Raw genomic sequence first — 115343 nt, forward strand, 5'->3', positions numbered from 1 at the left:
ACTACTTTGTCAGCATTGTAGCGCTGCTGATGATATTGGTGCCGGCACACCGCCATTTCTCCCTAGATGTGCTGCGCAAGCCACAGCTGTGGGTGAGCCAGGTGCCGGGCTGGACCGTGCTGATCTTTCAGCTGCAGTTGGGGCTCGTTTACTTTTATGCCGGCGTGGCAAAGCTGAATGCCGACTGGTTGTTCGAGGCGATGCCGCTGCGCTACTGGCTGCCAGCCCACACGCACCTGCCCCTGATCGGCCCCTTGCTCGACGAGGCATGGGTGGCGTTCCTGTTCTGCTGGTTCGGCGCCTTCTACGACCTGACCATCCCCTTCTTCCTGAGCTGGCGCAAAAGCCGGCCGCTTGCTTATTTCACGGTAGTGGTGTTTCACGTACTCACGGCGGTACTGTTCCAGATCGGCATGTTCCCTTACATCATGATGCTGAGCACGCTGATCTTCTTCTCCGCTGGCTTCCACGAAAAGATACTCTATACTTTCCGAGGTATAGCTAAGGTAAAGCCGTCCGAAACTACGATATTTGCACCCGTTTTCAGACCAGCCCAAGGTATACTGCTCAGCCTGCTGGCACTGCACTTCCTAGTACAGGTGCTGCTGCCGTGGCGCTTTATGCTCTACCCCGACAAGCTGTTCTGGACCGAGCAGGGCTACCGCTTTTCGTGGCGCGTAATGTTGATGGAGAAAGCCGGAACTGCCTTTTTCTATGTGCGGGACCCGCAGACCGGACAGGAGACAGAGATTCATAACCTTGATTACCTGACCGTGAACCAAGAGAAAATGATGGCCACACAGCCTGACATGCTCCTGCAGTTTGCCCATATATTGCGCGATGATTTCAAGGCCAAAGGTATAGCGGCACCTGAGGTGCGTGCCGAGGCCTATGTCACCATGAACGGCCGGGGCAGTCGGCTGCTGATTGATCCGAAATTTAATCTGGCAGCCGCTACGGATGACTTCCGTCACAAGCACTGGATATTACCTTTTGAATATAACGCTCAGCAGTCAGAAGCTGTGGGGCAGATAAAATAAATATGCGCTTTTCGCTCACTATCTTATTTCTACTAGGCAGCCTGCAACTAACGCTGGCGCAGTCCTATACTATTTCCGGTTCTATTCTGAATGCCAATACTAAAGATGCCGCTCCGGAGGCCGAAGTGCTGCTGGTGAACAATGGCAGCATTACAAAATCCGACGCTAAGGGAAACTTCCTCATCAAAAATCTTCCGGCCGGCACCTATACCCTGACCGCCTACAGCATCGGGCTGGGCAGCCAGACACAGCAGGTTAACATCAGCGACGCCAATGCCAACGTTCGATTTGAGCTAAAGCCGCTAGAAGGACAACTGCGGGAGGTAAACGTGAAGGGAGAGCGCGAAAAGACTTTCGGTATCACCCGCCTAAATTCTGTGGAGGGGACCGCCATCTATGAAGGAAAGAAGAGCGAGGTTGTGGTGCTGAATGACATCACAGCCAACAAGGCTACCAATAACAGCCGTCAGGTATTTGCCAAAGTGGCGGGCCTCAACATCTGGGAGAGCGACGGCGCTGGCCTTCAGTTGGGCATCGGCGGACGCGGCCTGAGCCCGAATCGCACCTCCAACTTCAACACCCGCCAGAACGGCTACGATATCTCGGCCGATGCCCTTGGCTACCCCGAGAGCTACTACACCCCGCCAACCGAGGCGCTGGATCGCATTGAAGTAGTGCGCGGTGCGGCATCGCTGCAGTATGGCACTCAGTTCGGTGGTATGATCAACTTCGTGATGAAAGAAGGACCGGAAGACAAGCCCTTCGAGCTGACTAGCCGGCAGACAGTAGGCTCTTGGGGTTTCCTGAATACTTTCAACAGCGTTGGTGGCACCAAAGGCAAGTTCCACTACTACGGTTTCTACCAGTACAAGCGCGGCGACGGCTGGCGTAAGAACTCGGGCTTTGATGCCCATACCGCCCTCGGCTCTGTGCACTACAAGCCGAACAGCAGGCTGGAGTTGGGCTTCAACTATACCTATATGGACTACTTGGCTCAGCAGCCGGGCGGATTGACAGACGCAGCCTTCAACCAAGATGCGCGCCAGTCGGTGCGTGACCGCAACTGGTTTAAAGTAAACTGGAACCTACTGGCCCTGACCTTGGACTACCGCGTGAGTGACCGCACAAAGATCAATGTCCGTAATTTCGGGCTGCTGGCGCAGCGCGATGCATTGGGTTTTATGGGCAAGATCAACCGCCCTGATGATATCACGCAGCCGCGCTTGTTGCTGCAGGATCAGTTCAACAACTTCGGAAACGAAACACGCCTGATCCACCGCTACGACCTTGGAAAATCTTTCTCTACTTTATTGGTGGGCGCTCGCTATTACCGTGGTTTTACGGACCAGCAGCAGGGCGATGGCTCCATAGGTTCAGATGCAGATTTCCGGTTTTACTCCGAAACAGGTGCTCCAAACGCTTCGAGCTACGATTACCTGAGCCGAAACGCCGCCCTGTTCGCTGAGAATATCTTCAACATCACCTCTAAATTCAGCATCACCCCGGGTGTGCGTTACGAGTGGATCAATACCAATGCCGAGGGCAGCTACCGTGATGTAAAGCCTGACTTGGCGGGCAACATCATCTATGATGAGGAAGTGCCGGAAGAGCGCAGCAATACGCGTAACATTTTGTTGTTAGGGATAGGTGTGAGTTACAAGCCAAGCGAGCAGATGGAAGTATACGGCAACTTCTCTCAGAACTACAGAGCGATCAACTTCAATGATATGCGCGTGATCAACCCGAACCAAATAGTAGACCAGAACTTGAAGGACGAAAGCGGTTACAGCTCCGATCTGGGTGCTAGAGGTAACATCAGTGGTCTTCTGAATTACGATGCCAGCCTTTTTTTCCTAGCTTACAAAGATCGCATCAACCTGTTTACCCCACTAGGAACACTACAGCGTATCCGCACCCAAGTAGGCGACTCCTATCACTATGGGCTGGAGACTTTTGTTGAGGCCGACCTGCTTAAATTATACTTTGGCGCAGATCACCCGACCAGTCTCTCTGCCTTCTCTAATGTTACGTTCGTGCACACCAAGTATAACAGCATCCTGAGTGATGTAGATGGTAAAAAGGTGGAGCTAGCCCCGGCAGTTATCGCCAAAACAGGGCTTTCCTTCAAGCGCAACAACTTTAAGCTGGCTTATCAGTATGCCTATACCGCAGAGCAGTATACCGATGCGCCGAACTCTGTGCTGGAACCAACCGCGGTGGTGGGCATTATACCTGCCTACTGGGTGATGGACCTCTCGGGCAGCTATACCTATAAGCGCTTCACGCTGGAGTCTGGCATTAACAACCTCACCGACAACCGCTACTTCACGCGCCGCGCCACAGGTTACCCGGGCCCTGGCATTATACCTTCGGATGCCCGCAACTATTATGTAACGCTTCAGTTTAAGCTATAAATCAAGCGTAAACTTCTCACTCTTATTAATTTTAGCCTATATTTGATCAACCTTAAAACAAAAAAATTATGAAAATCAAAAACCTGATCCTGCCTGCCCTTGTAGCGGCAGCGCCTCTCTTCTACTCCTGCGGGGAGCAGACTACTGATGTAGTTGAGTCTGGTACCTACCAAGGGGTGATACAGGAAGTAGAGCCTGAAAAAACAGAAATTTATGTGAAGACAGATGATGACAAAACGCTGGAACTTTACTTCACAGAAAACACAACCCTAACACACCAAGGTCAGACAGTGCCTTTTGAGCATTTGAAAGAAGGTGGCCGGGTAGAGGTACAGGTAGAGAAAGTAGGGAATAGATTGGACCCTATTGCCGTTACAATACTGGAATAACCATCATAATGGAACCAACCTCTTGGCGAACGGAGCTCTGGCACCCGCTTACACTGCACTTCCCGATAGCACTGTTGCTTTTTGCCACAGTAGCCAAGGTGGTAGCGGCTGTAATAAGTGGTGAGCAGCAGCAATTCTGGCAAAAGGTTGGTTCTTTACTACTATTTGTGGGTGGGGCCACCGTCTGGCTCGCCGTGTATACCGGCGACATGGCAGAGGGCATCGTGGCACGCAAAATCTGCGATCCAATCCTGCTTAAGCGTCATGAAACAGCGTCATTGAACATGGCTTGGCTCTTTACTGCAGCTGTCGCCCTACAATTGCTCTTATCTGTCAACCTGATCAAGGTATACCTGAAGGCACTGCGCCTGCTCACGCTTCTTCTTATGCTGATAGGTTCTGGTTACCTTATCTACTCCAGCCATTTGGGCGCGCAGGTTGTCTACGAACAGGCTGGCGGTGTTAACATTCCAACATCTGATTGCGCGGGATACTGATCTTTTCTGAATTAACATTTCTTACGGCACCGGATCATACCCACTCCCACCCCATGGGTGGCAGCGGCCTATGCGCTTTAGCGCCATCCAACCGCCTTTAAACGGTCCATGCTTGTTTACGGCACCGAGCGCATAGGCTGAGCAGGTTGGGGTGTAGCGGCAGGTAGCAGGCTTGAGGGGGGATATCATATTACGGTATACCCAGATGAGCGCGAGCAGGAGTTTTTTGAAAAGCCAAGTCATGGTGCCACTAAGTTGCGTTTTATTTGCCGAACAACTGTTAGGTAACGCAATTTTTAGATAAATTTGTCACAGTTTAACTAATCTAAACAAAATTTCATGTTAAAAAGAATCCTTTCACTCCTTCTTTTAGTTTCGCTTTGCGTTCCCTTCGCAAAGGCGGACGAAGGTATGTGGCTGCCGATGCTGATCAAGCGCCTAAACCACGCTGACATGCAGAAAAAAGGCCTGCAGCTGACTGCCGAAGAAATCTACAACGTGAACAACTCCAGCCTAAAGGACGCCATTGTGCAGTTCGGCGGCTTCTGTACGGGTGAGTTCATCTCCGCTGAAGGTCTGTTGCTGACAAACCACCACTGTGGTTACGGCCAGATTCAGTCGCACTCCACTCCTGAGAAAGATTACCTGACCAACGGCTTCTGGGCCATGGATCGCAAGCAGGAGTTGCCAAACGAAGGCCTGTTCGTGGACATTCTGGTGCGTATGGACGACGTGACTGGCAAAGTGCTGGAAGGCATTGATAACAACATGCCAGAAAAAGAGCGTCTGCAGCTTGCTTCGCAGCGTGCGCAGGCTATCGCCAAAGAAGCCAGCGACAACGGTCAGTATGTGACCTACGTGCGTGACTTCTTCAACGGCAACGAATACTACCTGTTCGTGTACGAGCGCTTTAATGACGTGCGTCTGGTAGGTACGCCTCCGTCTGCCGTGGGTAAGTTTGGTGGTGACACCGACAACTGGATGTGGCCACGCCACACCGGTGACTTCGCGATGTTCCGCGTGTACATGGCACCAGACGGCAAGCCAGCCGCTTACGCTGAGAACAACGTTCCTTACAAGCCAAAGCACCACCTACCAATCAACATCGGCGGTGTGGAGCAAGATGACTTCGCAATGGTATTCGGTTTCCCGGGCCGCACGAAGCGTTTCATGACTTCCGAAGGTCTGGTACTGGACGTAGAGCAACTGAACAAGTCTCGCATTAAACTGCGTGACAAAAAATTAGCTCTTTGGAAAGAAGACATGGACAAGAGCGATGCTACCCGCATCCAGTATGCCTCTAAGTATGCTTCCACTGCCAACTACTACAAGTACTCTATCGGTCAGAACGACGGCATTAAGCGCATGAAGACGGTGGAAGGCAAGCAAGCGGACGAGAAGAAATTCCAAGCTTGGGCCGATGCCAATGCAGAGCGCAAAGCCATGTATGGCAGCGCCCTGAACGACATGAACGAAGCCTACAAAGAAATTGAGAAGTATAACCTAGGCAGCGTATACCTGAACGAAGCGGTGTTGGGCACAGAAGCTCTTCTGTTCGCTTACCGTATGTCTGCTTTGAATAACGCATTGAAATCTGGTAACGCCGATGCCGCTAAGAAAGCAGCTGAAGACCTGAAGCCAAGAGCTGATGCTTTCTTCAAAGACTACAACATGGCAACTGACAAGAAAGTGTTTGCCGCCATGATGAAGTTCTACCACGAAGACATCGCCAAAGACCAGCAGCCAGAAGCTTTCAAGCAAATGGTAGCCAAATACAAAGGCGACTTCAACAAACTGGCTGACCACGTGTACAGCAACTCGTTTGTGGTGAACAAGCAGAAAGTGGATCAGTTCCTGAACAACCCTACGCAGAAGCAACTGGCCAACGACCCTGCTTTCGCCTTGGTGAACTCAATTCTGGAAAACTATCAGCAGAATATTGCGCCTAAACTGGGTGAAAGCAATGCCAAATTGGCCCGTGCGAATCGCCTATATGTAGCCGGTCTGCGTCAGATGAACCCGGACAAGGTATACTACCCGGATGCTAACTCAACTATCCGTCTAAGCTACGGTTCTGTGAAGAACTACAAGCCTTACGACGGTGTGACGTATGAGACTTTCACCACTATGGAAGGTGTGATGCAGAAAGAAGACCCGAACAACGAGGAATTCATCGTTCCGGCGAAACTGAAGCAGCTGTACGAAGCAAAAGATTACGGTCGCTATGCTAACAAGGACGGTGACCTGATCGTTAACTTCATCACCGACAACGACATCACAGGCGGTAACTCAGGTTCTCCGGTGATTAACGGTAACGGTGAGCTAATCGGTCTGGCCTTCGACGGTAACTGGGAAGCTATGACTGGTGACTTGGTATACGACCCGGATTACAAGCGTTGCATCAACGTGAGTGCCAACTACGTGCTGTTCATGGTGGACAAGTACGCGGGCGCCTCTAACCTGATCAACGAGATGACGATCGTAGACACCAACAGCCCGGGCCCAGCCGACGCTGGCGTAGCCGCCGGTGCTTCTGACAACGGCTCAACTGAGTTGCTGAACGCAGCCATCGAAGAAGCGAAAGCTGATCTGGCTGCTGGTAAGAAATCAGTGAAGATCAAGAAGAAAGACGGTAAGAGAAGAGCAACAGTTGAAGTAAAAAACTAAGCTGATTCTTAACTGAATAAAGCAAAGGCGCTGGGGATATTCCTCAGCGCCTTTTTTATTGGGTTAGGATTTTTAACGATGAGCTGGATTTCTGGAATACTTACGTGGATATGTTTGTAGGGACAGGTCGCAATCTAATGACGTCAACTTAAGGATCTTCCTGTCATTTCGAACGCAGTGAGAAATCTGAAATATTGCTTTTGCTCTCAAAGTATCCAGATCTCTCCATTCTGTCGAGATGACAACAAGGGTTTATGCTTCTTAAGTTGACGGCATTGGGCCGGGACCTATCCGTACAGTTGTAAACATTCTAATCATGTTGATCTGAAAATTTCTGGGGCATGGGTACTTTATGGGTCTATCAATCCTGTTCATCGTTAAAAATCCTAATTCTAACAAACCCTCCTCCTACACCCTCGTACATAGCACTTTAGCTATAAATCGACATTACATGGGATAGCGAAACCTCTACAAAACAAACTTAATTTCTTATTGCTCCTCTTACTGCCTTGCCTCGCACAGGCTCAGGCCGATGTGCCTGCGGGTGCACGTGCCGCTGCGTTGGGAAATGCCTCTGTCACGCTGCCTGACCTCTGGGCGCTCAACAACAATGTGGCAGGTATAGCTAGCCTCGAGAAAGCACAAGTTGGTGCTTATGCGGAGAACCGTTTTGGTATACGAGCCTTCTCAACAATGACGTTGCAAGCGGTATACCCTACTGCCAAGTATGGCAACTACGGTGTGAGCATGAGCCGTTTTGGCGATGAGCTTTTCAGTCAGCAGCACGTGGGAGTGGGTGTAGGTCACAAGTTGGGGCAGTTTAGCTTGGGTGTGAAGGCTGATTTGTGGCAGGTCGCGGCTGAAGGGTTTGGCAGTCGCAAAGCCGTGGCGTTTTCGGTGGGCGGACAGGCGGAGATTGTGCCGGGATTCTTTTTTGGAGCCTATGCCTACAATGTCAACCAAGCCAAGCTGGCCGCTTTCGACGACGAGCGACTACCCACCATCATGAAAGCCGGTCTCGGCTATCGACCTTACCAGAAACTCCTTTTACTCGCCGAAACCGAAAAGCACATCGACTTTCCCGCCAACTTCAAAGCAGGTATAGAGTACCAGCTTTTGCAGGAGAAAGTGGCCCTGCGCTCGGGCTTTAGCACCCTTACCAACCGTGCTACTTTTGGCATAGGTTTTAAGGCTCGCCAACTTATCGCCGATTACGCTTTCGGCTCCACCACATTGCTGGGTGTGAGCCATCATCTGTCGCTATCCTATACCTTTCAAAAGTAAAACCGGATGAGACAAGGTATAGCGACGCTCCTTCTGATACTTTGCATTTGGTTGCCGACGCAGGCACAGGACTACCCACGCCAGACCTTCGATTTCGACCTGTTCGTACAAGAGCTCTTTGCGCAGCAGGAAGACGATAACGTGCCCTACGAAGACTTCTACGAAACACTTTTTCAATACTTCCAGCGCCCCATCGACCTCAACCGAACCACACCCGAAGAACTAGCCTCACTCTACATCCTGTCCCGTCCGCAGATTGCCTCCTTCTTCCGCCACATCCAGGAAAACGGCCCTCTGCTCAGCATTTACGAACTGCAGGCTATACCAGATTTTGACTTGATCACGATCTACAAACTGGTCTACTTTGTCCGGGTAGATAATGCTGGCCTCAACGCCGACCAGCGCCCGCTGCTGCAACGCATCGTGGGCGAAGACAACAATGCGCTGATCATCCGCTACGAACGCACCCTGCAGGAGCGCCGCGGCTATACCTCCGTCGACACGAGCAGCCGCTCCACAACGCGCTACCTCGGCTCACCGGATAAAGTGCTGATGCGCTACCGCGTGAGTCATACGCGCGACTACAGTCTGGGATTTACCGCTGAGAAAGACGCAGGCGAACAGTTCATCTGGGATTCCAGCACCCGTCGCTACGGCTTCGACTTTTACTCAGCCCATTTGCAACTCTACAACAAGGGTAAATTTAAGACCATTGCCTTAGGCGATTATCAATTGCAGTTCGGACAGGGATTGTTGCTTTCTTCGGGTTATAGTGTCGGCAAAGGCAGCGAGACCATCACGACTGTCAGTCGACCAAACGTGGGAATAAGGCCTTACAGTTCAGTGCTGGAGCACGCCTTTTACCGGGGCGCAGCCGCAACTTATACTTTAGGTCGGGTGGATGTGACGGGCTTTGTGTCAAGCAAACGAGTAGATGCGAACTTGCAGGCGCAGCTAGATACGCTGGATAACTTTGGGGACTTCTTTACAGGTATACAGACCACGGGGTTCCACCGTACACCAACCGAACTGGCAAATAAAGGGCAGGCCCGGGAAAAGATCATTGGCGGAAATGCGACTTACCAAAGTCGCAACCGCACCTTGCTGACTGGTATAACGGCGATGGCTACCACTTACAGTTCCCCCATTCAGAAGTCGGGTCTGCCTTACCAACGTTTTGAGTTTGGCGGCACGAGCAATTACAATATCGGCACCAACTACGCCTACACTTGGCAGAATGTATACCTATTCGGCGAAACGGCTATCTCCAAAAGCGGTGGCCTAGGCACCGTGAACGGTCTCACTGCCAACCTCTCCAACAAAGTGGAGCTGGCCATGCTCTATCGCTACTACGCCCGCGATTTCCATACCTTCTATGGTGGTTCGTTTGGGGAAAGCACACGCAACATCAATGAGCAGGGTTTTTACACGGGTATCAAAATCAAGCCATTTCCGAAGTGGGAGCTCACGGCTTTTTACGACCGCTTCCGCTTCCCGTGGCTGCGCTACCGCGTAGATGCTCCTTCGCAAGGCAATGAGTACATGCTGCGGCTCTACTTCCGGCCAAACCGCCAGAGTTCGCTTTACGCTCAGTTCCGAGCCGAAAGCAAAGGCCGCAACATAGCCGAAAACATTACAAGCTCGGATTATGTCGGGCAGGCCAATCGCAAAAACTACTTGTTATATTATGAATTCACACCGACGCCAGTGGTCAACCTCCGCTCTAGAGTGCAGTTCAGCAGTTTCGACTTGGAGTCGCCCCAAACTACGGGATACTTCATTTCCCAAGATGTTAACTTCAACTTCAATAAGTTTCGCCTCAGCACACGCTACGCCATCTTCGACACCGACGATTACGAAACCCGCCAGTATGCCTTCGAGCGGGACGTGCTGTATGCTTTCTCTATACCTGCCTTTAGTGGCCGCGGCACCCGGCTATATGCCTTGTTGCAGTTCAGGCCGATGCGCAAAATGGATGTTTGGGTAAAATACGGCCTGACGCACTACCGCAACCAAAGAACAGTCGGTTCGGGTTTGGAGACGATTGAAGGACCGAGAAGATCTGACATTCGAGTGCAGGCAAGGTATAGGTTTTAATCCCTACTCCCTTTTAATTGCACCTGCAACGGCCTGCAACTTTCCTTTGCTGTGGCACTCACCAAAGCACCTTTCCTATCAAGCTCCAGATGGCAGCATTCCAGAAACAGTTCTTTCAATTTCTCACGGCCGCGCTGCACACGCGACTTGGCGCCCGAATAGGACATCCCTAACCGCTCAGCGATCTCTTTCTGACTGATCCCTTCTATTTCACTCAGACGAAGGGGCTCGGCGTATTCGGTGGGAAGCATATTAATGAGTGGCAGCACAAGATTCTCACTATCTGGATGTCCTGCTTCTTGACTAAACTGTTCTTCCAGTTTGCTTTCGTCCTCAATCGGCATGGTGCGCCCCTGCTCGCGGTAATAGTCGTACACGGCGTTGCGGGCTATTTGGTAGAGCCAAGCATTCATGTTGCGCACATCCTGCAGCTGCTCGCAGTGTTTGTAGAGCTTCACGTAGAGCTGTTGCAGAATGTCGTTGGCCTCGTCTTTGTCTTTCACGCGCTTCAATACAAAGCCTCTAAGTTTGTCCTCGTACGCTAGGTAGACAGGCGCTACGGCGGAACAGGTGTCTACTGGCGTTACAACCTGATCACCTGAGCAAGTATGGCAGCTTTTATTTTCCATGGCGCAACGATTTTATGATTAGTCGAGAATGAATCCACACATCAATTTACGAAGAAAAATATGGAAAAGACAAACTCAAGAATACCTCCATTGACACCTATAAAAATAGCCGGACCACGGCAGGTATGGCGTATACCTGCCGTGGTCCGGCCTAGTAGTTTTATTTTGTACTAAATGGCAGCTTCTTGGTTTGTGGCAGTGGGGCGGGCGTTTGTACCTTCACCGTATACAGTGGCTTCTCCGAAGGTATAGAAGGCTTCCCAGTCTACGCCTTGCGGGTCGGTTATCCACGACTTCTCTGACTTGGCATAACAGCAAGTGCACTTTCCTTCCTCCCGGATGGCGCCTTTGGCTTGCTTCAGCCTGCCGTATACTTCTGCCAGTTCCTCTTCGCTTTCGGCCTGTATACCCAAGTGCTCTATACCTGCGTTTTCGGGATGCAGCGAAATAGCAAAATTAATGCGTGGGTCTTCCAGCATCCATTTGGCATAGTCTTCTTTCAGCACAGTTGGCTTTGCCCCAAACAGCGCTGTGTAAAAAGCGAGTGACTCGTGTATTTTTTTAACGCGCACATTCACATGGAATCTTTTCATGGCTTTGTCTTTTTAAGGTGATGCTTTTGATTTACACCTTGAGGACGGCGTCCCTCCTGAAAAGACGCAGCCCCTCGGAAAATATTTTCCATGGGGCTGCATTAACTTCTTGTAAAGAACTGATTTACTGCACGTTTTTCACAAATACCAGTTGTTGCATATCAGCTTTGTACACATTGTTCATAAACTCAACCATAGCGGCATACACCTCTGGCTTAAAGCGGCCTTTGTGCATTTCCAACACACGCGTATAGATAATACGCTGTTCCTCTACCTGCACTGAAGCGCTGTAGTTGCCAAATTCAGTAGCATAGTGGGTATCATTGGGTTTGAATTCCAAGGTATAGCCAGCCGGCATTTCATAAACGACCGTATCGATGTTAGTATAAGCCGTGGAGCGAACCACATCCCACTGGCGCTTACCGGTATTCTGCGGTACCGAAGCCCAGCGGTTCATCAGGTTTGGAGTCAGGAACATTCGTTTTCCACTCACCGTCACACACTGGCGCAGGTTTAGCTCCAGTGTTTCGTTTACCTCTGGCATACGGCCTTTTTTAAGATCAAACGAATAGCTTTTCACATCAAAAGCAGGTATGTCGATGTTGCGGTACAGCCATTTGCGCTGCTCCTCGGGGGACAGGCTATGGATGATGTCGCGGTGGTCTTCGTGCTCCACTCCGGTATAGCGTGTCTGTATCTGCGCCATCCCGTTTCCGGTTTCATCCAGCTTTACGGCGGCAGTGCGACTTTGCAGGTTGTCCTTGGCGGTATAGGCCTGCGTTTTTACCAACTTTCCTCCTTCTGGGGTGATAAGCAGGGCATGTCGGTCTCCGGTGAAGCTTCCGGAGAAGCCAGCTGATTCGATTTGGCTGGTACACTCCAACCACAGGGTATCCTGCTTCATGGGCACACACAAAATGACGTGATTGAACTGCTGACTTGGAAAATCAGTTAGAACGCCTCGGTCATTTGAACCGCCATTCACCAAGGCGTAAATCGAAGGTATACCTACCGCCTTGAGCATAGACTGCGTATAGTTGGTGAGCGCCTTGCAGTCACCGTAACCTTTGGCATCCACAAAACTGGCCTCGAAAGGCTGCCAGCCGCCCAAGCCTAGTTGAATGGACACATAGCGGGTGTTAGACTGCAGGTACTCATAAATCTTAACGATCTTCTCACGCGGATCGTCTATACCTGCCACAAGGGTTTGCAGCTTTACTTTGGTGGCTTCCGGCAGCTCGTCACGCCCCTCACTCAGTTTACTCACCCACTTGCCATAGGATTCCCATGTCTCCATATTGCCCTTGTAGCCCTGCACCTCAAAATCTGTGGGAGCAGTGCGAACCATCGGCAGAATTTCCCACATGCTCGGTCCGTAGGGCTCGCTCTCTATCGGGGTCAGGTTGCTAACCTCCCAGCTGTATACATCGTGCGCGGCTGTCGACTCTTGTCTGGCTTTTTGAGTTAAGTTACTTTCGCGGTAGCGCAACTTCATGCCTTTGGGCATGTTCACTTTAAAGGTGGCTTTCTCTACAGAGGTCTTGCTATTGACCAGCGGTATCCAAGTCGGGTAGAAAAGCATATTGCTCGACGTGACTTGGTATTCAAACTCTACCCTGTAAGGATACATGGTATGTGACAAGTCAGCATGCTTCATTCGGTTTTCAAGCACCTCATAATCGGCACTGCCGTTGCCTACATCTTTGATATCGCCATTCTTCAGTGTCTTGATTTTCTTCCCGTTCTTGTCGTAACTGGTGCCTTTAATAAAATTAATCTTGTGAAGTCTGTCATAAGGCACGTATAGGTTGGCGTGGTCTTTTCCGCCCGAATTAAGAATCGTGATCACTGAACGCACATAGGTAGTGCCATTACTTATCGAGTTAACCGTAAAGACTGTCTCCTCCTGCTCTATAATGGCATTGGCACCTTTAGAAAGGTCTTTGCTAAATGGCAAGGCCTGCACCTGCATTATAAACACAAGGCAGGCGGCCATCCATAATTTGTAAAAGTTTGGTCTCATATCACGATTGGGTAAAGTTGTACCTATTGCGAGCGCGATTCTATTTTCTCTTGAGCACGATCTTTTCTGCGTGCTTGGCAACTATCTGGTTATATAGCTCCTTCAGATATGGGTATTCTTCTGCGTAGTAAATGGGTTTTACAATATCGATCCTGCTCATTACTTCTACTACATTTCCATTTTTTTCAACAATGTATGTAAAGCTTCCCCCATTGTTAGGCAGTTTCATTAACACATTTTGTGGAGAATCCTCCAGTTCGTAGTTCTCAGGTATAGTGAAACGACATATAAGTGTCTCGCTGATCGGAACAGCAAAATCAACTGGATATGCCCGCTGCTCCATCTTGAACGGATTCTCCTTCTCCCCTTGGCCCAGCATCGGGTTTAGGTAAATCACATCAACAGGATGTGGACTACCAGTACTTTCAACTTTATATTGCAGCTCCAGTGGGCTGCTCAGGTCGCTGATGTTCTTAAAAGATGGGGTGCTGACTTTGTAGGTTCCTATTTCCTTGTTGAGTTTCTCTGTATACTTCTGTTCTCCTTCTTCAGTAATCTCTTTGCGTATGTACAGCGCTCTGTAGCCACCGCTGACCTCTTTTGCTTCGCCTTTTATTTGGCCTTGCGCATTCACTACTAAGTTGCCATTGTAGTACTTCTGATACAGGCCTGATGGCTTCAGTTCCACCCAACGGGCAGCTTTTGATTTTACAAGGTACCCTTCTCCGTTGAGACTGCGGACAGGCAGCATGCCGGCAGGCAGCATCGGATCGGTGGCATCTAGTAGAAATTCTTTGCCATCAACCGTTACGTGAGCAATCACATAGTTAAACTTGTTGAGCAAGGGGGTTCCTTTGTATACCCGCCCGTGTTCGCGCGTGCTCACCAGTACAGGTGCCGCATCAAGGCCGGCTTCTTGCAGCATAGCCGTGAGGAGCAGATTTACCTCGGCCGCGCTTCCGGATTTACTCTCAAAAGCCTTGCGAAGCGCCCCGGTGGTATAAATCCCGTACTTACCATTCCAGTTCATGCTTTTTTGCACGTGACTGTAAATAGTCGCCATTTGCTTCTCCGGCTCACTATGCGTACTCACCAAGGCCGCAATACCATCCTTAAAGAACCCCTTGCGATTGAGCTGGCTTCCGAATCGTTCGTCTTGTAGTAACTCATCAACCACCTGCTTCCAGTCCCCTGTCATCACTTCGTCGTTCTTGCCTGGCACACGCAGCATCTGTAGTTCGAACTCAATTTTGGCCTGATAGTCGCCCAGTGTCGTAATGTATTTCTCTGCACGCAAAGCTGGCAGGTCCACCATAACCCAGCGGTAACCATTTATGTTGGTATCATACTTGTCGTTGGGTTCGTGCAGTTTGTGATAACCGTGTTGCAGTGTTTTATAGTCAAAATACTGCGGAATTCTGGCTCGATACTCGCTCCAGACAGTAGGTATGGTATTCTGGAAGCCCCATTCACGCAAATTGTAAATAAAGTCTGAAGTGACGGTATAACTATACTCGATCACGGACCCTTCTTTTACATTAGGCATGGTAAATTTCTTAGAACGCCTGTTTTCGGAATACTGCTCTTCGAATACGGCGCTTTGTTCTAGTTTGGACTTTGTTATTTTGCCGTTCTCGATATTGTAGGTATAACCCTTCACAGCACTCATCGTTTCCTTTCTGGAACCTTGTTGGTACAATGGGACAGACACGTTAGCCCAATCATAACCCGACTTTTTAAGGATCTTAATCCTAGTCCGCCGCTCAAAGATTAAACTAAGAGACCCACCTGCGCTGAAGTAAGAGACGCCATAATCTGATAGAATAACGGCAGCTGCGGAAGTGTCTTTATCGTAGCTGCGCATCATGAGTTCTGCCTCACCCACTTTCCCGTATTTATAGGGGCCTGACTGTGCGTGACTATCAGATAAGCGGAGACACAAGCCAGCAATCAAAAGAATAACAATTGTTGTTCTCATCGGCACATTCATAAAGCAGACAGATAAATCAGTTGTTGGCAACTTTTTTAAGCACAATCTGCTCTGCATGTTTGGCCACTATCTGGGTATAGAACTCTTTCAGGTATGGATACTCTTGGGCATAGTATACTGGCTTTGCCATTATAATCTTGCTCATGACCTGCACTGTGCTTCCCTCTTGCTGCACCACATACATAAACCGCCCTCCGTTTTCAGGTAAAGAGATCATAGCATTCTGAGGGGCCTCTTCTAGCACATAACCTTCTGGCAACTCAAAACGACAGATATAGGTTTGATCTATAGGAGCGGCAATATCTACAGGGTATAGCCTAGTCTCTAGCTTAAAGGGATTTTCCTTCTCTCCCTGTCCCAGCATAGGATTTACATAAATCACATTGGCAGGCTGACTATTGCCACTGGCGGTCAGGCTATAATTGATATCAAGTGACTTATCCAGTATGTTTACGTTATTGAAAACAGGCTTACCTACACTATAATTACCGACTTCCTTACTGAACTTCTCAGCATAACTCTCTTCTCCTTCGTCAAGTAGAGTTTTGCGAAGGGTAAATGCGTTATAACCTGCTCTTGATTCTGTAATGTTGCCGTTTATCCCGCCACTCTGATCGATGGTCATTATGCCGTTATAAAGCTTCATATTACTCATTATAGGCTGCAGGGCTACCCAGCGCTGGTCTGTCTGCTTGATCAGGCGGCCTTGGCCATTGAGGCTGCGTACGGGCAGCATGCCTGTCTGTAACAAAGGATCAGTAGCATCAAGCAGCAAGTCTTTTCCATCAATTGCCACATGAGCAATTACATAGTTAAACTTATTGAGCATCGGGGCTTCCTGAGGCGGACGGCCATGCTCTCTCGTGCTTACTAGCACAGGGGCCGCGTCGATGCCCGCCTCTTGCAGCATGGCTACAAGCATGAGATTGATTTCAGCGGCACTACCCGTTCTATTTTCGTAAGCTTTGCGTAGAGGACCTGAGATGTAAATACCGTATTTACCGTTCCATTTCATGGTGCTTTTCACCATGTCATAGATCGTTGCCATCTGTTCTTCCGGTTTGGTGTACTTGGCTGTTATAGCAGCGATGTCATTCTTAAAGAAACCCTTTCGGTTTAGTTGGGCACCAAACCGGTCTGAATCAAGCATCTCTTTAGTCACTTGGTCCCAGTTGCCAGTCATCATCTGCACTGTCTGTCCCGGGTACTTCACCGACTGCAGTTCAAACTCTATTTTGGACTGGTAATCCCGCAGAGTGGTGATATAGCTTTCGGGGCGCAGTGCCGGAGCGTTTTTAACCACCCAGTGGTAAGTCGTGTTTTCCGCTTCTACGACGGAAGAGCCACCCGATGTTCTTCCCCCTCCTATACCTGGCACAATCTCAGAAGACCATGTAACTGTGAAATTCTCCTTGCCACGCTCCCTGTTAGCCTCGTTGAAGTTTAAATAACCCTGTTGCAGAAGTTTATAATCATAGTATTCCGGAATGCGCACCTTATACTCGCTGTGAGCCACTGGAATAGTGCTTTGAAACTCCCACTCGCGCAGGTTATACAGGAAGTCAGACGAAATTGTATACGAATACTCTATAATAGAGCCTTCCTTTACATTTGGCATCATAAACTTCTTCATATGCCAGTTTTCGCTTGTCTGCTCGCTGAATACTGCCTTCGAATCTAGTTTATCTTTTGTTACTTTTCCTCCCTCTAGGTTATAGGTAAAGCCCTTAATGCTGTAAACCTGCTCTTTGTTAGTGCCTTTCTGGTAAAATGGGATTTCAACGTTTGCTGCATTATAGCCTGACTTTTTCAGTACCTTAATACGAGTGTGCCGCTCAAATATGACTCTAAAACCCTTGTTGTAAGTGAAATAAGAGTAACCTACATCGGACAACACAACTGCAGCGGCACTGGTGTCCTGTTCGTAGTTACGCATAGTCAACTCCGAATCATCAATCTTTCCGAATTTTACTGGATAAGTTTGGCCAGAGACGCTAACAGTTCCGATTAAAAAGAACATAGCGAGACCTGCAAGAATGGTAGAGGTTTGCAATTTCATAGGCAAATAAAGATTAAATTTATAGATATGCTTCAGCGTGCCGGAAGTGCTCAGTTTTAATACTTTACCTGCTGGATACTTCAACAAACCGATCCATAAATTAAATATTATTATCCTATATAGTCAATATGAATTATTTATAATTTATATAATATGATTGCAGTCCAGTTTTCTTAAACTTTATAATCCAAGAGATAAACTAGCACCAGTAATCAAAAACAGATAAACTTAACTTATTTTTGGGACACTGCAGAAAAGCAAATACTTATAAAAATCCAATCGAATAAAATGGTTTACTATTATTGTAAATTATATAATTTTAATAAATAATATAACCTATAACACAGGCTAACCGATTGGATTTATAATGCTTCAGATGAGAGGGGTAAAATTAGCGAAGAGACGGGCTCTGGGAGTGAAGGTGAGCCCGCCTCTTTGCTCAGTATTACAGGTAGGATGAAAAATTCTTGCTGTCCTGCCAGAACTCGCGGCAGGTTTCGCGTTGTCTTTCTAGAAATTCGTGGTCACGCTTCAGGGTTTTCCAATCGCCGTAGCCTAAGCGCTCGCAAAGCTTAAAGAAGCTGTCGCCTTGGTTTTGACGCCCTTTGACACGCACCAAGGCGCTCAGCAGCGGACGTCCCGCAGCATGCTCAGATTCAGAAATTTCGTCGATTACTTCGTTGAGTTGCGACTTCTCGTAAGTGTTTTCGAGGTTGAGGCCCAGTTCGGCTTCTAATATCAGATTTTGGAATGACATCAGGTGAGCGCGACCGCGGGCTACTTGAATGAGTTTTTTTCGTACGCGTGTATTCATGGTTCTTTTTAAGATAATGAAGGACAGCGGACTACACCTACTATTTTACTTAGTAAGTCCCGACTGAATAGGTTTCATAAAATATCTATATACACTTATACTCCAAAATGGCCTTCCGGGTTGTCCTGTGTTGTGAAAAATTTCAGCGGAAAGCGCGGATGTGTATCTATTGTTATAAAAGAACACTGAAACACAGTTAATTACACACTTGGCTTTTTTACTGAAGTCGTGGCTGTTTTTCAGAAAGGTATTTCCAGTAGCGCTTGGGTATATGGCGCAGATGCAATTTGGGGTTCTTGCGCTCAGGAATATTTACGTGGTCAAAGTATACCTGCCACAGCATCTGATAGCGCGTCTCACTATCATCGTACTGGTCTGAGCTGAGTTTACCCTGCTGCTTTGGCGTAAGGGCCGGATTTTCCAGCTGCACAAAGCTGGTATGCTGCAGATCGTAATAGGCACCGTAGCGTCGTGACGAATCGTAAATTGCCCAGCGCTGATCAGCGTAGCGCTTCTCAAAGTGTCGCACGATTAGGGGCAGCACATTAAAGTCGGGTGATATGCTGGCGTAGTACAGACCATCGGCTGTTTTCTGGAAGCGCACAAAAGCCTCCATACGGTGCTTTTCGCGGTGCACCTGCTTGTGGATCTGCTGCACCTGTAAGATAAAGGGGGCGGTATAATTCCCCTCTACACTCTCAGGCGAGTCGAACACGAGTCGTGCATAGTCGAAGATGAGGCGCTCAAAACCGCTCTGCTCCCACAGGTAGGTATAGTACAATGACTCCAGCGCAGCAGCCGATAGACGCTTCTTCAAGCCGTGCCAGACCCGATTGGCCTTCGTTTCGTCGGTGACCACCTGCACGGTTTCGCCGAACATGGAAGGCTGAGCCAGTTGCTCGGGCTCGATGGCGGTGGGCCAGCCTTGACGCTCGTATGCCTCAAACACAACCGTGAGCAGCCCTTCGAAAGAGCCGTCGTAGGTATAGAAGTACATCTGCAAGCGCTGTTCTACTACTGTTTTGTACTGAAGTTTGCGCGGCTTTTGTCACGCTTGCCATCGTGCTGCATTCTGGAGGAAAGGCTTTGGAGGTGCGGCACCAGCATGTTGAGTTTACAGCAGCAGGAAACACGGGCAACTTTAGTAGAATTTCTCATTGTCTTATGAATGGTTTGAAATGATGTATGATCTGTTTGGTTACACAAGTCTGTTTTGTCTTCCTCTCTCCCCTCTTCCATCTCACGCTTTTTAAAGTTTAGCTTACCTGCCGGAACAGGTCCAGCTGCTGCGTAAGCAGCGCACTTCGCACGGAGCCCTCGCCAAACAAGATGCGGCGGCGCAATTGCTCTGAGTCAAAGTCCTGCCGCTGCAGACTTCTGGTCTGGCAGGTAATAAAGTACTTGGCACGCTTCAGCACCACGCCCATTTGGCGCAGGTGGTCAAAGTGCAGCGGCGCAAACCGCCGGGCCGATACGATCTTTTTGGCAGACTTCACTCCGATTCCCGGCACACGCAGGATCATTTCGTAGTCGGCAGTATTGATCTCCAGCGGAAAGAAATGCCGATTGCGCAGCGCCCATCCCAGTTTCGGGTCTATGTCCAGATCCAGATTCGGCTGCGCCTCGTCCAGTATCTCCTTCACATCAAAACCGTAGAAGCGCATCAGCCAGTCGGCTTGGTAAATGCGGTTCTCACGAATGATTGGCGGAGCCGTTATAATCGACAGCCTGCTATCGGTGCTCACCGGCACGTAACCAGAGTAGTATACCCGCTTCAGGTTATACCCTTTGTATAGCTGATCCGACAACTGCAATATCTGGCGGTCGCTCTCGGCGGTAGCCCCTACGATCAACTGCGTGCTCTGCCCGGCCGGCGCAAACTTCGGCGTTGCCTTAAACAGCTTGCTCTCTTCTTTGGCCTGCACCAGCTGGTTCTTGATCGAGCCCATCGGCAACAAGATCTCGGCATAGTTCTTCTCCGGTGCCAGACTCTGCAGACTTTGCTCAGAAGGCAACTCAATGTTCACGCTCAGGCGGTCGGCGTACAAGCCAGCTTCTTTTATCAACTCATCACTCGCACCCGGTATGGTTTTGAGGTGGATGTAGCCATTGAACTTCTCTTCCTGTCGCAGCTTCTTAGCCACCCGCACCAGTCGCTCCATGGTATAGTCGGCATCTTTGAAAATGCCCGAACTCAGGAACAACCCCTCAATGTAATTGCGACGGTAAAAGTTGATAGTTAAGTCCACCACTTCCTGCACCGTAAAAGCAGCCCGTTGCACATCATTGCTTTTGCGCGTTACACAGTAGGCGCAGTCGTAGATGCAAAAATTGGTCAGCAGGATTTTCAATAGCGAAACGCAACGGCCGTCTTCGGTATAGCTGTGACAAATACCCATACCTTCCGCATTGCCCAAGCCCTTGTTCTCATTCTTGCGCTTTCCTCCACTTGACGAACAGGAAACATCGTATTTGGCAGCATCTGCTAATATTTTTAGTTTACCTATTATCTTGTCGTTCATTCTCGCTTCTTCTATCTGCTTGATGGTTATAAAATTACAAAAGCTTTAGCACAAACCCCAATATTATTAGCAATAATATTTATCAACATGCTATCCACATCTCGGTGTTACTAACTTTTTTAGCAAAACGTAAAATCGGGGTAAAGGGCCTAAATGCTACATATCAGAACAAAAAGAGTATATTAGGAGGTTGAAGCGTACAAACACGTAGTTTATCGGCTTAAGCATCCTCTTACTTCCATGGTCTTGTCTCCTGTGTTCTTTCTCCGTTTTGCAATGGCTTGCCTTGTAGGCATATTGCTGTTTGTCGGTAAAGCGCAGGCGCAGGAAGTTCCGACCCGCAAGGATAGTGTTGCAGCACCAACCGATACCATCAAGCAAAAGTTTGACGAGCGTGTGATGAGCAACCTGCGCGAAATTTCTGAGCGCAAGACCATCATGGGTAAAATGCTGAAGGCGATACTGGTTTTCGACCGCAGGGATGAGGAAGTACTGGGGCTGGATGCGGAATTGATACAGCGTGAATATGAGCGGCATAATTATAAAGTGGTGCGGCGGGTCAACATCATGACGCTGGATGCACTGGGCTATTCCATACACGACACAACCCGTGTACCGCGCAACTTTATGGAAAAGGCCGGCAACTCGCTGCACGTAAAAACCCGCCGGCATCTGGTGCGCAACAAGTTACTCTTCCGGAGGATGGAACCCTTGGAGCCGTTGGCGCTGGTCGAGTCGGAGCGTCTCTTGCGCCAGACCGATTACTTGCTCGATGCCCGCATCATTGTGGATGAGCGCACCACCACCGAAGACAGCGTGGATGTGCTGGTCATCACCAAAGACATCTTCAGTTTGGGCGGGTCAGGTTCTTACAGCCCCCCTTCGGGCATGGGCAGAGTAGCCTTGCGTGAGCTAAATTTTCTCGGTCTTGGCCATCAGGTGCGGGGCTCCTACCGCTTTAACATGAACGCGCCCCGGCCATGGGAAACCACAGCTGGCTACACCGTGGAGAACATCGGTAACACGTACATCACAGCCGACATCAATTACTACGATCAGAATTTTTACAAAGAGCGTAGCGCCTTTCTGCGTCGCGACTTCTTTGCCACCAACACCCGCTATGCCGGTGCTGTCGGGGCCAGCAAGATAGACGAACAGCTCCTGCTGCCGCCTGTGCCTGAGGACACGATCCAGCGCTTTGCAGAGATCGGCTATCACCGGCAGGATTTATGGCTCGGCCGCTCTTTTAAGTTTAAGAGTTACAACCTGGGCTTTGAGCCGCGCGGCCGCCTGATCACGGCGCTGCGTGTCATCAACACTAACTTCTACACCAAGCCCACCGAGAATTTTCAGGATAATACGCTGGGTATTGCCAGTGTGGGTTACAGCGTGCGCCGCTACTACAAAGACCGCTACCTGTATGGTTTTGGTCGAACGGAGGACGTTCCGGCTGGTACGCTTGTATCGGCTTCCTATGGCTACGAGCGGGGCGACGTGTTCAACCGCCGCTACGCAGGGCTCGATCTCTCGTTTGCCCGCTACAACAAGGACTTTGGCTACCTCTACGGCCGCGCCGGCTATGGCTCCTTCATCAGGAACGGCAACTGGGAACAAGGCATGCTAGAGCTGGAGTCGCTGTACTTTACGCGGCTGTATGAAAACGGAAACTGGAAGCTGCGTCATTTTATTCTGGGCCGCAGCACCATCGGCATCAACCGCAATCCCGAAGAGCTCCTTTCCATCAACAACGAAGAGGGTTTGCGCGGCTTCCGCTCCGGTTTACTGCGTGGCAATCGCCGTGTGGTGATCAACTACGAAGCCAACCTCTATACCCCTTTCAAACTGTTCGGCTTCCGGCTGGCGACGTTGGTTTTTGCGGATGTGGCTTGGCTCTCGTACGGCAACAGTAGCTCCCCTTTCAGAAGCACGCCCTACCGCGGCTTTGGGGCAGGTATACGCTTCCGCAATGAATATCTGTCGTTCAGCACGATCCAGATTCTGGTGGGTTATTACCCGAAGATTCCGAACAACGAGAACTTCAACAACCTGCGCATTTACGAGTCGTCACGCCCCTACTACGACTTCGAAGACTTCCGCTTCACACAGCCCGGCATAGCCGAGTTCAGGTAAAATTTCTGTATCCTTTTGAGCTGATTGGGGTACAAAGACAGAGTAATTTAACGAACCCTGAACATGGAAAAGCTAAGAGAAAAATCAGAATATGAAGGCAACCCGGTTGGGCTGTCAAAAACCACGGCTACGGCTATGGCCAGCGAACTGGACCGTCATTTGTCGTCGTTCATCACCCTGTATAACCAGTACCACAAGCATCACTGGATGGTGGAAGGCCCGCAGTTCCGCGATCTGCATCTGTTCTTTGAGGAACACTATACCCAGATTCACGAACAGTACGACGCCATTGCCGAACGCCTGACTGTGATGGGCTACTGCCCTACCTGCCATCCGGCAAAACAGATCGAGCTCTCTTACATCGCACACGAGGAAGAAGGCGTGTTCCGCATCCGCGAGATGCTTAAGAAAGACATGCAGGACGAAAAGACGATCGCCGTGGAGTTGCGCAAGTCCATCAAGAAAGCTTTTGAGCAAGAAGATTTCGCCACTAAGGCATTACTGGAAGGCATCTTGATCAAAACTGAGGACCGTTGCCACCACATCGAGCACTTCTTGGGTGAAGACGGCCTGTCCATCGGTCTGATCGCCAAGCCAAGTGATATCATGGAGGAAGACGGTGACCCAGCCAAAGGACAGAACGGTAAATCCAAAACCACGAAAAAGGCAAAGGCTTAATAATCGGCCTAGCTATACTTTACAAAACAGGCAGTCCAGCTGGGCAGCCTGTTTTTTTTTCTTTAAAATGCCAATTACTTCACCTATCTCCCAGTCAACATCCCTTTTTGTATCCTTTTGCCCCGCCACACAGGTATAAGGGGAACAGCCGAAACCTGAAGGCTATACCTGAAATGGTTTCGCTATATTTGCAGCATTCTATACTTATCACAACAATACCATGGTAGATCTTGGCAATTACAACGAACTGGAGATAGCACGAGAAGTAGACTTCGGCATGTACCTGACCTCTGAAGACGGCGACATTCTGTTGCCCCGCAAGTACATTCCGGAGGGGGCCAAAGTAGGCGATAAAGTGCGCGTGTTCGTGTACCGCGACTCCGAGGACCGTGTGATTGCCACCAACCTGACGCCCAACGCCACCGTGCGGGAGTTTGCCTGCATGACCTGCAAAGACAGCACCGACTTCGGTGCTTTTCTGGACTGGGGTTTGGAGAAAGACCTGCTGGTACCGCTGCACAATCAAAAGGAGAAAATGCGCCCCGGCCGCAAGTACTGTGTGTATGTATACCTCGATGAGACTTCCGATCGCATCGTAGGCACCACTAAACTGGGCAAGTACCTGCACAACGACGAAGCGCCTAACGAGCTGACCGAGAACGAGGAAGTGGATTTGCTGGTAGCCGGCTTTACCGAGATCGGCATCAAGGTGATCATCAACAACCGTCACATGGGCATGCTCTACAAGAACGAAGTGTTCAAAGAACTACACATGGGTGACAAGCTGCGTGGCTATATCAAGACTATCCGCCCGGATAACAAGATAGATGTGACGCTCCGCAAACCGGGTACCACAGGTTTGAGCGAATCTAATGAAGCAACCGATAAAATAATGGAGGTGTTGGAGGCGGCTAAAGGCTATTTGCCACTGTCTGATAAGAGCAGCCCGGACGAGGTCTATCGCATGCTGGGCATGAGCAAGAAGGTCTTCAAAAAAGCCATCGGCGGACTATACAAAGAGGGAAAGATCGAGATCGACACGGACCACATCCGACTGAAAAGCGACGAGTAAGCTGCGCAAGCACCTATACCTTAGGGTCACGATGGAGGCTGATTTCTAAACAAGAATAGCCTATACTGGATTATTTACAGGAAAGCTCCGCATTTATTAACCTATGTGGCGGACAATAACGTAATTCAGCGAAACGCAAACCTCCATGCACCGAACCCGAACCGCACTGATTGCCGGCGCCAGCGGCCTAGTGGGCAGCCACTTGCTGCGCATGTTGCTGCAAAGCGACCGCTACAGTCAAGTGATTTCCGTAGGCCGCCGCGAACTCGCCATCATTCACCCCAAGCTCGACCAGCAAATAGTCGACTTCGACAACCTCAAAAAAAGCGCTTCGGAACTGGCCGCCGATGATGTGTTCTGCTGTTTGGGTACCACCATCAAAAAAGCCGGCACCAAAGAAGCCTTCTACAAAGTAGACCACACCTATGTCACGCAATTGGCGGAGATCACGCTGCGCCGTAATGCCAGTCAGTTTTTGGTGGTCTCGTCTATGGGCGCCGATGCCAAGTCCCGTATGTTCTACAACCGCGTGAAAGGTGAGATGGAGCGGGACGTTCGGGCGCTGGGCTTTCAGGCGCTGCACATCTTCAGACCTTCGCTCCTGTTGGGAGAGCGTGAAGAGCACCGCACCGGCGAAGAGATCAGTGCCAGAATCATGAAGCCTCTCTCTAAACTGATGTTCGGCCCGATGCGCAAATATCGCCCCATTCAAGCTGAAACCGTGGCCAGCGCCATGTTGCGGGTCGCTGCCCAAGACCAAAAAGTTGACAAGGTATACCTGTCTGACGAAATAGAGCGACTAGGCCACTAACCCTCCCTATACCTAACGCGTAAGCTGCAAGGCATTCTATACCTATTCTACCTATGCCAAACAGAAGCCTACGCCGCGCCTTCCCGAAGGCCTCTCAATATGACCCGAAATGGGTGCGCAAGCATTCTATGGGCGAGAACGTGCTCTTCAACCTCGAGAGCCTCACCAAGTCCCTTGACCTGAAACCCGGTATGCGCGTGCTCGACCTCGGCTGCGGCAAGGCCATCAGCTCTATTTTTCTGGCAAAGGAATTTGAAGTTTCCGTTTGGGCCGTGGACGAGGCAGTGTCAGCCAGCGACAACTACGAGCGCATTCGCAGCGAGGGCTGCGAGGACAAGGTGTTTCCGCTCGAGATGGAGGCCCGCTCCCTCCCCTTTCCTGAAGAGTATTTTGATGCCGTGATCGTAGTCGATTCCTATACCTATTTTGGCACCGACGAGAAGTACCTGCCTTACATTGCCCGTTTCATCAAGCCAGAAGGGCACATCGCGATTGTGGATGTTTGCTTTACCGAAGAGATAGAAAGTCACAACCAAGTGCCCGAGTTCTTACAAGAAGATTATCAGAACTACTGGTACTTTATTCATACCATAGATTGGTGGCGCAGGCTTTGGGAAAAAACGGGGCTTGTAGAAATAGAGGCTGCCGCTGAACTGACTGAAGCCGGACTGGTACGTGAGCAATACATGAAAGATTACCAAAACTCTGAGGAAGAAGATGCCTTCGCAAGAGCGCTAGAACTTGATAAAGAGAAGTTTATCACATTCTTTAAACTTATCGGACGGCGTACATCCAAGACAGCCTACCTTCAATCGTACAAACAATCGAGCTAAAGTTTGCGAAAAGTGTAAATATTAGTTTTTTCGAACGCAAGAAGTTATATTTTTGCAGCCTGCCAGCTGGACGTACCTGTCTGGCAAGCTGGATATAACTTTTTTAATAGAACAATGAAAACATTTCTTCGCGTCGGGTTTACCTTGGCTTTGGTAATGACGCTTGCTTTTGGTGCCAATGCACAAGAGTACAGTACAGGTATAGGATTTAGAGGTGGTATCGCTTCCGGTCTTACAGTAAAGCACTTTATTAAGAGCGATGCCGCTATTGAGGGCATATTAAGCACCGGCTTCCGTCACAGAGGTGGTGTAATTACTGTGCTGTACGAGAAGCACGCTCCGGCTTTTAACGCGAAAGGCCTGCAGTGGTACTATGGTATCGGTGGTCACGTAGGTTTTTACGAAGGTCGCTACTACTACTATTATGATAAAGACAAGCGCGACAGGTACTATGACGACAATGTTATAGGCTTCGGTATTGACGGGGTGCTGGGTTTGGAGTACTATATCCGTGATATTCCATTCACGATCGGTGCTGACATCAAACCATACATCAACATACCGCGCGGTGGAGGCTTCTGGGATTCTGCCCTGCACGTACGCTACGTATTTTAATAGCTGAAAAGCCTTAATAAAAAGAGCCCGCTACCACTATGTAGCGGGCTCTTTTGTTTTTGAAAGTTCCCCAACAGGCTAGTTCCTCTGCACAAGCCTCCTCTTGTAAGCTATACCTTAAAAAGCAATGTGCAGCAAGGCGTCGCCTTGATTTACCACGGGCATGTTGTTCAGCCCCACCACGTAGCCAGCAGCCGGTGCGTTGAGGCGCACTTCCATTTCGCCGTAAGGGTCGGTGATCGTCCCCACCACTTGGCTTTTCTTCACGTACTCCCCTTCTTTTACCTGACTGCGAAACAGTCCGGCATTCTTGGCGCGCAGCCAGATGTCCTTCATACAGGTGGTGCTTGGTTCAGAAGCAGCTGGTGCGCTGGTGGCCATACCTAGATGGTGCATCAGACGGCATGTGCCTTCTATCCCCATCGCGATGCCTCTTTCGTCGAAACGTAGCGATTCGCCGGTTTCGTATACCAGAATGTGCTTGCCCATTTTGGCAGCCTCCTTCCGAAGCGAGCCCTGTCGGTACGAAGCGTTTAGTGTGAAAGGCGCAGCAAAGGCCTCGGCCAGCTCCTGATTTTTCGGGTCGGCCAGCACACAGCGAATCTGCGGGTAGTTACCGCGACTAGAACCTCCTGTGTGGAAATCCACGCCGTAGTCGATGTAGGGCATCACCTCTTTCATGAAGCGGTGCGCCACACGGCTGGCAAGCGAACCCTCTTTGTTTCCCGGGAAACTCCGGTTCACGTCTTTGCCGTCGGGCACGTCGCGCGAAAAGTTCAGAAAGCCGTAGATATTCAGCACCGGCACCGCGATGATAGTACCCTTGAGCGGATACAGCATCTTTTTGGTGATCATGCGGCGGATAATCTCCGTTCCGTTCACCTCATCACCGTGCATGCCGGCCATCAGCAAAAGCACGGGGCCATCGTGTACCGAGCGGAATACATAAACAGGAATATCGATGACAGTGCCGCTGGGCAGTTTGGAGATAACAAGTCGGGTAAGCACTTTTTCTCCACGGTCTATACTTACACCGTTGATCTTAATCGTTTCGGGCATGCTATTCTTTTACTCTTTTGGCTGATACCTTCTTCGGTGTTTTCTTCTGTACCAGTCCTTCTACATACTCAATTATTTTGGCGGCGATGTCTTTGTTGGTGGCCTTCTCTATACCTTGCAAACCCGGTGACGAGTTCACTTCCAGAATCAGTGGTCCGCGCTTAGACTGCAGCATATCCACACCAGCCACGCCCAAGCCCAACGACTTGGCAGCCAGCAAGGCAGCGGCCTTCTCCTGACGGCTCAATTTAATCAGGCTGGCATTGCCGCCACGGTGCAGGTTAGAGCGGAACTCGCCCTCCTTGCCCTGTCGCTTCATGGCACCCACTACTTCGCCGTTCACCACGAAAGCACGGATGTCTGCGCCCCCGGCCTCCGAAATGAACTCCTGCACAATGATGCGGGCCTTTAGGTTGTGAAAAGCCTCGATCACCGACTCAGCGGCCTTCTTTGTTTCGGCAAGCACGACGCCAAGGCCCTGCGTTCCTTCCAGAAGTTTAATTACCAGCGGGGCCCCGCCTACTTCTTTTACCAGTCCGGATGTCTCTTTAGAATAGTTGGTAAAGGCAGTTTTCGGCATGCCCAGTCCTGCGCGGGACAGGATCTGGAGGCTGCGCAGTTTGTCGCGGGAGCGCACAATGCTCTGGGAATCTACGGCGCTCTTTACTTTCATCATCTCAAACTGGCGCACCACGGCCGTACCGTAAAAAGTAACCGAAGCGCCGATGCGCGGAATGATCGCGTCGATGTCGGTCAAGCGTTCTCCCTTGTAGAGGATATGCGGATCGCCCTGTTCGATCACAAGGTCACAGCGCAAGTGATCCAGCACCACAACTTCGTGTCCGCGCTGTTGAGCCGCTTCCACTAAGCGCCGGGTAGAGTACAACTTAGAGTTGCGAGAGAGAATCGCTATTTTCATAAAGACTATTTATTCTTCTTTTGTTTGTTGTTGAATTTAAGTGAGACGTTTTTACGTGAAACGTCTACAATAAACCGGCCCTTGAGCAATTTTCGGCCTATCAGCACCGGGTACTTCATGTCGCTGCGGTCCGAAAGCGAGAACTCCGCCTCGATCAGCTCGTCGAAAAACTTGATCTTGGTTTTGATAACGTAGCGCTCTTGCACATCACCAAAAGAGTTACGGATGTCGCGTAGACTATAGTCCGAAAACCGCAATTTTTTATGGTTGTATTGCGGGTGCGATGGGTCTAATAAGTCGAGACAGATGACTTTAGTTCCGTCGGCGCGGGTTTCCTCATGGATATCCGAGCAATGGATGGCCGAGGTATAGGCGCCGGTGTCAATCTTGGCCTCTATCTCGTCAATATCCAATTCGGGAAAGGCCACCATCTCGCGCCTGCCGATGATTTTTTTCTCTGTTTTGAGCTTTTTCAAATTTTCCTCTTTCATCAAAGGCCAATTTAAGCATAATGCTTTACGTACGACAATTTGGGAAAGGAATGGGTATTAAATTTTTGAGGGTGGAATAACATCAGTCTTCTTCGCATGCAGCAACTCCGCTACTTCCTGCAACAGATGCGAGTGCCCGGCTTTGAGCACCACTAACTCTCCTTTGCGCAGTGCCTTAATAAACACACTAACACGTTTAGGCGAGATAATCTGATCAAACTCGCCAAGGAACATCGTAACCGGGACTTGCTTGTGATTGAGAAGCCGCACGATCTCGCGGATGTCGAAGTTGAGCTCCCGGAAGCCGATCCAGCTGCGGTATACCCGCAGGCGCTTCTCGGTGCTGTCCATTTGGAAACGGGCAAAGCGCACGAGGCTCTTGTGGATCATGTTATATCGATTGAGCACGTTGAGCAGCCTGAAGAAAGGCTCCGGTTTGAGCACCGTGCGTTTGAAGAGTTGCTGCAACCAGCCCGGGTAGGTGGCAATGTTGTACCAGAAACTAGTCTTGATGCCATCCGGAGCAATCAGAAAGAGCTCGTCTATCTGCTCCGGGAAGCGCTCTACCAAGGTGAGGGCAAACTTACCTCCCATACTAAAACCCATCAGCGAGAAATGATCTATATTTTCCTTCTCGAGAAACAAGCCGATCAATTCTTGTAGAAAATCCTTGTCGAGCGGCATGTTGTCCTTGTGCAGGTTACTCTGGCCGTGATAGAAAAGATCGAAGGCGTAGATGGTGTAGTCGCTGCCCAGTGCATGCCCCATGGGCTGATAGTAGCTGCTGCTCTGCCCATAGCCATGGAAGGCCAGCAAAGGCTGCGTACCTTGGCCCAGCACTCTGTAGTGCAGTTTCGTACCGTTGTGTATGATGTAAGGCATTCTGAATAAATGGATCTCTTTTAACTTATTCGGCATGCATACAAATAAGATGCATAAAAGGGCCTTTTAATTTTGAGATACTTGGTGAGTGTTCTTTTGCCTGATGTGGAAGGTATAGCTTATAGCTTACTACAACTTCGATACGCCACCTGACACAATGAACTTCATTACGTCGCTGCTTGGCAGGTCGAGGTATACGACGTTTTGCTTGGGAACCACGAAGAGCTCTCCTGAAAAGTTGTAGGAGTGCGGAAAATACACGGCCACCCGCTCTTCTACGTTTACAGAACTAAGCGTTTCCTGCGTCACAAAACCGAACTTCAGGTTATCCGAGTCTTCCGACATCTTCACCATCACGGGCTTGTTGAATTTCTGGTTGTCGCCCACAAAGGCATCGAACAGGTCCTTGATACTGGAGTAGACGATACCCACCAGCGGCACTTTGTTGAACCAGCGCCCCGTGATCACGATGAAGGGCTTCACGAAGAAGGACGAGCTGATAAAGCCGATCATGGTGAGTAAGATGAACATCAATACGATGCCTAGTCCCGGTATACCCAAGTCGAACATACTGTTCAGCCAATCGATGATAGCCACCACAATCCACACCGTGATGGTAAAAGGAGCCACAATCAGGAGTCCGTTCAGGAAATAGCGTAAGATGCGTGTCATGCTGGTTGATACATAAAAAAAAAATAGGCCTTGCCGAAGCAAAGCCTAAATGTAGCTAAAAAGCCACTATTTTGCAGTATATAGCTAAATCTATACTGTTTCGAGGTCAAATCTTTTGATGTTGTCGGCCACCTGCTGCATCAGCCACATGGGCGTGGAAGTGGCACCGCATATACCTACACTCTCGGCATTGGCAAACCACTCTTTCTCCAGTTCCTCCTCGTTTTCCACGAAGTAGCTGTTGGGGTTATGCTGCTTGCACACACTGTAGAGTGCCTTTCCGTTTGAGCTCTTTTTGCCGCTTACGAATATGATCACATCGTGTTCCACCGAAAACTTGGTCAGTTGCGGCTCACGGTTCGATACCTGACGGCAAATGCTGTCGTTGGCATTGAAGGCGGTGCTGTCCTGATTGGCCTGCTGCAAGCGCTCTTCAATCAGCGACTTGATGTGATAGAAGCCTTTCGTGCTTTTGGTGGTCTGGCTGAAGAGCGTAACAGGACGAGAGAAGTCAATCTTATCAAGGTCCTCCTCTGTTGTAACTATAATGGCCTCGTCGCCTGTCTGGCCAGCCAGTCCAATCACCTCGGCATGGCCCACCTGACCGTAGATTACGATCTGCCCGCCTTTGATTTTGTCAACATCAAATGCATGCTTCACACGGTTTTGCAGCTTGAGCACCACCGGGCAGGAGGCGTCTATCAGTTCAATGTTATTTTCTAAGGCTGTTTTGTAAGTTTCAGGTGGTTCGCCGTGGGCTCTGATTAGCACTTTGGTGTCGCGCAGTTCTTTGAGTTGCTCCCGGTCAATGATGCGGAGTCCCTTTGCATAAAGGCGCTTCACCTCCATGCTGTTGTGCACGATATCGCCGAGACAATAGAGCTCTTCGCAGTTCTCCATCTCATCCTCCGCCATCTGAATGGCGAATTCCACACCAAAGCAATAACCGGAATTCTTGTCTATCGTTACGTTCATTTCTTCTTTCCTCTATTCCTGTAAGGCATAATCACCATTGAAGATACGGGAAGTCACCTTGTTAAGTACAAAATCTACCTGCTCATCAATGGTCATGTGCGACGTATCCAGCAAAAAAGCATCGTCGGCACGGCGCAGCGGACTCTCGGCTCTGGTCGAATCGATCAGGTCTCTCTTCTGCAGGTTTTCCCTGATCTCACCTAGGTTGATCAGCTGCTTTTTCTCCAGCAACTCATCCTGACGTCGGCGTGCGCGGGTATCTACGTCGGCTGTCATAAAAATCTTCACTTCCGCATCCGGGAATACAGCTGTCCCGATGTCGCGACCATCCATCACCACACCGCGTTTCTTCCCCATCTTCTGCTGCTGTGAAACCATGGCGCGGCGTACCTCTTTTACTACGCTCACCTCACTTACCTGATTGGAGATGTACATCTTGCGAATCTCATCTTCCACATTCAGGCCGTTGAGGAATACTTCGTTTCTTTTGGCCTTTGGGTTATAATGAAACGTGATATCTATTTTATCCAGCGCGTCCTTCACCTCCTTAGGATTGGTGAGGCTCACGTGGTGCTCCAGAAAATAAAGCGTAACCGCACGGTACATGGCCCCGGTATCGATGTAAGCGTAGCCTAGTTCGGCAGCCACCAATTTGGCCGTTGTACTTTTCCCGCACGAGGAGTAGCCATCTATGGCGATTACAATTTTTTTCATGGTAAGCTGTTAGGAATTAGTTTGAGTCGCAAGGACAAGGCACGTTACCGCGCTTGCTCTTTTTCATGTAGGAGGCCGTCTTTTTCTGCTGCGGTGTTTTAGCTGTGCAACCCGCCAGAGTGCCGGAGGTCAGTACACACGCAACTATCAGGTATGAAATTATCTTTCTCAAAACGCCGTAATTTAACGCAAATATAAACTAATTTTAAGGTTCAAACCTTATATAAGGGCAATTTATATCATTAAGTCACCCCTGCCATGAGCACCTCCTATACCGTAAGCGGACGCATTATCGACCTACACCAGCAAGAGATTTTTGAAGGAACGGTCCATGTGTCAAACGGCCATATTTCTAAAATAGTTCGTGAGGCCACTGCCTCTTCCAGTTATATTTTGCCGGGCTTCGTGGACGCCCACGTGCACGTGGAGAGTTCGATGCTCGTACCCTCTGAGTTTGCCCGACTGGCCGTGCCGCACGGCACTGTGGCTACCGTATCGGACCCACACGAGATCGGCAATGTGCTCGGTATAAAAGGCGTGGAATACATGATCGAGAACGGGAAGAAAGTACCGTTTAAGTTCTATTTCGGAGCTCCCTCCTGCGTGCCTGCCACCCCCTTCGAAACAGCCGGCGCCGAGATAACGGCCGCCGACATCGAAACCTTGTTCCAGCGCGAGGAAATAAAATATCTGGCCGAGATGATGAACTGGCCCGGTGTGCTGCACCGCGACCCGGTTGTGATGGAGAAGATCGAACTGGCCAAAAAATATGGCAAGGCCGTGGACGGACACGCTCCAGGTTTGCGAGGTGAACAGGCGGCTCTTTATGCTTCGGCTGCCATCACCACCGACCACGAATGCTTTACGGCAGAGGAAGCGCTCGACAAACTGGCTGTAGGTATAAAGATCTTGATCCGTGAAGGCAGCGCCGCCAAGAATTTCGAGGCGCTTATTAACTTGCTCTCCGACTACCCGGACCACATCATGTTCTGCTCCGACGACAAGCACCCCGATAACCTAGTGGAAGGTCACCTGAACCTGCTCGTGAAGCGAGCGCTGGCCAAAGGCCATGACCTGTTTCAGGTGCTGCGGGCAGCCTGCATCAACCCAGTGGAGCATTATAAGTTAGAAGTCGGTTTGCTCCGCGATAACGACCCAGCCGACTTTATCGTGGTGAATAACCTCGAGGATTTCGGCATAGAGGCGACCTACATCAACGGTGAGTTGGTAGCGGAGAACGGCAAATCGAAAATAGCCTTCACGCCGAGCGATGAGATTAACAACTTCAATACCGAACCGAAAACTCCAGCACAGTTCCGACTGCCAGCCGACAGCGCCAGCAAAATCCGGGTAATCGAGGCTTTTGACGGACAGTTGATCACGCATCAGGTATGGGCCGAACCGAAAATCGAGAACGGTTTCATCCAATCTGATGTGGCGCAGGATGTGCTCAAGATCACGGTAGTGAACAGATATAAAAATGCCGAACCGGCAGTGGCTTTTATCAAGAACGTAGGTATACAGCGCGGTGCCATCGCCTCCTCTGTAGGGCATGACTCGCACAACATCATTGCGGTGGGTGTAGATGACGAAAGTATCGCCCGGGCCGTGAACCTGATCATCAGCGCCAAAGGAGGTGTTGCCGCTGTGGACGGTGACAATGAACAACTATTACCGCTTCCGGTGGCGGGCATTATGTCGGCGGCAGACGGCTACGAAGTGGCCAATGCCTACTCAGCGATCGACCGCATGAGCAAGGAGATGGGCAGCAAACTGGCCTCCCCTTTCATGACGCTCTCGTTCATGGCGCTGCTGGTTATACCTTCACTTAAATTGAGCGACAAAGGATTGTTTAACGGTGATGACTTTAAATTCGTACCTGTATCTGAATAGGATACCTTGCCACAAAAAGGTATGATACCACAGCCCTGCGGGGCTTAGCAAATGGAGGAATTTATCATCTTTCTGGTCGGTGCGCTCGTGAGTGGGTTTGGCACCATCATCGGTTTCGGGGGAGGCGTGTTCATGGTGCCAATCCTGATCATCTTCTTCGGATACAACATCGAGATCGCCATCGGAGCAACTATGTCAGCGCTGGTGCCGGCTTCTATCATTGCCTCGGTTTTCAACCTCCGCGACCGCAGCATCGATTATCTGGTAGGCTCACTTATTCAGTTTCCGGCGGTGGCTGGCACGGTGCTGGGGGCCTTTATGGTAGCCTTTCTTCCGGTCACGGAACTTCAAGTGATCTTTGCGCTCTTTGTGCTCACGGTGGGCTTCTTTATGGTAAAGCCTACCCAAAAAGAAAAACAGATTCGCCACTCTGGCATGATGTACCGCATACGCCGGGTGCCGACTTCGTTTATCCGTAAAAACAGGGCAAAGCATATTGCCTATCGCTTGAACGGCGGTGTGGTTTCGGTCTTCGGCTTTGCTTCAGGTATAATAGCCGGCCTGTTTGGTATAGGAGGCGGATTTCTGCAAACGCCCATGATGATTAAGCTGTTCCGGATACCGCCTCAGATCGCCACCTCCACTTCACTCTTCATTTTGGTGATTACCAGCTTTACAGGGTTTATCAGTCACTACCTGCTCGGCAACGTGATCTGGAGTCGCAGTCTGCCCTTGATGGCGGCCTTTGCCATCGGGGCTGTTGGTGGCAACATACTCAAGAAACGCCAAGGCAAAATGCAGGACATCGAAAAGCTGATTGGTATCGGTTTGCTGCTGGCTGGTGCAGGTGTAATCTTGAACTTGCTGATCAAATCGAACTTTGGTTTTTCGTTCTAGGTCCCGACCAGTTTTACCTTAAAAAAAAGCCGGGGTGCAGCATCTAAACATGCTGCACCCCGGCTTTTTTTTAATAGATAAGTTTAGGCTTTCTTTTCCTGTGTATCGAAGTGTTTCTTAATCAGAGCGCTTACTTTGTCTGCCGTCAGGGGCTTGGTCAGGTACTCGGCCGAATACTTTTTGGCTGCGTCCGTATCCTGCGGGTGGGTAGAGGTGGTCAGCACGGCTAGCACGATCTTCTCCCTGAATTCCGGATTCAGCCTTTCATACAAGTCTAGCATCTCAAACCCATCCATCACCGGCATGCTGATGTCCAAAAATATAAGCTCCGGCTGAAAGTAGTTTTCGTCCGCGTGCTCATAATTGGTGTTGCTCACATTATATAGATAATCAAACGCCTGCTTGCCGTTTACAAACGTGCGAATATTATCAGTTACTTGCATACGTTCGAGCAGTCGCTGATTCAAAAAATTGGTGGTGTCGTCGTCGTCAATCAGAAGGACCCCTGATAGTTTTTTCTTAATCATGCTTAAATATCGGCTCTCGTTTCAGAATACGGAAAGCGAATTGTAAAGGTCGTGCCCACACCGACTTCTGAGGCTACTTCTATGGTACCGTTATAGTTCTCTATAATTCGCCTAACAATATAAAGCCCCACACCGCTTCCCTCCACATGGTCATGCAGGCGTTTGAAAAGATTAAACATCTTCTTTTCATTGCCACGCAGTTCAACCCCCATGCCATTGTCGGTTACACACAAAACTATATAATCTTCAGCAACTTTAGTACTAAAATTTACAATTGGTTTTCTCTCTGGCGATTTATACTTCAGCGCATTGGTCAGCAGATTGTACATAATGCTTTTCAGGTCTTTACGCTGTATGTTTGCTTCCGGGCAGTCAGCGAAGTCAGCCTCAATCCGCGCGTCCGTTTGCTCTATCAGACCTGAGACAGATTCTTCCACTTCCTCCAGTACCACTGCAAAGTTAGACACACCGTTACCAGCCACACCGATCTGTTTCTGGGTGATAAAGCTTACCTCTGTCAGATCATGTATAGTACGATTTATTCGCTCCAAGGAGCCATCCAGACGTTTTAAAATATGATTTACTTTTTCATCAGGGGCCGGCATTTCTTCTTTCAGAACATCCAACAGCCCCTCGATGTTTATAATTGGCGCTTTCAAGTCGTGCGAGGCACAATACACAAAGTTATCCAGATCATTATTGGCGATCTTAAGCTCCCTGTTAATGTGCTGCAGTTCCTGTTGTGCCGTAGCGCGCTCATGCACTTCAAGTTGAAGCTCATGCGTGCGCTCTTCCACCCGTTTTTCCAGTTCTTCGTTCACCCTGCGCAATTCATCTTGCGTTTTGCGACGCTCCTCTATTTCCTTTTGCAATTGCTCATTCAACGCTTTCAGCTGGTCGTGACTGGGCAGCGCCAGCAGGGCCGGCACTGATTTGTATACCACTACAGCTGTACTGACAGACAGTAGGCCTGTAATCAGTTTCAGCACACCCTCTAGCCGGTAAGTGGGCACCCAGATTGTCCAGATGTCTACAATGTGCGTAGTGCCGCAGGCAAAAATAAAGGCAGCGAAGAGCCAGAACACATACTTGTGCGTCAGGTCGGTACGCTTTTTCGCGAAGTAAAAAAGCAACAGTGGAAGGGAGTAATAGGCCATCGCGATTAGCACGTCGCCACTAACATTGAGCCACACGATTTCTGGTTTCCAGAAATAGCAGTGCCCATGAGGCATAAAATCAGCTTCGATAATGTTGGATAGAAAATCTTTCATGAAAACAACTGCATTGAGCAAGCCCAGTGAAACAAGTACTGACAGCACTTTTGCTGCCGAACGCTGATTTTTTGAAAATCTTTGTAAGATACACAATAAAAAAAGCCTGAAACTCACGTTTCAGGCTTTCCTGAGAATTATATAACAATCTTTAATCTATGTAACCTTGGGCGCGCATCCATTCGTCGTTGTATATTTTGCCTAGGTAACGAGTGCCATGATCAGGCAATAGCACCACGATCACGTCGTCCTCTGTCAGGTTGTTTTCGCGGGCGTACTCCAGCGCACCGTATACCGCCGTGCCGCAAGACCAGCCTACAAACAGGCCTTCCTCTTTGGCCAATCTGCGCGTCATCACAGCGCCGTCTTTGTCAGTTACTTTCACAAACGAATCAATCACGTCGAAATCCACGTTCTTTGGCAGGATGTCCTCGCCTATACCTTCCGTGGCGTAAGAATAGATCTCGTTCTCATCGAAAATACCAGTTTCTTTATACTTCTTGAACACGGAGCCATAGGTATCTATACCTACTGTCACGATCTTTGGATTCTGCTCTTTCAGATAGCGGGAAATACCAGTCACCGTACCGCCTGTACCAACACCTGTGATGAAGTGGGTAACTTTTCCTTCGGTCTGCTCCCAGATTTCAGGACCAGTGGTTTCATAATGCGCCGCCCAGTTGGACATGTTGTCGTACTGATTTGGGTAGAAGGAATTCGGAATCTCCTCGTTCAGGCGCTTGGCCACGGAGTAGTAAGAATCCGGATGATCAGGTGCTACGTTGGTAGGGCAAACACGCACCTCGGCACCCACGGCACGGAGAATATCCATTTTCTCCTTGCTTTGCTTATCAGCTAAAGTAAAGATGCATTTGTAGCCCTTGGCGATGGCGGCCAGTGCTAAACCCATGCCCGTGTTGCCAGATGTACCTTCGATAATCGTTCCACCTGGCTTCAGGAGACCTGCTTTCTCAGCGTCTTCGATCATCTTGATCGCCATGCGGTCTTTCACGGAGTTGCCCGGGTTCATATACTCCACCTTGGCCAAAATGGTCGGCTTTATGCCTTTTGTCACATTGTTGAGCTTTACCAGTGGTGTGTTACCGATTGCTTCGGTAATATGATTCAGATACTTCATTTGAATGCTTTTAGGATTTGGGTGCAAAGGTAAGTAATTAAAATTATAGTTAGGAGGCCGGCCTTTAATTGGCTTTTAACATCCCATTTCATAACAGCAGGTATAGCTTCTCCCGTTCCGTTTACCCACTTGGGCAACCTATATTAGGTATAACTATTTTTTGGAACGGCCGCAAAAAAGCCTATTTTTGCACTACCTTATTTTAGACCATCATTCATCAACTTAATAAGATACACATGAGTGTTTTAGTAAATAAAGATTCGAAAGTGATCGTACAGGGCTTCACAGGCTCAGAGGGTTCTTTCCACGCCTCTCAGATGATCGAGTACGGCACCAACGTAGTGGGTGGTGTTACACCGGGCAAAGGTGGCAACAATCACCTAGACCTGCCGGTTTTCAATACAGTGGAAGAAGCTGTAAAGAGAACGGGTGCTGATGTTTCTATCATTTTCGTGCCACCGGCTTTTGCTGCCGACGCGATCATGGAAGCTGCTGACGCGGGCATCAAAGTTATCGTTGCGATCACGGAAGGTATTCCTGTGAAGGACATGGTGATGGCTAAAAACTACCTGAAAGGTAAAGACGTGACCCTGATCGGTCCTAACTGCCCGGGTGTGATCACGCCAGGCGAGGCGAAGGTTGGTATCATGCCAGGTTTCGTGTTCAAGCCGGGTCGCATCGGCATCGTGTCTAAGTCAGGTACGTTGACGTACGAGGCTGCTGACCAGATCGTGAAGGCTGGCCTTGGTGTTTCTACGGCTATCGGTATCGGTGGTGACCCAATCATCGGAACGCCAACAAAAGATGCGGTTCAGTTGCTGATGGAAGACCCTGAGACAGACGCAATCGTGATGATCGGTGAGATCGGTGGTAACTACGAAGCAATGGCTGCCAAGTACATCAGCGAGACTGGCAACAAGAAGCCAGTAGTTGGTTTCATCGCTGGCCAGACAGCTCCTGCCGGACGCCGTATGGGTCACGCCGGTGCGATTGTAGGTGGTGCTGACGATACAGCTGCCGCTAAAATGAAGATCATGCGTGAAAACGGTATCCATGTGGTTGACTCTCCGGCTGAGATCGGCGCTACCATGGTAGAGGTGCTGAAAAGCGCCGGCATGATCAACGCTTAATTTGCTTTGCTATACCTGAATAAGGTATGAATATAAAGAGAGGCTGCTTCTGAGGAGGCAGCCTCTTTTGTTTTAACTTTCTAACTCCTCAACTCCCAAACTCTTTCACTCCGATTACCTTTTCTTTTTTGCGGCTGCGGATGTGTACAGGTATAGCCGCTACGATCTCTTCTTGCAGTGCTTCGATCAGGCGCTTTTTCAGGAAGCTGCGGTGCACTACTAAACTCACCTCCCGCTGCGGCTGCGGCTCTTGGAAGATATGAACGAGCGCCTGTTTCTCCTTGGGCATATCCAGCACCGATAGTTCTGGCAGCAAGGTAAGGCCACGCTGGGTTTCTACAATGCGTTTGAGCGTTTCCAGTGAGCCACTTTTATAGTCGAAGTGACCGGAAGGTGTCGTACTGCCCCCTCCTTTGTTGCAGATATTGAGCACCTGACTTCGAAAACAATGGCCCTCGTTCAGCACCCACAATTCGTCCAAGTCGAGCTGTTCCGGATTAATGGCCTTGCTGCCAGCCAATGCATGTTCCGGGTTGATGTAGGCGACAAAAGTCTCGTAGAACAAGGGCAGTTCTTTGATTGACTTGTCCTCCAACGGGGTTACCAATAAGCCAACATCCAGCAACTCATGGTTCAGTTTCTGAACGATCTCGTCAGTGAGGAGTTCCTGTACCACCAGCCGCACATCAGGGTATTTTTCCATAAAGCTGGTCACAAAGAGTGGGATCAGATAAGGTGCCAGCGTGGGAATCACACCGATGCGAAGTTCGCCACTCAACTCTTGCCTTTGATGCTGCACTAGTTCCTTTATCTTTTTCGACTCCGCCACCACAATCCGGGCTTGTGCGATCACTTCTTTGCCTATCTCCGTGGGCCGCACCGGTACTCGGCTTCGATCAAATAGCTGCACGCCTAGTTCCTCCTCCAGCTTCTGCAACTGCATACTCAAGGTAGGCTGTGTTACAAAGCAATGCTCCGCCGCCGTGGCAAAATGGCGGTGCGTGTCTACCGCTAAAAGGTATTCCAGTTGTACCAGTGTCATGTTATTGAACGTATAAGTTATATTAAGAAAGATCGTTTGTAGTATGCGCTCTATACTTCTGTTTTATGCTACTCTTAACTCCAGTGCATCACCTAACTAAATCATAGGATGCATCTATGCATTCATAAATATAATTGATTTGATTGATAACTTTATAAGCATGATATTTGTATATACAAACGACGAAAAATAAAACATAAAAGACTATGAATAAACTCACGAATATTGGATTAGAGAAACAAGACTCCATAGCGGTTGCTGACAAACTGAATGAGTTATTGGCCAACTACCACATCTATTATCAGAACCTGCGTGGTTTCCATTGGAACATCAAAGGTATACACTTCTTTCAGCTGCACTCCAAATACGAGGAGCTTTACAACAGCGCATTGGCTCGAATTGATGCCTTGGCTGAGCGTATCCTCACGATTGGTCAGAAGCCGCTGCATACCTTCTCCGATTACTTGCGGGTATCCAGCATAAAAGAAGTTTCGAACCTGAGCGGCGATCGCGAAACGGTAGAAGCGACGCACCAGAACCTGTCTGTGATTGTAAACCTAGAGCGTGATATCTTGGCATTAGCCGCAGAACGGGACGACGAGGGCACAATAGCACTTGTGAGCGAGGATATCAATGAGAATGAAAAGACGCTTTGGATGCTGCGAGCTTTCCTAAGCTAAAGATAATAAGTGACGATTGGTTTTAGTTTAATGCAAAAGCCGCCTGCTACGATTGTAACAGACGGCTTTTTGTTTATACCTGAGGCTATACCTTACTTGGCGTAGCTGATGGCTCTCATTTCGCGGATAACCGTGATCTTGATCTGGCCCGGGTACTGCATTTCTTTTTCGATCTTCTGTGAGATGTCGAAAGAAAGCTGTGCGGCTTTTTCGTCGGTCACGTTGTCGGCGTCTACCATAATGCGGAGCTCACGGCCGGCCTGAATGGCGTAGCACTGGTTCACCCCGTCAAACGATACGGCAGCTGCCTCCAAGTCTTTCAGACGCTTGATGTAAGACTCCATGATCTCGCGGCGAGCTCCCGGTCTAGAACCGGAGATGGCGTCGCAAGCCTGAATCAATGGAGAAATCATCGCCGTCATCTCGATCTCGTCGTGGTGAGCGCCAATGGCGTTGCAGATGTCCGGATGCTCCTTGTATTTCTTGGCCAGCTCCATACCGATGATCGCGTGTGGCAATTCCGGCTCGTCTGGCGTTACTTTGCCAATGTCATGCAACAGACCGGCACGCTTGGCGTGCTTCACGTTCAGACCAAGCTCTGCTGCCATCGTGGCGCACAGGTTGGCTACTTCGCGTGAGTGCTGCAACAGGTTCTGACCGTAAGACGAACGGAAGCGCATGCGGCCCACCATCTTGATCAGTTCCGGGTGCAGACCGTGTATACCTAAGTCGATGGCGGTACGCTCACCAATCTCTACGATCTCCTCTTCAATGTTTTTGCGGGTTTTGGAAACTACTTCCTCAATGCGGGCTGGGTGGATACGTCCGTCGGCTACCAAGCGGTGCAGCGACAAACGGGCGATCTCGCGGCGAACTGGGTCGAAACCAGAGATGATGATCGCCTCCGGGGTATCATCTACGATGATCTCTACACCTGTAGCAGCTTCGAGGGCGCGAATGTTACGGCCTTCACGACCGATGATCTTGCCTTTGATGTCGTCGCTTTCGATGTTGAAAACAGAAACGCAGTTCTCGATGGCGTGCTCCGCGGCGGTACGCTGAATGGTTTCCACTACGATCTTCTTAGCTTCTTTGGTAGCGGTAAGCTTGGCTTGGGCTACAATGTCTTTCACATAAGAAGAAGCATGCGAATTGGCTTCGCTCTTCAGGGCTTCTACCATTTGCTCGCGGGCTTCAGAGGCGGTCAGACCGGCAATTTTCTCCAGTTGGGCCACCACTTCGTTGTGCTGCTGCTCTACGTCTTCTTTGCGCTTTTTCAACAACTCCAGTTGGTGGTCGAGGGCTTCTTTCTCTTTGTCGAGTTCGGCTTCGCGGCGCTTGGTCTGCTCCATTTGCTTGGCCACGTGCTGCTCGCGCTGCTTAACCTTGTTCTCGTTCTGGATGATGATGTTCTTCTTCTTGTTCGATTCTTCCTCGAACTCAGATTTCAGCTTCAGGAATTTCTCCTTGGCCTCCAACATGCGGTCTTTCTTAATGCTCTCGGCGTTGATTTCCGCCTCGCGAATGATGGCCTTGGCGTTCTGCCTGGCGGCTTCTTCCTGTTGCTTGTATACCTTCTGCAACAGGACACGCCCGATGTATACGCCCACTCCGAGCGCTACAATGGCGGTGATTAAAATGGATAAAATATCTGGCATTACTATCAGCTTTTATGGTTTATAAAAACTATAGCAGTACCTGCAGCAGGACAGTGAGGTGGTTTTACAAACCACACCGTAGTTAAAGAGGCCGCTTGGGAAGCCGCCTCGGAATATGTTTACTTACTTGATAAGAGATCGTCCAGTACGCTCAGTTGCTCTCCCACTTTAGCCAGATGGTTGTTTTTGTCATCCTCCAGTTTCAGCTTGTCCACCATGGTCTCAAAAGCTACCATGGCCAGCAAATCCTGCTTATCCTGTATGCCAAACTGGTCTTTGAAAAAGCGTAGACGCTCGTTCAAAAGTTTACCGACAACCCGAAGCCTTTCTTCTTCTTCTTCCTTCACCCGCATCGGATACTCGCGTTCTGCGATGCGAATCTTAATTGCTAATTCACCCATCCGTTGCGTTCTTTTAGTATAGGGCTACCTCGTTTCTTTGCTTTCCTGCAATGGCCAACCGATGTTCGGATCCGGCTCACTGCCTCCCGCTAGTCACGCAAGTAGGCGATACACTTATCAATTTCCCTTATATATTCGTTTAACTTCAGCTTTAACTCTGTCGAATTTGCAGTGTTTCCTGCTATCGTATCTACAATCTTAACAATATTCTCTTGATTTTGAAAATTTTTTATTTGCTGTTCTCGTTCTTCTAACTGCGACTCCAGTAATTTAATTTCTTCCTGAGCGGCTACAAGTTTGTGTAACACGTCGTCGTGCTTGCTAAGAAGCTTACGTACTTTGTCCTCAATGGACTGAAGCTGTTGCAGTTGTTTTTCTTTTGCCATACCTATTTGCGGATAATAGCTCCGAGCTGTTTCTCAAATTGCTGCATCAGGCGATTCATTACGCCCTCGATCACTTTGTCGGTCAAAGTTTGCTGGCGGTCCAGCAAAGTGAAGCTCAGGGCATAGGCCTTCTTGCCTGCCTCTATCTTGTCGCCCTCGTACACGTCGAACACGTTGACGCCTTGCAGGAGCTTGCGCTCGGTGCGCAGGGCCACTTGCTTCAGCTGCTCAAAGGTCAGATTCTTATCCACTACCAGTGACAGGTCACGGCGCACCTCAGGGAATTTCGGAAGCTCCTCGGCCACTAGTTTGTCTTTGTATTTCTTAAGTAGGTAATCCCAGTTCAGTTCGGCGTACCATACCTGTTCTTTCACGTCCATGGCTTTGGTTACGGCAGCATCCAGCAATCCTACCTGCGCGATCACGGTGCCGTTCTTCACATAGGTGATGCCTTGGCGCATGTAGCGGCTTGCCTCTACCGGCTGTACTTCGTAGTCAGCGGCGTTGAGTTTTTGCAGCACGTTCTGCACCACGCTGGCCAAATCGTGGAAAGCCACTTTCTGGGCAGGCTGTTTCCAGCTTTCGGCGGTAGTGTTGCCTACCATGTAGAGGGCCAGTTTGCGGCTCTCCTTGTAACCGTCTTCCAACTGCTCGTATACCTTGCCAAGCTCGTATACCTTGAGGTCACGTTGGCGGCGGTTGATGTTGTAGCGCAGCACTTCCAAACCAGAGAATACCATGCTCTTGCGCAGCACGTCGAGGTCCTCGCTGTTATAGTTGAGCACCTTCACTAGTCCAGCCGTCTCTTCGTCTCCGCCAGCAGCGTAGTACTTGGAGTTGGTAATGGAGTTGGTGATGATCTCATGGAAGCCATTGGCCGAGATATAATCCAGTATGGTACCGGTCATATGCTCCGGGTCCGGTTTCGGAAAACTTGCCATGTAGGTGGTAGCCATATGCTCGCTCACCTCGATGTTATTGAAGCCGTAGATACGTAGGATCTCCTCCACCAAGTCGGCCTCACGGGTTACGTCCACTTTAAATGGCGGCACCGACACATGCAGCTTCTCTTCTGTTTCGCTTTTGATTTCTATACCTAGGTCAGTTAGAATAGCTTTCATGCGCTCGGCCCCGATGTGCTGACCGATGAGGGAATGGGCTCGCTCGATATCCAGCGTTAACTCTAGGTTTTGAACAGGCTGTGGGTATACGTCCACAATATCGGAGCTAACCTCACCGCCTGCCACTTCCTGCACCAGCAAAGCGGCACGTTTCAAGGCAGTAATCACCATATTCGGGTCAGTACCCCGCTCGAAGCGGAAAGACGCGTCAGTTTTAAGGCCGTGCGCCATACCTGTGCGGCGGATGTAGTCCGGTGAGAAGTAGGCGCTCTCGATGAAAATGCTCGTTGTTTCTTCCGTAACACCTGATTCCTTGCCACCGAACACCCCACCGATCGCCATGGGCTCTTCGGCGTTGCAGATCATCAGGTCGTTGGCTTTGAGTTTGCGCTCCACCCCGTCCAGCGTCACAAATTTGCTATCGACTTCGGCGGTCTTCACGACAATCTTGTCGCCCTCGATCTTGTCAGTATCGAAGGCGTGTAGGGGCTGACCCAATTCATGTAGCACGTAGTTGGTAACGTCCACAATGTTGTTGATCGGAGCTAGCTCGATCGATCGCAGTCTCTTCTGTAGCCACTCAGGCGATGGACCTACTTTCACGCCGCTCACGGTTACGCCGGCGTAGCGCGGACAAGCCTCAACATTCTCAATCTCCACCTCGACCGGGCGGGAGGTGTTGTTCACTTTGAAATCCTCCACCGAAGGCAAGGTATAGGGCACGCGCAATAACGCTTTCAGGTCGCGGGCCACACCCAGATGTGAAGCGGCATCGGCACGGTTTGGCGTCAGTCCGATTTCAAATACTTTATCGGAGCCTAAACCGAAATATTGAGCAGCAGGCGTACCGTTTGGCAGGTCGGTGTCGAGCACCATGATGCCCGCATGCGAGGTACCAACACCTATTTCGTCTTCAGCGCAAATCATCCCTTCGGAAGCGGCACCGCGTATTTTTGACTTCTTGATCTTGAAGGCCTCACCGCCGGTTGGATACAGCGTGCTGTTCACCGTCGCCACTACTACTTTCTGCCCGGCAGCCACGTTTGGCGCACCGCACACGATCTGGCTCGGCTCACCTGTACCGATATCCACCGTGGTCACACTCAGGCGGTCAGCGTCTGGGTGGCGCTCACAAGTAAGCACTTCGCCTATCACGATGCCTTCTAAACCGCCTTTTACCTGATCGAAGTTGTGGATTGCCTCCACCTCTAGACCAGCGCCCGTTAGCAGAGCACCTGTTTCTTCAGCGGTTTTATCTATATGAATGAGTTGTTTCAGCCAGTCGAATGAAATCAGCATGGTTATTTCTGTTGTTCTGTAAGGTATAGCCTCGTTTTTTGAAGCTAATTCCCAAAATTAAGGATTATTTTGTTCCGAAAGACCTTTTGTCTTTTGGACTTCTTGACAAAGGACTGTCCCGAGCTTACTCCATCACCGGATGCGCTTTCTCGTAGTTTTTCTCACCGGCCTCTACTGCCACGGTCAGGCGGTTTTCTTTTGGCGGCACAGGGCACACGTACTCGGGATTGTAGGCACAGAAAGGGCTGTAGGCACGGTTAAAGTCAATGGTGGCGGTTTTGGAGCCCTCCTTGAACGGCACATCAATATAACGTCCGCCGCCATAGGTATCGAACCCGTTGGTTTTATCGGTGAAGGGTACAAACAGCTTTTCCTCCCCCTCTTTCACCTTTTTGTAGAGCGTGAGGCGCTGTGGCTCTCCTTGTAGCTCAAAATTAGCAGTGGCATAGCGCAGGTAGGCTTCGGTACTGCCATTGGTCATGGGCATGTGCAGAGTGTCTTTGGGCTCAATATCCTCCAACTTCACCTTTACGCGGTAGTCTAGGTTGGGCTCGTAGTACACCAGATTGCTGAAGATGCGGCGTTCGGCCTCCTCAAAAGGGCTGTTGGTGCGGCTTCGGAACGAAAGGTCTTTATCTTCGCGCTCCTTTTGTAACGGAATCAGGTAATTGTCGTCGCTCATGAAGGACTCCCGCACAAAATAGAAGAGCACCAGCGCAATGCCGGCTATAATGATGAGCTTGATGGGTCGTTGCATAGCTTGGGTAGCTTATTTTGCTGCAATTTCGGAAAAATTTCGGGGAGGAATAGAATACGATTGTTACTAAACATAAAATTCAGGTAGAACTCTATCTGAAACAATTTATTTTTTGCCATTTATTTCAAACTCTCTTTCCAAGTCGTATTTTTAACTCAACTTAAGGTATTCTTGAATTCCTTAATGCAACTCACCTTATGCAGTGCCTATACCTTGTACAGCCTTAACCGGCAAATCAAATTAGCATAAATTGCCTATTCCCATTAGCGGATTGGTTTGCCCAATCTGGGGCATTCATGCGCTATAAACCGAATTCTATGATAAGCATAACTGAACGGCATCAACTCATCATCAATAAATTAAAGCAGGAAGGCCATGTTAATGTACTGGACTTATGCGAGAATATGGACGTATCATCCGTCACCATCCGGAAAGACCTCAAACTACTCGAAGACAAAGGCTTGCTTTTCAGGACCCATGGTGGTGCAACACTCCATAACCCATACACTGTTGACCGTTCCGTAAATGAGAAAGAGAAAATCCAGTCCTCTGAGAAAATGCGCATAGGAGCCGCTGCTGCCAAGCTTGTGCAGCCTAACGACTCTATTGTGATTGCCTCTGGCACTACGGTACTGGCCCTTGCTAAAAGTATTCAGCCCAAAGGCGGCCTTACTGTGATCACACCGGCTCTGAATGTCGCGCTGGAACTGATTCGCCACCCGGAAATAGAAGTGCTGCAACTGGGCGGCATGATGCGCAAAAGCTCCTCCTCCGTAACCGGGCCCTATGCCGAGAGCATTCTGGCGGATTTTTCGTGCAGCAAGCTTTTTCTGGGAGTCGACGGCATTGATCTTGAGTTCGGATTGACCACCACCAACGTGATGGAGGCCCACCTGAACCGCGCCATGATGCAGGTATCCCAGAAGACAATCGTATTGGTGGATTCCACCAAGTTTGGCAGAAGAGGCTTTGGTAGGATCTGTGGTTTCGAGGATGTGGACCATGTCATCACCGACAAAGGCGTATCAGACTATATTGTGACGACCCTCGAGGGCATGGGCACGAAAGTGACTGTGGTATAAGCAGGCGCTATACCTGCAATAAAAAAACGGAGCGAAGTCTTCCGGTTTTTATACCTGTTCGACTCCGCTCCGCTTAAGCTACTCTATTTTCAACTTACCCTATTAACAGCTTATTTGAGGTGCTTGCCTTCCAGTAGCACACGGGCCCATACCTTATACCCTTCTGCAGTCAGGTGGAGCCCATCGTGGGTATACTCCTGCTTGAGCCTTCCTTCACCATCCGAAAAGGCCGGATGCAGGTCCACTACAGTTACTTTTTCTTTCTCTCCCAATTCCTTTATCTCCTTGTTCAGGTAGGACACATGCTCCTCTTTATTGTAGTGCCTCTTAAACTTGTCGAAGTTATTATTTGTCGGCAGCATGGTCTGCAGATAGATTTTGGTAGCAGGCGAACCGGCTTTCACGCGGGCCACTATCTTCTTATAATTCTGCAAGATCAAGCTGTCCGGTATATTCCGGGAGATGTCGTTTATGCCGATCAGGATAAACAGCTTGGCAGGCTTGCCTGCGATCACATCATCCAGCCGCTCCAGCACACCATATGTGATATCACCCGATATACCCCGGTTCTTAACATGCTTGTTCTTCAGCAGTTCATTCCAGTTAGGGTGCGCCGTTAGGCTATTGCCCAAAAACACAATGTCCTTTCGGGAGGCAGGATAGGCCTTGTGCTGCTCTACCTGCACATGGTACGTAGCGGGGCGGAACGTGCTGTCCCAAGCCACTACCTGTGCAAATATTTCAAATGTGACAACAGATAAGAGAAGTAACAACAGCGCTTTAAAAGCTATACGCATTTTCATTTTTGTGTAAATCCTAGTTTAGGGTTGATAAAAGGTTCGGGTAGTCGGTAATGATACCATCCACTCCAAGGGCACGGAGGCGTGCTATCTCCTCAGCCGTGTTCACTGTCCAAGGTATAACCTTGATCTGCTTTTCGTGGCATTTCTGCAGGAGTTCGGCGGTTACTAGCTTGTAGTTGGGACTGTAGACCACAGGTATAAAACCCAATCGCTCGATATTCTGCTCAAATGTGTCTTGGTTGCTCACCAGCAGCGATGTTCTGATGTGCGGGTAGCGCTTATTCAGTTCCTGCAGAGTGCGCGGGTCAAACGACTGGATGATCACCCAAGGCGTTATACCTTTCCGCTCGATCACCTCCACCATCAAATCCATGAAAACAGCCGGCTCAGGGTGCAGTTGGTTGTCGTTTTTTGCCACCGACTTCGTCTCGATGTTGTAAAACACCTGCGGCAGACCTTTCACCTCCAAATAGTTCTGCACCGAATCAATCAACTCTTCCAGAAGCGGTATGTAGGCTTCCATTTTTTGCTGCTGCGGATACAGGTCGTAGAATTTAGTGCCCATATCGAACTTTCGTACCTCAGCATAATCCATCTGGTAGATGGCGTAATTCTTACTTTCCTCTTTCGTAAAATCCCTGCCGTCCGGGGTACGGGCATAGGCCGGGTTGATGTGCGGGTCATGCGTGACCACTACTTTACGGTCTTTGGTGATGTGACAGTCCATCTCGATGGTTGTCATACCCAGATCAATGGCTTTGCGCATGGCAGGTATGGTGTTCTCGGGCATAAGTCCGCGTGCGCCACGGTGGCCTTCGGTATCAAATGCCGGCAAGGCCGGAAGCTGCTGTTCCTGCTGCTGAGCAACGGACTGCTGCTGTGTGGGTTCACTACTTTTACAAGCTCCCATTGACATAAGCGCTGCAAAGGCGAAAGGCATGATATTTTTCATACTGAGGTAAAAAGTATTCTCTGATATTTAATAGGTTCTATGCTTTATGGGCCGGCACCACCTGCTCATACCTGTTGCCGAAACGGTCGGTGGCCACTACTTTCAGCGACTGCACTTCGGGTTTGAAATGCGACAGGAAGAGGTGGTCTGTTCGAACCGGCTCAGCAAATGTTCGGCCTTTCGGTAATTGGTCTCCTTTGTAAAGCGTTACTGCCATCGGGTCGAAACCTGTCGTATTTTCCAGTGTACCCATATACTTTTCATCAGCCCACCACTCTACTTTCCACTCCGGGTCCCAGTTCCACACATTGGCGATCATACGCTTTTGGTTGGTGAGTTCCTCCACACGTATGCTGATCTGGTGCTCTTTCGGGAGGCCGGTGGATTTGTAGTACCACTTCATCTCGGTGCCTTCCACTTCATACACGCCATACCCGCGCGGGGCTCCGTCGCTACAGATTGGTCCCGTCCACCAAGCGCCGCAAAGCGTGCCATGCACGTGCTCATGCACATTGCCTGTGATCACGTTGCGATTATAATGCGTATGGCCCGACATGATGTGCACCTTGCGGTCTCCGAGTATGGCATAAAAGTCCTCATTGTTTTTCACGCTGTTGTGCACCGGTATGTGTAAGCCTATTACCACCAAGTGGTCTTTCGGCACAAATTCCAAATCCTTTTTAAGCCAAGCCAATTGGTGCTCGGCTAGGTAGCCGTCGTAATTTCTTTCGGTGCCCAAGTAGCGCACATCGTCTAGCACCACGTAGTGTACCTTACCCCGGTTGAAGGAGTAGTAAGTCGGGCCATAAAGCGCCTCGAACGTATCGTCCGACACGTCATCGCCGCCTTTTCGGTAATCCATGTCATGGTTGCCGAGTACTTGGAAGAAAGGTATACCGGTGCCGGCCACAGCTTTGTCGTAGCTCTCAAACAGCTCGTGCTTGTCCCACACGATGTCGCCCACAGTCATGCCATGCACCAAAGCGCCTGCTCCAAATGAGGCCACTAGTTCCTTCACATCCGGTACCGACTGCGCCATCATCTGCTTTACATCTCCTTTGTTCTTAACCTGCGGGTCGGCCCATACAATAAACTTATGGTTCGTATCGTCCTGTTGCAGTTTGGTGAGTTCAAAGTCATATTGCTGTTTCGAATTCGCCATATTTATGTGCTGATAGTGGCGTGCTATACCTTTCTCTTGCGGCAGGGCGTAACCGGCTGGCACCGAGATAAACACCGCTTTTGCCAGCTCATGCTTTGGCATTTCGTAGCGCCCCTTCCGGTCGGTCTGCACCACGCTATACCCATCCGACACCACCACGCCAGCCAGCTTTTTACCACCGGCTTTTACAGTGCCCTTTACTTTCTTAACCGATAAAGCAGAGGCATAAATAGACTCGGTGCTGAGCACCAATCCTCCTGACAATACAAGGAGGCTCTGAACAAATTTTCTTCTTTTCATGGTCAGGGTCGGTTTCGAAAATTGTATGCAGATTAAATCCCGGGGATGTTTTTTAGCTGAGCGAAAGTGGCTTCATATTTCTGGTAAAGCGGGCTGTCCCAGAATTTGATCATCACCTCGTTGTTGTTGCGGAGGGCATTCTGTGTAAAGTTATGGGAGCCGGTAAGCAGCAGTTTGGTCCGCTTGCCCTTCAGATCACCATCGATCATGATAAACTTGGAATGGATGTTCACCTTGGTCTGGCTGCTGCTGGTCATGTTGTATACCTTGAGGTATGCCCCCTGCTGCTCCAACTCGCGCAAGGCCTGCAAAATGTCTTCTGCAATGCTGCTTTTCACAATCACTTCTACGCGTGCACCTTGGGCTCTCAGTTCGCTTAGCTTCTGCACAATGTTCATGCGGGTGCTGGTCCAGTCAGACATGCCGATTCGCACCGTGGCCGTGGCTGGATTCTCGATTTCATCCAGCAGCTCTACAATCGTGTCGCCGCCATAGGCTGTGCCATTCTTGCGTTTTGGCAGAAAGTGGGCTTCTATACCTATGGCCGGGTCATGGTACTCGCGGTACTCAAAGTCTTTCATGCCTGTCTCGGCTTTGGCTTTCATATCCTCCCAGTAAGTGCGGAAGGCTTGGTATAGCCCAGTATGCGCTATCGTTACCGCATTCTGAATTTTGCGGGTGTCAGAGAGGTTGAAGTTATGGGACGTCTGAAATACCACGTTTTTCTCTATTCCTGCCTTGGTGTGCACCTCAGAGAAGAGCACAAACTTGTTGTGGTTGATGGCAATACTGCTGGCATCGCTTGTTACCGTAATCACTTCTGAGTTTTCCTTTAGGGCGTTGCGAAGCTCCACTACTGTCAAAGGGTTCTCTTCTATTGACTCCTCCCGGCTCATGTCAATCATCAGATGCAGTTTCACACCACGCTTGTGGGCGTCTTTGAGAGCGGCTACCAGTGCCGGGTATTTAAACAAAAAGATGGACAGGTGAATGCTCTCTGATTTTGGCGTGGCATTTATCAGCCCGATCAGCCTGTCGAGTATAACGGTGGAGGAATTGCCCAGTCCCACTCTATTGATATCTGTAAAAAGCGCTTCTGGAAGTGTGACGTCGGCTGCCGTAATGCTCTCAATCTCTGGCTCCGGTGTAGGTGTTTCCTCATTGGTTTTGCAGGCAATGAGAAATAGAAGAAAAGCAGGAAGCAGATACCGCAAGGCAGGTATACAGTATTTTATAAACATGCCGCAGGTTACATTTTGATTTCCATGATCTTGCCGCGCTTGCGGCTTTCTTCGGCCATAAAGCCCATGATATGCGATTCGATGGACTCGTCGATGGTAGAGGTTAACAGGGCTGGGTTCTGCTGTGACACAGCCTGCACAAAATCGCGCACTAGTAACCAGTCGCCGCCGCCGTGTCCGCTGTTTTTGTAACCGTCCACATCCTCGGCCCGTGGTACCAGCTTCAGTTCCTTCTCGGTTCTGAAATCGGTCACGACCAGTTCATTCATGTCGCCCACCATATCGCCCATAGAGCCCATGATGCGGGTGCGACGACGGGCATAAGAGGTAAAGGCCTCCATCGAGAAGCTGGCCGTTACGTTGTTGGCAAACTGTATGCTGGTCACATAGTGGTCCGGCTGGTCATTCTCCATGCGGTAGACGCAGCGACCATAGTTAGTGGTTTTGAGCCGCTCCATGATCACCTCGCTGTGCTGGCTTTTATCTGCCGGCAGGTCGAGCACGAAGGTGCGTTTGCGTTTGTCGTGGTAGTGCTTGATGGCGGAGTAAGGACACTCGCGCTCCACTTTGCAGCCATCGGTACAACGGGCGGTACTGCCTTCCGGCGCATTCTCTTTGCGGAACCACTTGAGGTCGCCCATGGCCGCAATGCGCTGGCTGGGTTTGTTGATTACCCATTTGATGATATCGAGATCGTGGCAGGACTTAGCCAGAATGATGGGTGTAGTTTCTTTTGAGTTGTGCCAGTTGCCACGTACATAGGAGTGGGCCATGTGCAAATGCTCAATCGGCTCGAAGTGCTGCACGCTGATCACCTCGCCAATGGCGCCGGCCGCAACCAGTTCTTTCATTTTCACAAAATAGGGGGCATAGCGTAGCACATGGCAAACGGCCACAATGCGGCCAGTCTTTTTAGCCAGCTTCAATATATCGCGGCATTCTTTTTCGGTTGGAGCAATGGGTTTCTCCAACAATATGTCATAGCCCATGGCCAAGGCTTTCATGCAGGGCGCATAGTGCATGTTATCAGGTGTGGAGATGATTACGGCATCGGCAAACTTGGGTCGCTTAAAAACCTCCTCCCACGTTTCGAAGCGGTTGTCATCGGCTACCTGATGGGTGGAGGCGTATTTTTCGTTCCTAAACTTATTCGGTTCTGCTACCCCCACAATCTTGAGCTGCTCCGGAAATTTCGCCGCAAAGTTCCCATACACTGTCCCTCGGCTGCCGGCTCCTATAGTTATCGCCGTCACGGGCTTATCCATGGGCTGGTACAACGGGTTATCCGGAAGCTTGTAAGCGTATTTGTTATCCGCGAGTTGAGCTAAGGATTCTGTGCTGATGACAGCAGCGCCAATGCTCAAGCCCAGTGATTTGAGGAGATTTCTACGGTTCATACTGGTGAAGACTTGTTGAGTGAGGAGACAGTTTTAAAAAGGAGCCGCTGGGCTGTACACCCTAGCGGCTCCAATTAAGTAAGATTAGTTCTGGTAGATGGCGATGTCTTCGATGCTCAGACGGCCGTTCTGCACGATGGAACCATTTGTAGGTCCTAAGCCTAATTTAGCAACTCTGAAGCGCACAGATCCTGTAATATCCATCAAGAAAGTCGCATTTTTAGACACAGGACCGGCATCAGAAATCACTGGCCCGGTTTGTTCCCAAGTTTCGCCACCATCTGTAGAGTATTCCAATATCCAAGAGCTGGAAGCATCGGTATAGTAAGTGCCATACCATATGGTAACTTTAGAAGCCCCGTTAGGCAAGTCGAAGTTCATCTGAACCAAAGCCGGAACGCTCAGATTCTGCTGCATGCGGACAGCTTGCTTACCCGGCGGGTTGAACCTGTCTCTTCCCGGTGTTACGCCCAAAATCGCTTGGAACAACTTCCAGTTTCCGGTTTTAAGATCGATGTTATTGTCGATGGCCACCATGTTGTAGCTCCCTTTTGTTGATGCATCCGGTGACTCAAAGTCTTCAGGGAAACCAGCGTAGATTGGACCACTTGCGTTTGCCACATCAGCAATAGTACGTAATCTAAGGTGAGGTGCGGCCTGCTGGCCGCTTACGTTGTATCCAAAAGCTATACCTGTGAACTGTGCACTGGCGGGTAGTCTGGTACCGGCAAACGTAGCGGAAGACGAAGTGCGTAGCGTCATCGTGTTGCCTGCGCCATCGTCCATCACCTTGTCGCCACTGTATGTTTCGGTCGGCTCCGGAGTTGGTGTGATATCGGCATTAACACTCACAAGCGTGTTTTCGTACTTTTCGAAGTTGGTTGCCAGTTCACCCAATGCAACGTCTCGTGTTCTAACAGTACGGTTCTCTGCCGCCTTCAGCACTTTGGAGGGCGTAACCCCTTTTATTTGGAGCACCCCATTCTCACGCGTCAGCATGCTGCCCTCCACCTCTATCACAAGGGAGTCTCCAACAGCGTAGTTCACCCCGGCAGACTCCCCTAAGTTGATTACCATTCCTCTGGTGTCCCCTCTGCTGGTGTTTTGGATAATAACATGCCCTGCAGGCATGTTATTGCCCGAATGGTCAGAGATCACAACACCACCAATCTTATAGGCACCCATCATTCTATCTTTACCAAGCTTTACCTCTTGGCCTTTATATATGGCTTGCACTACTGCAACTGAGGCAAAAGGATTGGGCGTACCTTCGGCCGGATTGGGGTTTTCCTCTAAGCAGGATGTAAAGGTCAGAGCACCTGCCAGTAGGCCCAGTATAGCTAAACGAGTATTTTTCATGACTTTGCTAGTTAAAATTAATAATTGAGCCGATCTGCACAATTAGTTTTTGTTCCACCACACTTTTGTATTGATATCATCTCCACCTATGGCAGCCGCAGCCGCTGTGTAGTTAGCTCTGTTAAGCGACTGCACAGATACCGGGTACAGGAAGCGCGCGGGCATTTCGCCATTATTGCGAAGGCCAGAGCCTTTTGGCAGTATAGGGTGACCGGTCCTTCTGTACTCATGCCACTGCTGGAAATCTGTGAAGAACAAGGTGTAGTATTTCTGCACATGGATTCTATCCATCTTGTTTTCAAAACTAGCCTCCTCTTCCCAGCGAACTTCATCATTTTCAAAATGACCTTCTGGTACCTCCAACTGCCACATAGTGATGGCACTCTCTACACCTCTGTTATAAAAAGTCTCTGGGCTATTAGCAATCATACCTTTAAGCGCCGCCTCAGCCAAGATGAACTGCAACTCAGCATAATTCATAATATTGCCCAGCAACGGTTCATTCTTAAGCCCCACCAAGTACGTTGACTGTCTCTCAGGAACCTGCCCTACCGGATAGCCGCTCGGTATGCCGTTATATGTTCCACCAGAGATAGTAGCCCACCTTTCAATGCGAGGGTCGTTCCAGCTGTTCAGGTTATTCACGAAGAACTGACTCAAACTGTGACTTCCGTTAAAGTCGAAATCTCGGAAGGTATAGAAAGCCGATACCATCGGGGGCGTAGTTGTGAATCGCAGAATGGCAGACTCATCGTTGTTGGCAAAAATTGGGTAGTTAGACTTATTGACGTCCACAATCTCCTGAATTTTCGCTGCTGTGTTCATCTCTGGCTTTCCTGAAACACGCATTAACAAACGCAGGTATAGGGAGTTGCCAAACTTTCTCCACTTTGTGATGTCGCCTTGATAGAGTGGGTCCAAACTGCGCTGATCGGCTGTAAGCGCTTGGTTAGCGGCTAACAAGGTATTGGCTTCCTCCAACTTGCGGAACAAATCGACATAGATATCCTGCTGCGCATCAAAGCGTGGCTGGTATATACCTTCGCGGCCACGATTGGCCTCTGTGTAAGGTACATCGCCGAACATATCTGTAATCAGGGAGGTCACCCATGCGTCGCAGATAAGCGCTATACCCATAAAAGTGGTATTATTTATAGCTTCTGCACTGCTATACATGTCCACGAAGTTGGTTCGCTGCAGGTACCAGTTGTTCCACATATAATCCGACTCACTCGGGCGCACCACATAGCGGTGAATTTCGTCGGAGTCAATAGTGGTCACGTGCACCTGCATCAGTTCGTTGTTAAGACGCAGCGCACGGTTCTGGTTGCGCACGACCATATCGTGCAGGGCCGGAGCCAGCAGAGCCTCTGGAGTAGCTGCCGCCGTGCGGTTAGGGTCTGTGTTTATTTCCTCAAATTCCTTCTTACAGGAAAATGTGGACAAACTGGTTGCCGCCAGCAGGGCTAGCGTGGCTAATTTTATCTTTTTCATCTTGCGTAGTGTCAACATAATTTCTTAAATACCAACTGTCAGGTTAAGACCGAATGTTCTGGTAGAAGGGAACTGTCCGATCTCAAAACCAGCGGAAATCTCACCATCACCCAATGTTCCAAATTCAGGATCGAATGCAGGCCAGTGTGTGAACATGAAGAGGTCACGACCATACACACCAACAGAAGCACGCTGCAATCTCACTTTATCCAGCAGGCCTTTTGGAAGCACATAGTCAAATCGCATCTCGCGCAGCTTTATAAAGTCTGTGCTGAAGGTGTTAGCCTCCACATTGTCACGCTTGAAGTGCTCGCTGTAATAGGCTTGAATGTTGGTGGCCATCACGTCGTTCGGGCGGTAAGAACCATCGCCATTCATGATCACACCGTTACCGATGATACCGTTGTAGCGACCCGGTAGGGTTTTAGTCAGCTTCCCTTCTTCAGCCAACACAGCATGTGTCAATGAATAAGCCACACCGCCAAACTGACCATCGAATAACACATTCAGGCGGAATTGCTTGTAGCGGAACTCATTACCGATGCTGGCTCTCCAGAGTGGCGTAGTATTGCCTAAATACTGAGCAGTCTGAGCTAAGATCGGGTAGCCAAGTTCATTGTAAACAATTTGTCCATCAGGAGCGCGCTCATAGCCCAAGCCGTAAAGTGCCCCCATTCGGCCACCCGGACGGGCTTCCACAGAGCCACGGTTAGCAGGTCCTGTTGACATAACATAGGTATCAATGCTGTCAGCCAGTTCAACTACTTTGTTCAGGTTAGTGGCATAGGTGGCAAACATGGTCCAGTTCAGGCCATTCTTATTAGTTAGAATTTTGGTATTGGCCTGCACCTCTAGTCCTCTGTTCTGTACCAATCCAGAGTTCAGCACAACCCCAGAATAACCTGTGGCACGGTCAACAGGAACTACGAAGATCTGGTTACGGGTATTATTTTGGTAAACTGACACATCCAGCCCGAGTCTGTTCTGGAACAAGCGCACATCTGCACCAAACTCGATACTGGTCGTTAGCAGTGGTCGCAGGTTTTCGTTTGCAATAGCTGATGGGTTAGACAAACCAGATGGGAAAGGCTCTGACACATAGGTATAGGCTGTCAGGAATGGCGTGGTACCGCCGCTACCTACCTGCGACCATGAACCTCTCAGTTTAGCAAAAGAAACAGCAGCTGGCATCTGAATGATATCAGACAGCGACGTGCTCAGGTTAACTGACGGATAAAAGAAGGAGGTATTCTTTGTAGAGGTTGGTGTGGCCAGCGTACTAGTCCAGTCGTTTCGGGCAGTCAGGTCCAAGAAAAGGAAGTTATCGAAGCTGAACTGGGCCATACCGTAAAGGCTGTTCACAGCATACTGGCTGCGGAATGGATAGGCCACCGGAATGTCCTTGCTGTTGGCAAAGCTATAGATACCCGGGTAGAGCAGTCTGTTAGCGTGCAGCGACTCACGAACATAGCGGTTGTGCATGCGGCTACCGCCCACCGAGAAATCAGACTCGAACTTGGTCGACAAAGGTTGCTTATAGCGCACCAAGAAGTCACTGTTTACTTCTTGAGCGAAGATGCTCTGTGTACGGAACATGCCATCGGCAAACTTCTGGGTGTTCTTAGGGCGCTGCTGCGAACGCTCTTCATAAGAGAAATCCATGGCCGTGCGCAACATAACACTTAAGTTATCGGTGAAGTTGTAAGTAGCTGACACGTTACCTACCACACCATTGCGGTTAGACTTGTTAAGCATTTCGTAGGCCTGCAGGTATGGGTTGTCGAGTAAGCTACTGAAAGGACGTGTCTGCGCCAGTCCCTCTTGGCCCGGCAACCAGTAGTCTTTAAACCAATTGATGTCTCCGTTAGGCACCAAACCTCTAATGAAGTACATGATAGTCTGGTTGTTATAACCCGTAGACGGCAGGTTGTCGCTATACTTGTTGGTATAGTTTACTTTAGTTGCCAGCTGTAACTTATCAGTCACTTTCTGGTTTAGGGAAAGCGCCACTGTGTTACGGGTATAGCCCGTGTTCGGTATGATCCATGAGTTCTGAAGGTTTGTAAAAGACAAACGGGCAGAGGTACGGTCGTTGCCACCTTCAATGGTTACACTGTTATTAAAAGTCTTGGAGGTCTCAAAGAAGTCCTTGCGATTGTTTTTGTAAGGTACCCAAGGCGTTCTCTCCTCTCCTCTCGTTTGCGTTGCCGGATCGTACTGGTAATACATCTGGCCATCGAAGCGAGGTCCCCAAGCCGAGCTGGTGCTACGTGTGTTTGGTCCGTCTTCACTGGCATTGTAAGAATACCATGTGTCCTGACCGGCTGCACCCTGACCATACTCGTACTGGTAATCAGGCCAGCGAGAAATCGTACCCAGCGATGTGTTGGAGTTGATTGTAACGCCCAACCCCTTCTGCGTAGGGCGACCCGATTTGGTGGTGATAATGATTGCACCGTTGGCACCGCGGGCACCGTATAGCGCTGCCGCACCCGGCCCTTTCAGCACCGACACACTTTCAATGTCTTCTGGATTGATATCGCCCAGACCTGTACCAAAGTCAACTGGAGAGTCACCGCCCAAATAGGATCCGCTTCCTGTGCCAGTCATCCTGCCGCTGCTACCGCTAATGATCACACCGTCAACCACGATCAGAGCTTCGCTGTTACCGTCCAATGAATTTTCACCGCGAAGTATAATCTTGTTAGAACCAGCAGGACCGCCGCCAGACTTGATCATGTTCAGACCTGCTACTTTACCAGAAAGCGCATCTGTCCAGTTGTTGGAGATGGCATTGGTAATTTCTTCGCCTTTCACCTGCGATACAGCATAACCAAGCGCCTTCTCTTCACGCTCTATACCGAGAGCGGTTACCACTACTTCGCTCAACTGCTTGTTATCGTTAGCCATGCTAACTGCAAGATTTTCCTCACTTTTCGTGATGGTCACATTCTGCGCCAAAAAACCGATGTACTGAAACGTTAGCACAGAACCGGTTTCTACGCTTACCTGAAAATCCCCTTCCGCATTGGTAATACCCACTGGTTTCCCATTTGCCAAAATGGTCACACCTGGCAGTGTGGTGCCGTCATCTTTCGCAGTCACTTTGCCTTTAACAGGCACTCTCTCTCCTTGCATGAACTTGGCCGATCCGGCCGCAGCTAGCGCAGGATGAGCGACAAAACCGGAGCCTATTACAAACAGGCAGGAGCAAAGCAGTATACCTTTCCTAAGGCTATACCTTCGCTTGTGAAAATGGGGTAATTGTTTTTCCATTGAACTACTGATTTAGACTCGTTCGTGATTAGTTAAACTTAGCGGATATGTTGTTTTTCTTTGTTCCAAGTAAGCGCAGTGAAGAATATGGCGAGCACACAGGCCGCCACTAAGACCATGAAGCCCCCGTCCCAACCAAAATCATCCACCACAAAACCCATCGCAATGTTGGCAAAAAGAGCGCCTCCCATGTAGCCGAAAAGGCCTGTCAGACCGGCAGCCGTACCAGCAGCTTTTTTGGGCACCAAATCAAGCGCCTGCACCCCGATCAGCATAACCGGACCATAAATCAGGAAGCCAATGGCGATGAGCGCGATATTGTCGATGAGAATATTGCCGGCGGGGTTTTTCCAGTAGACGATCACGGCAACCAACACCAGAATCATGTAGATGATGGTAGCAGGCGCACGACGGCCTTTAAATACTTTATCGCTTATCCAGCCGCAGAGCAGGGTACCCGGTATCCCTGCGTATTCATAGGCAAAGTAGGCCCAGCCTGTCTCGCTCACCGAAAAGCCTTTGGCTTCTTCCAGAAAGGTCGGTGCCCAGTCAAGTATACCGTAGCGCACCAAGTACACAAAAGCATTGGCAAAAGCGATGTACCAGAGCACACGGCTCTTGAATACATAAGTGAAAAATATCTCTTTAGCAGTCAGCTCTTCTTCATGCTTGTTGGAGTAATCGGCAGGATAATCGTTTTTATACTCTTCGATAGTCGGCAGACCGCAGGACTGTGGGGTATCACGGATCAGCATGTAGGCCACCATAGCAGATAGAAGTGCTACCACACCCGGGAAGTACAGCTTGCTTTCCCAAGTTCCGAACAACACGATCGCGGCGATGGAAAGCGGGCCTATAAGGCCTCCTCCTACATTGTGGGCTATGTTCCATATGGCCATTTTGGTACCGCGCTCTTTGGTGGAGAACCAGTGTACCATCACTCTGCCGCAAGGAGGCCAGCCCATACCTTGGAACCAGCCATTGAGGAACAGCAGCACGAACATGATGGCAATAGAGCTGGTGGCAAACGGCACAGTTCCCATCAAAATCATCGTCAACGCGGAGAGCACCAGACCAATCGTCAGAAAGTTTCTGGCATTGCTTCTGTCGGACACGTTGCCCATCAGAAACTTGCTCAGGCCATAGGCAATTGAAACACCGGAAAGCGCGAAGCCCAAGTCTGCCTTAGAGTAGCCTTGCGCTATCAGGTCTGGCATAACCAGCGAGAAGTTTTTGCGCACGAGGTAGTAACCGGCGTAGCCAATAAATATACCTAAGAACACCTGAAACCGCAGGCGCTTATACTCCGGATCTATTCGCTCCAGCGGTAACCGATCTGTGTGCTTTGCTGGTGAGATAATCTTCATTGCACTCTAATAATTGAAATGGGTGAGTTAAAATCTTCCATCTCCTGCGCTTTGATTTTTGGGCTCAGGATCGTTTTATTGCTTTTTCAGTCTTCTTTTTAATCTATTGTGCTCCCAATGCAAAGTATAGCAGCACAGCCACACCCGCTCCCACAAACGGCCCGGCAACCGGAATCCAAGCATAGGCCCAATCGCTGTGGCACTTGTTCCGGATCGGCATGAGCGTGTGGATAATCCTCGGCCCCAAATCACGGGCGGGATTGATGGCATACCCCGTGGTCCCTCCCAGCGAGAGGCCTATACCCCATACCAAGAAAGCGACCGGTATCGCGCCCAGAGAGCCCATTCCGATTGGGGTTTTCTCGTCTCCCATCTCTGGGTTAGTGAAATAGAAAATCACGAAAATCAGCACAAACGTGCCCAGCACCTCACTTCCCAGATTGGATACAGGGTGCTTTATGGCAGGACCGGTACTGAACACGGCCAGTTGCGAGAGCGGCTCCTCTGTAGAGTCAAAATGCGGTTTGTAGAGAACCCACACTAAGAAAGCCCCTAACATGGCCCCTAGCAATTGCGCGAGGAAAAACTCCCCTACCAGCGCCCAACTGAATTTACCGGCCAACGCCAGCGCCAACGTTACGGCCGGGTTCAGATGAGCGCCGCTGTAAGGGCCTGCAATTACCACCCCGGTAAAAACAGCCAATGCCCAGCCTGTCGTGATGACAATCCAGCCACTGTTGTTCCCTTTGGTTCCTTTGAGGACGACGTTGGCCACTACACCATTGCCTAGCAGGATTAGAAACATGGTGCCTATAAGTTCGGCCGCAAAAGCTGTCATGCTATGTAGACTAAGTACAAGTTTAACAATTCGTGTATGTTGTGTTATGCCCAAGCTTTGGCGGCACCCACTGCGCGGTGCCAGCCTTTAATCAGATCATCAGTCGGCAGTTCTCTGTCCGGAGCAAATGATTGGCTTATGGTCCACTGCTGCTGAATATCCTGCACACTGTTCCAATAGCCTGTGGCAAGCCCTGCCAAGTAGGCGGCTCCAATGGCGGTCACTTCCGTCACCTCTGGCTTTACTACCTGCGTCCCCAAAATATCGGCCTGAAACTGCATGAGCAGATCATTACTGGTAGCACCGCCATCCACGCGCAACTCCTTGATCTCCATGTTAGCATCCGCCTCCATAGCTTTGAGCACTTCCAGCGTCTGGTAGGCGATACTCTCTAAAGCGGCTCTCGCAATGTGTGCCGAGGTGGTGCCGCGGGTCATGCCGACCATTGTTCCGCGGGCATGCTGGTTCCAGTGCGGGGCGCCAAGACCGGCAAAGGCAGGCACCAAGTACACCCCGTCGCTGCCTTTCACTTTACGGGCAAGCGCCTCCACCTCAGCAGAGGAGGAAATTATACCCAGACTATCGCGAAGCCATTGCACTACCGCACCGGCAATGAATATACTACCTTCCAAAGCATAGTGCACTTGGTCGCCGATTTTCCAAGCGATGGTTGTCACAAGTTTATGATTGGAGAGGATGGGCTGCTCGCCGATGTTCATGAGCATAAAGCAACCGGTGCCATATGTATTCTTTACCATACCTGGCTTGGTGCACATCTGCCCAAACAGAGCGGCTTGCTGATCACCGGCTATACCTGCAATAGGTATGCGGGTGGCAAAAAGGGTGTTGGAGGTCTCCCCCACAATTTCGCTGGAGGACTTTACTTCGGGCAGCATGCTGGCAGGTATACCAAACAACAGCAGCAATTCCTCATCCCACGACAAAGTGTTTATATTATAAAGGAGCGTGCGGGAGGCATTGGTCACATCTGTTATATGGCGCTCTCCGTTTGTCATTTTCCAGATCAGCCAAGAGTCAATCGTACCGAATGCCAGTCTGCCGGCCTCTGCCTTCTCTTTGGCACCGGCTACGTTTTCCAGTATCCATCTTATTTTGGTAGCGGAGAAATATGCGTCTATGACAAGGCCGGTTTTCTCTCTGATGGCAGGCTCATGCCCGAGTTCTTTAAGCTCGTCGCAGAAGTCGGCTGTGCGACGGTCCTGCCACACAATGGCGTTGTACACGACTTCGCCAGTAAGTTTGTCCCACACCACGGTGGTTTCGCGCTGGTTGGTTATACCGATTGCCTCAATGTCCTTGACCTGCAAGCCCGCCTTCAGGATAGCCTCCGCCGCCACACCTACCTGCGTAGACCAGATCTCGTTGGCGTCGTGCTCTACCCAGCCCGGCTTGGGATAAAATTGCGTAAATTCTTTTTGCGCAATGGCTACCTGCCCCCCTTGCTTATCGAAGATGATAGCTCTGGAACTTGTAGTACCCTGATCAAAAGCGAGTATATATTTTGCCATAGGCGATATTGTATAAAAAACTGATAAACAAACAGTTTAAGCCATCACTGGTGTGTTATATCGGGAAACCGAATGGATTATAATCCAAAAATAGTTTTTAATTCTTACCATGTCACAAGATTCATGTTAAAACATTGTAAACATTTAGGCTACTTGGTTTGCATCAGGCACATTTTGCACTTTAAGCATATAAGGCTCAAGCAGATACTGATTGGCCAGCTTCACAAAATCACTCAACTGCTCTTCCCGCCAGGCTTCGCTGCGCCCTAATTCGGCAGCCATAATAGCAACGACCTTTGGGGCCATTTCAATAGCGCTTTTGGCATCCAAGAAGAGCACACGCAGTCTTCTGGCCAGCACATCTTCCACGGTTCTAGCCATCTCATGCCGAACAGCCCACACCACCTCGGCCAGTGTGTGTGGAAAATCAGGATGCAAAGACGTTCGAAGTGCTGGCTGTTGGGCTTGAAGCAACTGTATACCTGCCGCATCGCTGCCGTAAAAAGCGAGTTCTTGCGGGAGATTAGTTGTTTTTCCAGCCCCATGTATAGGCATTGCGGCCGTTACGCAGGCCTTGGCAGCCAAGCCTGCCACCTTTATAGACTTATCCACCGTGTCTTCAGCCATTTTGCGATAGGTCGTCCACTTGCCTCCTGTAATGGTTACCAGTCCTGATGGAGCCACTATCAATTTATGACTGCGGGAAATCTCTTTGGTACTGTCTTTTTCGCTGGTTGGGGCAGCCAGCGGACGCAGACCAGCAAATACGCTCAGCACATCTTTGCGAGTCGGTTTCCTTTCTAAATAATAACCGGCAGTCTGCAGAATAAAATCGATCTCTGCCTCGAGTGCCGTTGGCTCTAGACTATTGGTGTGCAGCGGGGTATCGGTTGTGCCAACTAGCACATGATCGTGCCAAGGAACAGCGAACAGTACGCGTCCGTCTGGAGTTTTAGGGATCATGAGCGCATTGTTTCCTCTCAAAAATGAGCTGTCCAGCACCACGTGCACACCTTGGCTCGGACGAACAAGCGGCTTTTGCTCCGCCACGTCCATCTTAAGAATATCATTTACAAATACGCCCGTCGCGTTTATGACCACTTTTGCTTTCAGGTCATACTCAAAACCACCTTCTAAGTCCCGCGCTTTTACACCTGCTATTTTGCCATTCTGGTCTTTGAGCAAACCGGATACTTTCATGTAGTTGAGCACCACACCGCCCTGCTCAGCACATGTCTGAGCGATGTTCACAGCCAGACGGGCATCGTCAAATTGTCCATCATAGTATACCACGCCGCCTTTCAACCCATTGGTCTTGATGTTCGGCAAGCGTTGCTGCACTGCAGTTTTACCTATAAGTGAAGTTTTCTGGAAGCGGTATTTACCGGCCATCCAGTCATAAATCGTAAGGCCTACGCCATAGAACATCTTGTTCCACCAGCTGTAATTTGGAATAACGAAAGGCTGAACCGAAACTAAATGCGGGGCATTCTGCAATAACAAGCCACGCTCATAGAGTGCCTCGTAAACCAGTTTTATATCACCTTGTCCCAGATAGCGAACGCCGCCGTGCACCAGTTTGGTACTGCGACTCGATGTACCCTTAGCAAAATCGGCCTGCTCCAGCAGTAGCGTCTTATACCCGCGCGAGGCGGCATCAAGGGCAACGCCTAATCCAGTAGCACCGCCACCTACTATTATGAAATCCCAAACAGAATGGGTGTTTGCCAACCGCTCTATAAACTGCTCCCGGCTGAATATCTTTTGGCTCACCTCTTCTACTTTCGAATGCATTACTTGTAGTTATTATTTATTTTGAATCATTTCGATTTGAAGTAAAACGAAATATTTTAAAAATCAAATAAAATATTCATTTATATTTTTTGTTATCAGCAATTTAAACATTCAAAAACTGTCTATTATTATCAAAATATTAAAACCAGATCTTCAAAATGAAGCTTATTTAGGCTTCTAACAATGCTAAATCCGAAACAATCCACAACTCACCGAAAACAAAGACTACAAATTGAAAACAAAAACAACATATACTTACCCTAAACTCTCAGTAATAAATAATGAGGCGACTTACAAGATTCATCCTTAAAAATCACTAATATTATTGCGCTTACACGTACAAAACCATGCACCTTTACCGATTATCCCGCATACTGTTTTTGGCAGCTCTCTTATCTTCAATAGCCGGACTCTCATCGTGCTTGCAAGAAGGCAAAACAGCAGATTCGCAGTCACCTATCGAAACCGCTGTACCTGTTGCTGCAGAAAATGACACAACCGCCTTGCCTGCACCCGACAGTCTGGATTTACAAGCGGCTATACCTGCTGAGTCGATACAGTCTACAGCTGTAGTGGTCAGCTCCATAGCCGATGCCGAAACCATCATCGCCCGCAAACAGGTGCCGATTCTGTGCTACCACCAAGTGCGGGATTGGCGCGAGAAAGACTCCAAACAAGCCAAAGACTACATCATTCCGGAGGAGCGCTTCAAAGAGCACATCAAAATGCTGGCAGATAGCGGCTATCAGACCGTGCTGCCTGACCAACTCATGGCCTACTTGACTACAGGCGCACCGCTTCCCGAAAAACCGGTTATGCTCACCTTCGATGACACCAGTCTGGGACAGTACACCGTGGCGGCACCGGAGCTGGAGAAGTATGGTTTCAAGGGCGTGTTTTTCATCATGACCGTGTCACTGAGTCGCCCGAACTACATGAGCAAAGCGCAGGTGAAGGAGCTTTCGGAAAGAGGGCATGTGATCGGCTCGCACACATGGGATCATCAGAATGTAAAGAAGTACCAAGAGCAGGACTGGGTGACACAGATCGAAAAGCCCTCGCGGCAGCTGACTGAAATTACGGGCAAGCCGACCGAGTACTTCGCCTATCCTTTTGGGCTGTGGAACCCCGAGGCTATACCTGAGCTGAAACAGCGCGGCATGGTGGGGGCCTTCCAGTTGGCCGACAAGCGCGACCCGCAGGACCCGCTCCACTCTATCCGACGGATTATTGCCAGCGGCTATTGGAGTTCTCCTTCGCTGCACAGAGCCATGGTCAACAGTTTTTAAGGTAGAAGCAACCCAAGGCGGGCTACATCAGTTTGATAGGAAGGCCTATTATTCGACACCGCTATGCAGCCAAACGAGAAACATCGGAGACAGATGATTGAGCAGCTTGAAAAACTGCATCAAGACGCCCTTGACTTAGAGACCAAATTCGCTCCGGCCATCAAACAGGTGCACCCGTCCTTTCGGAAAAGCGCCCGCAACCTGCTGCACTATCTTTCGCTGCGGCAGCACGACATTCGGCAGTTGCAGGAAGACTTGGCACAACTTGGCCTTTCCTCGCTGGGGCGGGCCGAGGGACACGTGTTGGCCAGTTTGCAGGCGGTGCATGACCTGCTTTGCAACCTGCTCGAGTGCACCATTATTAAAAAGCAGCTTGCGGTTACCTATAATGAAAGTAGCGAACTGTTGGCCAAGCATACCAACGAACTACTCGGGCCGGCGCCAAAAAAACGCGGTACCCGCATTATGGTTACCTTCTCCACGGACCTTGCCTATGATCACGAACTGGTAAAACGCATGCTGCTGGCGGGTATGGACTGTGCCCGCATCAACTGTGCCCACGACGATGAGAAGGTATGGGAAGCCATGGTGGAGTCTATCCGAAAGGCCGAACAGGAAACAGGACGTAGCTGTAAGATAATTATGGACCTGATGGGGCCCAAACTCCGCACGGGTCCTTTAAAACCGGGTCCGGCCCTGCTGGCAATTCGGCCTATACAGAATGAACTGGGTCAGTTGGTTTCACCGGCCAAGGTATGGCTGGCCCCACCTGACACACCCAGCGAAGTGCCCGTAGACGCCACGCTCCCGCTCGATGAGACTTGGCTGGCACAGCTGCAGCAAGGCGACAGGCTTAGGTTTAAAGACACGCGAGGCCGCAAACGTACCTTTACCGTTATCCAGCGCAAAGAAAAAGGCGTTATTGCCCACCTGTTCAAAACGTCTTATATAGGCACCGGCACCGAGCTGACCATTAAAAAAGCAAGCGCACTGGAACGCACTGCACAGGTGGGTCAGCTACCCGCCAGCGTTGCACCCATCATTCTCCGAAAGGACGACCTTTTGGTACTGAACCGGGAGCAAATACCCGGCGAGCCGGCGCTCTACGATGCCGAGGGCCACATTGTGAAGCCCGCGCACATTGCCTGCACCTTACCCGAGGTGTTCAGCCATACCAAAACCGGCCAGCCGATTCTGTTTGATGATGGCAAAATAGAAGGCGTGATCATGGAGGTAAGTGAAGAGGCGTTGCTTATCAAGATCACGCAGGCCAAGGAGAGCGGCAGTCGCCTGTTGTATGACAAAGGCATCAATCTGCCGGAAAGCAAACTAAAACTCGAGGGGCTCACTCAGCAGGACCGCAACAACTTGCCATTTGTGGTGAAGCATGCCGATGCCGTCAATCTATCATTTGTGAACAACACGCAAATGATTGAGGCGCTGCACGAAGAACTAAAACGGCTGAAGGCCCCCAAAATGGGCATTATGCTGAAAATAGAAACCAAGGAAGGCTTTCGCAACCTGCCCCACCTCCTGCTTACCGTTATGAAAAATCATCCGGCCGGCGTGATGATTGCCCGAGGCGACTTAGCGGTTGAGTGCGGCTGGGAACGGCTGGCCGAAGTGCAGGAAGAAATCCTGTGGCTCTGTGAGGCGGCGCACATACCGGTGGTGTGGGCAACGCAGGTACTGGAGTCGCTCTCTAAAAAAGGCAGACCTTCGCGAGCCGAAATAACGGATGCCGCCATGTCACAACGGGCCGACTGCGTAATGCTCAACAAGGGGCCTTTTGTGCTGCGCGCCATCGAACTGCTCGATAACATCCTCAAACGGATGCAGGAGCACCAGCATAAAAAAACGTCCATGCTGCGCATGCTTCATGTGTCGGAGATGGAGCTACCCGGCACTGAAGGCAAGAAACAGGTATAGCTTTCGCTTTGCAATACATGCTACCAACCGAAACAATATGAAACAGGCCATTGCGCTTCTACTCACCCTTCTGATTCAGCTTTTATCCCTTCCCTATACCTTGGCCCATACCTACTACATCAGCCCCAACGGCCACGACACCAACACAGGCACTTCGCCTGAGTCCGCTTGGCGCAGCATCGCGCAGGTGAATAGCCACAGGTATATTCCCGGCGATACGATTCTATTTGAAGGAGGCCACACCTTTGCAGGTAGCCTGCACTTTCATCAGGGGAATATAATTGGCATGGGAGAACCAATTGTCATCAGTTCTTTCGGGGCGCAAAAGGCTATCATTGATGCAGATACCAGTTACGGACTTTATGCACACAACGTAGCAGGTATAGCGGTCAGCAAACTTAATTTCAGGGGCAGTGGCTATACCAGCAACAACAATCACGGCATCCTGTTCTACAACGACCTGCCCGGCGATGTGAAGCTCTCAGGCATTGTGGTTGAGGAGGTGGAGGTGAGCGGCTTTCAGAAATCAGGGATAACCATAGGCGCTTGGAACGGCAACAGTGGTTTTAGCGAGGTGCGCATCACGCGCGCCATCGTGCATGAGATCGGTTCGGAGGGCATAAACACGTATGGAGAGTTTAACCAGAACAAAACAGGTTATGCGCACCGCAACGTGTATGTCGGCCACTGCCATGTGTATCAGGTATACGGCCTGCCCCTGCCCGATAAACACAGCGGCAGCGGCATTGTACTGTCGGATGTGGATGGCGGCACAGTGGAACACAGCGTCGTGCACAGTTCAGGTATGGGCAATACGCACTGCGGCGGACCGGTTGGCATCTGGGCTTGGGACGCCAACAACATCACCATCCAGTACAACGAGGCCTACAACATGAGCGCCGGCACTGGCTGCGACGGTGGCGGTTTTGATTTGGACGGTGGCGTAACGAACTCCGTCATGCAGTACAACTACTCACACGACAACGAGGGGGCGGGTTTCCTGATCGCGCAGTTTGAGTGGGCAAGGCCGATGCACAACAACATCATCCGATATAACATCTCCGAAAACGACGGCCACAAAAACGACTACAAAGGCATCACGCTGTGGGTGGCTGACCAAAATCACAACGGCGGAAACCGTGACTTGCTGGTGTATAACAACACAGTGTTTGCCGACAAGGCCGTAGCCCAATCGGGCGGGGGTGTGTTCTTTAAAAGCGGTGAACACCACAACGTTCACTTTTACAACAACATCCTCTACACGCGCAACGGAGCCCCGCTGGTGGTCGCCGCAGACACGGCAGCGCTCGATGTGCTCTTTCAGCACAACGCGTGGTATAGCGAAGGGGGCAGCTATACCTTTGTGTGGGGCGAAAACCGCTATACCTCCCTGCAGGATTTCCGGGCCGCCACTGCCCAAGAAACCGCCCAAGGCCAACCGACGGGTATAGCCGCCAATCCGCTGTTATTATCTCCCGGCACTGCGGGCACGCTAGGCTACCCGCTTGACATACAAGCCCTACGCGACAGGTATAACCTTCAGAGAAAATCACCGCTTATAGGTCAAGGTATACCCGTACCCCTCCCCTCACCTTTTACCCCCGCTACACAGGATATCATCGGCAATTCCATTAAGCCAGATGCCGCATCCGATATGGGTGCGATTGCCAATACCCGACCAAAGTGGCGGCAGTGGCTGAAGAAGCTGTTTTGAGTTTGGGAGTCGAGAGGCTTGAGAGATTGAGGGTTAGAGAGGAAGAAAAAATTGAAGACGAGAAAGAATATATAGGGAATTATATGTATCTTTCTTGAAGGCAAGTATTTGTCATTGGCTTATACCTATTAACAGTATGAAATCCTTCAACCTAATTGGAATAATCGCGGCACTGCTGGCGGTGGCGGGTGCTGTCATCAATATCGGTCACGTCTTTGATAACAAGTATATCGGATGGGCTATGATAGGTGCAGGCCTAGCATTGGCCATTGCTAATACGTGGTATAACATCCGCAAGCACCGTCGTTAGTTGAAGTTCAATGAGAGCAGATTGTTCATAATAGTCCGCTTCAATTGGTGTAACCTCCTCCGCACATAAGGCAATAAACGTCATAGTGACGTTTACACAGTAGTTGGCAAGAAGTTGAAAAACAAAGACCACATCGAATGAAAAGATATTTAATGTTACTAACCTGTGCCATCTTGACAAACTTGGTATTCCAAAATATTTCGTTTGGACAAGAAGTTAGGTCTAATTTGACAGTTAAAGAGTACCGACTTCTTGACTCTTTGCTGATTAACAAAAAGACAGACTTCAGTTTCAAGGACAAGAAGGTTGCATTTATATCAGGACATTCCGGAACTGACATCAACTACAAAGACTATTTTCTTAAGACATTCATTTTTGATTATTTGGATAAAGATATAGACCCTGTAATTTCATACCGAGTACTCAATGAACAAGAAAGACTTACGACAAACGGTTACGATATCATAGTAATGCAGGTTCCAAAAATTTATACCTCGAAACAACATAAAACCAACCTGAAAAAACTCGCTAGACTTGAGCCAGAAAAGTAAAAAGCCTGTTGCCAACACAATGCTTAAGTTACCCTCGCTGGCGCTGCAGGCATCTTAAGCACGCGACCGTTACCCCAACCTAAATCATTAGCCCCATCAATATGAAAAGATACTTAGCCCCATTGATCGTTTTAGTAGCTGTAGGTATACTCTCCTACACGTACAATCTGATGAGTTTTCTCTTACTTGCCATAGCTGCTATAAGCTTGGCAGTTCTGCTGGTGGCAGGTATAGTTAGGGTTTTTCGCACAAGCCTTAACCCAAGGTGGATAAGAGTGCCTTTGATTATAACAGGTATATGCCTAGCAGGAGTTGTGGCTGGTCTATTCCGTCCCTTAGAGCAGGCAGTTGTAAGCAATGGTGATGTCAGCGAGAAATTGGCCTATGCTTACAAAACGGATCAGGAAGACCGCATGACTGTGAGAGCATACCTTGGGATGTTCAAAGACAATATGGCGAAGCGAGACAGCATCAGGCTGGAGCAAGCCAACCAACTCTACAGGAATAATCAGATTAGCCTGCCTATGGATAAGTTTTATGCCGCTTTTATATTTCACCACAGCAAGCAAAGCTCGTTCTTTGAGATAGCCCAAGCTTTGGCTAGGGAGGCTGCTTCTGTAAGCGAACTAAAGGATAACTACGTGGTGCAGTGGCTGGCCAAAGCGACTTATGACAGGTGGATGGTTTCTTTAGGCAAGCCCCAGAAGTATGGCACCCAAGACAAGTTTAGTGTGAGTGTAGAATAGATGTCTTTGAAATGTTTGCCTATCCAAACCTGTACAATAGCCACGCATAGTAAGTTGCCAACAAAATGAAGAAGACAGTAGAAATAATAAAAGAGTTGAAGAGGTTTGTACCTGTTGATGAAAAGGCGCCTGAAAGTAATGAATTTCTTCTTGACAACACCTTGCAAGACCTATTCGAGAACGAGGATTCCTATTTAGTGATACCTGCACTATTTGAATTGTTGGAAAACTATCCCGACGCTGACTTTGGGGCTCCTGGAACAATTGTCCATACTTTAGAGACTTTCGAAGGGCAGTATGAAGAGCAATTGTATTTATCTCTTAAAAGAAAGCCAACTGCTTTGAGTGTGTTGATGTTAAATAGAATAATCAACTCTTTATCAGACCCAAAAGAGAAAAATAAAAACATTGAACTCCTCCATCAGATAAGTATTACAAATAATATCAATGAGAACTCGAAAGAAGAAGCGAGAAATTTTTACAATTATCAATTAAAGAAACTCGGCAGCTAACTACAACTTTATGAAAGCTACTCTACCGTAAATTCTAGTCCGTTTAGCTTAATTCGTTAAAATACCAGTTATACCGTAAAACAAAACATTGCCTGCACTTCAAGCAGTCGTTGCAGTTAACACAAAAATTCTCCCATGAAAAATTTAGTCTTTACACTGTTACTTGCCGGCTGCAGTCTCAGCGCTTCCGCACAACAAGAGCTTATTCACCCGAAAGAGAGGCAGCACGACGTTGTAATGCAAGAACCACAGCCCTATATCCAAATCAATGGGCAGCAAATCAACAAAACAACCCTAGCCTTGCTGTCTCCTGACAACATTGCGAGCATCGAAGTGCTGAAAGACGCCAACGCCACGACCAAGTTCGGTGAAAAGGCGAAAGACGGAGCCATTCTGATAAAAACGAACCCTGCGACAAAGCTGGCTAAACTACAGGACATCTATACCCATTTTGGCATACCTGCCGCTCAGCAGCAACTGCAGGTCGTTATCAATAACCAACTTGTAAAAGACACCGGTCTGATACTCGCCAACCTAGATCAAATCGAAAAAGTAGAAGTTGTAAAACAGGAAATAACAGCCCCTGTGCGCTGGAGCCTGAACGAAGACGAGGAGTTCCTGCACATCATCGCAAAACCGCAAACCAAGTAATTACCGATGGACGGCACCAAACGCAGCAACATCAAAATAGGCTCCCACGTGAACATCGTGCTCAAAGAAGACCAACGCACCGGCGACTTAACTGAGGGCTATGTAGAGGCGATCCTCACCAAGTCGCCCAACCACCCGCATGGTATTAAGGTGAGGTTGGAAACTGGTGAGGTTGGACGGGTGAAGGAAGTTTTGGAAGAAGATTAAAACCTAATGTCATTTCGAACGGTAGTGAGAAATCTGGATTTGTAGTATGCATTCTTCAGATTTCTCACTTATCGAGGGCCCCTACACCCAGTTCGAAATGACAATTAAAGTGTACTCCTAAACTTATAAAAGCCCTTCGTCAGCAAAGCTATAATAGTCATTGTCGGTAAAGATGATGTGATCTAATATCGGTAGGTCCAAAAACTGGCCTGCCTCTTTCATTTTTTTGGTAAGGGAGATGTCGGCGGCGCTGGGTTTGGTGTTGCCGCTGGGGTGGTTGTGCACCAAGATGATGGAGCTCGCCAGCTGCTCAATGGCTTTCTTGAAGATCATTTTCGGGTCGGCCACCGTGCCGGCCACTCCCCCACTACTGATGCTTTCCTTCTTCATTACCACATTGGCTCGGTTGAGCAGAATCACCCAGAATTCTTCATGGGGCAGGTCGAGCAGTTGTGGCTTGATGTAGTTGTAGATGTCGGTGGAGCAGGTGATTCGGGTTTTGGCAGCGGCGGCTGTCTCCTTTCGGCGGCGGCCCAGTTCCAGCGCACTCACAATCGAGATAGCCTTAGCCTCGCCTATACCCGGATGTTTTGTCAGGTCCTTCACCGACAGCTTGGCCAGCTCATTCAAATCATTCCCAACAGCTGAAAGTATAAGTTTGCCTACATCCACTGCAGTCAGCTTCGTAGTACCGGAGCCAATAAGTATCGCAATCAGTTCGGCATCGCTCAAAGCGGCTTTGCCTTTCAGAAGCAATTTCTCTCGCGGACGGTCTTCTTCGGCCCAAGTTTTGATGTTGAGGGTGGCTGTATCATATGCCAAATGTGCAGGAGTAGTTTTTTCTTCCACTACGGTATAGATTTTGTTAGAGATGGAGTCGTAAGGTGAATTTGTTTCGCCTTAAAATAGTTCATGATATGCGGCCTGTCCGCCCATATTTTTTTAGTTATATCCAATTCATAAACTTAAGCCGGATTCAGCTGTTCTGAATCAGCACTAACCATACAACATGCAACGATTCTTTTCTATAGGAGTGGTCATTTTCATACTGTTCCTAGTAGACTTTTATGTTTTTCAGGCCATCAAAACGGTCACCCAAAGCCTGTCCTTGTCGGCGCAGCGAATTATTTACATCCTGTACTGGGCTGTGTTTGCTATTACGGCGGGTACTTTCGCACTAGCTTCCTTCACCCGGGGTACGCCGCCTGATGCTTTCAAGACCTACTTGGCCAGCACCCTTTTCATTATTTTCGCCTCCAAATTGGTGGTGGTTCTCTTCCTGTTTGTGGATGATGCCCTGCGACTGGGCAAAGTGGTGCTCAACAATACCTCCAATGCCGAAGCCACCTTCGATCCCTCGCGAAGCAAGTTTCTCAACCAGATGGGCCTGCTGGTGGCAGCGGTACCATTCTCGGCTTTTATCTACGGCATGGTAAAAGGCGCCTATGACTACCGCGTAAAGCGTATCACGCTGCACTTCCCGAATCTGCCGCAGGCCTTCGAGGGCTTTAAGATGCTACAGATCTCGGATATGCACACCGGTAGCTTCACCTCTACGGAGCCACTCAAAGAAGCCGTACAACTCATTAATAAGCAGGAAGCCGACTTGGTGTTTTTCACGGGTGACTTGGTAAACAACGTCGCTTCCGAACTAATGCCCCATGTGGACACGCTGAAGGAGATCCGAGCAAAACAGGGCGTATTCTCGGTGCTTGGCAACCACGACTATGGCGACTATGTGAGCTGGGAAAGCCGTGAGGCGAAGACACAGAACCTGCAGACGCTGATAGACACGCAGCGTCGTATGGGCTGGGATGTGTTGCTAAACGAAAACCGCCTTATTGAGAAAGACGGGGAGCATATAGCCGTACTGGGTGTGGAGAACTGGGGTAACCGCGCTGGTTTTCCGAAGTACGGCGACCTGAACAAGGCCTATAGCGGAGCTGAGAGTAGCCCGTTCAAAGTGCTGCTCTCGCATGACCCTTCGCACTGGGACGGCGAGATCAATCAGAAGTATAGCGACATCGACCTGACCCTGTCGGGCCATACCCACGGTATGCAGTTCGGAGTGAATATACCCGGCCTGAAGTGGAGCCCGGTGCAATATGTGTATGAGCAGTGGGCAGGCATGTACAAGCGCGGCAGACAGCACTTATATGTTAATACGGGTCTTGGCTTTATCGGCTACCCGGGCCGTGTGGGTTTCCTACCCGAGATTACAGTGTTCGAACTGAAAAAAGCTTAAGATAGCCTATACCTAGGATTTTGAGAGAGCCGGCACTTTATGCCGGCTCTCTTTTTTTATAGCTACATAAGCATATACATTTTATCACATTCAAACACCCAATTGTGGATTACATGTTTTTGCACCACCTCAAAAAATTTCCTCTTTGCAAAAGTTTACAAAAACATCCCACAACACCAAAATAAAAGAATTTATAACGCTTCGCTATACCTCTCCACTTATACAGAATTTAAACATATCCAAACCAGCACCGTAAAAGCATGAAGTGGTCAAAATTTGTTTTATACTATTTACACCTAAAACAGACCACACATTTTAAGTTTAACTTAAAGTATTTGAAAAATGAAAAAGGTATTTTATTCAATAGCTATAGTTAGTGCCATGATGTTTGCTTCTTGTTCAGAGGACAGAGGCAGGACATACGAAACAGCGGAAGCTAACCAAGATGAAAATGTAGACCAGAGCCATATTAGAGGCAGTGAGACTGCCATGAACGCCGGCACAGCCGATATGGATGATCCGGATGCCGTGTGGCGCAGCAACTCAGAGAATGTTTCAAACCAGATGGCCACTGACATGCAGTTAGACGCTGACCAGCGTACCCGTGTGCAGCAGGTGCTTTATGAACACGAAAAGCGCCTAAACGAGCTTGAAGGTCAGTATAACTATAGCGAAACCAACCGTATGGGTGGTGTAGCGGAAGATGTCGAGGAAATGGCGACCACTGAAAAGGACCGTGTTGCTACGGACGGTGGCACCATGACTGACACTAGAACAAACACAGTTGATATGAACGCGGAGCGCGAGTTGATTATCGCTGATACTGACCGTGAGTTAAGAGCTATCCTAACGCCGGAACAGTATACAATGTATGAGCAGAATCGCGCCAATTATGACGAGATGAAGTATAAGAACGACGCCACCGACACCAAATTGAAGGTAGAGGAGGATGAAACCAAGTACAAGTCTGGCGACACCAAGATCAAAAGTGATGGTGACGAAATGAAAATCAAAACTGAAAACGAGAAAATAAAAGTGGAGAAAAAGAACTAACGCTTTATGATCTCGTAAAATAATATTGAAAGCCTGTAGCGCCCGTAGCTACAGGCTTTCGCAATTTATACCCGACAGGTTCCCCAAAATTTTGTAATTTTACTTCATGCCGCGCCACATTTAAATAGGACGCGCTGCATACTAATTCACCAATTTTGGCGTACTGAATTTAACCCTTTACCACTTCACTATCGGAGTGGCTCCATGCTACCACATGCCCCTACACCCACTGCGACTACTATTTATTTTTGGTCTGCTAATGGCAAGCGCGCTGCCTGCCTTGTCACAGCGCAATATACGTGTTAGTGGCACTGTGTTAGAGTCCGACAAAACCACTCCTATACCCGGCGCCAGCATTATCCGCTATGGCTCCACGCAGGGGGTGATAGCCGACGAAGAAGGAAAATTCCTAATTGACCTTGACCAGCAGGATACCCTCTTGATCAGAGCCATCGGGTTTAAGCCCCTGCTATACCTCCCCCGCAACCTACCTGTTTCAGAGCTGCGCGTGAACATTGTGCTGCAACCCGACAGCGTGATGCTGGGCGAAGTGGAGATCACAAGCCGCCCCTCCGAAGAAATGATACAGCGTGCCCTGCGCAACATGAAAAAGGAGGACCCGGAATATGTGAAGCGCAAGGGCTATCGCCCCGAGTTAGAACCCGGTCCGCCACCCCCTCCCGTGGCTCCTACCGTTCTGAGTCCTATTTCCTTGCTGTATGACATGTTTTCCAAAGAGGGAAAACAGAACCAGAAGCTGCAACAACTCTTGCTCATCGAAGAGTTAAAAAGGCGCTTAAAGGAAAAGGAGGACTACAATCGCTTTTTCAAAGACAATACAGGCTACGAGATAAAAGAGTAAATTTAGCTCAAACAATCGGCTGCTGCGTAGGTTAGGGTAGAGCTATACCTATAACTTATGAAAATCGGATACCCTTGCATCAACCAGACGCTAGACTGTTCCTCGTCCCGCACCTTCCGGCTGGCATCTTATTCTGAAGAGCGACTGATCGAGACGGTGGCCCAAAACCTGAGCTGCCTGCGCCGCATTTTAGAATTCAACGTGGAACATGGCCTGTTCTTTTTCAGGCTCACGTCCGACTTGGTGCCTTTTGCATCTCATCCCATCAACACCTATAACTGGCAGGAGCACTTTAAGTTGACGCTGCGCCGGCTTGGCGACTACATCAAGCGCCACAACATGCGCATCTCCATGCACCCCGACCAATTTGTGGTGCTCAATTCACCCAATCCACAGACAGTACAGAATAGCATTGCGGAGCTGGTATACCAAGGCAGTGTCTTGGACCTGATGGGGCTTGATTCCACGGCCAAGCTGCAGATACACGGTGGCGGGGCCTATGGCGACAAGGAATCAGCGCTGCAGCGCTTTGCGGAGGTATACCATACCATGCTGCCCGAGGAAGTGAAGGCGCGACTTTGTGTGGAGAATGACGACCGCACTTACAGCCTGACCGACTGCCTAGTGCTGCATGAGTTGACGGGTATGCCTATCATTTTTGACAACCTGCACCACGAATGCGTAAATAACGGCGAGCCCATGCGCGAGGCGGTCATGCTAGCCGCCCAGACATGGCAGCCTGAGCGGGACGGCACCCTTATGGTTGACTACAGCGCCCAGTCTCCCGGAGAGCGAAAAGGCAAGCACGTGCAAAGCATCGGCGAAGACCTCTTCCACGATTTCCTAGTGGAGAGCGAAGGCATCGATATGGATATCATGCTGGAAATAAAAGACAAGGAGGCCAGCGCGCACAAAGCAGTGGCGGTGGCAAAAGCGCTCGGCAGAATGTAGCGGTTAGAACCAGTCGCCAACTAATTGGTACAAGAAAGCCAACAGCTGCCAGATAGCCCATGCGAGCAGAATGAACACCACCACTATACCTATAAGCACACCTATCATGATACTCTTGCCGCTGCCTTGGTACTTACCCTCTTCATAGTGAGCCCGGAGCATACGTACGTTTCGCTCATTAGCCTTGAAGGCGAAGTCGAAGATATTGCCAAGGATAGGAATACTGCCAAAAAGGGCGTCTAAAGCCACATTGAGCAACATGAGTGTGACCATTTTGCCACTGGCACCATAGCGGGCCATCGTCAAGATCAGCATGGCCGACACACCAAAAGAAGCTAAGTCACCTACAACCGGAAAAAGCCCCAAGATCGGGTCAAGACCGAAGCGCCAACTAGTGCCCGGCAAGCGGAACTGGTTGTCCATTAGCTTTGTGACGCGGTCAACCCATTTCAGGTTTTCGGTGCGGGGTGTGCGGGTGTAGTGCGTGTTTGCCGTTTCCATAGCTGCCTATACGCAAGCAAACGGCAAAAGTAACGGTACCGCGCGCTTCAAATATTCTAGCTATGTTCCCTGCTTACCAGTCAGCGGCTCTGCGCTTTGCCACTTTGTTGTTTTTGGGTCTGTAAGACGATTTGGTTTTCCACTTTTTATGCACCCTGTCCTGCTTCCCGTTAACGTAGCGCATACTACCATAATCATCCACTACAATGGCCTTGCTACTGCGACTTAACGGGGAGCAAGAAGAAAGAAATGCTGAAAACGTAATAAGCAAAGCAAGCAATGTAAATCCTAAAACTTTCATTTGCTGATTTTAAAAAGTGAGTATAAAATATTATTGATACTATATATACCTATAATAATAATAAATTGTTTTTATATATCATAAAATTCCTATTAAAAAATAGCACAAAAAAGGTGCTGCACGCGACAGGCCGAAGCCATGCCACATACAGCACCTCAGTTTTAGGATTGGGTCGGCTTATTGCACCGGCTCCGGATTCATGACTACTTTAATGTAGTTATTCATCTTCAGGTAGCTCTTCGCCGCCTTGCTGATGTCTTTTGAGCTTAGCTTCTCAACCTGTGCCAACTTCTCATCCATCGCTGTTGGCTGGTCGCCATAGTAGTAGGCATTCTCCAGAGAGCTCAACCAAGCGCGGTTTTCACGCATGTTGGTTTCGATCGAACGTCTATCAGCCTCCTTTACCTTGCTTAGATCAGATTCGATGGCGCCATTCTTCTGCAGCTTCTGTATCTCCTCGAAAGTAGCAGCTACCAACTTGTCCACGTTCTCGGGAGCGCAGGTAAAGCTGATGTTGAAAGAGTAGCTCTGTGTAGGAACGCGGCTTGCTCCGGCCGACACGCTGGTGCCATACACACCACCAATCTCTTCGCGCAGCTTCTCTGTCAAGCGGATTTTCATAACTTCTGAAAGGGCGGCCAAATGGTAGCTCTTCTCTTTGCTATATTTGGTCTGGTCACGGAAACTGATCATCACGTTGCTTTTCTGATCGGTGCCTTTCACCAGTTCCTTGGTCACCACACCCTTCGGCGCGCGCTTGCCCACATCCTTGAAGTTCTCCTTGCGGTTAGTGGCTGGCAGGCTGCCCAGATAAGTCTGCAGCATTGGCTTCATTTCCTCCACATCGAAGTTGCCCACAAACACGAAAGTAAAGTCGCTGGCGTCTGCAAAGCGGTCCTGATAAATCTCGTAGGCTCTGTCCAGATTTACCTGCTGCAGATGCTCCACGGTAGGTATACCGCCGCCGCGCAGGTGATCCTGCGACATGATACGGGCCACTTGGTCTGAGAAGTAGTTCTGCGGACTGGCCATCAGGTTAGGCAGAATGCCGTTGTATTGTGTCAAGAAGGCTTGGAAGTCCTGCTCGCTCTTGCGCGGCGCCGTGAATTTCAGGTGCGTCAGCTGCAGCATGGTCTCCAGATCTTTAGGAGTAGCCATACCAGACAGGCCTTCGCGCAGCTCAGAAATGAAAGCATTCACATTGGCGTTCTTGCCGGCCAACACCTTGCGTAGGTCCACCGCCGACATATCTTTCACACCGCTGCGCGACACAATCTCAGAGGTAAAGGACGCCGTGTGGTAGTCCGCGTCGCTGTAAAGGGAGTGACCACCATGGCTGTAGGCTGACATCAGAATCTCATTGTCTTTGAAGTCGGTTGGCTTGAGTACCACACGCACGCCGTTCGACAGGGTCAGCTCGGTTACGCCCAGCTTTTCAATCTTGCTTTCCTTGGTAATGGTACCGGCCTTTGGCGTTTCCTCCATCAGCGCTGTGGCTGTCATTTTATCTTCGTAAGGCTGCAGGTCGGCAGTGGAGGCGGCTTTCAAGATAGACAGAATCTCAGCCTCGGTTGGCAGCTTCACGCTCTCCTTCTCAGGGGCAGTCACTACCACCACACGGTTCTCATCCGTAATCCACTGTGCGGCCAGTTGGTTTACCTCCTCCAGCGTAATGCCATCCAAGTGCTTTTTGATGAATTCAAATTGGAATTCGATGCCCGTTGCCGGCATGTTGTCTAAGAAATTGGCCACGTACTGGTTCACGTAGACGCCCGAGTTAGTTTTGCTGCGCTCGTTATAAGCTCGCTCGTAAGAGGACAGCATCTGTGTCTTATAGCGGCTCAGCTCTGACGCTGTGAAACCATGACGTTTCACACGCTCATTCTCTTCGGCCACCGCTTGCAGACCGCGCACCACACCGTTTTCGCTGGTGGTTAAATAAGAAGAATAAGCGTCTTTAGAGCTCAGACCCTGCAGTGAGGTATAGGCTGTGCTGGCGAACAGGAAAGGCGCATCGGCTTGCTGCTGCAACTCGCTCAGGCGCTGGTTCAACATGCCGTTATACATATCGCGGGCCAGCTTATTACGCATATCGCCCAAGGTATTGAGCTTCTGCGCGTCCTTCTTATAGTGAAGCTGTAAAGCAGGCATGGTCAACTCTTTGTCGCGCACAATGGCAACAAGCGTTTCTTTGTGGTTCGGGATATCGAAGCTCTTGCGCTCCTTCGGATTGGCGCTGGCCTTATACTTGCCGAAGTTCGCCTTGATCTTCTTCTCCATGGCATCCACATCGATGTCACCCACAATGGCGATGGCCATCATATCCGGACGATACCAGTCTTTGTAGAAGCGGCGGATCTCTTCGTGCTTGAAGTTCTTAAGCACTTCGTCCGTACCGATTGGCAGGCGCTGCGCATACTTGGAGTCTTTGAACAGCACTGGAAAGTACTGGTAGGCCATACGCATTCCGGCCTCCTGTCGCGAGCGCTTCTCTTCCACGATCACGCCGCGCTCCTTGTCGATTTCCTCGCCTTCGAAAGTCACATTGAAAGCCCAGTCCTCTAGAATCAGCAAGCTCTTGTCGATGATCTCCTCCTTGTCGGTAGGTATAGGCAGAATGTATACCGTCTCGTCAAAGCCGGTATAGGCGTTGAGGTGCGCGCCGAACTTCACCCCTACCGACTGCAGGTAGTTGATCAGTTCATTCTTTTTGAAGTTTTTGGTACCGTTAAAGGCCATATGCTCCGTGAAGTGAGCCAAACCCTGCTGGCTGTCGTCCTCCAGAATAGAACCGGCGTTCACGGCAAGACGCATCTCGGCGCGCTTCTCCGGTGTGGTGTTTTTCTGGATGTAATAGGTCATGCCATTGGCCAGTTTGCCTGTGCGCACATTGGGATTGAGGGGAATCGGCTGATTCAATTCTGACACAGCCGTTGTCACTGGTTTCTGGGCCAGTACAACCTGCTCTACTGACGTACCCAACAGGATTGCCGTTAGGGCCAAGGTGTAAAACTTCTTGTTCATGGATAGATTTTTTGGTTATTGTTTGTAGTTCACGGCTCGGAAAGGAGTTCACGCATTTAAATATAGCCATTCTTAGATCATAACATAGGATATTTATACCTATTCTGATATTATATATACAGAACTGACTATTTTAACGACTAACCACGCTGCTCTTGGGATGAATGGCATAAAAAAAGCAGGCCCGAAACCGGACCTGCCTTATACCTGACTGTAGCAGGATGCAAGAGCACAGTGGCTTACTTTTTACCACCTTTGCCTTTACCCTGATTTCCTTTGCCTGAGTTGCCTTTCCCTTGACCACCTTTCCCTTTTCCACCTTTATAGTGATTGCCATTTCCTGGCTTACCTTTTGGAGCAGCCTGTTTAACTGTATTACTATTATTCACGATAATAACTGTATTACCGCCCTTGCCCTTTCTGTGCTTGGTATGGCCCGGGTTAGTAGTGCGTGGATGGTGTGGGTTGTTCGTGTTTTTGGTCCAGCCTTTTTTGTAGCCCTTGTGGTGTCCGGCTTTGCTGTCTTTAATGATCACGACCTGACCGGTATTGCTGTTTTTCTTGCGCGAAGTAGTACACGAAGCCATGGTGGCAACAGACAGTACAATCATGAGAAGGAGACGAAGGCTTTGCATGAGTAAGTTTATTTTTAAATTGGGTGTTCTGTTACATTTAAATCTTACAAAAGTATGGATTCAGTTGAATATAAAAACAACCACTCAGCTATACTTAGTGCAATTATTTTCAAAACCTAAAAAACAGTTGGCACAGTCCAATACTGTCTGCTCTAAACGATTTGAAATTAATTTATCCGCCTTCTCCAACCTGCATCTCCGGCTTGCGTAATTAACCAAACGCCAGCCATTTGGCGCAACCCTTAACCGCGATGCCATGCTGAACAGACTATACGGGTTTCTGCTACTGACCCTCCTTGTACTCGCCCTTTTCTCGTCATGCGACGACAATAGCGCACAGGCTGTAGACGCACCGGAAGCAACAACGACCGTTGCAGCTGAAAAGGCAACAATCTTGCCAAATACTATATAGTAGAAAGATATATACTTACATCACTCACCGCTTTAGAGCTTTAGATGTGGTAAAGAAACAAAACAGGAGCCCCTTTGCAGAGGCTCCTGTTTTTATTTTGAGGAATTTGGATCTTACTTGGTACGCACCTTGTGCCCGGCTATAGCAAAGTACAGGATGAACAAATAGCAAGGCACCATGATCCAGTAAGCCTGCTGTGAGTTAACAGCATCAGAAAGCGCTCCATAGATTAAGGGTAGAATGGCACCACCGGCTATACCCATGATCAGGAAAGAAGAGCCAATCTTGGTGAAACGCCCCAGATCAGCCAATGCCAGTGGCCAAATAGCAGGCCACATCAAGGCATTAGCCAAACCAAGCAGGGCAATAGAAAGCACAGACACGTAGCCCTCCGTCATGATAGCCGAAATTGTGAATATAATGCCCAACACAGCCGACACCTGCAGCGCCTTCTCCTGCCGGATGAACCTAGGTATGGCCGCGATACCGATCAGGTAGCCAACGATCATAGCTACAAGCGTTACAGAGGTGAAGAACTTGGCTTCTGTGAAAGGTATACCTTGCCCATAAGCGGCATAGCTGATGATGGTGTCACCGGCCATTACTTCCACCCCCACATACAGGAACAGCGCAAAGGCTCCCATCAGCAGGTGCGGAAACTGTAGGATGCTAGTCTTATTCGTGTTGGCAGCAGCCACTGTTTCATCCTCCTGATCGGTGTCCACTTCAGGCAGCGACGAGAAGTATATCAGCACGGCCAGCACAATCAGCACACCCACGATCACTAGGTATGGCATGATCACTTTCGCGGCCAAAGCGTCCAGTTCAACGGCTTTTTCGGCAGCGCTCATTGCACCTAAGCTATCTACCAACGCATCGGCATTTGAAAGCACAATAGCTCCCAGCACAATAGGCGCCAGCGATCCGGCCACTTTGTTGAAGATGCCCATGATACTGATGCGCTTAGCGGCACTTTCCAATGGCCCTAGAATCGTAACATACGGGTTAGATGCCGTTTGAAGCACGGCTAGACCAGTACCCTGCACAAAGAGACCGAACAGGAAGAGCTCGTAAATTCGAGTCATGGCTGCCGGCACAAAGATGGCAGCGCCCACCGCCATAATAAGCAGCCCGACGGACATCCCCCTTTTGAAGCCCGTTTTCTTCAGCACCCAAGCCGAAGGTATAGCCATCACCAGATAGGAAATATAAAAGGCAAAGGCTACTAAATAGGATTGGAAATCATTCAGCTCACAGGCGATCTTCAGGTATGGGATCAGCACGGAGTTCAGCCACGTAACGAAGCCGAAGATGAAAAACAGGGCACCGATGATGATAATCGAGCGCATGTATCCGCCCGAGGCATTCATCTGCCCGGTTTTGTCGTTAGTGGAAGAGGCTACTTTAGTCATTGTTGTTTTAAGGTATAGATTAGAAGCAAAAAAAATCTGGCGATTAAGCCCGGGAACAAGGGTACAATATAAAATTTATCTCGCTGATATCAGGTGTTATACCCTCTAAATTTGGCATAAAGGTTACTCTACCACAATCTCATCCAACATCAGCCAAGTCTTTTGGCCGGCCGACGGGTACTGGTCCGGACTCACCCTCACATTGCGCACCGTTACTTTTACATAGCGGGCACGAGTTAAAGGTATGGTCGTGGCTACTTCCTGCGTCATGATGCCCTCGGCACCGAGCGGGTTCGGGTCGTCAATCACGTCTACTGTCACGTAGGTTTTACCGTCTACAGACAGGGCGTACTCTACCTGCGTGGGCAGGAATATACGGTAGCCGATGTGCTGCATAAAGTTCACGCTCAATCGCCTGATGGGCTGTACCTTTTGCAGGTCTATCAAAAACTCGGCATCTCGTTCCAAAAAGCCAACCCAGTTGCCGTCGTACTGGTCGGTGGAGCCATACAGGCCGTCTACCAGTTTCGATGCTTTTGCAAAGCTTTGATGCGGTGTAGACGAGCGGATAAATGGTTTGTTAAAGGCTTTGTGCACATCGAACTGGCGGGTGCTCACTTTGCCCACCAACTTGCCGTTCACGAATGAGCCTGCCTTGATAGTAGTGGTTTTGTTCAGCGAAAAAGGTCCTTTGTATACCTGCGATTTGGCATTTGGCTCATAACCGTCTAAGGTATAGTGGATGGATACGTCTGCTGCATCGGTCTCGAACGTGACGGTTGCCCGGTTTGCGGCGGTGTCTACCTGCAGTTGCGGACGCACGTTAAAGGCGCTGCGAGCGTAGTTGACACCCATCGCATCGTAGCGCTTGTACTGTTCCTGCATGCGGTTCTGGAAGCTTTTCCAGTCTTTGAGCTTGGCAGGCGTCCAAAGCACTTCGCTCAAGGCACTTATGCGCGGGAATAGCATGTACTCTATGTGCTCCTCGGTAGTGATGTACTCGGTCCAGAGATTTGCCTGTGCGCCCAGTATGTACTTTTTCTCTTCGGCTGAAAGCTCGCTTGGCGTTGGGTCGTAGGCGTATACCTTGGAGAGCGGGTTGTACCCGTGAATGGTAACCGGCTCTAGGTCGCGCTCGCCTTGGTAGTGGTCGAAGTAGAGGGGTGAGCCCGGTGTCATCACCACGTAGTGCTTTTCTTTGGCGGCCGCTATACCTCCCTTGGTGCCGCGCCACGACATCACGTAGGCGTTCGGTGCCAGACCGCCCTCCAGAATCTCATCCCAGCCAATGATGGTGCGGCCGTTCTTGTTCACAAACTTCTCGATGCGCTGCACAAAGTAGCTCTGCAACTCGTGCTCGTCCTTGAGCTTATTGTCTTTGATGCGTTTCTGGCATTTCGGGCACACTTTCCAGCGGGTTTTCGGGGCTTCGTCGCCTCCAATGTGGATGATTTTGCTCGGGAAGAGCTCCATCACCTCGGTGAGCACATCCTCCAAGAAAGCAAACGTTTGCTCGTTGCCGGCGCAGAATATATCCGGAAAAATGCCCCACTTCGACTCTACTTTGTGCGGACCTCCCGTGCACGAAAGCTCCGGGAAAGCGGCCAGTGCCGCCAGTGCATGGCCCGGCATTTCGATTTCCGGCACCACATTGATAAAGCGCTCCTGCGCATAGGCCACTACTTCTTTTATCTGTTCCTGGGTATAATAACCGCCGTGGCGGCGCTTGCGGTAGGTTTGCGGCAAGTCCCAGTAGTGACCGATCAGGGTGCTGTCGCGCCATGCGCCTACCTCTGTCAACTTCGGGTACTTTTTGATTTCGATGCGCCAGCCTTGGTCGTCGGTCAGGTGCCAGTGAAAGGTATTCAGCTTGTGCATCGCCAAGTAGTCGATATACTGTTTCACGAACTCCACCGGATAGAAATGGCGGGTAACATCCAAGTGCATGCCACGCCAGCCATAGCGGGGCTTGTCTACAATCTGGAGCGCAGGTATAAGCGCCGAGCCCGTCGTCTTTTGGGTGGGCAGCAACTGGCGCATGGTCTGTATACCTAAAAAAACGCCGTTGGCTTGTTTGGCAGCCAGTGTTATACGGCTTTGGCTTACGTGCAAGGTATAGCCCTCCGCCCCCAGCGTATCGTTTTCGGTCTGCAGGGTCAGGTGTATAATATTCGTGTCCTTTTTCTTGGGTCTGCGCTGAATAAGCTCCGGTTTATTTCCAGTTGTCTGTTCAATGTGCTGGGCTAAAAACTCGCCTACACGCAGCAAATCGTCGCTTTTGGGATCTACATATACCTTGGTAGACGGCTGCACCAAAAAGCCTCCTTTTTGGGTAGTGAGCTTCACGGGCTGCGGAATAAGCGACAGCGACTCTGGTTTAACCTGTGCCTGTGCCGGCGACAAAGTGGCTATACCTGTGGCGCAGGCAAAAGAAAGTAAAAGGGCGAAGATATTCTTCCTGAACCTCATATCAGCAATGTGTATTAAAATGGTGTTGGTAGTGCTTAAAACGATGCAGTATGTTTTGTATTTCGTTGCGGCTGGAGCTATTTGAAATCAAGCACAAAGGTACACGCCATCCTTGTAAGGTATAGCCCTACCCAAAATAAAAACCGCTAAAACAAAGCCGGGTAATCTGCCTTGTTTTAGCGGTTAGGTATATGTCTAGAATTTCCACCTTACGAAAGCCTCCATGGCCTCGTAGTTGGCCAGCCCCAGGTCGTCGTAGCTCTTGGCGGTATCGCGGTTGCGCTCCTCGGCACGCACCCAGAATTCACGGGAGTCATCGCCCGGGAACACCGGGCGGTCTTTCTGCGACTGATGCTTGAAGATGGCGTTGCGCTTGCGTTCCACCTCTTGCGGCGACAGCGGTACGGCCATCTCGATTTCGTGCGTGGCAAACTCGTGCCATGCGCCGCGGTACATCCACAGCCAGCAATCCTTGGCCCACGCTTCGGTTTCGCGGAGTCGGGACAGGGCGGCCAACACAATGTTGAAGCAAACGATGTGCGTACCGTGCGGATCGGCAAAGTCGCCGGCGGCGAATACCTGATGCGGCTTTACTTGCTGCAACAGCTCCATGGTCAGCTCGACGTCGATTTCGGTTACGGGTTTTTTTACCGTCTTGCCTGTTTCATAGAATGGCAGCGCCATGAAGTGGATGTGATCGTCATCCAGACCCGCATAACGGGCACCCGCGATAGCCTCACTCTTCCGGATAAAGCCTTTCACATCGCGTATCTCCTGCGAGTCGAGCTGGTTGGGCTGTTTGTCTTCCAGGAACGTGCGCATGTTCTCGTAGATTTCCTCCAAGTGATCTGTCTCTTTGCCGATGCTCTTGTTGAAGTCCATGGCAAATTCCATGTAGCGCAGCACATCGTCGTCCCAAACGGCGGTGTTGCCGGAAGTCTGGTAGGCTACATGCACGTCGTGCCCTTGGTCGACCAGACGGATAAAGGTACCGCCCATCGAAATTACGTCATCGTCGGGGTGCGGCGAGAAGATAACCACACGTTTCTGGGCAGGCTCGGCACGCTCCGGACGGCGCTTGTCGTCGGCGCCAGGCTTGCCACCCGGCCAACCGGTGATGGTGCTTTGCAGCTTATTAAAGATGTCGATGTTGATTTCGTAAGCCGTTCCCTTTTCAGTGATGAGCTGGGCCATGCCATGGCTGTTGTAGTCTTCCTCGGTCAGTTTCAGAATCGGTTTCTGCACTTCTTCGGACAACCAAATCACCGCTTTCTTGATCATGGCATCATCCCACACACAATCTTTCACCAACCATGGCGTATTGAAGCGGGTCAGCTCCGAAGCCGCGTCCACATCGAGCACAAACTCTACATTGTCCGACAACTGCAAGTAGGTAGCTGGCACCTCGCTCGACATCTCCCCCTCCACAGCTTTCTTGATGATCGGCGCTTTCTTACCGCTCCAAGCCATCAGAATGATTTCGCGGGCTTTGAAGATGGTGCCGATGCCCATCGTAATCGCTTTGCGCGGCACGTTCTCCTTGCCACCGAAATCACGGGAAGCATCGCGGCGTGTCAGGTCGTCGAGCGTAACCAGTCGTGTACCGGAGTTTGGTGCAGAACCCGGCTCGTTGAAACCAATATGGCCCGTACGACCGATACCCAGAATCTGCAAATCCAGTCCCCCTACTGACTCGATCTTGCGCTCATATTCCAGACAGTAGTCATGAATTCTGTCCTGCGGCAGCGTGCCGTCCGGTATGTGCACATTGTTCTTATTGATGTCGATGTGGTCGAACAGGTTCTCGTTCATGAACGTGACGTAACTCTGCACCGCCGTCGGCTGCATTGGGTAGTACTCGTCCAGGTTGAACGTGATGACATTGCGGAAGCTAAGGCCTTCTTCGCGGTGCAGGCGCACCAGCTCGGCGTATACCTTTACGGGCGTGGCACCGGTGGCAAGACCCAGCACGGCTTTCTCGTTGCGTCCCTGTTTGTATCGGATGAGCTCCGCGATGCGCTGGGCAACTTTCACGGAAGCGATAAATTCGTCTTGGTAAATGGTAACCGGAAGCTTCTCAAATCGGGTCTCTTCCAGAAGATTTAATCGAGCCATAGTTCTGAATGTGCTATAATGTGATGTTGTGTTTCGTTATTTGCTTGTATCGATGCGATGCTCAAAAATGCGCTCCATTACGGTGGCCACCGGTCCCAGTATACCTGCCTCCTGTCCCAGTTTCGACAGCGCGATTTCGGTGCGCTCCCGCAACTGCGTCATGCAATAGGTGTTGATGGATTGCTGAATCGGGGTGGTGAGGTACTGCCGCGCCTCGGCCATTTTGCCGCCGATAATGATGAGCTCCGGGTTGAAAAGCTGAATGAGCATGGCGATGCCCTTGCCTAAATTCCGCCCTGTTTCGGCGAGTATGTTGATGGCGTACTGGTCGCCCTCGTGCGCAGCCTGAATGATGGCCTGCGGTTCAATTTTCTCCAGTTCCTGTCCCGACAGTGCTTTGAGCAAGGTGTCCTGACCAGCCTGCAGTCCCTCGCGGGCCATACGGGCCAAGGCGCTCCCAGAGGCCACCGTTTCGAGACAACCCCGTTTGCCGCAATGGCACAGCACACCGTTGTCAATAAAGGGAATATGCCCGAACTCACCCGCAAAACCGGATGTGCCGAGACGCAATTTTCCGTCCATGATGATGCCCAAACCGATGCCCCAGTCCAGCGTGAGCACGAGCACGTCGCGCCTGCCCTGCGCCGCACCAAAACGGTACTCGGCCAAGGTGGCGCTCTTCACATCGTTTTGGATGTAGACTGGTTTATTAAACTTAAGCGCCAGCAAATCCTGTAGCGGTGTTTCGTCCTGACCGGTGAGTAAATAGGTATAGCTGTCGCCCTCTCTGGACGACACAAGCCCCGGCATGCTTAAGCCAATGCCCATCAGTTTGTCAGCGTCTATACCTGCCGAAAGCACGAGACTGTTGGCATGCTGGTACAGTTCGTCGAGCGCAGTTAGGTCTTTGGTAAGGCGTATGGGAAAGGTATGGGTACCGGTGATGTTGTTGTTCGTGCCGTCGAAAATAGCCATGTGGGTGCTGAACTTCTCCATCTCGATGCTTAGCACGAAAAGCGAGTCGTTGCGCAGTCCGTACAGCTCCGGCTTGCGACCACCTACCGATTCACCCCGGCCTTGCTTTTCAATCAGGCCCTCCGTCATCAACTCGTTGAGCAAGCCCATCGAGGTAGGCGAACTAATGTTGAAACGGTTGCAGATATCAGCATTGGAACGAGCACCCTTTACATAGAGGTGTCGCACGATCTTGATTTTCTGCAGATGCTTCTTCCGCTCCACATGGTTCAGCTTCTCCAGATACTCTTCTTCCAATGTCAGGAACGCGCTCATGCAATCAGTTTTGGTGTGATAACATAAAGTACGAGGATTGAAGACTTAAAAGCAAGATACTTTTATTAAATTTTTATTAAAGTTATCCCGAATAAATTATTTTTTAACCAATTAAATAGCTGTTCGCTAAAAAAATCATCGGATTGTCATTCCGAATGTAATGAGAAATCTGGATTGGTCTGGTAGTAATTAAATGTTCCAGATTTCTCACTTTGTTCGAAATGACAGCAAAAAAAGGCAGTAGCTCGCGCTACTGCCTTTCCTTAATATCAAATCTGCCAACTCTATAACGGGCTTGTATAAGAAACGCGTGAGGCATTAGTCAAACATGATACCTGTGCTGTTTTGGCAGATTTAATTATTAGTAACTTCCCAGAAATTCATCCAGCACGTCTTCATCGTCAAAATTCAGTACAGCTTTAGCTACTTTCATTTGTCCTTTTGTTGCAGCTAACGCAGACAAAGCCGCTGCTGTAAACTCTAAGTCCCATTCTATACTTTTAGCTGAAATTATAAGTTCAGGTATGGACTCTAATGAATTGAGGTAATCTTCATAGTATTCTTTAGGTACTTGCGGATTATTCCTATGCCTTTGAACTTCAATGACAGCTGTTAGCCCAAGAATGCTTGAATTAACTATACCATTCTCTCTGGCTATTCTGATTAGATGCGGAACAGCAAAGTAGGAAGCCAAGCCAACATCTCCCTGATGGTGCAGCTCGTCCCAAAGTTCTGCGAGTATGTCATCAATTTCTTCTGAACTGTCGGCACTTTCTAATCTTCTAAGAGCAATGGAAGCGTCGTAGGGCGTTCTACAGCCACCTTCAAGCTCTTTCCATTTTGGATCGTTCAACTCAATCATTCTATTAATTCTTCTACCTGCCAACCTACTCATACAAGGGCTTCTCGCGCAAATCCACTAGCGTGGCTTCTGGCGACACCCGCTTGGCACGCAGGAAACGGCCCAGTTCGAAAGCATCGTGGTTTTCGGCGGATGGGTTCATGCTGTTGATGCGTACACGGCCGGCGGAGTGGATAAACTCTTGGTTGCCGCCGATCCACATACCTACGTGCACCACACGCTCTGGCTTGCCGTCTTTGGCAGGCACGCCGAAAAACAACAGGTCGCCCGGTCGAAGCTCGCCCCAACCCTTGTCGGTGCTTACCAGTTCGCCGATGTGTATTTGCTGCGAGGCGTCACGTGGCAGTACTAGCCCATTCATAAAGAACACCGTCTTGGTAAATCCGCTACAGTCCATACCTTTCACAGAAGTGCCACCCCACAGGTATGGCAGGCCAAGCAACTCCTTGCTTGAGGCTACTAGATTCTCTTCGGTTGGTTTGCGGCTGGCTACCCACTCTTTGAAACCCATGGCTTCAGCGGCAGGCACGTAGCCTGTTCGGCCATCCGGGAAAGTGACTTCATAAAAATCCTTTGCCTTATTTTTCAGCACCATCACGTCGCCGTATACCATGTCCGACACGGTAGTAGCGTTCTTGTCTGCCGTGGCGTGTGCGAAGCCGTAAGTCTTGGTATAGATAAGCTTTTTACCTTGCTGCCAGTTCGCGAAAGCGGTCTGGTCCATCAAAGCAATGCCGCCGTAATCTACCCAAGCCAGATACTGGTCAGGTGTCTGTACCAAGTACCAGCCGTTTTGCTTTTTCCATACCTTGAGCGGTGTGCCCATGGTCGCCTGCGTAGCCAATTCCGCAGAGTGCTTCGGCTGCGAGCGCAGGTTAGCCACCGAAATCGTCACGATGGCGTGGTGCTTCCCCTCGAGTTCCGTTTCCGGCAGCACCTGTATGCTATCCACAAACGACACGTTGGCTGCCTGCAGGCGCTTCAACAAGTCGGCTTTGGCTTCGGGCATGTTCGTTTCGCCGCGCAGCACATTGCCATTCGGCTCCACAACAAACAGCGCAACACGTTTGTCTGGCGCGAATTGCTGGCGCACCGCTTCGATGTGGGTCTGGGCTGGCGAAGTTGCCGCTTGGTTTGTTTGAGCGGTAGCCGTAGCATCAGTGGATGTGCTTTGCGTACCGGCACAGGAAGCCAGCGCCAGCAAAAGCATCAGCACAAAAGAGTTGTTTTTAATCATAGTATTGGGTTTTGATTCATCCGCAGCACCAAGGCCCGCGGAAGCATTATACTTTAAACACGTATCGACTTATAATAATTCGTTCGGCAAGCGCATCTGCAAAACTCATCAATTGCAGTGCAATATTGCCCTGCCATCATGCTTTGCTTGCTACGCAGCGCTGAACACCCGCTAAGGCGCAACCAGCTGCATCAGTATACCTGAAATATAGGCCGCGTAGGTACCCACGGCATAGCCTAGAATGGACAACAGCACCCCCACCGGCGCCAGAGCCGGGTGAAATGCCGCAGCTACAATAGGAGCCGAAGCCGCACCACCCACATTGGCCTGACTGCCCACCGCTAGGAAGAAAAATGGAGCCTTAATGAGTTTGCCCACGATAAACAGAAGCAACATGTGCATCGAAATCCAGATGATACCCACCAAAAACAGCCCCGGCTGACTCACAATAGCGGTCACGTCCATCTGCATACCGATGGTGGCTACCAGAATGTAAAGGAACAGACTGGCAATACGTGAAGCCCCTGCACCCTCTAGGTTGCGGGCTTTGGTCGTCGACAGCAACATGCCAAAAGTAGTTGCCAGCACCACCAGCCAGAAGAACCCGGAGGTCAAGCTAAAGCGGGCCAAGTTGGGTGCGTTGGCTTCTATCCAAGGAGCGATCATATCGGACAAAAGATGCGCTATACCTGTCAAACCGAAACCAACCCCGGCTATCAGCATAATATCGGGCAGGGTCGGTATTTTCATGATGCTCTGGCGGTACTTCTCGATTTTGTTCTTCAAGTCGGTCACCGCTGAATTGTCAGCCTTAAAGAAAGCATCCACTTTATCGGACCGGCCAGCGCCATACAGCAACACGGCCATCCAGACGTTCGCCACGATTACGTCCACGGCTATCACAGCAGAGAATAGGTTCGGATTCGGCTGGAAAATCTCGTACATGGCCAACTGGTTTGCCCCGCCGCCAATCCAGCTACCGGCAATCGTGGTCAGTCCGCGCCACACAGCGTCTGGCCCCTGCCCCCCTACAATTTCGGGCGCGAATGTTGAGACAATGAGTATCGCCAGCGGACCGCCAATGACAATCCCGACTGTGCCCGTGATAAACATAAGCCCGGCTTTGTGGCGCAGCTTCCAGATCTCTTTTAGGTCGAGGCTGATCGTGAAAAGCACCAAACTCGCTGGCAGTAAGTAACGGGATGCCACGCCATACAGAGCTGACGTTTCACCGGAGATGATATTAAGCGAGTTGAGCAAACTCGGAATGAGGTAGCACAGCAAGAGGGCCGGTACGACGGAGTAAAACTTCCGGAATACGGCGCGGTCGCTGGAAGCGGTTTTGAAGATAATAGCAAGGATGACGACGAGAATGCCTAGCACGACCGCGTCGTTGGTGATGAGGGGTGCTGGGGAGGTGGTTTCTTCCATAAAGTAGATGGTTCCCTGTGAAGGGGTATTTTGTTTAAATCGATTTGCTTGAAGCTAACAATCTTTTCTTAATAGTTATAGCCTATCCAGTGCTATTATACCTACGGCTTCGGCTTGTTTCTATGCAACTGGAATTAACGCACCCCTACCCCTCCAGAAAGGTAGAGCTGTTAAGTTCTGCCGAAAACTATCCCCCTGAGGGGAGTATAGGGGTGTAAATTCAGAGTGGGAGTGCCAGTAACAGGCCAATTTTCATTTTCCCTGCAACTGTAAACACCCCTCTGCGCTCCCCTCAAGGGGAGAATTCGCTTGAACGTAACGGTTATGCCTCTAGAAAGAGGAATTTCCCGCAAAACCGGGTCCAACCACCCCTAACCCCTCCTTATCCAAGGCGGGAAACTTCTGTTACTGCCATCTTACAGGCATAGACTTTGTAGTTTCTGCCACAAACCATACAAACCACTGGCACGCATTCAAAGACTAACTCGCACGTTCCCTACGAAGCATATTGCATTAGCCAAGTGCACCTCTTGACGCTCCACTGTTTGAGCGTTCAGCGAGTTTGGAGCGTCTTGACTTTTTTGCCTACTGGGGGTAGGGGCCCTCGATTTTTTTGTCAAGAAAAAAAGTAGGTGCCCGCCGCACAGGCGAAACAGTGCCCAACTGGCCAAGCCAATCTATGAAACAAGGCTTTTGCTATACCTTACCAAACTGATTAATCAACCGCGTTAATCGCTGAATATCCCCCTCCGTATGCGCACTACTCAAAATAATCCTTGTAATCGGATTATCGGCAGGCGTCGGGTAGCGGAAACTGGAGATAATCACCCCATGTTCCTGCAGGTATGCCGCTAAACGATGTTCGTGCACCCCGAAAACCGGATATCTGTCAAAGTAACTGAATTGCGCGGGTCGCTCCAAATGCTGCAGGAAGTAAGCAATATTCGAAAACAGCTTCTGCCGTGCTTCTTTGAATACCGCCTCGCATTGCAAAAAGGCATACAGGTAGGCAGGTATGGCCGGGGAAGCACCGCCGAAATAGTGACTGTTCCGCAGCTTATCAATTAGCTCTTTGTCACCCAACACCACACCGGCAGGTATACCCAAGGCCTTTCCCATCGAACTTGCAACCACCAATCGTACATTCGGCTGCAGACGAGCCTTTAGCTGCGCGAACACACCGGCTCCGTCTTCTCCCGTTACCCCAAAGCCATGCGAATCATCGACTATCAGCGTGATTTGCTTGTCGGCGGGCAAGGCACTCAGCCAACTGAAACCATGGTTGCGAGCCTTGAGTGGGTCGAGGGAATTGCAGACCAGTATAATGTACTTCTCTTTGGAGCCCTGCACTTGCTGCAGCATGGGGCCTACCCAAGCGTCGTAGTTACCAATGACTTCATCAGTAATGCTGCGCCACATGGCCGGATGTGTGTTAGGGGCATAGATAAAGTATCCGCTTCCAACTAAAACTTGGACCAGCGCCTGACAAGCCAGATAACCCGACGACATGGTAAATGCAGCCTCTGCACCAGTATAGCTTGCCAGATAGTCTTCTGCCTCCTCAAACACCCGCAGCTGCAGATTGGAGTTACGGGAGCTGGAGTAGTTGGTGCCGTAGCGTGCCATTCCCTCCAGCACACAATGCCTGAATTGCTCATTCACAGGTATACCCAGATAGGAGGTTCCGCTGAAAAACAGAAACTCCTCCCCTTTTACCACCAAGGTGCGCCCCGGCAGTTGGTCTGTGTATACCTTGTTGCCCATTAGGCTATGAGTGTGGCGCCGGTGCCGTTTACGTTTTCGCTGTAGCTTACTTTGCCTTGCTCAATGGTTACGCCAGTGGCGATGTCTTTGCTTAGCAACAGGGCACCGTCCATGTCCACGTAGTCGAGCATAGGCAGCAATTGCGCGATGGCCGATATACCTACGCTGGATTCTGTCATACAGCCGACCATCACTTTCATACCCAAGCTCTTGGCTTCGGCAATCATACGGCGGGCTGGCGTCAGGCCGCCGCACTTCACGAGCTTAATGTTGATGCCATGGAACAGGCCGTGACATTTGGCTACGTCGGCTTCCGTGATGCAGCTTTCGTCGGCAATCAGGGGCAGTTCGGAGCCCTCGTATACCTTTTTCATGCCCTCTAAATCGTCGGCTTTCATAGGTTGCTCGATAAACTGCACGCCTAGTTCTTTCAGCTGTTTTGAGTTCTCGATGGTTTCCTCCACACCCCAAGCGCAGTTGGCGTCTACACGGAAGATAGCATCGGTGTGCTTGCGCAGCTCTTTGATGATGGCCACGTCTTCTTTCGTACCCAACTTGATTTTGTAAAGCGGCCACGGCATTTCCTGCAGTTTCTTCACCATGTTCTCCACCGTGTCGATACCAATGGTGTAGTTGGTGAGCGGCATGTTTTTCGCCTCGAGCCCCCACAGTTTGTAGAGTGGCTGGCCTTTCATTTTACCGAACAGGTCGTTGGCAGCCAAATCCAGCGCGCAAAGAGCGAAAGGGTTATCGGCTAGATGTGGTTGCATCTGTGCCCAGAACTCCTCTGGCGAAGTCAGCTCGGTTGACTCGATTTGCTCACGGATATTCTCCAGCGCTTTGGTCATGCTCTTGATGGTGAAGCCGTAGTATGGATTGCTGGTCGCCTCGCCATAACCTTTGTGCTCCCCGTGCTGCAGTTCCACAATCATAGTCGGCTGCACATCGCGTGAGTCGTAGGAGATGGTAAAGGTATGCCGCAGTGGCAAGTCAAAAGAGCGTATCGTTAGTTTCAACATAGTGTTGGTCGTTTGTGTGGTCAGGTATAGATTAGGTTGTTGTTTCTGTTTTAAAGCTTTCTATAGCATGGCGCGAGCGTCCTCGCTCGTGACTACTATCGTGGGGCCTCCGGCCCATTTTTATTCTTAGCGGCCAGAGGCCCCACTATATTGAGCACGAGCGAGGACGCTCGCGCTATAAAGAATCTTAATACTTCTCGTGCACCTCCGTCATAATACGCTCCATGGCACTTCTTATTTCAGACGAAGATGTTTTAAAGTTGTTGTTCATAAAGCTGTACATCAACAGCTTGCCACTCTTTGTAATGATGTAACCGCTTTGGTTGTGTACGTGAGAGAGCGTGCCTGATTTACCAAATACGAAAGGTACATCGGCCTTGTAGATGTTCCGGAAAGTGCCGGGTCTGCCGCCGACAGCAAGCATAGGCAGGAGCTTCTCTCTTGGGCGCTCGGCATGCATTTTCTGTAAGAGCGCGATGATGCTGCGCGGCGTGAACATGTTCATGGAAGAGAGACCCGAACCGTCAATCCACACCGGTGGATCTTGCAGGTCGGACAGGTAGGTTATCACGGCGTGTTTGATAGCCCGCTCTACCGAGAGCGTATCCGAAAAGGTGCCGGAGCTCAAGAGTAGCAATTGCTCGGCCATCAGGTTGTCGCTCACTTGCAGCATGCGTTTGAATACGGTATCGGCGGGCAGACCGTAGAGTATTTGAGCACCCGCAGGTATTGGGCGCTTCACCAGTTTGACAGGACGCTTCAAGGTGTCGGCCAGAAGCTGCACTGTCAGTTCGGGTGACGTGATAAAAGGCACTTCCTGCGAGAAGGCTATTGCTGCGCGTTTCGGGTTGTAGGCAATCTCGTTTGTGCGCCAAGCTCTTCGGAAGGTATCGCGGTGCGCGTTCGGCGTTGTATCCGGCTTCACCTGTTTTCTGAAGAAAGCCGGCGTAGTGGTATAGGCAGTGGTGCTGTCTTTCTTGAATTTCACGATGTTGCCGTGAATCGGGAAAGGGCTACGCTCCGGCTGGTAATAGTAGTTATAATCGTCCCAGCCCCAGTTAGTCGCGAAGGGCGTGCTGGTCATGGGCGCCTCGATGTAGTAGAGTTTCTCCTTGCGGTTCTTCAGAAAATCGTAAGCGATGTTGTTTTGCAGGTCCATGTGCGTGAAGGTCGGATCGCCCGTGCCCCAGAAGATCAGCGAGTCGCCTTTGGCTACGTACTTGAGCGCAGGTATAGAATCGCCCAGCATTTTGGAGGCAGCATAAAACGTGAACAGTTTCGTATTGGAAGCTGGCACGAAGTACTTGTCGGCATTGTGCTCCACCACCGCCTTGCCCAACTCGGGGTCGTACAGCACAAAGCCGACAAAGCTCTGTTGCAGGGTCTCCAGCTCCAATACCTGTCGCTTTATCTCCGCCGGTCCGTAAGGCGGTGTTACAGGCGTCTCCGCTACGGGCTTGGCGGCGCTACAGCCGAGTAGGAAGAGCAAGCCGAGGCAGGGGATTAATTGTAAGGTATAGTGGGTGAGTAGGGGTTTGGTCATAGCTATTCTTTTATCGTCCAAGTAGTACAGTTCAACAGACCGCCGTGTAAACCTATTTGGTTAAAATTGATGGTTTCTATTGTCCGCTTTGGGTAAATGCTTTTAAACAGTTTTACCACTTCTTCATCCCTATTCCCAAAAACCTCAAAAATGGGTACAACAATTAGATCCTTTACCTCCAAGAAGTTCACATAGCAACCAATCGCACTATCCGTATAATGCTTGCTTTTGAATTCAAAAAAGGGGATGTCAATGTAATCAAGACCATACGATTGGATAATAGGCTTTATGCCTTTTACCCAATAAGTAAATTCAGCATTTCTGTCATTCCCAACAAGAGTATTATGATCTAAAAAACGAATCAATCCGTCGGCATGGCCAGTCATGTCTGATTTAATCTGCGGAATAATGATTACTTCAACTTCAAGCAATTCTTCAATTTCTGAAATCAGTTTCGATTTAGATGAATACTCGGGATTTTCATCAAATATACGGTCAGTCAAGATTGCCCTATCAGACCAGTTTACAAGGTTTCCACCATCCAAATTAATGTTTGAAAATCTGGCTTTTATTCCGTTTGCCTCACACACTTCTTTCGGGTCTGACTGAAGTACTGCATCATCTTTCAGGTAAGATGGCTCATATCGGAATTGCACATACTGGCCGTCACCCGTCTGAATCGGCATGTAGTCCCTGCACCAAATATCTTTCGTTTCTTTAATGAATCGATAGTCAATAGAGTACTTGTCAAGCAAGGCTGTTAGTTGGTTGCAAGACTCACTGAACCTAATGTCTGATTGCAGCAAGTCTGACATCAGAACAGTATTTGTGTCCTTACTTAATATCATTGAATTCCTCGAATTTCGTGTCAAAGAATGCTTTTCTGTCTTTTAAGTAAGCCAGATAGTCGCCTTCCTCGAAAATATCGCTCTTATCATTGTTGCAGAAGTAGCAAGCAAGTACACAATTTTCAGGACTGTATGTATTCACTGCCGAATCTCGCCGCTCTATTTCTAAGTATCTTCCTCTTATTCGCTTGCTCTGATTAAATTTCTTTTCAACCAGCGTAGCAATTACATGTTCGTCTGTTTTACAGTAGTAGCACGCTCCGTCTTGCTTTTTGTGTTGAGCAATATACCACTTGTAAAAAGAGTTGAAGCTAGTGAATCCGAAGCTTGGCGAGCCCTTTTTACTATGAAAGAGACCTCTAATTCTCTGGATTTTTTTAATCTCATCTGCACGTTCCAAGCCGTACTTTTTTGTAAAATCCGTTAATTCACCCCTCTTGATTTTAAATTCAGCACATACTTGATCAGCTAATTCTGAATTAATATAGACTTTCTCAAAAAGTAATTCTGCATCCATGTTATTGCATCTACAAAGTGTTTGTCAGGAGTATTGTATAGAACTTCATTGTACTATCTCCCCCCAATTTACAAATACTTCTGATACAGGTTATACAGAATCAACTTCTCATCCTCGGTCAAAGGCGCCTCTACATCCGTCTGAATAAAGTGAATCTTGAAAGCCCGCACGGCAGCCTCTGGATTACGCACATCATAGCCGATAATGCGCAGGGCGTCGAGTGGGCTAAAGTGCTCGGGCAGCGTATACTTCGGCACGGTCTCCATCATTAGCAAAGGCGTTGTGTCATTCTCACCCCCTACCGGCACCTCACGCAGTACTAGTTCCTTTTCCAGCACGTCTTCGTCATACCATAACCCAAAGCCGTGGTCGGCCAGCGTCTTCCACGGGAACAGCGGGCTCGGGTCTACTTTGCGAACCGGGGCAATATCGGCGTGGCCGATGAAGTTTTCGGCAGGTATACCGTGCTCTTTTTTAAGTTTTCCTAGTACAGCAATCAGGCTGGTGATCATCTCCTCTGGGAAGGGCTCAGAACCGTTGTTGTCAAGCTCTATACCTATAGATGATGAGTTGAGGTCAGTGTTGTTGCCCCATTTTGCTGCGCCGCCGTGCCAAGCACGCATGTGGTCGTGTAACATCTGGTATACCTTGCCGTCGCGTCCGATCACATAGTGCGAACTTACTTGAGTCGAGGGCATAGTAAAGGTCTTCAAAGTTTGCTCAGTGGAGTTCTGCGCCGTGTGGTGGATGATCACATAATTCGGTTTGCGCATGTTGAAGTTGGTGGTGCCCACCCAGTAATCGCCCTGTGGGTAGGTATGCTCGCCGGTCGGGGCCGCAGGTATAGCCCGTAGTGATTTGGCGTAGGCCTTGGCCTGTTTTTTATATGATTTGTTGGTAGCGGCATAGGGGTTAGTGGCGCAGCTTGCCAGTAGGCTGCAACCTAGCATCAGACTAAGTATGTGAGTAGAAATGCGTTTCATGCTGTGTTCACTTGTTCAGTAGATATATACATTCATATCGGCTATACCTGTCGGTGCTGTATATACCGCAAGTTTAGCGTTAGCGCAACTTGTGATTGGCCATCATGTACAACCATCAGTTTCTGCTTCGCTCAAATTGGGGGTGTGGCTTAGAAGCCACACCCCCAACCCCCGACTTATAGGTATACCCGCCTTATCATCGTATATTTGACAATAACCCATTACACGACGCCCCTAATATTGCTTTTATTTGCAGGAATTTAAAAAATTACCGCAAATAAAAATGCTTATACTCAAAAACTGTTAAATTGCAGTGTATCTGATATTACAAAAACCTATATCACCTTGAAACCATCCTATTACCTTTCACTGGCCTTTGTTCTGATACTGATTTTTGGTGCAAACAACCTCCAAGGCCAGACCAACAAAGCAAAATCCGGCAAGGCTGCCGCTAAGAAAGCTACTGCCGCTTCGTTTACGCCGGGTCGCGACGCTGAGTTCCTGCAACACATTAACAGCCGCTGGGTTGACTCTGTCATGAAAACCCTGACTCCGGAAGAGCGCATTGCGCAACTGATTATGATCCCGGTGTACTCCAACAAGAATCAGGCGCACATCGACTCGATCAGCAACATCGTGAAGACTTACAAAGTCGGTGGTATGATTTTCTTTCAGGGTGGTCCGGTGCGACAGGCCAAGATGACCAACCGCTACCAGCAAGAGAGCAAGGTGCCGCTGATGATATCCATCGACGGTGAGTGGGGTCTTGCCATGCGTCTCGACAGCACGGTTCGCTTCCCGTACCAAATGGCCTTGGGCGGTATCGACAACGAGCTTCTGATCTACGAAATGGGTGCCGAGATTGCCCGCCAGTGCAAGCGACTAGGCGTGCATGTGAACTTCGCCCCGACTGTAGATATCAACAACAACGCGAATAATCCGGTAATTGGCTTCCGCTCTTTCGGCGAAGACAAGTATAACGTGGCCAGCAAGTCGCTGGCTTACATGAAAGGTATGCAGGACAACCACGTGTTGGCCAGCGCCAAGCACTTCCCGGGCCACGGCGACACCAACGTGGACTCGCACTACGGTCTGCCACTCATCAACTTCTCCCGCATTCGCCTCGACTCAACTGAACTGCATCCTTTTCGTGCCCTGATGGACAAAGGACTGGGCAGTGTGATGGTCGCGCACATGAACATCCCGGTGCTCGACAACACACCAAACCTTGCTTCTACCCTTTCTAAGCCGATTGTAACGGACTTACTCAAGAACGAGCTGAACTATAAAGGCATCGTGTTTACCGATGCCCTGAACATGCAGGGGGTGGCCAAGTTTTACCCGCCGGGTGTGGTGGATGTAAAGGCACTAGTAGCTGGTAACGATGTGATGCTAAACACGATGGACGTAAAAACGACCATTGAAGAAGTAAAAAAAGCCATCGCCAACAAGGAAATCACACAGGCCGAGATTGACTTCCGCGTACGCAAAGTACTCGCCGCCAAGCAATGGGTGGGCCTCGACAAGTGGGAACCCATCGAGACGAAAAACCTGATTGCCGACCTCAACAATCCGCACGCGCAGTACCTGAACCGACAGCTGACCGAGGCTTCACTCACACTCCTGCGCAACAAAAACCACATTCTGCCAATCCAGACGCTGGACACCTTGAAAGTAGCGGCACTGGCGATTGGCACGAAAAAGGAAACCGCTTTCCAGCGTGATCTTGCCCGCTATACCCAAGTGGACACGTTCTTCCTGCAACCGACTAACTCTATCGAAGACCTGTTGCGCATGAAGGAAAAACTGAAAGATTATAACCTGATCATTGCAGGTGTTCACTCGCTGCAACTCAAGGCGGGCAGTAGCAATTTCGGTATCACGGCCGAGATGAACCTGTTCCTGAAAGAGCTTATCCGCACCAAGAAAACGATCGTGAGCGTGTTCGGCAACGTGTACAGCCTCGCCGAAATGGAGAGCCTCGACAAAGCCGACGCTGTGATAGCCGCTTATCAGGAAAATCCGACCACGCAGGACCTTGTTTCACAGATGATTTTCGGAGGTATAGGTGCCTCGGGCAAACTGCCGGTTACGGTGAGCAATGTCTTTAAAATTGACGACGGTTTACTGACTCGCAGTGGCTGGCGCATGGCCTACTCTATGCCAGAGGCCGTAGGTATCAAATCGCAGGATTTGGCAGGTATAGACTCGCTCGTGCACCAAGCCATACGTGAAGAAGCCGCTCCGGGTGCTCAGGTGCTGGTGGCCAAAGACGGCAAGGTGATCTACCACAAAGCTTTCGGTTACCATACTTACGACAAGGAGCAAGCTGTGCGTGTCGACGACATCTACGACTTGGCCTCTGTGACTAAAATCAGCACAACCATGGCTGCATTGATGCGTCTGAAAGGGGAAGGCCGTTTCGATGAGAACCAGACGCTCGGCACCTACCTGCCGATGGCTGTCGGCACGAACAAAGCCGATCTGAACTACCGCGACATCCTGACGCACCAAGCCCGCCTCAAGGCTTGGATCCCGTTCTGGAAAGAGACAGTGAGGAAGAGCGGCAACTTTAAGTGGCGCACTTTCAAGGCGGACTCTACACGCAGATTCCCGATTAAAGTAGCCGACAACCTGTACATCCATCGCAAGTATTCTGACAAGATTTACAAGGAGATTATGGAGTCGCCGTTGAACGAAAAGCCGGGCTATGTGTACAGCGACCTGTCTTTTATTCTGGCCCCGAAAGTAGTCGAGAGTATCACAGGCGTAGGTTTTGAAACATACCTGCAGAACTCCATCTACCAGCCGATCGGAGCGACTACACTGACGTTTAATCCATACAAGCGTTACCCTGCCTCACGTGTTGTACCCACCGAGTTTGAGCCGCACTTCCGCAAGCAAACCTTGCACGGCACCGTGCATGACGAAGGCGCTGCCATGTTGGGCGGTGTGAGCGGTCACGCGGGGCTGTTCGGCAATTCCAACGACGTAGCCAAGCTGATGCACCTATACCTGAACGACGGCATGTATGCCCACAAGCGCTACATCGCCGAGAACGTGGTGAAGGACTACAGCAAATGCCAGTTCTGCGAACAAGGCAACTACCGTGCCCTCGGCTTCGACCGTCCGGCTAAACCGGGTGCACCGAACAGCAACGCCGCGCCAAGCGCCCCGGTAGAGAGCTTCGGCCACTCCGGCTTTACGGGCACTTATACGTGGGTAGACCCGGTAAACAACCTCGTGTATGTGTTCTTGAGCAACCGCGTAAACCCGACCCGCGAGAATAACAAGCTCGGCAAACTCAACACCCGCACCAATGTGCTGCAAGTGGTGTACGATGCCATGGGCAAGAGCAAAGAGAAACAGCCTGCAGAGGCTTCCGCGAACTAACCATGAAAGTATAGCCGTCCCAGAGAAATGGGACGGCTATCTTTTTATACATCGTTGAATCATCGCTATACCTTAAATGCACTCCGATGAATAAACTCTCTACAGCACCTTCGCTAACGGACGCCGGCTTGCTGCGCCCCAAATCCTACGAGCGCTACCTTTCCCTTGACGTACTCCGCGGCCTCACCATCGCGCTAATGGTGGTGGTAAACAACCCCGGCAGCTGGGGCAGCATTTATGCCCCTTTTAAGCATGCGGCATGGCACGGCTTCACGGTTACGGATCTGGTGTTTCCGTCTTTCCTGTTTGTGGTGGGCAATGCCATGAGCTTCAGCATGCGCAAATTCGAAACGCAGCCCGATAGCGTGTTTCTGCGCAAGGTCTTCAAGCGCACCGCCCTTATTTTCCTGATCGGCCTGTTTCTGAACCTCTTCCCCTTTGTGATACGTGACCCGGAAGGAGCCATTGTAATGAAGGACTTCACCGCCGTGCGCATTATGGGGGTACTGCAGCGCATCGCGCTTTGCTATTTCATCGCATCACTGGCTGTGCATTATCTCAAGTTCAGGGGCGCTGCCATTTTCAGTGTGATAGTACTGTTAGGCTATTGGGCCGTGATGTACTTCTTCGGAGACTCTGCCGACCCGTACAGCCTCGCTGGAAACGCTGCCCGCAAGTTCGACGACCTGATCATACCTGAAACCAACCTCTACAAAGGCTTCGGTATACCTTTCGACCCTGAAGGGTTACTAAGCACGCTGCCCGCCACCGTGAATGTGCTGGCTGGTTATTTCGCGGGTTTGTTCATCCAGAAAAATGGCAACAACCTAAGCACAGTCTTCAAGCTCAATCTGGCGGGCGCTGCACTGGTAGCCATTGCCTTCGTGTGGGACTTTGCCTTTCCGATCAACAAGCCGATCTGGACAAGTTCTTACGTGCTGCACTCGGTTGGCTTGAGCGTGATGCTAATTGCTGGGCTTATGCTGGTGATCGAAGTATTGGACTTTGTAAAGTGGTCTTATTTCTTTGAGGCCTTCGGTAAGAACCCGCTCTTCATTTTTGCCTTTGCTACGCTAGTCATCAAGCTACTTAACTTCATTCGCATTGGTGACATGAGTTTGCAGAAGTGGCTGTATACAAAATTTTTCCTAAGCTGGACAGAAGGGGAAGCCGCCTCACTCCTGTTTGCGCTGAGCTATATGCTGGTGATGTGGGTGATTGGCTTCTGGATGGATAAGCAGAAGATTTATGTAAAGGTGTGAACTGATACTTATAGAAATGAGAGCCTGTTCTCTGCAAAGGGGACAGGCTCTCATTTCTACCCCACCCCGGCCCTCCCCTAAAAACAGGGGAGGGAGTTGACTCGCAGAGGGTGGTCACCCCTACCTCTTTCAAAGGGGGACTCCTGTACTTGTATCCCCGTTATTTATAGAGTTAGTAACGGATTGATCTTACACTCTCCCTCTCCTGTTTTTAGGGGAGGGCTGGGGTGGGGTTGTCCTGAAAATCCTGTTTCTGACAACTATGTTTACAGAAAAAAATCTATATTTGATTTTTACAGATTAAACACGACCAGAATGCTTAAGGAAGAACGGCAGGCTTTTATCATAAAGCAGATCAATCTGCACAACAAGGTGCTTTCATCGGATTTGAGTTTAAAACTCAACGTGTCGGAAGATACGGTCAGAAGAGATTTGAACGAGCTGGCAGAAAGTGGCCAGATACTGAAGGTGCATGGTGGTGCTTTGTCAAAGTCCTTTCATTACCCGTTCAGCCAAACCGAGGTATACGCCAAGGAGTCCAAGAAAGAGATTGCGCGTAAGGTAATTGACCTCTTGAAAGATGGCATGAGTATACTGGTAGGCGGCGGCACAACCATGATCGAAGTGGCACGCATGATACCCGACACCCTGCGCTGCACCTTCTTTACCGTGAGTCCGCTGGTAGCGCTGGAACTGGCCGAACGCCCGAACATCAACGTGATTTTGCTAGGCGGACAGCTTTCCAAGAACTCCCACATCATGATTGGCGCACAGGTAGTCAACCAGCTCACCGAGATTAAAGTGGACCTCTGTATACTTGGCACTAACTCCCTCTCCGTAGAAGACGGCCTCACCGACTCTGACTGGGAAGTCGTGCAGGTAAAGAAAGCGATGATCCGCTCTGCTAAAAAAACCGCCATCATGAGCATTGCTGAAAAACTTGGCTCTGATCAGAATATGAAGGTATGCGACCTCAACTCGATTCATTATCTGATCACGGATTTGAAACCGGAGGATACGAGTTTAAGAGAGTATGCGGCGGTGATTGAGGTGGTGTAGTTGAATTGCTTAGCTAATACAGTTCAAGATGGAGGATACACTTCTGGGCTTCCTTACTTTATTTAAAATCTTAGTAGTTGTAATGGGTATAAGCCTTACATTTTGGAATCTAATACTAGGTTTACTAAGGCGAAATAGTGAACTCAAAAATAGGGGTTACAAAGCATTCTTTATAGCTTTTGTACTAATTGTAGCATTGTCAATTTTAGAGTTTTTCATGGTCAAATGATTGAGAGGGGAATTCTCTGTCTTTACTACGCAACAGGTATAAGCGCAGCATTATTTATTACAAACCACTGGCAGGTATAGCAATACAAACTCGCACGCTGGCAATGAAACAAATAGCTTTAGCCATGTGCACTCTTTGACGCTCCACTGTTTGAGCGTTCAGCGAGTTTGGAGCGTCTTGACTTTTTTGCCTACTTTTTTTGTCAAGAAAAAAAGTAGGTGCCCGCAGCATAGGCGAAACAACTGTCCGGCTGGCTAAGCCAAACTTTGAAACTAGTAAGGTGTTATACCTGAAATGATAGTTGCTATACCTACAAAAGTATCGGCTAAGCTTATACTTACACTTAGGCCAGAGGCCCCACTATAGCAGACACGAGCGTGGACGCCCGCGCCATACCTTTTACAAACACTCATCCAGCAAATAAACAATCGACTCGTAGTTACGACCAACCGCCTCCGTCATCGCCATTTCGCAAGTCTTGCCTGAAGAGTAATACCCGTCATATTCACGCTGTTTCACCTCGGCAGCTTCAGACGCTGTGGCGGAAGCAGTCAGCTCCGGCACTAGGAAACCACGGTCGCCGGCCATACCGCAGCAACCGGCGTGCATCGGCACGGTTACTTCCTCGGCCAGGTGCCTTGCTATACTTACAAAGCGACCCTCCAATCCCATTTTTTGTAAGGAGCAAACCGGGTGTAGCACCACGTTTGCTTTCTTGCGCAGCACGGTGGCTTTTGGCAGAATGAAGTCGGCGATGTAATCAATACTGTCGATAATCTGGATGGCATCGAACTTTTGCTTGTTCTCGGCGGTGAGCACGGGGCGGCAGCTTTGCAGGGTCTGGGTGCAGGAGGTGATGTCGAGCACCAGCGGCAGGCGACCTTTGTCGGTCCATTGCCATACCTTCTCTATTGTTTCGTTGGCAGTATGGGCGTAAGCCTGGCTATACCCTTTGGATGAGAAAATCTGTCCGCAACAGGCGCTTTTTACCTCCTCCGGAATCGTAAACTTCACTCCTACTTTATCCGACACGCTTTTAAACGTATCGATGATGTTCTTTTTGCCTGACTCGGCCGCTCCCATCGTGCGGGAAATGCAAGTCGGAAAATAGACCACGGATGCCTCCGATACAGGCGCTGTCGCATTTGCCATAGACTTGGCTATACCTGCCGCTGGGGCCAGTTGCTTTGTCCAGAGCGGGAAAGCCGGGATCATGTCTTTCACCTCCTCCGTCAGTCTGCCCAAGGTATTTGCACCCAGTACTTTGTTCACCCCTGCCCCTGCCTGTAAACCAAACTTCACCACCGAAGACACAGGCTTGAAGTTTTTGGCCACCAATAAAGCAACGTTATTAGCGAAGCCATTGTGGCTCTCGCGGCGCAAGCGTTTCACCAGGTCGCCTGTATTGATATCCACCGGACAGGCGGTGGCGCACAGGCCGTCCACGGCGCAGGTATCGAGGCCGTCATACTGGTATTGGTTTAGCAACTCTTTGTGCTGTTTCTTCTCTCCTTTTCGCTTTAGGTTAAGCAACTCACGGCGCACCACAATGCGCTGGCGTGGCGTGAGCGTGAGGTTACGACTCGGGCAATTGTGCTCGCAGAAGCCACATTCCATGCAGCGATCCACTTCCTCCTCCACCTTCGGCAGGGCTTTCAGGTTTTGGATGTGCGCATTCTGGTCGTGGTTGATAATCACGCCCGGGTTAAGTATGTTCTCTGGGTCGATCACCTGTTTGAGCGCCTTCATAATGCGGTATACCTCCGGACCCCATTCGGTCTCCACAAACGGCGCCATGTTTCGACCCGTACCGTGCTCGGCTTTCAGAGCGCCTTCATACTTCTTCACCACCAGTTTCACCACCTCTTTTAGGAAGCGGTCGTAGCGGGAAACTTCTTCCGGCGTGTCAAAAGCCTGCGTAACTACAAAGTGAATATTGCCGTCTTTGGCGTGACCGAAGATGATGGCGTTGCTATACCCGTGTTTGCGGAAAAGCTCCTGTAGGTCCAGAATGGCATCGCCGAGTTGGGCGACCGGTACGGCAATATCTTCGAGCAACACCGTAGTCCCGCTTGCTCGCACCGCACCTACGGCCGGGAACATGCCTTTGCGCACTTTCCACAGGAAAGCCTGTTCAATTGGGTCGGTCGTGAACACGGGTTGTTCCAGCAAGGCCAATTCCGGTGCTAGCGCCATGAATTTAAGGATTTTCTCCTGCACTTCTTCGTGCGTGTTCGACTGAAACTCCACCAGCAAAGCCGACGCCTTATCAGGCAAGGTCTTAATGACAGCCGGTACGCCCGCCATGTGCTCAATGGAGCGCAGCGAGGATCGGTCCATCAGTTCGACGGCCTCCGCGCCCGCTTTGGTTAGCGGCACGATGGCTTGGCAGGCGGCGTAGATGTCAGGGAAATACAGTAACGCCGTCGATTTGGCCGGGTAATCGGGTACGGTTTGCAACACCGCCTCAGCAATAAAGCCGAGTGTACCTTCCGCCCCGATGAGCAAATGCGCCATGATGTCCAGCGGGTGCTCGTAATCAATGAAGGCGTTGACGGAATAGCCAACGGTGTTCTTGGTTTTATACTTGTGCCGGATCAAGTAATGCAGTTCCGGTTTGTTGCGTATCTGTTGCTTGATCTTCTGCAGCGTAAGGTATAGCTCGGGGCACTCCTCGCTGAAACGCAGGTAGTCTATCTGCTTTTCAGTAGTGAAGCATTGACCGCCAGGCAGCACAAAGCTGATATACTTCGTGGTATGGTAGGAGTTCTTTTTCACACCGCAGCACATGCCACTGGCGTTGTTCGAGAGAATCCCGCCCATCATCGCCGAGTTGATACTGGCTGGGTCCGGACCAATCTTGCGCTTAAACGGACGCAGGTGCGCGTTCACAATTGCACCGATCACGCCGGGCTGCACCCGCACCTGTCTGCCCTCGTTTTCCACTTGTACCTTGTTCCAATACTGGCTCAAGTCAACCAGAATACCATCGGTAATGGATTGACCAGACAAGCTGGTACCCGCTGTGCGGAAGGTCAACGGTACTTTATGCTGGTGCGAAAATGCGAATAGTTGTTTAATCTCCTCCTCTGAAACAGGCTGCACCACGGCCTTGGGCCTCAGGTAGTAAAAGCCCGCGTCAGAAGCGTAGGACACGACATCGATCAGGCGTGCCCGGATGCGCGCTTTTGGCAAAATGCTCTCCAAAAGCAAAGCTGTATTCATAGAAGGTAAAATCTTAATAAGATGTCTGTTTAACTTTGCTACCTCTTTCGGCCTCTTCCAATGCGTCCATCATCATGCCACCACCCGGCTTGCTCGTTACGAGCAACAGGATAAAGGTAATCGCGGCATTCACCACAATCAGTTCAAAGCCCATCGCGTAGCCTGTCCAGTCAACAGAATTACTGTCAAACATGTAAGTCAGGAGTGGCGAGATGATGCAGATGTACGGCACCAGTTTGTCGGTCACGGCGCGTTTGTTGGCCATACCGAAAGCAAACAAGCCTAGCAACGGACCATAGGTATAGCCAGCCGCTTTGAAAATGGCGTTCACCACTGAGTCGTCGTTGATGATTTTAAACACGAGTATCACCAGCAGCATCACCACCGAGAAACCCACGTGCACTAAGTGACGGGTACGAATCAGTTTGATATCATCGTGGTTTGCTTTCTTGGTGAAGTTCAGGAAGTCCACGCAGAAAGACGTGGTAAGCGCAGTAAGCGCTGAGTCGGTTGTGGCGAAAGTAGCCGCTGTGAGACCGAGCATAAAGATGATGGCCGGAATCATGGCCATGTGGTTCAGGGCAATTTCCGGGAACAGGTGGTCTGGGGTTGCCAGCGCCGCTACGTCAATACCATTGGCCTCGGCATACATGTACAGCAAAGCGCCTACACTCAAAAAGAAAATATTGATCGACACGAAGACACCCGTAAAGGTGAGCATGTTCTTCTGCGCTTCGCCAATGTTTTTGCAGCTCAGGTTCTTCTGCATGAGGTCTTGGTCAAGGCCCGTCATGGCAATCGTTACGAAAATACCGCCGATGAAATGCTTCAGGAAGTGGCTCTTCGTGCCGAGGAAATCCTCCCAGAAGAACATCTTAGAGTACGAACTGTTTTTCACCGCCTCAAAGGTCTGCACCACGTTCAGGTCAAGGCTATTGGCGATGAAGATGATGGAAAAAATAACAGACCCGATGATAAAAACGGTCTGCAGCGTATCGGTAATCACAATTGTTTTAAGACCGCCTTTGTGGGTATAGAGCCAAATGAGCACCAAACAGATGGCCACTGTGGCTACAAACGGCACATCCCAAGCATCAAAAATAAAGCGCTGCAGCACGATGGCCACAAGGTATAAGCGGAAAGCCGAGCCAATGGTGCGTGATACCAAGAATATCATCGCCCCTGTTTTGTAACTCCAATAGCCGAATCGCTTCTCCAGATAGGTATAGATGGAGATGAGGTTCATGCGATAGTAGAGCGGCAGCAGCACAAAGGCGATCAGCACAAACCCGACCGTATTACCGAGTACGAACTGAAAATAGCCGAAACTACTGTTGATCACGGCCCCCGGCACCGAGATGAAGGTCACGCCCGACAAGGCAGTACCAATCATACCAAAGGCCACAAAGTACCACTTCGAGTTACGATTGGCGATAAAGAAACTGGAGTTGTCTGAGGCCCCTTTCGAGGTGAAGTAGGATATACCTATCAGCACCGCAAAATAGCCGATCAGGAAAGACAGAAGTACGATTGGAGACATAATACAATAAATTAACCATCAGCGGAGGAAAGTAAAGAGGTTCTCATTCATTACCCTTCCGAACCGCACATGATTGTAAGTTACACAGATTTGCCGAAATGAAGGCAATGTTACCAGTTTACACTACTTCGAAACCAGCACACTCGCCACCGCCTTCCGCACACTTCCATGCTTCTCCAGTAAAGCAGCAGCCGTTGACTCATCAGCACCCGTCTCCGCCATCACCATGCGTACACCGCGGTGATACAGCTTATGGTTAGTTAGCTGCATATCCACCATCTTGTTGCCCCGCACACGGCCAAGCTGAATCATGACCGTCGTGCTGAGCATATTGAGCACTAATTTCTGTGCGGTTCCGGCTTTCATGCGGGTACTGCCCGTTACGAACTCAGGGCCCACTACTACTTCCACTGGATATTGCGCTTCAGCAGCTACCGGGCTTCCGGTATTGCACACGATGCAGCCGGTAGCCAAGCCATACTCGTTGGCCATGCGCAGACCGCCGATCACGTATGGTGTCGTACCGGAAGCGGCTATACCTACGATCACATCATGCTCATCGAGGCCGTACTCTTTCAAGTCCTCCCAAGCCTGTTCCATGTCGTCTTCGGCAAATTCCACCGCTTTGCGGATAGCTGTGTCGCCACCGGCTATCAGGCCTACCACCATGTCATAGGGCACGCCAAAGGTCGGAGGGCACTCGGAAGCATCCACCACGCCCAACCGGCCGCTGGTGCCGGCGCCGATGTAGAACAGGCGGCCGCCTTTTTTCATGCGGTCTGCTACTACTTCAGCCAGCGCTTCTATTTGTGGGAGCGCCTTTTCAACTGCAAGGGGTACGCTTTTATCTTCTCGGTTGATGTTCTCCAGCACTTCCCTCACCGACATCTTTTCCAAGTTGTTATAGTTCGAGTCTTTCTCGGTTGTAATTTCCATTTTGTGTAAGTATAAATCCCTCTAAATCGATCGCTATACCGGTGTGGCTATACCTTATTTGTCAGGCATATACTCCAGGCAGGCGATCTTCCCATCCATCGTGCTCACAACTACCCTGTTTTTGCCAAGCGGCATCACCGGGTTCATGAGGCTGTTTGAACTTTTGTATTTCCAAAGCACCGCCCCACTCTGGCGGTCAACAGCGCTGACCATACCTGAATGCGAGGGTACTAATACTATTCCGTTATTTTCGATAATAGCCGACGGCGCCAGCTCGTAAGGCAACTGCAATTCTGATTTCCAATTTACTTGCAGGGCATTGGCCGTGGTGGAAACGCCGTATGCCTGCCCGTCCATCGTCTTCACATAGACCAGCTTGCCGTCCTCCGAAATGCCCATCGATTCGCGCACGCGCCCTTCTTTTAGTTGCTCGCGCCATATCACTTCGCCGGTGTTGGCATCCAGTGAGGTCATGAAGCGGTCGGGAGCTACGATGAAAATGCGGCCATTGGAAGCGACTGGGTAACAGGCGGCCGGTGAGAACATGCGGTTGCTAGAGCCATTGTTCCACTTCCAATCCAGCTGACCGGTTTTTGCGTCGAGGGCATAAAACTCGTTGCCCCAGCTGCCGAAGTATACCTTGCCTTGGTATAGCAAAGGTTTCGTTACCACGAAGTTGTTCACTTGATCAAAGTCCCACACCAGCTTGCCGTTTTTCAGATTGATTGCTCGGAAATGGCCGTCCGAAGCACCGATATAAACTGTAGCTTTTTCGATCAGCGGCGAGCCGAGCACCTGTCGGTTAGCCTTAAATTTCCAGACCAGCTTGCCCGTAGCGGCTGAGAGGCAGTAGATATTGTTATCCGAAGACCCCACCACTACATACCCCTTAGAGACAGCCGGTGTCGAGTAGATTTTGCCATTGGTACTATAAGTCCATTGGCGCTTTCCAGTCTTTTGGTCGAGTGCATAGATATCTCCACTTGTGTTGGTGGCAATCACCAGATTTTTGAACGTAGCGGTCCCTGCACCCACGTCGCTATCGTCTTGATATTCCCACACCAACTTCACGTTCGGGTATAAACCGTTCACCGCAAACGACGGACGATGGTGCTTCACCGAATCGTTGGCGAAATCGTGCTTCACTAGCGGCACTTCTATCCACTTTGGCAACGTCTCTATACCCGGCTTCCGAATCTCAAAACTGGCTTTCCCGTCAGCAAATGTCACGATGTTATACCCGCCTACCGGATCCTTGGCTCGCAGGTTGGAGCGACCCATCACGGCAGGTATTCCATCATAGCGGTACTCACGGTTGTTGTGGCCGTGGCCATGCAGGATGAGTTGGGTGTTTCGGGTACGCAGACGATCCGTTACGTCGTACCAGTTATTTAAAGAAGAGTCTTGGGGATAGTGATTCAGGAAAATAACCGGCATTTCCGGATCGGACATGTGGGTCAGCACTGAGTCGAGCCATACGATGTTCTCGCGCGGAATCTGCCCCGGCCCCATGCGCATGTTGGGCCCTGAGCCGGTACCGGCAAAAAGGTAGCCTTTGTGGGTAAAGGCAAACGTCTCCGTGCCGAATACCTCCCGAAAGCTGTTACCGCCGCTCTCTGACCAGTTGGAGTCATGGTTACCGGGCACGATGTACCATGGCTTCTTAAGCGTGTCGAAGATTTGCTTAGCCTGCTTGAGTTCTTCGTCAGAGCCAAATTCGGTGATATCGCCGGTTACGACCACAAACTCAAGATTGGGGTTAGCGTTGATGTCGGCGATGGTACGCTCGAGGTCTTCCTGAGCGGTGGGGTTGCTGATATGGGTGTCGGATACAAAGGCAAATTGAAAAGACTGGGCATGGGCTAAACTACACACCAGCACCAAAGCGATGATCGCTACATACCTCTGTATATTCATTTAATTATGGCGTATGTCAAACAAAAGAACCAATCAGGGCTATACCTGTTAATGTACCCATCTTGCCCACGCGGCCTTTGTTCGGAGAACTAGCGCAGAAAACCGCACAAAGTCGCATGAGCAAAACGAATACTGTCCCTTTATTTAAATAAAAATAGTAAACATCTGATTAAAGTTCAAAATATTTCGCATGTTTTTTATTTAAACCTGCAAAAAAACGCAAAATCTGTACTTTCATCTTTGAAATAAGCCCTGCCACTTATACCCATAGTGCTTACTCCTGCGCATTACTAAACTCGCTACTCCCCTCTAGTCAACTCCTTGAGTGCGGAAGTGTAGCTTTCAATATAATCAGGATCTGCACCTTGTAATTTAAATCAAGATAGTAACCCTCAGGTAATCTAGATAAGAGCAGTAGCAATACTTCGTGACTCCATAATGGAAGCATCCGACATTACCAGTGGAGTCAACCCCTAGTTAAGTTCCTAGAACAACTTCTTAAGATAATTATTAGTCAACTTCTTCTGATGAACATTCGAAGGCATGCTCTCATTCTTTAACCTGTCGATGGAGGTGACTACGTACTTATAGGTTTTGCCACGTTCAGCGGTTTTATCGAAGAAGGAATCCATCGCGTCATCAAAGCTGATCTTTACGATGTTCTTCGCATTCTCAAGGTTAATGGGCTCGTTCTCGTCGAAGCGGTATACTACAAAACCGTACACGTCTTCTTCCT

General features: G+C 49.9%; 95 protein-coding genes and 2 pseudogenes (2 of these 97 running past the window's edge). 35 read left to right on the top strand and 62 right to left on the bottom strand.

The genetic code is table 11. The features are described from left to right. The 4 genes from Q1A04_RS06850 to Q1A04_RS06865 all read left to right on the top strand — a co-directional run. On the top strand, positions 1 to 1040 hold the 3' portion of the coding sequence (locus Q1A04_RS06850) for an HTTM domain-containing protein (RefSeq protein WP_299702984.1). The gene continues 343 nt to the left of window position 1, outside the view; only the last 1040 of its 1383 coding nucleotides appear in the window; its start codon lies beyond the left edge, outside the window; it ends in the stop codon at positions 1038 to 1040. A 2-nt stretch (positions 1041 to 1042) separates the two neighbouring features. Then, positions 1043 to 3454 carry a TonB-dependent receptor gene (locus Q1A04_RS06855; RefSeq protein WP_299702988.1) on the top strand — a complete coding sequence of 804 codons (2412 nt, stop codon included), beginning with the start codon at positions 1043 to 1045 and terminating at the stop codon, positions 3452 to 3454. A 68-nt stretch (positions 3455 to 3522) separates the two neighbouring features. Further along, the gene (locus Q1A04_RS06860; protein WP_299702991.1) at positions 3523 to 3843 is read left to right on the top strand and encodes a hypothetical protein; all 321 of its coding nucleotides are present in this window, start codon (positions 3523 to 3525) and stop codon (positions 3841 to 3843) included. 8 nt (positions 3844 to 3851) lie between these two features. Next, a complete protein-coding gene (locus Q1A04_RS06865) occupies positions 3852 to 4340 on the top strand; it encodes a DUF2231 domain-containing protein (protein ID WP_299702994.1) in 489 nt (162 codons plus the stop codon). Between the two features lie 21 nt (positions 4341 to 4361). Here Q1A04_RS06865 and yidD read toward each other — a convergent pair whose 3' ends face one another. Next, positions 4362 to 4583, bottom strand: a complete 222-nt coding sequence (gene yidD / locus Q1A04_RS06870; protein ID WP_299702997.1) for a membrane protein insertion efficiency factor YidD — start codon at positions 4581 to 4583, stop codon at positions 4362 to 4364. 96 nt (positions 4584 to 4679) lie between these two features. Between yidD and Q1A04_RS06875 the strand changes: the two genes are divergently transcribed. From Q1A04_RS06875 to Q1A04_RS06885, 3 genes are all read left to right on the top strand, one after another. Continuing rightward, on the top strand, positions 4680 to 7007 hold the full coding sequence (locus Q1A04_RS06875; RefSeq protein ID WP_299703000.1) for a S46 family peptidase: 2328 nt from the start codon (positions 4680 to 4682) through the stop codon (positions 7005 to 7007). A gap of 492 nt (positions 7008 to 7499) precedes the next feature. Then, entirely contained in the window at positions 7500 to 8291 is a 792-nt protein-coding gene (locus Q1A04_RS06880; protein WP_299703002.1) for a hypothetical protein, read from the top strand. A 6-nt stretch (positions 8292 to 8297) separates the two neighbouring features. Further along, entirely contained in the window at positions 8298 to 10388 is a 2091-nt protein-coding gene (locus Q1A04_RS06885; protein ID WP_299703004.1) for a hypothetical protein, read from the top strand. On the opposite strand, the gene sigZ is transcribed toward Q1A04_RS06885, so the two are convergent. From sigZ to Q1A04_RS06930, 9 genes are all read right to left on the bottom strand, one after another. Then, positions 10385 to 11017, bottom strand: coding sequence for an RNA polymerase sigma factor SigZ (gene sigZ, locus Q1A04_RS06890; protein WP_299703006.1), 633 nt, complete (start codon positions 11015 to 11017; stop codon positions 10385 to 10387). The genes Q1A04_RS06885 and sigZ overlap by 4 nt on opposite strands. A 170-nt stretch (positions 11018 to 11187) precedes the next feature. Continuing rightward, complete coding sequence (locus tag Q1A04_RS06895; protein ID WP_299703009.1) at positions 11188 to 11610, bottom strand: ArsI/CadI family heavy metal resistance metalloenzyme; 423 nt, start codon at positions 11608 to 11610, stop codon at positions 11188 to 11190. 124 nt (positions 11611 to 11734) lie between these two features. Continuing rightward, positions 11735 to 13633 carry a DUF3857 and transglutaminase domain-containing protein gene (locus Q1A04_RS06900; RefSeq protein ID WP_299703012.1) on the bottom strand — a complete coding sequence of 633 codons (1899 nt, stop codon included), beginning with the start codon at positions 13631 to 13633 and terminating at the stop codon, positions 11735 to 11737. Between the two features lie 40 nt (positions 13634 to 13673). Then, positions 13674 to 15611: a DUF3857 domain-containing protein gene (locus Q1A04_RS06905; protein ID WP_299703015.1), complete on the bottom strand. Its 1938-nt coding sequence runs from the start codon at positions 15609 to 15611 to the stop codon at positions 13674 to 13676. Positions 15612 to 15639: 28 nt separating this feature from the next. Next, a complete protein-coding gene (locus Q1A04_RS06910) occupies positions 15640 to 17682 on the bottom strand; it encodes a DUF3857 domain-containing protein (protein WP_299703018.1) in 2043 nt (680 codons plus the stop codon). 445 nt (positions 17683 to 18127) lie between these two features. Further along, positions 18128 to 18496, bottom strand: a complete 369-nt coding sequence (locus Q1A04_RS06915) for a hypothetical protein (RefSeq protein ID WP_299703021.1) — start codon at positions 18494 to 18496, stop codon at positions 18128 to 18130. Positions 18497 to 18713: 217 nt separating this feature from the next. Further along, the gene (locus Q1A04_RS06920) at positions 18714 to 19493 is read right to left on the bottom strand and encodes a TIGR03915 family putative DNA repair protein (protein WP_299703023.1); all 780 of its coding nucleotides are present in this window, start codon (positions 19491 to 19493) and stop codon (positions 18714 to 18716) included. A 17-nt stretch (positions 19494 to 19510) separates the two neighbouring features. Continuing rightward, complete coding sequence (locus tag Q1A04_RS06925) at positions 19511 to 19654, bottom strand: hypothetical protein (protein WP_299703026.1); 144 nt, start codon at positions 19652 to 19654, stop codon at positions 19511 to 19513. Positions 19655 to 19752: 98 nt separating this feature from the next. Beyond that, on the bottom strand, positions 19753 to 21018 hold the full coding sequence (locus tag Q1A04_RS06930) for a putative DNA modification/repair radical SAM protein (protein ID WP_299703029.1): 1266 nt from the start codon (positions 21016 to 21018) through the stop codon (positions 19753 to 19755). Between the two features lie 276 nt (positions 21019 to 21294). Between Q1A04_RS06930 and Q1A04_RS06935 the strand changes: the two genes are divergently transcribed. The 6 genes from Q1A04_RS06935 to Q1A04_RS06960 all read left to right on the top strand — a co-directional run bounded on the left by Q1A04_RS06935 (position 21295) and on the right by Q1A04_RS06960 (position 27157). Next, positions 21295 to 23148, top strand: a complete 1854-nt coding sequence (locus Q1A04_RS06935) for a hypothetical protein (RefSeq protein WP_299703031.1) — start codon at positions 21295 to 21297, stop codon at positions 23146 to 23148. A 63-nt stretch (positions 23149 to 23211) separates the two neighbouring features. Then, positions 23212 to 23826 (top strand): ferritin-like domain-containing protein, encoded by a 615-nt coding sequence (locus tag Q1A04_RS06940; RefSeq protein ID WP_299703033.1) that lies wholly within the window; start codon positions 23212 to 23214, stop codon positions 23824 to 23826. A 220-nt stretch (positions 23827 to 24046) separates the two neighbouring features. Beyond that, complete coding sequence (locus Q1A04_RS06945; protein ID WP_299703035.1) at positions 24047 to 24898, top strand: S1-like domain-containing RNA-binding protein; 852 nt, start codon at positions 24047 to 24049, stop codon at positions 24896 to 24898. A 145-nt stretch (positions 24899 to 25043) separates the two neighbouring features. Continuing rightward, positions 25044 to 25709 carry an oxidoreductase gene (locus Q1A04_RS06950; RefSeq protein WP_299703037.1) on the top strand — a complete coding sequence of 222 codons (666 nt, stop codon included), beginning with the start codon at positions 25044 to 25046 and terminating at the stop codon, positions 25707 to 25709. Between the two features lie 53 nt (positions 25710 to 25762). Then, complete coding sequence (locus tag Q1A04_RS06955) at positions 25763 to 26542, top strand: methyltransferase domain-containing protein (protein ID WP_299703039.1); 780 nt, start codon at positions 25763 to 25765, stop codon at positions 26540 to 26542. A 114-nt stretch (positions 26543 to 26656) separates the two neighbouring features. Continuing rightward, positions 26657 to 27157: a hypothetical protein gene (locus Q1A04_RS06960; RefSeq protein ID WP_299703042.1), complete on the top strand. Its 501-nt coding sequence runs from the start codon at positions 26657 to 26659 to the stop codon at positions 27155 to 27157. A gap of 117 nt (positions 27158 to 27274) precedes the next feature. Here the strand turns inward: Q1A04_RS06960 and Q1A04_RS06965 are convergent, their stop codons facing one another. The 8 genes from Q1A04_RS06965 to Q1A04_RS07000 form a co-directional block, all read right to left on the bottom strand. After that, positions 27275 to 28216, bottom strand: a complete 942-nt coding sequence (locus Q1A04_RS06965; RefSeq protein WP_299703045.1) for a succinylglutamate desuccinylase/aspartoacylase family protein — start codon at positions 28214 to 28216, stop codon at positions 27275 to 27277. A gap of 1 nt (position 28217) precedes the next feature. Next, positions 28218 to 29135 (bottom strand): 30S ribosomal protein S6--L-glutamate ligase, encoded by a 918-nt coding sequence (gene rimK / locus Q1A04_RS06970; protein ID WP_299703048.1) that lies wholly within the window; start codon positions 29133 to 29135, stop codon positions 28218 to 28220. A 5-nt stretch (positions 29136 to 29140) separates the two neighbouring features. Continuing rightward, positions 29141 to 29626, bottom strand: coding sequence for a RimK/LysX family protein (locus Q1A04_RS06975; protein ID WP_299703050.1), 486 nt, complete (start codon positions 29624 to 29626; stop codon positions 29141 to 29143). A 57-nt stretch (positions 29627 to 29683) separates the two neighbouring features. After that, positions 29684 to 30508 carry an alpha/beta hydrolase gene (locus Q1A04_RS06980; RefSeq protein WP_299703053.1) on the bottom strand — a complete coding sequence of 275 codons (825 nt, stop codon included), beginning with the start codon at positions 30506 to 30508 and terminating at the stop codon, positions 29684 to 29686. A gap of 129 nt (positions 30509 to 30637) precedes the next feature. Then, the gene (locus Q1A04_RS06985; protein ID WP_299703056.1) at positions 30638 to 31180 is read right to left on the bottom strand and encodes a DUF502 domain-containing protein; all 543 of its coding nucleotides are present in this window, start codon (positions 31178 to 31180) and stop codon (positions 30638 to 30640) included. A 90-nt stretch (positions 31181 to 31270) separates the two neighbouring features. Continuing rightward, positions 31271 to 32155, bottom strand: coding sequence for a 4-hydroxy-3-methylbut-2-enyl diphosphate reductase (locus Q1A04_RS06990; protein WP_299703059.1), 885 nt, complete (start codon positions 32153 to 32155; stop codon positions 31271 to 31273). A 12-nt stretch (positions 32156 to 32167) separates the two neighbouring features. Further along, entirely contained in the window at positions 32168 to 32869 is a 702-nt protein-coding gene (gene cmk, locus Q1A04_RS06995) for a (d)CMP kinase (protein WP_299703061.1), read from the bottom strand. A 16-nt stretch (positions 32870 to 32885) separates the two neighbouring features. Continuing rightward, a complete protein-coding gene (locus Q1A04_RS07000; RefSeq protein ID WP_299703064.1) occupies positions 32886 to 33041 on the bottom strand; it encodes a hypothetical protein in 156 nt (51 codons plus the stop codon). Between the two features lie 86 nt (positions 33042 to 33127). Here Q1A04_RS07000 and ade point away from each other — a divergent pair, with 86 nt between their 5' ends. Further along, complete coding sequence (ade, locus tag Q1A04_RS07005) at positions 33128 to 34762, top strand: adenine deaminase (protein WP_299703066.1); 1635 nt, start codon at positions 33128 to 33130, stop codon at positions 34760 to 34762. A 51-nt stretch (positions 34763 to 34813) separates the two neighbouring features. Continuing rightward, positions 34814 to 35659 (top strand): sulfite exporter TauE/SafE family protein, encoded by an 846-nt coding sequence (locus Q1A04_RS07010; RefSeq protein ID WP_299703069.1) that lies wholly within the window; start codon positions 34814 to 34816, stop codon positions 35657 to 35659. A gap of 83 nt (positions 35660 to 35742) precedes the next feature. Here Q1A04_RS07010 and Q1A04_RS07015 read toward each other — a convergent pair whose 3' ends face one another. The 3 genes and pseudogenes from Q1A04_RS07015 to Q1A04_RS07025 all read right to left on the bottom strand — a co-directional run. After that, positions 35743 to 36186 (bottom strand): response regulator, encoded by a 444-nt coding sequence (locus Q1A04_RS07015; protein WP_299703072.1) that lies wholly within the window; start codon positions 36184 to 36186, stop codon positions 35743 to 35745. Positions 36187 to 36188: 2 nt separating this feature from the next. Continuing rightward, positions 36189 to 37457, bottom strand: coding sequence for a HAMP domain-containing sensor histidine kinase (locus Q1A04_RS07020; RefSeq protein WP_299703075.1), 1269 nt, complete (start codon positions 37455 to 37457; stop codon positions 36189 to 36191). A gap of 154 nt (positions 37458 to 37611) precedes the next feature. Continuing rightward, positions 37612 to 38595, bottom strand: a pseudogene (locus Q1A04_RS07025) (pyridoxal-phosphate dependent enzyme); the annotation flags it as partial. A 236-nt stretch (positions 38596 to 38831) separates the two neighbouring features. Here Q1A04_RS07025 and sucD point away from each other — a divergent pair. Then, a complete protein-coding gene (sucD, locus tag Q1A04_RS07030; protein ID WP_007659826.1) occupies positions 38832 to 39725 on the top strand; it encodes a succinate--CoA ligase subunit alpha in 894 nt (297 codons plus the stop codon). 88 nt (positions 39726 to 39813) lie between these two features. Here sucD and Q1A04_RS07035 read toward each other — a convergent pair whose 3' ends face one another. After that, entirely contained in the window at positions 39814 to 40767 is a 954-nt protein-coding gene (locus Q1A04_RS07035; RefSeq protein WP_299703083.1) for a hydrogen peroxide-inducible genes activator, read from the bottom strand. Between the two features lie 206 nt (positions 40768 to 40973). On the opposite strand from Q1A04_RS07035, the gene Q1A04_RS07040 reads away from it, so the two are divergent. Next, positions 40974 to 41447 (top strand): Dps family protein, encoded by a 474-nt coding sequence (locus tag Q1A04_RS07040; RefSeq protein ID WP_299703086.1) that lies wholly within the window; start codon positions 40974 to 40976, stop codon positions 41445 to 41447. A 92-nt stretch (positions 41448 to 41539) separates the two neighbouring features. Here Q1A04_RS07040 and rny read toward each other — a convergent pair whose 3' ends face one another. The 5 genes from rny to Q1A04_RS07065 form a co-directional block, all read right to left on the bottom strand. After that, complete coding sequence (gene rny, locus Q1A04_RS07045) at positions 41540 to 43105, bottom strand: ribonuclease Y (protein ID WP_299703088.1); 1566 nt, start codon at positions 43103 to 43105, stop codon at positions 41540 to 41542. Positions 43106 to 43224: 119 nt separating this feature from the next. Beyond that, positions 43225 to 43506: a cell division protein ZapA gene (locus Q1A04_RS07050; RefSeq protein WP_299703091.1), complete on the bottom strand. Its 282-nt coding sequence runs from the start codon at positions 43504 to 43506 to the stop codon at positions 43225 to 43227. 89 nt (positions 43507 to 43595) lie between these two features. Next, positions 43596 to 43892 (bottom strand): hypothetical protein, encoded by a 297-nt coding sequence (locus Q1A04_RS07055; protein WP_299703094.1) that lies wholly within the window; start codon positions 43890 to 43892, stop codon positions 43596 to 43598. A gap of 2 nt (positions 43893 to 43894) precedes the next feature. Then, positions 43895 to 46312 (bottom strand): phenylalanine--tRNA ligase subunit beta, encoded by a 2418-nt coding sequence (gene pheT, locus Q1A04_RS07060; protein WP_299703097.1) that lies wholly within the window; start codon positions 46310 to 46312, stop codon positions 43895 to 43897. Between the two features lie 124 nt (positions 46313 to 46436). Beyond that, the gene (locus tag Q1A04_RS07065; protein WP_299703100.1) at positions 46437 to 47069 is read right to left on the bottom strand and encodes a DUF1684 domain-containing protein; all 633 of its coding nucleotides are present in this window, start codon (positions 47067 to 47069) and stop codon (positions 46437 to 46439) included. A 317-nt stretch (positions 47070 to 47386) separates the two neighbouring features. Between Q1A04_RS07065 and Q1A04_RS07070 the strand changes: the two genes are divergently transcribed. After that, positions 47387 to 48151 carry a DeoR/GlpR family DNA-binding transcription regulator gene (locus Q1A04_RS07070; RefSeq protein WP_366943814.1) on the top strand — a complete coding sequence of 255 codons (765 nt, stop codon included), beginning with the start codon at positions 47387 to 47389 and terminating at the stop codon, positions 48149 to 48151. 110 nt (positions 48152 to 48261) lie between these two features. On the opposite strand, the gene Q1A04_RS07075 is transcribed toward Q1A04_RS07070, so the two are convergent. From Q1A04_RS07075 to Q1A04_RS07130, 12 genes are all read right to left on the bottom strand, one after another. Then, positions 48262 to 48948 (bottom strand): GDSL-type esterase/lipase family protein, encoded by a 687-nt coding sequence (locus Q1A04_RS07075; RefSeq protein WP_299703103.1) that lies wholly within the window; start codon positions 48946 to 48948, stop codon positions 48262 to 48264. A gap of 19 nt (positions 48949 to 48967) precedes the next feature. After that, the gene (locus tag Q1A04_RS07080; protein ID WP_299703106.1) at positions 48968 to 49906 is read right to left on the bottom strand and encodes a glycerophosphodiester phosphodiesterase; all 939 of its coding nucleotides are present in this window, start codon (positions 49904 to 49906) and stop codon (positions 48968 to 48970) included. Between the two features lie 37 nt (positions 49907 to 49943). After that, complete coding sequence (locus tag Q1A04_RS07085) at positions 49944 to 51368, bottom strand: calcineurin-like phosphoesterase family protein (protein ID WP_299703109.1); 1425 nt, start codon at positions 51366 to 51368, stop codon at positions 49944 to 49946. A 32-nt stretch (positions 51369 to 51400) separates the two neighbouring features. Next, positions 51401 to 52609, bottom strand: a complete 1209-nt coding sequence (locus Q1A04_RS07090) for a phosphatidylserine/phosphatidylglycerophosphate/cardiolipin synthase family protein (RefSeq protein WP_299703112.1) — start codon at positions 52607 to 52609, stop codon at positions 51401 to 51403. An 8-nt stretch (positions 52610 to 52617) separates the two neighbouring features. Further along, entirely contained in the window at positions 52618 to 54006 is a 1389-nt protein-coding gene (locus Q1A04_RS07095; RefSeq protein ID WP_299703115.1) for a Gfo/Idh/MocA family oxidoreductase, read from the bottom strand. Positions 54007 to 54090: 84 nt separating this feature from the next. Continuing rightward, positions 54091 to 55365, bottom strand: coding sequence for a DUF5689 domain-containing protein (locus Q1A04_RS07100; RefSeq protein ID WP_299703118.1), 1275 nt, complete (start codon positions 55363 to 55365; stop codon positions 54091 to 54093). Positions 55366 to 55407: 42 nt separating this feature from the next. Next, positions 55408 to 56859 carry a SusD/RagB family nutrient-binding outer membrane lipoprotein gene (locus Q1A04_RS07105; RefSeq protein ID WP_299703121.1) on the bottom strand — a complete coding sequence of 484 codons (1452 nt, stop codon included), beginning with the start codon at positions 56857 to 56859 and terminating at the stop codon, positions 55408 to 55410. Positions 56860 to 56883: 24 nt separating this feature from the next. Further along, complete coding sequence (locus Q1A04_RS07110) at positions 56884 to 60135, bottom strand: SusC/RagA family TonB-linked outer membrane protein (protein WP_299703124.1); 3252 nt, start codon at positions 60133 to 60135, stop codon at positions 56884 to 56886. Positions 60136 to 60173: 38 nt separating this feature from the next. After that, positions 60174 to 61502, bottom strand: coding sequence for a glycerol-3-phosphate transporter (glpT, locus tag Q1A04_RS07115; protein ID WP_299703127.1), 1329 nt, complete (start codon positions 61500 to 61502; stop codon positions 60174 to 60176). 103 nt (positions 61503 to 61605) lie between these two features. Next, positions 61606 to 62340 (bottom strand): MIP/aquaporin family protein, encoded by a 735-nt coding sequence (locus tag Q1A04_RS07120; RefSeq protein ID WP_299703129.1) that lies wholly within the window; start codon positions 62338 to 62340, stop codon positions 61606 to 61608. A 44-nt stretch (positions 62341 to 62384) separates the two neighbouring features. Beyond that, on the bottom strand, positions 62385 to 63869 hold the full coding sequence (gene glpK, locus Q1A04_RS07125) for a glycerol kinase GlpK (protein ID WP_299703132.1): 1485 nt from the start codon (positions 63867 to 63869) through the stop codon (positions 62385 to 62387). 144 nt (positions 63870 to 64013) lie between these two features. Beyond that, positions 64014 to 65663, bottom strand: coding sequence for a glycerol-3-phosphate dehydrogenase/oxidase (locus Q1A04_RS07130; RefSeq protein ID WP_299703136.1), 1650 nt, complete (start codon positions 65661 to 65663; stop codon positions 64014 to 64016). Between the two features lie 347 nt (positions 65664 to 66010). Here Q1A04_RS07130 and Q1A04_RS07135 point away from each other — a divergent pair, with 347 nt between their 5' ends. The 9 genes from Q1A04_RS07135 to Q1A04_RS07175 all read left to right on the top strand — a co-directional run bounded on the left by Q1A04_RS07135 (position 66011) and on the right by Q1A04_RS07175 (position 73572). Further along, positions 66011 to 66952, top strand: a complete 942-nt coding sequence (locus tag Q1A04_RS07135) for a polysaccharide deacetylase family protein (RefSeq protein WP_299703139.1) — start codon at positions 66011 to 66013, stop codon at positions 66950 to 66952. A gap of 63 nt (positions 66953 to 67015) precedes the next feature. After that, positions 67016 to 68881 carry a pyruvate kinase gene (locus Q1A04_RS07140; protein ID WP_299703142.1) on the top strand — a complete coding sequence of 622 codons (1866 nt, stop codon included), beginning with the start codon at positions 67016 to 67018 and terminating at the stop codon, positions 68879 to 68881. A 37-nt stretch (positions 68882 to 68918) separates the two neighbouring features. Next, positions 68919 to 70595, top strand: a complete 1677-nt coding sequence (locus tag Q1A04_RS07145) for a right-handed parallel beta-helix repeat-containing protein (RefSeq protein WP_299703144.1) — start codon at positions 68919 to 68921, stop codon at positions 70593 to 70595. 136 nt (positions 70596 to 70731) lie between these two features. Beyond that, positions 70732 to 70905 carry a hypothetical protein gene (locus tag Q1A04_RS07150; protein WP_299703147.1) on the top strand — a complete coding sequence of 58 codons (174 nt, stop codon included), beginning with the start codon at positions 70732 to 70734 and terminating at the stop codon, positions 70903 to 70905. Between the two features lie 137 nt (positions 70906 to 71042). Beyond that, positions 71043 to 71456, top strand: a complete 414-nt coding sequence (locus Q1A04_RS07155; protein ID WP_299703150.1) for a hypothetical protein — start codon at positions 71043 to 71045, stop codon at positions 71454 to 71456. 101 nt (positions 71457 to 71557) lie between these two features. Further along, complete coding sequence (locus Q1A04_RS07160; protein WP_299703153.1) at positions 71558 to 72202, top strand: hypothetical protein; 645 nt, start codon at positions 71558 to 71560, stop codon at positions 72200 to 72202. 65 nt (positions 72203 to 72267) lie between these two features. Then, entirely contained in the window at positions 72268 to 72714 is a 447-nt protein-coding gene (locus tag Q1A04_RS07165) for a hypothetical protein (RefSeq protein WP_299703156.1), read from the top strand. A 135-nt stretch (positions 72715 to 72849) separates the two neighbouring features. Continuing rightward, a complete protein-coding gene (locus Q1A04_RS07170) occupies positions 72850 to 73365 on the top strand; it encodes a hypothetical protein (RefSeq protein WP_299703158.1) in 516 nt (171 codons plus the stop codon). A 6-nt stretch (positions 73366 to 73371) separates the two neighbouring features. Beyond that, a complete protein-coding gene (locus Q1A04_RS07175; RefSeq protein WP_253402341.1) occupies positions 73372 to 73572 on the top strand; it encodes a YwbE family protein in 201 nt (66 codons plus the stop codon). 123 nt (positions 73573 to 73695) lie between these two features. Here the strand turns inward: Q1A04_RS07175 and radC are convergent, their stop codons facing one another. Beyond that, positions 73696 to 74421: a DNA repair protein RadC gene (gene radC / locus Q1A04_RS07180; RefSeq protein ID WP_299703170.1), complete on the bottom strand. Its 726-nt coding sequence runs from the start codon at positions 74419 to 74421 to the stop codon at positions 73696 to 73698. Positions 74422 to 74581: 160 nt separating this feature from the next. Here radC and Q1A04_RS07185 point away from each other — a divergent pair, with 160 nt between their 5' ends. The 4 genes from Q1A04_RS07185 (at position 74582) to uvsE (ending at position 78683) form a co-directional block, all read left to right on the top strand. Then, positions 74582 to 75817: a metallophosphoesterase gene (locus tag Q1A04_RS07185; RefSeq protein WP_299703173.1), complete on the top strand. Its 1236-nt coding sequence runs from the start codon at positions 74582 to 74584 to the stop codon at positions 75815 to 75817. A 381-nt stretch (positions 75818 to 76198) separates the two neighbouring features. Further along, entirely contained in the window at positions 76199 to 76870 is a 672-nt protein-coding gene (locus tag Q1A04_RS07190) for a hypothetical protein (protein ID WP_299703176.1), read from the top strand. Between the two features lie 214 nt (positions 76871 to 77084). Continuing rightward, complete coding sequence (locus Q1A04_RS07195; RefSeq protein WP_299703178.1) at positions 77085 to 77732, top strand: carboxypeptidase-like regulatory domain-containing protein; 648 nt, start codon at positions 77085 to 77087, stop codon at positions 77730 to 77732. Between the two features lie 57 nt (positions 77733 to 77789). Next, positions 77790 to 78683: a UV DNA damage repair endonuclease UvsE gene (gene uvsE / locus Q1A04_RS07200; RefSeq protein WP_299703181.1), complete on the top strand. Its 894-nt coding sequence runs from the start codon at positions 77790 to 77792 to the stop codon at positions 78681 to 78683. A gap of 3 nt (positions 78684 to 78686) precedes the next feature. Here uvsE and Q1A04_RS07205 read toward each other — a convergent pair whose 3' ends face one another. The 4 genes from Q1A04_RS07205 to Q1A04_RS07220 form a co-directional block, all read right to left on the bottom strand. Beyond that, positions 78687 to 79184, bottom strand: a complete 498-nt coding sequence (locus Q1A04_RS07205) for a DUF4112 domain-containing protein (protein ID WP_299703184.1) — start codon at positions 79182 to 79184, stop codon at positions 78687 to 78689. 73 nt (positions 79185 to 79257) lie between these two features. Next, on the bottom strand, positions 79258 to 79485 hold the full coding sequence (locus Q1A04_RS07210; RefSeq protein WP_299703187.1) for a hypothetical protein: 228 nt from the start codon (positions 79483 to 79485) through the stop codon (positions 79258 to 79260). A 177-nt stretch (positions 79486 to 79662) separates the two neighbouring features. Then, positions 79663 to 82509, bottom strand: a complete 2847-nt coding sequence (locus Q1A04_RS07215) for a pitrilysin family protein (RefSeq protein WP_299703190.1) — start codon at positions 82507 to 82509, stop codon at positions 79663 to 79665. Positions 82510 to 82748: 239 nt separating this feature from the next. Then, positions 82749 to 83144 carry a hypothetical protein gene (locus Q1A04_RS07220; protein ID WP_299703193.1) on the bottom strand — a complete coding sequence of 132 codons (396 nt, stop codon included), beginning with the start codon at positions 83142 to 83144 and terminating at the stop codon, positions 82749 to 82751. 256 nt (positions 83145 to 83400) lie between these two features. Here Q1A04_RS07220 and Q1A04_RS07225 point away from each other — a divergent pair, with 256 nt between their 5' ends. Further along, on the top strand, positions 83401 to 83556 hold the full coding sequence (locus Q1A04_RS07225; protein ID WP_299703196.1) for a hypothetical protein: 156 nt from the start codon (positions 83401 to 83403) through the stop codon (positions 83554 to 83556). Positions 83557 to 83669: 113 nt separating this feature from the next. Here Q1A04_RS07225 and Q1A04_RS07230 read toward each other — a convergent pair whose 3' ends face one another. The 13 genes and pseudogenes from Q1A04_RS07230 to Q1A04_RS07290 all read right to left on the bottom strand — a co-directional run bounded on the left by Q1A04_RS07230 (position 83670) and on the right by Q1A04_RS07290 (position 101046). After that, positions 83670 to 84968, bottom strand: coding sequence for a sugar MFS transporter (locus Q1A04_RS07230; RefSeq protein ID WP_299703198.1), 1299 nt, complete (start codon positions 84966 to 84968; stop codon positions 83670 to 83672). Positions 84969 to 85091: 123 nt separating this feature from the next. After that, a complete protein-coding gene (locus Q1A04_RS07235; protein ID WP_299703201.1) occupies positions 85092 to 87437 on the bottom strand; it encodes a glycoside hydrolase family 20 protein in 2346 nt (781 codons plus the stop codon). A gap of 195 nt (positions 87438 to 87632) precedes the next feature. Further along, positions 87633 to 89561: pseudogene (nagB, locus tag Q1A04_RS07240) on the bottom strand (glucosamine-6-phosphate deaminase); the annotation flags it as partial. Between the two features lie 27 nt (positions 89562 to 89588). Further along, positions 89589 to 90842 (bottom strand): ROK family transcriptional regulator, encoded by a 1254-nt coding sequence (locus Q1A04_RS07245; protein ID WP_299703204.1) that lies wholly within the window; start codon positions 90840 to 90842, stop codon positions 89589 to 89591. A gap of 361 nt (positions 90843 to 91203) precedes the next feature. Beyond that, a complete protein-coding gene (locus Q1A04_RS07250) occupies positions 91204 to 91704 on the bottom strand; it encodes a hypothetical protein (RefSeq protein ID WP_299703207.1) in 501 nt (166 codons plus the stop codon). 25 nt (positions 91705 to 91729) lie between these two features. Next, positions 91730 to 92941, bottom strand: a complete 1212-nt coding sequence (locus Q1A04_RS07255; RefSeq protein ID WP_299703209.1) for an NlpC/P60 family protein — start codon at positions 92939 to 92941, stop codon at positions 91730 to 91732. A 171-nt stretch (positions 92942 to 93112) separates the two neighbouring features. Further along, a complete protein-coding gene (locus Q1A04_RS07260; RefSeq protein WP_299703211.1) occupies positions 93113 to 94372 on the bottom strand; it encodes a DUF819 family protein in 1260 nt (419 codons plus the stop codon). Between the two features lie 696 nt (positions 94373 to 95068). Continuing rightward, positions 95069 to 96136, bottom strand: coding sequence for an aminotransferase class I/II-fold pyridoxal phosphate-dependent enzyme (locus Q1A04_RS07265; protein WP_299703213.1), 1068 nt, complete (start codon positions 96134 to 96136; stop codon positions 95069 to 95071). Continuing rightward, positions 96136 to 97155, bottom strand: a complete 1020-nt coding sequence (locus Q1A04_RS07270) for a dipeptide epimerase (protein ID WP_299703216.1) — start codon at positions 97153 to 97155, stop codon at positions 96136 to 96138. The genes Q1A04_RS07265 and Q1A04_RS07270 overlap by 1 nt, the downstream gene beginning before the upstream one ends. Positions 97156 to 97342: 187 nt before the next feature. Beyond that, on the bottom strand, positions 97343 to 98698 hold the full coding sequence (locus Q1A04_RS07275) for a D-alanyl-D-alanine carboxypeptidase (protein WP_299703219.1): 1356 nt from the start codon (positions 98696 to 98698) through the stop codon (positions 97343 to 97345). 2 nt (positions 98699 to 98700) lie between these two features. Then, positions 98701 to 99513: an agmatine deiminase family protein gene (locus Q1A04_RS07280; RefSeq protein WP_299703221.1), complete on the bottom strand. Its 813-nt coding sequence runs from the start codon at positions 99511 to 99513 to the stop codon at positions 98701 to 98703. Between the two features lie 19 nt (positions 99514 to 99532). Then, positions 99533 to 100063, bottom strand: coding sequence for a hypothetical protein (locus tag Q1A04_RS07285; protein WP_299703224.1), 531 nt, complete (start codon positions 100061 to 100063; stop codon positions 99533 to 99535). Between the two features lie 68 nt (positions 100064 to 100131). Then, positions 100132 to 101046: an N-acetylmuramoyl-L-alanine amidase gene (locus Q1A04_RS07290; RefSeq protein ID WP_299703227.1), complete on the bottom strand. Its 915-nt coding sequence runs from the start codon at positions 101044 to 101046 to the stop codon at positions 100132 to 100134. Between the two features lie 345 nt (positions 101047 to 101391). Here Q1A04_RS07290 and Q1A04_RS07295 point away from each other — a divergent pair, with 345 nt between their 5' ends. The 3 genes from Q1A04_RS07295 (at position 101392) to Q1A04_RS07305 (ending at position 106760) form a co-directional block, all read left to right on the top strand. Next, on the top strand, positions 101392 to 104439 hold the full coding sequence (locus tag Q1A04_RS07295; protein ID WP_299703230.1) for a glycoside hydrolase family 3 N-terminal domain-containing protein: 3048 nt from the start codon (positions 101392 to 101394) through the stop codon (positions 104437 to 104439). Between the two features lie 86 nt (positions 104440 to 104525). Beyond that, the gene (locus Q1A04_RS07300) at positions 104526 to 105701 is read left to right on the top strand and encodes a DUF5009 domain-containing protein (protein ID WP_299703233.1); all 1176 of its coding nucleotides are present in this window, start codon (positions 104526 to 104528) and stop codon (positions 105699 to 105701) included. Between the two features lie 315 nt (positions 105702 to 106016). Continuing rightward, a complete protein-coding gene (locus tag Q1A04_RS07305; RefSeq protein WP_299703236.1) occupies positions 106017 to 106760 on the top strand; it encodes a DeoR/GlpR family DNA-binding transcription regulator in 744 nt (247 codons plus the stop codon). 628 nt (positions 106761 to 107388) lie between these two features. Here the strand turns inward: Q1A04_RS07305 and Q1A04_RS07310 are convergent. From Q1A04_RS07310 to Q1A04_RS07330, 5 genes are all read right to left on the bottom strand, one after another. Next, positions 107389 to 110214, bottom strand: a complete 2826-nt coding sequence (locus tag Q1A04_RS07310) for an FAD-binding and (Fe-S)-binding domain-containing protein (RefSeq protein ID WP_299703239.1) — start codon at positions 110212 to 110214, stop codon at positions 107389 to 107391. Positions 110215 to 110227: 13 nt separating this feature from the next. Continuing rightward, positions 110228 to 111754, bottom strand: coding sequence for a sodium:solute symporter (locus Q1A04_RS07315; protein ID WP_299703242.1), 1527 nt, complete (start codon positions 111752 to 111754; stop codon positions 110228 to 110230). Between the two features lie 123 nt (positions 111755 to 111877). Next, complete coding sequence (gene murQ, locus Q1A04_RS07320; RefSeq protein WP_299703245.1) at positions 111878 to 112690, bottom strand: N-acetylmuramic acid 6-phosphate etherase; 813 nt, start codon at positions 112688 to 112690, stop codon at positions 111878 to 111880. Between the two features lie 54 nt (positions 112691 to 112744). Then, positions 112745 to 114607, bottom strand: coding sequence for a PQQ-binding-like beta-propeller repeat protein (locus Q1A04_RS07325; RefSeq protein ID WP_299703248.1), 1863 nt, complete (start codon positions 114605 to 114607; stop codon positions 112745 to 112747). Positions 114608 to 115092: 485 nt separating this feature from the next. Continuing rightward, positions 115093 to 115343 carry the final stretch of a family 10 glycosylhydrolase gene (locus Q1A04_RS07330; protein ID WP_299703251.1) on the bottom strand. 1315 nt of this gene lie beyond the right edge of the window, so the window shows 251 of its 1566 coding nt (coding positions 1316-1566); its start codon lies off the right edge, out of view — the gene reads right to left on this strand; its stop codon occupies positions 115093 to 115095.

The sequence above is a fragment of the uncultured Pontibacter sp. genome, assembly GCF_947499215.1.
Taxonomy (GTDB): Bacteria; Bacteroidota; Bacteroidia; order Cytophagales; family Hymenobacteraceae; genus Pontibacter.

Excerpts from the sequence above, each read along its gene's own strand:
- Q1A04_RS07120 (WP_299703129.1), bottom strand. The coding sequence starts at position 62,340 with ATGACAGCTTTTGCGGCCGAACTTATAGGCACCATGTTTCTAATCCTG.
- Q1A04_RS07055 (WP_299703094.1), bottom strand. The coding sequence starts at position 43,892 with ATGGCAAAAGAAAAACAACTGCAACAGCTTCAGTCCATTGAGGACAAA.
- murQ (WP_299703245.1), bottom strand. The coding sequence starts at position 112,690 with ATGGAAATTACAACCGAGAAAGACTCGAACTATAACAACTTGGAAAAG.
- Q1A04_RS07235 (WP_299703201.1), bottom strand. The coding sequence starts at position 87,437 with ATGAGGTTCAGGAAGAATATCTTCGCCCTTTTACTTTCTTTTGCCTGC.
- Q1A04_RS07185 (WP_299703173.1), top strand. The coding sequence starts at position 74,582 with ATGCAACGATTCTTTTCTATAGGAGTGGTCATTTTCATACTGTTCCTA.
- Q1A04_RS07250 (WP_299703207.1), bottom strand. The coding sequence starts at position 91,704 with ATGATTGAGTTGAACGATCCAAAATGGAAAGAGCTTGAAGGTGGCTGT.
- Q1A04_RS06925 (WP_299703026.1), bottom strand. The coding sequence starts at position 19,654 with ATGAGAAATTCTACTAAAGTTGCCCGTGTTTCCTGCTGCTGTAAACTC.
- Q1A04_RS06935 (WP_299703031.1), top strand. The coding sequence starts at position 21,295 with ATGGCTTGCCTTGTAGGCATATTGCTGTTTGTCGGTAAAGCGCAGGCG.
- Q1A04_RS07220 (WP_299703193.1), bottom strand. The coding sequence starts at position 83,144 with ATGCAAAGCCTTCGTCTCCTTCTCATGATTGTACTGTCTGTTGCCACC.
- Q1A04_RS06990 (WP_299703059.1), bottom strand. The coding sequence starts at position 32,155 with ATGAACGTAACGATAGACAAGAATTCCGGTTATTGCTTTGGTGTGGAA.
- Q1A04_RS07205 (WP_299703184.1), bottom strand. The coding sequence starts at position 79,184 with ATGGAAACGGCAAACACGCACTACACCCGCACACCCCGCACCGAAAAC.
- Q1A04_RS06920 (WP_299703023.1), bottom strand. The coding sequence starts at position 19,493 with ATGTACTTCTATACCTACGACGGCTCTTTCGAAGGGCTGCTCACGGTT.
- Q1A04_RS07305 (WP_299703236.1), top strand. The coding sequence starts at position 106,017 with ATGCTTAAGGAAGAACGGCAGGCTTTTATCATAAAGCAGATCAATCTG.
- rny (WP_299703088.1), bottom strand. The coding sequence starts at position 43,105 with ATGCCAGATATTTTATCCATTTTAATCACCGCCATTGTAGCGCTCGGA.
- Q1A04_RS06865 (WP_299702994.1), top strand. The coding sequence starts at position 3,852 with ATGGAACCAACCTCTTGGCGAACGGAGCTCTGGCACCCGCTTACACTG.
- Q1A04_RS06905 (WP_299703015.1), bottom strand. The coding sequence starts at position 15,611 with ATGAGAACAACAATTGTTATTCTTTTGATTGCTGGCTTGTGTCTCCGC.
- Q1A04_RS07255 (WP_299703209.1), bottom strand. The coding sequence starts at position 92,941 with ATGATTAAAAACAACTCTTTTGTGCTGATGCTTTTGCTGGCGCTGGCT.
- Q1A04_RS07065 (WP_299703100.1), bottom strand. The coding sequence starts at position 47,069 with ATGCAACGACCCATCAAGCTCATCATTATAGCCGGCATTGCGCTGGTG.
- Q1A04_RS06975 (WP_299703050.1), bottom strand. The coding sequence starts at position 29,626 with ATGAAAGAGGAAAATTTGAAAAAGCTCAAAACAGAGAAAAAAATCATC.
- sigZ (WP_299703006.1), bottom strand. The coding sequence starts at position 11,017 with ATGGAAAATAAAAGCTGCCATACTTGCTCAGGTGATCAGGTTGTAACG.
- Q1A04_RS07105 (WP_299703121.1), bottom strand. The coding sequence starts at position 56,859 with ATGAAAAAGATAAAATTAGCCACGCTAGCCCTGCTGGCGGCAACCAGT.
- Q1A04_RS07075 (WP_299703103.1), bottom strand. The coding sequence starts at position 48,948 with ATGCGTATAGCTTTTAAAGCGCTGTTGTTACTTCTCTTATCTGTTGTC.
- Q1A04_RS07015 (WP_299703072.1), bottom strand. The coding sequence starts at position 36,186 with ATGATTAAGAAAAAACTATCAGGGGTCCTTCTGATTGACGACGACGAC.
- Q1A04_RS07265 (WP_299703213.1), bottom strand. The coding sequence starts at position 96,136 with ATGGGCAACAAGGTATACACAGACCAACTGCCGGGGCGCACCTTGGTG.
- Q1A04_RS06930 (WP_299703029.1), bottom strand. The coding sequence starts at position 21,018 with ATGAACGACAAGATAATAGGTAAACTAAAAATATTAGCAGATGCTGCC.
- Q1A04_RS06915 (WP_299703021.1), bottom strand. The coding sequence starts at position 18,496 with ATGAATACACGCGTACGAAAAAAACTCATTCAAGTAGCCCGCGGTCGC.
- sucD (WP_007659826.1), top strand. The coding sequence starts at position 38,832 with ATGAGTGTTTTAGTAAATAAAGATTCGAAAGTGATCGTACAGGGCTTC.
- Q1A04_RS07020 (WP_299703075.1), bottom strand. The coding sequence starts at position 37,457 with ATGAAAGATTTTCTATCCAACATTATCGAAGCTGATTTTATGCCTCAT.
- Q1A04_RS07160 (WP_299703153.1), top strand. The coding sequence starts at position 71,558 with ATGAAAAGATACTTAGCCCCATTGATCGTTTTAGTAGCTGTAGGTATA.
- Q1A04_RS07150 (WP_299703147.1), top strand. The coding sequence starts at position 70,732 with ATGAAATCCTTCAACCTAATTGGAATAATCGCGGCACTGCTGGCGGTG.
- Q1A04_RS07080 (WP_299703106.1), bottom strand. The coding sequence starts at position 49,906 with ATGAAAAATATCATGCCTTTCGCCTTTGCAGCGCTTATGTCAATGGGA.
- Q1A04_RS06985 (WP_299703056.1), bottom strand. The coding sequence starts at position 31,180 with ATGACACGCATCTTACGCTATTTCCTGAACGGACTCCTGATTGTGGCT.
- Q1A04_RS07210 (WP_299703187.1), bottom strand. The coding sequence starts at position 79,485 with ATGAAAGTTTTAGGATTTACATTGCTTGCTTTGCTTATTACGTTTTCA.
- ade (WP_299703066.1), top strand. The coding sequence starts at position 33,128 with ATGAGCACCTCCTATACCGTAAGCGGACGCATTATCGACCTACACCAG.
- Q1A04_RS07135 (WP_299703139.1), top strand. The coding sequence starts at position 66,011 with ATGCACCTTTACCGATTATCCCGCATACTGTTTTTGGCAGCTCTCTTA.
- yidD (WP_299702997.1), bottom strand. The coding sequence starts at position 4,583 with ATGACTTGGCTTTTCAAAAAACTCCTGCTCGCGCTCATCTGGGTATAC.
- Q1A04_RS07100 (WP_299703118.1), bottom strand. The coding sequence starts at position 55,365 with ATGAAAAATACTCGTTTAGCTATACTGGGCCTACTGGCAGGTGCTCTG.
- Q1A04_RS07050 (WP_299703091.1), bottom strand. The coding sequence starts at position 43,506 with ATGGGTGAATTAGCAATTAAGATTCGCATCGCAGAACGCGAGTATCCG.
- Q1A04_RS07260 (WP_299703211.1), bottom strand. The coding sequence starts at position 94,372 with ATGGAAGAAACCACCTCCCCAGCACCCCTCATCACCAACGACGCGGTC.
- Q1A04_RS07085 (WP_299703109.1), bottom strand. The coding sequence starts at position 51,368 with ATGAAAAGAAGAAAATTTGTTCAGAGCCTCCTTGTATTGTCAGGAGGA.
- Q1A04_RS07095 (WP_299703115.1), bottom strand. The coding sequence starts at position 54,006 with ATGAACCGTAGAAATCTCCTCAAATCACTGGGCTTGAGCATTGGCGCT.
- glpK (WP_299703132.1), bottom strand. The coding sequence starts at position 63,869 with ATGGCAAAATATATACTCGCTTTTGATCAGGGTACTACAAGTTCCAGA.
- Q1A04_RS06960 (WP_299703042.1), top strand. The coding sequence starts at position 26,657 with ATGAAAACATTTCTTCGCGTCGGGTTTACCTTGGCTTTGGTAATGACG.
- Q1A04_RS06900 (WP_299703012.1), bottom strand. The coding sequence starts at position 13,633 with ATGAGACCAAACTTTTACAAATTATGGATGGCCGCCTGCCTTGTGTTT.
- Q1A04_RS06940 (WP_299703033.1), top strand. The coding sequence starts at position 23,212 with ATGGAAAAGCTAAGAGAAAAATCAGAATATGAAGGCAACCCGGTTGGG.
- cmk (WP_299703061.1), bottom strand. The coding sequence starts at position 32,869 with ATGAAAAAAATTGTAATCGCCATAGATGGCTACTCCTCGTGCGGGAAA.
- Q1A04_RS07325 (WP_299703248.1), bottom strand. The coding sequence starts at position 114,607 with ATGAATATACAGAGGTATGTAGCGATCATCGCTTTGGTGCTGGTGTGT.
- uvsE (WP_299703181.1), top strand. The coding sequence starts at position 77,790 with ATGAAAATCGGATACCCTTGCATCAACCAGACGCTAGACTGTTCCTCG.
- Q1A04_RS06950 (WP_299703037.1), top strand. The coding sequence starts at position 25,044 with ATGCACCGAACCCGAACCGCACTGATTGCCGGCGCCAGCGGCCTAGTG.
- Q1A04_RS06910 (WP_299703018.1), bottom strand. The coding sequence starts at position 17,682 with ATGAAATTGCAAACCTCTACCATTCTTGCAGGTCTCGCTATGTTCTTT.
- Q1A04_RS07035 (WP_299703083.1), bottom strand. The coding sequence starts at position 40,767 with ATGACACTGGTACAACTGGAATACCTTTTAGCGGTAGACACGCACCGC.
- Q1A04_RS07315 (WP_299703242.1), bottom strand. The coding sequence starts at position 111,754 with ATGTCTCCAATCGTACTTCTGTCTTTCCTGATCGGCTATTTTGCGGTG.
- Q1A04_RS07170 (WP_299703158.1), top strand. The coding sequence starts at position 72,850 with ATGAAAAATTTAGTCTTTACACTGTTACTTGCCGGCTGCAGTCTCAGC.
- Q1A04_RS07270 (WP_299703216.1), bottom strand. The coding sequence starts at position 97,155 with ATGTTGAAACTAACGATACGCTCTTTTGACTTGCCACTGCGGCATACC.
- Q1A04_RS06895 (WP_299703009.1), bottom strand. The coding sequence starts at position 11,610 with ATGAAAAGATTCCATGTGAATGTGCGCGTTAAAAAAATACACGAGTCA.
- Q1A04_RS07195 (WP_299703178.1), top strand. The coding sequence starts at position 77,085 with ATGCCCCTACACCCACTGCGACTACTATTTATTTTTGGTCTGCTAATG.
- Q1A04_RS06965 (WP_299703045.1), bottom strand. The coding sequence starts at position 28,216 with ATGCCCGAAACGATTAAGATCAACGGTGTAAGTATAGACCGTGGAGAA.
- Q1A04_RS07140 (WP_299703142.1), top strand. The coding sequence starts at position 67,016 with ATGCAGCCAAACGAGAAACATCGGAGACAGATGATTGAGCAGCTTGAA.
- Q1A04_RS07230 (WP_299703198.1), bottom strand. The coding sequence starts at position 84,968 with ATGACTAAAGTAGCCTCTTCCACTAACGACAAAACCGGGCAGATGAAT.
- Q1A04_RS07290 (WP_299703227.1), bottom strand. The coding sequence starts at position 101,046 with ATGAAACGCATTTCTACTCACATACTTAGTCTGATGCTAGGTTGCAGC.
- rimK (WP_299703048.1), bottom strand. The coding sequence starts at position 29,135 with ATGAAAATAGCGATTCTCTCTCGCAACTCTAAGTTGTACTCTACCCGG.
- Q1A04_RS07225 (WP_299703196.1), top strand. The coding sequence starts at position 83,401 with ATGCTGAACAGACTATACGGGTTTCTGCTACTGACCCTCCTTGTACTC.
- Q1A04_RS06875 (WP_299703000.1), top strand. The coding sequence starts at position 4,680 with ATGTTAAAAAGAATCCTTTCACTCCTTCTTTTAGTTTCGCTTTGCGTT.
- Q1A04_RS07215 (WP_299703190.1), bottom strand. The coding sequence starts at position 82,509 with ATGAACAAGAAGTTTTACACCTTGGCCCTAACGGCAATCCTGTTGGGT.
- Q1A04_RS07165 (WP_299703156.1), top strand. The coding sequence starts at position 72,268 with ATGAAGAAGACAGTAGAAATAATAAAAGAGTTGAAGAGGTTTGTACCT.
- Q1A04_RS07130 (WP_299703136.1), bottom strand. The coding sequence starts at position 65,663 with ATGCATTCGAAAGTAGAAGAGGTGAGCCAAAAGATATTCAGCCGGGAG.
- Q1A04_RS07010 (WP_299703069.1), top strand. The coding sequence starts at position 34,814 with ATGGAGGAATTTATCATCTTTCTGGTCGGTGCGCTCGTGAGTGGGTTT.
- Q1A04_RS07280 (WP_299703221.1), bottom strand. The coding sequence starts at position 99,513 with ATGTCAGACTTGCTGCAATCAGACATTAGGTTCAGTGAGTCTTGCAAC.
- Q1A04_RS07110 (WP_299703124.1), bottom strand. The coding sequence starts at position 60,135 with ATGGAAAAACAATTACCCCATTTTCACAAGCGAAGGTATAGCCTTAGG.
- Q1A04_RS07145 (WP_299703144.1), top strand. The coding sequence starts at position 68,919 with ATGAAACAGGCCATTGCGCTTCTACTCACCCTTCTGATTCAGCTTTTA.
- Q1A04_RS07040 (WP_299703086.1), top strand. The coding sequence starts at position 40,974 with ATGAATAAACTCACGAATATTGGATTAGAGAAACAAGACTCCATAGCG.
- Q1A04_RS07285 (WP_299703224.1), bottom strand. The coding sequence starts at position 100,063 with ATGGATGCAGAATTACTTTTTGAGAAAGTCTATATTAATTCAGAATTA.
- Q1A04_RS07300 (WP_299703233.1), top strand. The coding sequence starts at position 104,526 with ATGAATAAACTCTCTACAGCACCTTCGCTAACGGACGCCGGCTTGCTG.
- Q1A04_RS07310 (WP_299703239.1), bottom strand. The coding sequence starts at position 110,214 with ATGAATACAGCTTTGCTTTTGGAGAGCATTTTGCCAAAAGCGCGCATC.
- Q1A04_RS07090 (WP_299703112.1), bottom strand. The coding sequence starts at position 52,609 with ATGTTTATAAAATACTGTATACCTGCCTTGCGGTATCTGCTTCCTGCT.
- pheT (WP_299703097.1), bottom strand. The coding sequence starts at position 46,312 with ATGCTGATTTCATTCGACTGGCTGAAACAACTCATTCATATAGATAAA.
- Q1A04_RS07275 (WP_299703219.1), bottom strand. The coding sequence starts at position 98,698 with ATGACCAAACCCCTACTCACCCACTATACCTTACAATTAATCCCCTGC.
- Q1A04_RS07190 (WP_299703176.1), top strand. The coding sequence starts at position 76,199 with ATGATGTTTGCTTCTTGTTCAGAGGACAGAGGCAGGACATACGAAACA.
- Q1A04_RS07155 (WP_299703150.1), top strand. The coding sequence starts at position 71,043 with ATGAAAAGATATTTAATGTTACTAACCTGTGCCATCTTGACAAACTTG.
- Q1A04_RS07175 (WP_253402341.1), top strand. The coding sequence starts at position 73,372 with ATGGACGGCACCAAACGCAGCAACATCAAAATAGGCTCCCACGTGAAC.
- Q1A04_RS06885 (WP_299703004.1), top strand. The coding sequence starts at position 8,298 with ATGAGACAAGGTATAGCGACGCTCCTTCTGATACTTTGCATTTGGTTG.
- Q1A04_RS06955 (WP_299703039.1), top strand. The coding sequence starts at position 25,763 with ATGCCAAACAGAAGCCTACGCCGCGCCTTCCCGAAGGCCTCTCAATAT.
- Q1A04_RS07070 (WP_366943814.1), top strand. The coding sequence starts at position 47,387 with ATGATAAGCATAACTGAACGGCATCAACTCATCATCAATAAATTAAAG.
- Q1A04_RS06980 (WP_299703053.1), bottom strand. The coding sequence starts at position 30,508 with ATGCCTTACATCATACACAACGGTACGAAACTGCACTACAGAGTGCTG.
- Q1A04_RS07245 (WP_299703204.1), bottom strand. The coding sequence starts at position 90,842 with ATGAGCGCGTTCCTGACATTGGAAGAAGAGTATCTGGAGAAGCTGAAC.
- Q1A04_RS06945 (WP_299703035.1), top strand. The coding sequence starts at position 24,047 with ATGGTAGATCTTGGCAATTACAACGAACTGGAGATAGCACGAGAAGTA.
- Q1A04_RS06855 (WP_299702988.1), top strand. The coding sequence starts at position 1,043 with ATGCGCTTTTCGCTCACTATCTTATTTCTACTAGGCAGCCTGCAACTA.
- Q1A04_RS06860 (WP_299702991.1), top strand. The coding sequence starts at position 3,523 with ATGAAAATCAAAAACCTGATCCTGCCTGCCCTTGTAGCGGCAGCGCCT.
- glpT (WP_299703127.1), bottom strand. The coding sequence starts at position 61,502 with ATGAAGATTATCTCACCAGCAAAGCACACAGATCGGTTACCGCTGGAG.